This window comes from Tindallia californiensis, assembly GCF_900107405.1.
Lineage (GTDB): Bacteria > Bacillota > Clostridia > Peptostreptococcales > Tindalliaceae > Tindallia > Tindallia californiensis.
Genome location: NZ_FNPV01000008.1, coordinates 1 through 115,343, shown reverse-complemented (window position 1 = coordinate 115,343; position 115,343 = coordinate 1). Strand labels below are relative to the sequence as shown.

General features: G+C 41.6%; 109 protein-coding genes, 1 tRNA gene, 1 other RNA gene and 2 riboswitches (1 of these 113 running past the window's edge). Of the genes, 83 read left to right on the top strand and 28 right to left on the bottom strand.

Annotated features, from left to right (window positions below):
* The 5 genes from BLV55_RS11710 to ftcD all read right to left on the bottom strand — a co-directional run.
* Positions 1-1,082, bottom strand: partial view of a UbiD family decarboxylase gene (locus tag BLV55_RS11710; RefSeq protein WP_093314651.1) — the 5' portion only. Its footprint begins 271 nt before the window's first position; 1,082 of the gene's 1,353 nt are visible here — the first part of the coding sequence; its start codon is at positions 1,080-1,082; its stop codon lies beyond the left edge, outside the window.
* 34 nt (positions 1,083-1,116) lie between these two features.
* On the bottom strand, positions 1,117-1,674 hold the full coding sequence (locus BLV55_RS11705) for a UbiX family flavin prenyltransferase (RefSeq protein WP_093314649.1): 558 nt from the start codon (positions 1,672-1,674) through the stop codon (positions 1,117-1,119).
* Between the two features lie 2 nt (positions 1,675-1,676).
* A complete protein-coding gene (locus BLV55_RS11700) occupies positions 1,677-2,279 on the bottom strand; it encodes a cysteine hydrolase family protein (protein ID WP_093314647.1) in 603 nt (200 codons plus the stop codon).
* Between the two features lie 66 nt (positions 2,280-2,345).
* Positions 2,346-3,794 carry a dihydroorotase gene (locus tag BLV55_RS11695; RefSeq protein WP_093314645.1) on the bottom strand — a complete coding sequence of 483 codons (1,449 nt, stop codon included), beginning with the start codon at positions 3,792-3,794 and terminating at the stop codon, positions 2,346-2,348.
* A gap of 61 nt (positions 3,795-3,855) precedes the next feature.
* Positions 3,856-4,764 (bottom strand): glutamate formimidoyltransferase, encoded by a 909-nt coding sequence (gene ftcD, locus BLV55_RS11690; protein ID WP_093314643.1) that lies wholly within the window; start codon positions 4,762-4,764, stop codon positions 3,856-3,858.
* 337 nt (positions 4,765-5,101) lie between these two features.
* Here ftcD and BLV55_RS11685 point away from each other — a divergent pair, with 337 nt between their 5' ends.
* Positions 5,102-5,794 (top strand): cyclase family protein, encoded by a 693-nt coding sequence (locus tag BLV55_RS11685; protein ID WP_093314641.1) that lies wholly within the window; start codon positions 5,102-5,104, stop codon positions 5,792-5,794.
* Positions 5,795-5,941: 147 nt separating this feature from the next.
* Here BLV55_RS11685 and BLV55_RS11680 read toward each other — a convergent pair whose 3' ends face one another.
* Entirely contained in the window at positions 5,942-7,597 is a 1,656-nt protein-coding gene (locus BLV55_RS11680; RefSeq protein WP_093314639.1) for a PucR family transcriptional regulator, read from the bottom strand.
* Between the two features lie 364 nt (positions 7,598-7,961).
* On the opposite strand from BLV55_RS11680, the gene BLV55_RS11675 reads away from it, so the two are divergent.
* Positions 7,962-9,464 (top strand): uracil permease, encoded by a 1,503-nt coding sequence (locus BLV55_RS11675; RefSeq protein WP_093314637.1) that lies wholly within the window; start codon positions 7,962-7,964, stop codon positions 9,462-9,464.
* A gap of 78 nt (positions 9,465-9,542) precedes the next feature.
* Here BLV55_RS11675 and BLV55_RS11670 read toward each other — a convergent pair whose 3' ends face one another.
* Together BLV55_RS11670 and BLV55_RS11665 are read right to left on the bottom strand one after the other, a co-directional pair.
* Positions 9,543-10,421, bottom strand: a complete 879-nt coding sequence (locus BLV55_RS11670) for an AraC family transcriptional regulator (RefSeq protein WP_093314635.1) — start codon at positions 10,419-10,421, stop codon at positions 9,543-9,545.
* Between the two features lie 121 nt (positions 10,422-10,542).
* Positions 10,543-13,911 carry a TrmO family methyltransferase domain-containing protein gene (locus tag BLV55_RS11665; RefSeq protein WP_093314633.1) on the bottom strand — a complete coding sequence of 1,123 codons (3,369 nt, stop codon included), beginning with the start codon at positions 13,909-13,911 and terminating at the stop codon, positions 10,543-10,545.
* Between the two features lie 255 nt (positions 13,912-14,166).
* Here BLV55_RS11665 and BLV55_RS11660 point away from each other — a divergent pair, with 255 nt between their 5' ends.
* The 4 genes from BLV55_RS11660 to yqeB all read left to right on the top strand — a co-directional run bounded on the left by BLV55_RS11660 (position 14,167) and on the right by yqeB (position 17,204).
* Positions 14,167-15,186 carry a molybdopterin-binding protein gene (locus BLV55_RS11660; protein ID WP_093314631.1) on the top strand — a complete coding sequence of 340 codons (1,020 nt, stop codon included), beginning with the start codon at positions 14,167-14,169 and terminating at the stop codon, positions 15,184-15,186.
* Positions 15,187-15,291: 105 nt separating this feature from the next.
* Complete coding sequence (locus BLV55_RS11655) at positions 15,292-15,639, top strand: SdpI family protein (RefSeq protein WP_093314629.1); 348 nt, start codon at positions 15,292-15,294, stop codon at positions 15,637-15,639.
* A gap of 175 nt (positions 15,640-15,814) precedes the next feature.
* Positions 15,815-16,324: a phosphatase PAP2 family protein gene (locus BLV55_RS11650; protein ID WP_093314627.1), complete on the top strand. Its 510-nt coding sequence runs from the start codon at positions 15,815-15,817 to the stop codon at positions 16,322-16,324.
* 76 nt (positions 16,325-16,400) lie between these two features.
* On the top strand, positions 16,401-17,204 hold the full coding sequence (gene yqeB / locus BLV55_RS11645) for a selenium-dependent molybdenum cofactor biosynthesis protein YqeB (protein WP_093314625.1): 804 nt from the start codon (positions 16,401-16,403) through the stop codon (positions 17,202-17,204).
* Positions 17,205-17,226: 22 nt separating this feature from the next.
* On the opposite strand, the gene BLV55_RS11640 is transcribed toward yqeB, so the two are convergent.
* The 3 genes from BLV55_RS11640 to yedE are packed head-to-tail and all read right to left on the bottom strand — an operon-like array spanning position 17,227 to position 18,780.
* Positions 17,227-17,466, bottom strand: a complete 240-nt coding sequence (locus BLV55_RS11640; protein WP_093314623.1) for a putative Se/S carrier protein — start codon at positions 17,464-17,466, stop codon at positions 17,227-17,229.
* Positions 17,467-17,498: 32 nt separating this feature from the next.
* Entirely contained in the window at positions 17,499-17,708 is a 210-nt protein-coding gene (locus BLV55_RS11635) for a sulfurtransferase TusA family protein (protein ID WP_093314621.1), read from the bottom strand.
* Positions 17,695-18,780, bottom strand: coding sequence for a YedE family putative selenium transporter (gene yedE / locus BLV55_RS11630; protein WP_176968397.1), 1,086 nt, complete (start codon positions 18,778-18,780; stop codon positions 17,695-17,697). The genes BLV55_RS11635 and yedE overlap by 14 nt, the downstream gene beginning before the upstream one ends.
* Positions 18,781-18,997: 217 nt before the next feature.
* Between yedE and BLV55_RS11625 the strand changes: the two genes are divergently transcribed.
* A complete protein-coding gene (locus BLV55_RS11625) occupies positions 18,998-20,143 on the top strand; it encodes an aminotransferase class V-fold PLP-dependent enzyme (RefSeq protein WP_093314619.1) in 1,146 nt (381 codons plus the stop codon).
* Positions 20,144-20,157: 14 nt separating this feature from the next.
* Here BLV55_RS11625 and BLV55_RS11620 read toward each other — a convergent pair whose 3' ends face one another.
* Genes BLV55_RS11620 through BLV55_RS11610 form a run of 3 tightly spaced genes read right to left on the bottom strand, consistent with a single transcriptional unit; the run spans position 20,158 to position 23,091 of the window.
* Positions 20,158-21,108 carry an acyl-CoA dehydratase activase gene (locus BLV55_RS11620; protein ID WP_093314617.1) on the bottom strand — a complete coding sequence of 317 codons (951 nt, stop codon included), beginning with the start codon at positions 21,106-21,108 and terminating at the stop codon, positions 20,158-20,160.
* Positions 21,105-22,178, bottom strand: coding sequence for a 2-hydroxyacyl-CoA dehydratase (locus tag BLV55_RS11615; protein ID WP_093314615.1), 1,074 nt, complete (start codon positions 22,176-22,178; stop codon positions 21,105-21,107). The genes BLV55_RS11620 and BLV55_RS11615 overlap by 4 nt, the downstream gene beginning before the upstream one ends.
* Complete coding sequence (locus BLV55_RS11610; RefSeq protein ID WP_093314613.1) at positions 22,171-23,091, bottom strand: acyl-CoA dehydratase activase-related protein; 921 nt, start codon at positions 23,089-23,091, stop codon at positions 22,171-22,173. The genes BLV55_RS11615 and BLV55_RS11610 overlap by 8 nt, the downstream gene beginning before the upstream one ends.
* 209 nt (positions 23,092-23,300) lie before the next feature.
* On the opposite strand from BLV55_RS11610, the gene BLV55_RS11605 reads away from it, so the two are divergent.
* The 18 genes from BLV55_RS11605 (at position 23,301) to BLV55_RS11520 (ending at position 40,260) form a co-directional block, all read left to right on the top strand.
* Positions 23,301-24,107, top strand: coding sequence for an XdhC family protein (locus BLV55_RS11605; protein ID WP_093314611.1), 807 nt, complete (start codon positions 23,301-23,303; stop codon positions 24,105-24,107).
* 45 nt (positions 24,108-24,152) lie between these two features.
* Positions 24,153-24,935 (top strand): selenium cofactor biosynthesis protein YqeC, encoded by a 783-nt coding sequence (yqeC, locus tag BLV55_RS11600; RefSeq protein ID WP_093314609.1) that lies wholly within the window; start codon positions 24,153-24,155, stop codon positions 24,933-24,935.
* The gene (locus tag BLV55_RS11595; RefSeq protein WP_093314607.1) at positions 24,932-25,528 is read left to right on the top strand and encodes a nucleotidyltransferase family protein; all 597 of its coding nucleotides are present in this window, start codon (positions 24,932-24,934) and stop codon (positions 25,526-25,528) included. Before yqeC ends, BLV55_RS11595 begins: the two co-directional genes overlap by 4 nt.
* A gap of 7 nt (positions 25,529-25,535) precedes the next feature.
* Positions 25,536-25,874 (top strand): winged helix-turn-helix domain-containing protein, encoded by a 339-nt coding sequence (locus tag BLV55_RS11590; RefSeq protein WP_093314605.1) that lies wholly within the window; start codon positions 25,536-25,538, stop codon positions 25,872-25,874.
* Between the two features lie 154 nt (positions 25,875-26,028).
* Positions 26,029-26,820, top strand: a complete 792-nt coding sequence (gene modA / locus BLV55_RS11585; RefSeq protein WP_093314603.1) for a molybdate ABC transporter substrate-binding protein — start codon at positions 26,029-26,031, stop codon at positions 26,818-26,820.
* Positions 26,821-26,857: 37 nt separating this feature from the next.
* The gene (gene modB / locus BLV55_RS11580) at positions 26,858-27,517 is read left to right on the top strand and encodes a molybdate ABC transporter permease subunit (RefSeq protein WP_093314601.1); all 660 of its coding nucleotides are present in this window, start codon (positions 26,858-26,860) and stop codon (positions 27,515-27,517) included.
* Between the two features lie 5 nt (positions 27,518-27,522).
* Positions 27,523-28,152, top strand: a complete 630-nt coding sequence (locus tag BLV55_RS11575; RefSeq protein WP_093314599.1) for a sulfate/molybdate ABC transporter ATP-binding protein — start codon at positions 27,523-27,525, stop codon at positions 28,150-28,152.
* 116 nt (positions 28,153-28,268) lie between these two features.
* Positions 28,269-28,577: a hypothetical protein gene (locus BLV55_RS11570; protein WP_093314597.1), complete on the top strand. Its 309-nt coding sequence runs from the start codon at positions 28,269-28,271 to the stop codon at positions 28,575-28,577.
* 180 nt (positions 28,578-28,757) lie between these two features.
* Complete coding sequence (locus BLV55_RS11565) at positions 28,758-29,501, top strand: 4Fe-4S binding protein (RefSeq protein WP_093314595.1); 744 nt, start codon at positions 28,758-28,760, stop codon at positions 29,499-29,501.
* A 194-nt stretch (positions 29,502-29,695) separates the two neighbouring features.
* Entirely contained in the window at positions 29,696-30,349 is a 654-nt protein-coding gene (locus BLV55_RS11560) for a class E sortase (protein WP_093314593.1), read from the top strand.
* Between the two features lie 6 nt (positions 30,350-30,355).
* Positions 30,356-31,132: a PP2C family protein-serine/threonine phosphatase gene (locus BLV55_RS11555; protein ID WP_093314591.1), complete on the top strand. Its 777-nt coding sequence runs from the start codon at positions 30,356-30,358 to the stop codon at positions 31,130-31,132.
* A 48-nt stretch (positions 31,133-31,180) separates the two neighbouring features.
* Entirely contained in the window at positions 31,181-32,698 is a 1,518-nt protein-coding gene (locus BLV55_RS14860; protein ID WP_093314589.1) for a trypsin-like peptidase domain-containing protein, read from the top strand.
* Positions 32,699-32,708: 10 nt separating this feature from the next.
* Positions 32,709-33,437, top strand: coding sequence for a PP2C family protein-serine/threonine phosphatase (locus BLV55_RS11545; protein WP_093314587.1), 729 nt, complete (start codon positions 32,709-32,711; stop codon positions 33,435-33,437).
* A gap of 12 nt (positions 33,438-33,449) precedes the next feature.
* Complete coding sequence (locus BLV55_RS11540) at positions 33,450-34,013, top strand: FHA domain-containing protein (RefSeq protein ID WP_093314585.1); 564 nt, start codon at positions 33,450-33,452, stop codon at positions 34,011-34,013.
* 58 nt (positions 34,014-34,071) lie between these two features.
* Positions 34,072-35,649 (top strand): FHA domain-containing serine/threonine-protein kinase, encoded by a 1,578-nt coding sequence (locus BLV55_RS11535; RefSeq protein WP_093314583.1) that lies wholly within the window; start codon positions 34,072-34,074, stop codon positions 35,647-35,649.
* A 34-nt stretch (positions 35,650-35,683) separates the two neighbouring features.
* A complete protein-coding gene (locus BLV55_RS11530) occupies positions 35,684-37,207 on the top strand; it encodes an Ig-like domain-containing protein (protein WP_093314581.1) in 1,524 nt (507 codons plus the stop codon).
* 77 nt (positions 37,208-37,284) lie between these two features.
* Positions 37,285-39,051, top strand: a complete 1,767-nt coding sequence (locus BLV55_RS11525; RefSeq protein WP_176968396.1) for a serine/threonine-protein kinase — start codon at positions 37,285-37,287, stop codon at positions 39,049-39,051.
* Between the two features lie 93 nt (positions 39,052-39,144).
* The gene (locus BLV55_RS11520; RefSeq protein ID WP_093314577.1) at positions 39,145-40,260 is read left to right on the top strand and encodes an LPXTG cell wall anchor domain-containing protein; all 1,116 of its coding nucleotides are present in this window, start codon (positions 39,145-39,147) and stop codon (positions 40,258-40,260) included.
* A 91-nt stretch (positions 40,261-40,351) separates the two neighbouring features.
* Here the strand turns inward: BLV55_RS11520 and BLV55_RS11515 are convergent, their stop codons facing one another.
* Both BLV55_RS11515 and mltG read right to left on the bottom strand, forming a co-directional pair.
* Positions 40,352-41,572, bottom strand: a complete 1,221-nt coding sequence (locus BLV55_RS11515) for a hypothetical protein (RefSeq protein WP_093314575.1) — start codon at positions 41,570-41,572, stop codon at positions 40,352-40,354.
* Positions 41,573-41,732: 160 nt separating this feature from the next.
* Positions 41,733-42,764: an endolytic transglycosylase MltG gene (gene mltG / locus BLV55_RS11510; protein ID WP_093314573.1), complete on the bottom strand. Its 1,032-nt coding sequence runs from the start codon at positions 42,762-42,764 to the stop codon at positions 41,733-41,735.
* A 275-nt stretch (positions 42,765-43,039) separates the two neighbouring features.
* Between mltG and BLV55_RS11505 the strand changes: the two genes are divergently transcribed.
* The 7 genes from BLV55_RS11505 to ffs all read left to right on the top strand — a co-directional run bounded on the left by BLV55_RS11505 (position 43,040) and on the right by ffs (position 47,239).
* Positions 43,040-43,696: a TVP38/TMEM64 family protein gene (locus BLV55_RS11505; protein WP_093314571.1), complete on the top strand. Its 657-nt coding sequence runs from the start codon at positions 43,040-43,042 to the stop codon at positions 43,694-43,696.
* 43 nt (positions 43,697-43,739) lie between these two features.
* Positions 43,740-44,249 (top strand): tRNA adenosine(34) deaminase TadA, encoded by a 510-nt coding sequence (tadA, locus tag BLV55_RS11500; protein WP_093314569.1) that lies wholly within the window; start codon positions 43,740-43,742, stop codon positions 44,247-44,249.
* A 173-nt stretch (positions 44,250-44,422) separates the two neighbouring features.
* A complete protein-coding gene (locus BLV55_RS11495) occupies positions 44,423-44,728 on the top strand; it encodes a putative Se/S carrier protein (RefSeq protein ID WP_176968395.1) in 306 nt (101 codons plus the stop codon).
* Positions 44,729-44,823: 95 nt separating this feature from the next.
* Positions 44,824-45,972, top strand: a complete 1,149-nt coding sequence (locus tag BLV55_RS11490) for a double-cubane-cluster-containing anaerobic reductase (protein ID WP_093314565.1) — start codon at positions 44,824-44,826, stop codon at positions 45,970-45,972.
* Positions 45,973-46,001: 29 nt separating this feature from the next.
* On the top strand, positions 46,002-46,757 hold the full coding sequence (locus tag BLV55_RS11485; RefSeq protein ID WP_093314563.1) for an acyl-CoA dehydratase activase: 756 nt from the start codon (positions 46,002-46,004) through the stop codon (positions 46,755-46,757).
* 106 nt (positions 46,758-46,863) lie between these two features.
* Positions 46,864-46,951, top strand: a tRNA-Ser gene (locus tag BLV55_RS11480).
* Between the two features lie 23 nt (positions 46,952-46,974).
* Positions 46,975-47,239: signal recognition particle sRNA large type (gene ffs, locus BLV55_RS11475), an RNA gene on the top strand.
* A gap of 112 nt (positions 47,240-47,351) precedes the next feature.
* On the opposite strand, the gene BLV55_RS11470 is transcribed toward ffs, so the two are convergent.
* Genes BLV55_RS11470 through BLV55_RS11455 form a run of 4 tightly spaced genes read right to left on the bottom strand, consistent with a single transcriptional unit; the run spans position 47,352 to position 51,720 of the window.
* Positions 47,352-47,978 (bottom strand): nucleotidyltransferase family protein, encoded by a 627-nt coding sequence (locus BLV55_RS11470; protein WP_176968394.1) that lies wholly within the window; start codon positions 47,976-47,978, stop codon positions 47,352-47,354.
* Positions 47,962-50,328, bottom strand: a complete 2,367-nt coding sequence (locus tag BLV55_RS11465; protein WP_093314559.1) for a xanthine dehydrogenase family protein molybdopterin-binding subunit — start codon at positions 50,326-50,328, stop codon at positions 47,962-47,964. The genes BLV55_RS11470 and BLV55_RS11465 overlap by 17 nt, the downstream gene beginning before the upstream one ends.
* Complete coding sequence (locus BLV55_RS11460) at positions 50,328-50,864, bottom strand: (2Fe-2S)-binding protein (protein ID WP_093314557.1); 537 nt, start codon at positions 50,862-50,864, stop codon at positions 50,328-50,330. The genes BLV55_RS11465 and BLV55_RS11460 overlap by 1 nt, the downstream gene beginning before the upstream one ends.
* A gap of 1 nt (position 50,865) precedes the next feature.
* A complete protein-coding gene (locus BLV55_RS11455; protein ID WP_093314555.1) occupies positions 50,866-51,720 on the bottom strand; it encodes an FAD binding domain-containing protein in 855 nt (284 codons plus the stop codon).
* 473 nt (positions 51,721-52,193) lie between these two features.
* Positions 52,194-52,296, top strand: a riboswitch (glycine riboswitch).
* A gap of 3 nt (positions 52,297-52,299) precedes the next feature.
* A riboswitch (glycine riboswitch) is annotated at positions 52,300-52,384 on the top strand.
* A gap of 99 nt (positions 52,385-52,483) precedes the next feature.
* Here BLV55_RS11455 and BLV55_RS11445 point away from each other — a divergent pair.
* The 14 genes from BLV55_RS11445 to BLV55_RS11380 all read left to right on the top strand — a co-directional run bounded on the left by BLV55_RS11445 (position 52,484) and on the right by BLV55_RS11380 (position 68,110).
* Positions 52,484-52,894 carry a GrdX family protein gene (locus BLV55_RS11445; protein WP_093314551.1) on the top strand — a complete coding sequence of 137 codons (411 nt, stop codon included), beginning with the start codon at positions 52,484-52,486 and terminating at the stop codon, positions 52,892-52,894.
* A gap of 100 nt (positions 52,895-52,994) precedes the next feature.
* The gene (locus BLV55_RS11440) at positions 52,995-54,281 is read left to right on the top strand and encodes a glycine/sarcosine/betaine reductase component B subunit (RefSeq protein WP_093314549.1); all 1,287 of its coding nucleotides are present in this window, start codon (positions 52,995-52,997) and stop codon (positions 54,279-54,281) included.
* An 85-nt stretch (positions 54,282-54,366) separates the two neighbouring features.
* Entirely contained in the window at positions 54,367-55,674 is a 1,308-nt protein-coding gene (gene grdB / locus BLV55_RS11435) for a glycine reductase complex selenoprotein B (protein WP_093314547.1), read from the top strand.
* A 44-nt stretch (positions 55,675-55,718) separates the two neighbouring features.
* Positions 55,719-56,036 carry a thioredoxin TrxA gene (trxA, locus tag BLV55_RS11430; protein ID WP_093314545.1) on the top strand — a complete coding sequence of 106 codons (318 nt, stop codon included), beginning with the start codon at positions 55,719-55,721 and terminating at the stop codon, positions 56,034-56,036.
* A 106-nt stretch (positions 56,037-56,142) separates the two neighbouring features.
* Positions 56,143-56,613 (top strand): glycine/sarcosine/betaine reductase complex selenoprotein A, encoded by a 471-nt coding sequence (gene grdA, locus BLV55_RS11425; RefSeq protein WP_093314543.1) that lies wholly within the window; start codon positions 56,143-56,145, stop codon positions 56,611-56,613.
* 91 nt (positions 56,614-56,704) lie between these two features.
* A complete protein-coding gene (grdC, locus tag BLV55_RS11420) occupies positions 56,705-58,243 on the top strand; it encodes a glycine/sarcosine/betaine reductase complex component C subunit beta (protein ID WP_093314541.1) in 1,539 nt (512 codons plus the stop codon).
* 10 nt (positions 58,244-58,253) lie between these two features.
* Positions 58,254-59,441: a glycine/sarcosine/betaine reductase complex component C subunit alpha gene (gene grdD / locus BLV55_RS11415; RefSeq protein ID WP_330386618.1), complete on the top strand. Its 1,188-nt coding sequence runs from the start codon at positions 58,254-58,256 to the stop codon at positions 59,439-59,441.
* 212 nt (positions 59,442-59,653) lie between these two features.
* Positions 59,654-61,096, top strand: a complete 1,443-nt coding sequence (locus BLV55_RS11410; RefSeq protein ID WP_093314539.1) for a transglutaminase domain-containing protein — start codon at positions 59,654-59,656, stop codon at positions 61,094-61,096.
* A gap of 41 nt (positions 61,097-61,137) precedes the next feature.
* Positions 61,138-63,165: a sigma-54 interaction domain-containing protein gene (locus BLV55_RS11405; RefSeq protein ID WP_093314537.1), complete on the top strand. Its 2,028-nt coding sequence runs from the start codon at positions 61,138-61,140 to the stop codon at positions 63,163-63,165.
* 295 nt (positions 63,166-63,460) lie between these two features.
* Positions 63,461-64,630 (top strand): MalY/PatB family protein, encoded by a 1,170-nt coding sequence (locus BLV55_RS11400; protein ID WP_093314535.1) that lies wholly within the window; start codon positions 63,461-63,463, stop codon positions 64,628-64,630.
* 16 nt (positions 64,631-64,646) lie between these two features.
* The gene (locus BLV55_RS11395; RefSeq protein ID WP_207646072.1) at positions 64,647-65,639 is read left to right on the top strand and encodes a 1-aminocyclopropane-1-carboxylate deaminase/D-cysteine desulfhydrase; all 993 of its coding nucleotides are present in this window, start codon (positions 64,647-64,649) and stop codon (positions 65,637-65,639) included.
* Between the two features lie 27 nt (positions 65,640-65,666).
* Positions 65,667-67,076, top strand: coding sequence for a Na+/H+ antiporter NhaC (gene nhaC, locus BLV55_RS11390; RefSeq protein WP_093314533.1), 1,410 nt, complete (start codon positions 65,667-65,669; stop codon positions 67,074-67,076).
* Positions 67,077-67,129: 53 nt separating this feature from the next.
* Positions 67,130-67,369 (top strand): hypothetical protein, encoded by a 240-nt coding sequence (locus BLV55_RS11385; protein WP_093314531.1) that lies wholly within the window; start codon positions 67,130-67,132, stop codon positions 67,367-67,369.
* Between the two features lie 432 nt (positions 67,370-67,801).
* A complete protein-coding gene (locus BLV55_RS11380) occupies positions 67,802-68,110 on the top strand; it encodes a hypothetical protein (RefSeq protein WP_093314529.1) in 309 nt (102 codons plus the stop codon).
* A 373-nt stretch (positions 68,111-68,483) separates the two neighbouring features.
* Here BLV55_RS11380 and BLV55_RS11375 read toward each other — a convergent pair whose 3' ends face one another.
* Positions 68,484-68,927 (bottom strand): DUF6773 family protein, encoded by a 444-nt coding sequence (locus BLV55_RS11375; protein ID WP_093314527.1) that lies wholly within the window; start codon positions 68,925-68,927, stop codon positions 68,484-68,486.
* Positions 68,928-69,076: 149 nt separating this feature from the next.
* Here BLV55_RS11375 and BLV55_RS11370 point away from each other — a divergent pair, with 149 nt between their 5' ends.
* The 8 genes from BLV55_RS11370 to BLV55_RS11335 all read left to right on the top strand — a co-directional run bounded on the left by BLV55_RS11370 (position 69,077) and on the right by BLV55_RS11335 (position 75,043).
* On the top strand, positions 69,077-69,535 hold the full coding sequence (locus tag BLV55_RS11370; RefSeq protein ID WP_093314525.1) for a hypothetical protein: 459 nt from the start codon (positions 69,077-69,079) through the stop codon (positions 69,533-69,535).
* Positions 69,536-69,645: 110 nt separating this feature from the next.
* Positions 69,646-70,248, top strand: a complete 603-nt coding sequence (gene yedF / locus BLV55_RS11365) for a sulfurtransferase-like selenium metabolism protein YedF (protein WP_093314523.1) — start codon at positions 69,646-69,648, stop codon at positions 70,246-70,248.
* 249 nt (positions 70,249-70,497) lie between these two features.
* A complete protein-coding gene (locus BLV55_RS11360; protein ID WP_093314521.1) occupies positions 70,498-71,430 on the top strand; it encodes a mechanosensitive ion channel family protein in 933 nt (310 codons plus the stop codon).
* Complete coding sequence (locus BLV55_RS11355; RefSeq protein ID WP_176968392.1) at positions 71,390-71,587, top strand: DUF951 domain-containing protein; 198 nt, start codon at positions 71,390-71,392, stop codon at positions 71,585-71,587. Before BLV55_RS11360 ends, BLV55_RS11355 begins: the two co-directional genes overlap by 41 nt.
* 247 nt (positions 71,588-71,834) lie before the next feature.
* The gene (locus BLV55_RS11350; protein WP_242870113.1) at positions 71,835-72,641 is read left to right on the top strand and encodes an ABC transporter ATP-binding protein; all 807 of its coding nucleotides are present in this window, start codon (positions 71,835-71,837) and stop codon (positions 72,639-72,641) included.
* Positions 72,638-73,435 (top strand): ABC transporter permease, encoded by a 798-nt coding sequence (locus BLV55_RS11345; protein WP_093314519.1) that lies wholly within the window; start codon positions 72,638-72,640, stop codon positions 73,433-73,435. The genes BLV55_RS11350 and BLV55_RS11345 overlap by 4 nt, the downstream gene beginning before the upstream one ends.
* A gap of 35 nt (positions 73,436-73,470) precedes the next feature.
* Positions 73,471-74,532, top strand: a complete 1,062-nt coding sequence (locus BLV55_RS11340) for an ABC transporter substrate-binding protein (RefSeq protein WP_176968391.1) — start codon at positions 73,471-73,473, stop codon at positions 74,530-74,532.
* A gap of 10 nt (positions 74,533-74,542) precedes the next feature.
* A complete protein-coding gene (locus tag BLV55_RS11335) occupies positions 74,543-75,043 on the top strand; it encodes a CD3072 family TudS-related putative desulfidase (RefSeq protein ID WP_093314515.1) in 501 nt (166 codons plus the stop codon).
* Between the two features lie 101 nt (positions 75,044-75,144).
* On the opposite strand, the gene BLV55_RS11330 is transcribed toward BLV55_RS11335, so the two are convergent.
* Positions 75,145-76,182, bottom strand: a complete 1,038-nt coding sequence (locus tag BLV55_RS11330; protein WP_207646071.1) for an ABC transporter substrate-binding protein — start codon at positions 76,180-76,182, stop codon at positions 75,145-75,147.
* 57 nt (positions 76,183-76,239) lie between these two features.
* Positions 76,240-76,797 (bottom strand): choline uptake/conversion transcriptional regulator CudC, encoded by a 558-nt coding sequence (gene cudC, locus BLV55_RS11325; RefSeq protein WP_093314513.1) that lies wholly within the window; start codon positions 76,795-76,797, stop codon positions 76,240-76,242.
* A 553-nt stretch (positions 76,798-77,350) separates the two neighbouring features.
* Between cudC and BLV55_RS11320 the strand changes: the two genes are divergently transcribed.
* The 3 genes from BLV55_RS11320 to BLV55_RS11310 all read left to right on the top strand — a co-directional run bounded on the left by BLV55_RS11320 (position 77,351) and on the right by BLV55_RS11310 (position 80,829).
* Positions 77,351-79,246, top strand: a complete 1,896-nt coding sequence (locus BLV55_RS11320; protein WP_093314511.1) for an aldehyde ferredoxin oxidoreductase family protein — start codon at positions 77,351-77,353, stop codon at positions 79,244-79,246.
* An 8-nt stretch (positions 79,247-79,254) separates the two neighbouring features.
* Entirely contained in the window at positions 79,255-79,464 is a 210-nt protein-coding gene (gene thiS / locus BLV55_RS11315; protein ID WP_093314509.1) for a sulfur carrier protein ThiS, read from the top strand.
* A gap of 156 nt (positions 79,465-79,620) precedes the next feature.
* Positions 79,621-80,829, top strand: coding sequence for an iron-containing alcohol dehydrogenase (locus BLV55_RS11310; RefSeq protein ID WP_093314507.1), 1,209 nt, complete (start codon positions 79,621-79,623; stop codon positions 80,827-80,829).
* A 124-nt stretch (positions 80,830-80,953) separates the two neighbouring features.
* Here BLV55_RS11310 and BLV55_RS11305 read toward each other — a convergent pair whose 3' ends face one another.
* The gene (locus tag BLV55_RS11305; protein ID WP_093314505.1) at positions 80,954-81,610 is read right to left on the bottom strand and encodes a DUF1847 domain-containing protein; all 657 of its coding nucleotides are present in this window, start codon (positions 81,608-81,610) and stop codon (positions 80,954-80,956) included.
* 293 nt (positions 81,611-81,903) lie between these two features.
* Here BLV55_RS11305 and BLV55_RS11300 point away from each other — a divergent pair, with 293 nt between their 5' ends.
* From BLV55_RS11300 to ppx, 15 genes are all read left to right on the top strand, one after another.
* Positions 81,904-83,055: a double-cubane-cluster-containing anaerobic reductase gene (locus tag BLV55_RS11300; RefSeq protein WP_093314503.1), complete on the top strand. Its 1,152-nt coding sequence runs from the start codon at positions 81,904-81,906 to the stop codon at positions 83,053-83,055.
* 17 nt (positions 83,056-83,072) lie between these two features.
* The gene (gene saoA / locus BLV55_RS11295; RefSeq protein WP_093314501.1) at positions 83,073-83,870 is read left to right on the top strand and encodes an ABC transporter ATP-binding protein SaoA; all 798 of its coding nucleotides are present in this window, start codon (positions 83,073-83,075) and stop codon (positions 83,868-83,870) included.
* Between the two features lie 28 nt (positions 83,871-83,898).
* Positions 83,899-84,162: a thioredoxin-like (seleno)protein SaoT gene (gene saoT, locus BLV55_RS11290; protein ID WP_093314499.1), complete on the top strand. Its 264-nt coding sequence runs from the start codon at positions 83,899-83,901 to the stop codon at positions 84,160-84,162.
* A 2-nt stretch (positions 84,163-84,164) separates the two neighbouring features.
* On the top strand, positions 84,165-85,274 hold the full coding sequence (gene saoE / locus BLV55_RS11285) for an efflux transporter SaoE (RefSeq protein WP_330386617.1): 1,110 nt from the start codon (positions 84,165-84,167) through the stop codon (positions 85,272-85,274).
* Entirely contained in the window at positions 85,261-85,731 is a 471-nt protein-coding gene (gene saoC / locus BLV55_RS11280; protein WP_093314495.1) for a Cys-Cys-COOH (seleno)protein SaoC, read from the top strand. The genes saoE and saoC overlap by 14 nt, the downstream gene beginning before the upstream one ends.
* 104 nt (positions 85,732-85,835) lie before the next feature.
* Entirely contained in the window at positions 85,836-86,942 is a 1,107-nt protein-coding gene (gene saoX / locus BLV55_RS11275; protein WP_093314493.1) for an ABC transporter substrate-binding subunit SaoX, read from the top strand.
* A gap of 29 nt (positions 86,943-86,971) precedes the next feature.
* Positions 86,972-87,820 (top strand): ABC transporter substrate-binding (seleno)protein SaoB, encoded by an 849-nt coding sequence (gene saoB / locus BLV55_RS11270; protein WP_093314491.1) that lies wholly within the window; start codon positions 86,972-86,974, stop codon positions 87,818-87,820.
* An 8-nt stretch (positions 87,821-87,828) separates the two neighbouring features.
* Positions 87,829-88,620 (top strand): ABC transporter permease subunit SaoP, encoded by a 792-nt coding sequence (gene saoP / locus BLV55_RS11265; RefSeq protein WP_242870117.1) that lies wholly within the window; start codon positions 87,829-87,831, stop codon positions 88,618-88,620.
* Positions 88,621-88,708: 88 nt separating this feature from the next.
* The gene (locus tag BLV55_RS11255) at positions 88,709-89,875 is read left to right on the top strand and encodes an ABC transporter substrate-binding protein (RefSeq protein ID WP_093314487.1); all 1,167 of its coding nucleotides are present in this window, start codon (positions 88,709-88,711) and stop codon (positions 89,873-89,875) included.
* A gap of 69 nt (positions 89,876-89,944) precedes the next feature.
* The gene (locus tag BLV55_RS11250; protein WP_093314485.1) at positions 89,945-90,775 is read left to right on the top strand and encodes an ABC transporter permease; all 831 of its coding nucleotides are present in this window, start codon (positions 89,945-89,947) and stop codon (positions 90,773-90,775) included.
* Positions 90,776-90,807: 32 nt separating this feature from the next.
* Complete coding sequence (locus tag BLV55_RS11245) at positions 90,808-91,584, top strand: ABC transporter ATP-binding protein (protein WP_093314483.1); 777 nt, start codon at positions 90,808-90,810, stop codon at positions 91,582-91,584.
* A gap of 231 nt (positions 91,585-91,815) precedes the next feature.
* Entirely contained in the window at positions 91,816-93,384 is a 1,569-nt protein-coding gene (locus BLV55_RS11240; protein ID WP_093314481.1) for a Ppx/GppA phosphatase family protein, read from the top strand.
* Positions 93,374-95,533 (top strand): RNA degradosome polyphosphate kinase, encoded by a 2,160-nt coding sequence (locus BLV55_RS11235; protein ID WP_093314479.1) that lies wholly within the window; start codon positions 93,374-93,376, stop codon positions 95,531-95,533. The genes BLV55_RS11240 and BLV55_RS11235 overlap by 11 nt, the downstream gene beginning before the upstream one ends.
* Before the next feature lie 149 nt (positions 95,534-95,682).
* Positions 95,683-95,889 (top strand): tripartite tricarboxylate transporter permease, encoded by a 207-nt coding sequence (locus BLV55_RS11230; RefSeq protein WP_176968390.1) that lies wholly within the window; start codon positions 95,683-95,685, stop codon positions 95,887-95,889.
* A gap of 169 nt (positions 95,890-96,058) precedes the next feature.
* Entirely contained in the window at positions 96,059-97,576 is a 1,518-nt protein-coding gene (gene ppx / locus BLV55_RS11225; RefSeq protein WP_093314475.1) for an exopolyphosphatase, read from the top strand.
* Positions 97,577-97,695: 119 nt separating this feature from the next.
* Here ppx and BLV55_RS11220 read toward each other — a convergent pair whose 3' ends face one another.
* Positions 97,696-98,124, bottom strand: coding sequence for an aspartate carbamoyltransferase regulatory subunit (locus BLV55_RS11220; RefSeq protein WP_093314473.1), 429 nt, complete (start codon positions 98,122-98,124; stop codon positions 97,696-97,698).
* Positions 98,118-99,053: an aspartate carbamoyltransferase gene (gene pyrB, locus BLV55_RS11215; RefSeq protein WP_093314471.1), complete on the bottom strand. Its 936-nt coding sequence runs from the start codon at positions 99,051-99,053 to the stop codon at positions 98,118-98,120. Before pyrB ends, BLV55_RS11220 begins: the two co-directional genes overlap by 7 nt.
* A gap of 323 nt (positions 99,054-99,376) precedes the next feature.
* On the opposite strand from pyrB, the gene BLV55_RS11210 reads away from it, so the two are divergent.
* The 5 genes from BLV55_RS11210 to BLV55_RS11190 all read left to right on the top strand — a co-directional run bounded on the left by BLV55_RS11210 (position 99,377) and on the right by BLV55_RS11190 (position 105,958).
* Positions 99,377-100,396 carry a PTS sugar transporter subunit IIC gene (locus BLV55_RS11210; protein ID WP_093314469.1) on the top strand — a complete coding sequence of 340 codons (1,020 nt, stop codon included), beginning with the start codon at positions 99,377-99,379 and terminating at the stop codon, positions 100,394-100,396.
* A 373-nt stretch (positions 100,397-100,769) separates the two neighbouring features.
* Positions 100,770-101,930, top strand: coding sequence for a DUF3798 domain-containing protein (locus tag BLV55_RS11205; RefSeq protein ID WP_093314467.1), 1,161 nt, complete (start codon positions 100,770-100,772; stop codon positions 101,928-101,930).
* Positions 101,931-102,030: 100 nt separating this feature from the next.
* Positions 102,031-103,635: a sugar ABC transporter ATP-binding protein gene (locus BLV55_RS11200; protein WP_330386616.1), complete on the top strand. Its 1,605-nt coding sequence runs from the start codon at positions 102,031-102,033 to the stop codon at positions 103,633-103,635.
* Positions 103,635-104,672, top strand: coding sequence for an ABC transporter permease subunit (locus tag BLV55_RS11195; RefSeq protein ID WP_093314463.1), 1,038 nt, complete (start codon positions 103,635-103,637; stop codon positions 104,670-104,672). Before BLV55_RS11200 ends, BLV55_RS11195 begins: the two co-directional genes overlap by 1 nt.
* Positions 104,672-105,958 (top strand): ABC transporter permease subunit, encoded by a 1,287-nt coding sequence (locus BLV55_RS11190; protein WP_093314461.1) that lies wholly within the window; start codon positions 104,672-104,674, stop codon positions 105,956-105,958. Before BLV55_RS11195 ends, BLV55_RS11190 begins: the two co-directional genes overlap by 1 nt.
* Positions 105,959-106,075: 117 nt before the next feature.
* On the opposite strand, the gene pdxS is transcribed toward BLV55_RS11190, so the two are convergent.
* Entirely contained in the window at positions 106,076-106,942 is an 867-nt protein-coding gene (gene pdxS, locus BLV55_RS11185) for a pyridoxal 5'-phosphate synthase lyase subunit PdxS (RefSeq protein ID WP_093314459.1), read from the bottom strand.
* A 200-nt stretch (positions 106,943-107,142) separates the two neighbouring features.
* Between pdxS and pdxR the strand changes: the two genes are divergently transcribed.
* From pdxR to BLV55_RS11160, 5 genes are all read left to right on the top strand, one after another.
* Complete coding sequence (pdxR, locus tag BLV55_RS11180) at positions 107,143-108,594, top strand: MocR-like pyridoxine biosynthesis transcription factor PdxR (protein WP_093314457.1); 1,452 nt, start codon at positions 107,143-107,145, stop codon at positions 108,592-108,594.
* A 125-nt stretch (positions 108,595-108,719) separates the two neighbouring features.
* Positions 108,720-109,433 carry an ABC transporter ATP-binding protein gene (locus BLV55_RS11175; protein WP_093314455.1) on the top strand — a complete coding sequence of 238 codons (714 nt, stop codon included), beginning with the start codon at positions 108,720-108,722 and terminating at the stop codon, positions 109,431-109,433.
* 17 nt (positions 109,434-109,450) lie between these two features.
* Positions 109,451-110,566, top strand: coding sequence for a hypothetical protein (locus BLV55_RS11170; RefSeq protein ID WP_093314453.1), 1,116 nt, complete (start codon positions 109,451-109,453; stop codon positions 110,564-110,566).
* Positions 110,567-110,581: 15 nt separating this feature from the next.
* On the top strand, positions 110,582-111,808 hold the full coding sequence (locus BLV55_RS11165) for an ABC transporter permease (protein ID WP_093314451.1): 1,227 nt from the start codon (positions 110,582-110,584) through the stop codon (positions 111,806-111,808).
* Positions 111,805-112,983, top strand: a complete 1,179-nt coding sequence (locus tag BLV55_RS11160; RefSeq protein ID WP_093314449.1) for an ABC transporter permease — start codon at positions 111,805-111,807, stop codon at positions 112,981-112,983. The genes BLV55_RS11165 and BLV55_RS11160 overlap by 4 nt, the downstream gene beginning before the upstream one ends.
* A gap of 148 nt (positions 112,984-113,131) precedes the next feature.
* Here the strand turns inward: BLV55_RS11160 and BLV55_RS11155 are convergent, their stop codons facing one another.
* A complete protein-coding gene (locus BLV55_RS11155; RefSeq protein WP_242870112.1) occupies positions 113,132-114,502 on the bottom strand; it encodes an alanine/glycine:cation symporter family protein in 1,371 nt (456 codons plus the stop codon).
* Positions 114,503-115,090: 588 nt separating this feature from the next.
* Here BLV55_RS11155 and BLV55_RS11150 point away from each other — a divergent pair.
* A complete protein-coding gene (locus tag BLV55_RS11150; RefSeq protein WP_093314447.1) occupies positions 115,091-115,252 on the top strand; it encodes a Flp family type IVb pilin in 162 nt (53 codons plus the stop codon).
* The last annotated feature ends 91 nt before the right edge of the window (positions 115,253-115,343 follow it).

The following is a 115,343-nucleotide window of genomic DNA, read 5'->3' as shown; positions in this document are numbered from 1 at the left end:
ACCTGTTTTAAGTCTTTATTGCATCCTAAAGCGGCAAGAATAGCTGACTTAGCATCACCGGGGTTTGGCTCCTGCAGAGACACCACCGCATGGAAACGGCAACCACCAGCTACAGTAACATTGACATCAGTAACCTTCGCTACATTGTTTACAGCCTGGTACAGCTCCATTTCTCGTATAAGGCCATTGGAAAGATGTTCTTCCCGGCAAGGGAAAGCGGTTTGAAAGATAGGGTTTTTTCGTTGAAGCACCGTTTTAATCTCGGCTACAGGATGGTTGCCGACACCGCCATAATATCCCATAAGTTCCCCGAAGGGTCCTTCTGGCTTTCGTTTTCTGGGAGGCATAACGCCTTCTAGCACAATTTCAGCATGGGCCGGAACCGACAAATCGATTTGATGGCAGGAAACCAGTTCCAGTGCTTCACCTCTTAAAGCGCTGTCCACCTCATATTTATCAACTCCATATAGCTCACTGCTGATTTGTGAAGCTAGTAGCAAGCTATGGTCATATCCGAGGATAATCGCTATTTCCAAAGGTTTGTTCTGAGCTTCTAACTGGGCATATTGCTGTCTTGCTAAAGGCGAAGCAACCAATACACTAACTTCCCGTGCTCCATTTACTTGAAGTCTTCGTACGGAAAGATGGGTTTTGCCTGTGCTTGGATCTTTTAAGGCAACAATACCAGAGGTAATGTAAGTAGAAGAATCCTGTTCATGAAACTTTGGGATAGGAAACATCTTTTCCAGATGAATGCCAGTGGTAATAATTTCTTCTTTTACAGGAGCCTGGGTTACGTGCTTGACCGGTTGAGGGCTAGCAACGGCAGCCATCATTTTAAATAGCCGGTTTTCTGGGGTCATCTTCATCATATCATAATAAGCTTGCCTTTCGCCGAAAAGAGCACCGGCAACCGGCATCCGATGGCCTTTCACCTTTTCAAAAAGGATAGGAACCTCATTACGATAGTGCTTTAGTACAGCACCCAATTCATAAGTTAAATTTACTTCTTGGCGGCATACTTTCAGCTCATTTCGTTGACGAAAAGCGTCTAAAGTAGCACGAAGCATTTGCTTTTCCATCCACCTCCTCCTTTCTCCGTGATATCGGAAGGATTTATTTATCGCCCCATCGCTGGACTAGCTGATGATCTATTCCCAGCTGATCCAAAGTTCTTCCAACCATGATGGCAACGATATCTTCCAAGGTTTCCGGTTGATGATAAAAGCCTGGAGCTGCCGGCATAATCACAGCACCCATTCTAGCTAATTTTAACATGTTTTCCAGATGAATAACACTAAGAGGTGTTTCTCGTGCGACCATAACCAGTTTCCGCTGTTCTTTCAATACAACATCGGCAGCTCTGGTCAGAAGATTATCGGAGATACCATTAGCAACAGCGGCTAAACTTCTCATGGAACAGGGGACAATCACCATCCCGTCAGTTTTGAAGGAGCCGCTGGAAATATTGGCGGCCAGATCTGTTGCTTCGTAACGGACGGTAGCCATAGCTTCCAGTTCCTGCAGGTTCATGCCACATTCATGCTGTAATACATATTCTCCCATTTTTGAAACGACTAAATGGGTTTCTACTCCCAGTTGTTTTAAGGCTTGCAGCAGTGCCACTCCATAAATGGCACCGCTACCTCCTGAAATTCCAACAATAATTTTCATGGCTACTCCACCTTATTTTCAGCGTCGCCTCCACCGATCCAAGGATCTTCTCCCTTGTTCCAGGCATCAATGTATTCGTCAATAGACATTACTTTAGTGAAAATACTAAGATCTACCAAACCATGTTCATGCATTGCATCTGTCTTAGAAGCACAACCATCGCTAAGGGTGATAACTTTGTAGGCGTTGGCTAAAGCATCTGTAGCGGTACTTCGAACGCAAACATTTGTCCAGACACCTGTCACCACAACCGTATCGATATTTTCTTCTTTTAGGTAAAGATCTAAATCCGTATGAGCAAATCCGCTATGACGTCTTTTCTTTACGATATACTCATCTCCTTCTGGATAAAGAGCTGGTATAAAGTCAGAACCCCAGGTTCCATCTACGGCATGAACAGGTCTTACGCGAAAATCGGCATCGTGTTTTCGATGCGCTTCCTGAATATGAACCAGATGAACATCGTCATCCTGACGATTCCTGACCCACTCAAACAGCTTCTGTAAAGGTTCGATAATATCATCGCCACCGGGGCATCGGAGAGGTGCTTTTTCTCCGACAAAATCATTTAACATATCAATAACTAAAATAGCATGTCTTGGCATTTTTCTTCCTCCTTTGTTTTCTCTTACACAGATCTTTCGATGGGAAGCTATAAGAGATATAGCTTCTTATGGTCTGAAATCATTTCCGGTAAAATGAATGGTTCGGGATAGTTTCTGGTTATTTTGTCGCTTAACAAATTGTCCATATCCTGGTTTTCCAACAATGCCTTTACCATCTTCATAAACTGTATTTCCTCGAACTACTGTCTTATAAGGCTTGCCTTTTAGCTTAATGCCGTGCAATGGGTTGTATTTTGCCATGGAATAAGTTTCTTTCTGATCAATGGTCCATTCTTTTTCCAAATCGATAATGGTAAAATCAGCATCGGAGCCAATGTGTAGGGCACCTTTTTTAGGATAAATACCATATTGTTTGGCTGCATTAGTACTTAATACTTCTACCAGTCGGCTGAGGCTTAGGCGGCCTTTCAGATAGCCTTCGCTAACCATAATAGGCACCAAGGTTTCGACACCGGGAATCCCTGGGAAAGAGTTCCAGATATCAAGGGCAACACCATCGACGATGCCTTCTTTTTCTGTTTCAATCTCATAAGGTGCATGGTCGGTACCCATAAAGTCAACGCTTCCATTTTGAAGACCTTCCCACAATTCTTCATTGTCTTTTTTGGTTCGCAAGGGAGGTGCAATTTTAGCAAATTGGCGATGCTCTGTCATGGAATCTTGATAGTTAAGCATCAAGTAGTGGGGGCAAGCTTCTGAAGTAACGTCTAGTCCCTTTTGTTTTGCAGCGCCTACTAATTTTGCTCCAATTCCTGTACTCATATGAACAATGTGTAACCGGGCACCAGTTTCCTCTGCAAAGCTGATTCCTAGTTGGATAGCTGCTTTTTCAGCCAGTTCTAATCTTGCTTCAGCCCAAGCGGGACCATCGGTACGTCCTTCTGCTTGGAACTTTTTAACATAAAAGTCGCACATAGCAAAGTTTTCAGCATGAATTCCTACGACTAGCCCGGTTTTTGCTACCAGACGAAAAGCTTCTAACATTTCCGGATCGGTTACTCGCTCGTAGGTAGGAACGGAAGGTGTCATATAAACCTTAAAGGCGCAAACTCCATAATCAGCCTGTTCCTGCACTACGTGATAGTCGCCATTACGGATATCTTCACCAGTTACGCCGCCCCAGAAAGCAAAATCAATGATGGCTTTGTCTTTGATCCGGTTTAGTTTACTTTCCAGTTCGGGAATGCTTCGAACGGAAGGCTTGGAGCAGCAAGGCATATCCATAATTGTTGTTAAACCACCGGCGGCCGCAGAAGAAGTGCCTGTTAAAAAGTTCTCCCGGTGTTCAAAACCTGGATCCATAAAGTGGGTATGAGAGTCAAAGCAACCAGGTAAGGTTAAATGACCTTTTGCATCAATTTCACGATCGTAGGTTACACCGTCTAGTTCGGATACAAAACCAGCAATTTTTTCGTCTTTTACCAGAATGTTGGTTAATACTGTGTCATCGCCCTGAGGAATTCGTGCATTGGTTACCACTACATCTACTTTCATTTTACAATTCCCTCCTATTCATTCTACATCATTTGAGTAACTTTCGGATATACGTGGATACCTATTTCATTAAATGGGTTTCTAAAATTTGTTCCTTATTAAACCCTTCCAGTCCTAAAGAATATTCAAAGCAGTTAAGGACGTGATCCAGTTTGATCGGGCCTACCAGTTCGGAACCTGTTACAGCAATTCCGTAACGAGCCGCTTCCTGTTTCACAAAATTAAAAGCTCGATACAAAGGAGTAGCGCTGCAATCAAACATGTTCATGGAAACCACCACTCCGGAATGATCCGGGAACTTAATACCTACGGCACGAACGGTTGAAAAACCACCGCTAGGGCCACGTACGCCTTTGGCGATTGTTTTTGCAATGGAAACATCTTCGGTGGCCAAGAAGACGTTATAAGCCGTCAATCCTTCTGTATCAGCACTGACAATGGTAGCCCCTGCTGTCGGATGAAGAGCGGCTGGACCGATATCAGGTTTTCGCTCATCAGTATGGGCTACTTCCTTCAGCCCTTCATACTGGCCTTTTCGGATAAAAGAGAGAGCTTTGCGATCTTCATTACGGGCATTGTTTCCGGAAAAAAAGACAGGAACTTCATAACGGTTATACAATTCTTTTCCTATTGATTCGGCTAATTCGGTACATTCTTCTAAACTGATATTCTTAAATGGAAATAAAGGAATCGTATCTTGAGCACCAATCCTAGGATGGCTTCCCTGTTGTTCTTCCATGTTGATTAATTCATAACTTTTTCCAGCCATTTCTAATAAAGCTTTTTTTAAGGGCTCTGGTTCTCCGATGAGGGTAATAACACTTCGATTAAAATCATGTTCTGGTTCCACACTGACTAATGTTACTCCTTCACGATCTTTCAATGGTGCGGCAACTGCTTCGATAACATCCTTTCGCCGTCCCTCGCTGAAATTTGGTACGGCTAATACATATTGTTTTTCTGTCGACATTCCATACGCCTCCTTCATATTAGTCACTAGATCTTTAACGGTTGTTCGAACAACGCCTTCAATCCGAAATGTTGTTCATGAAATCGTATTCCTTGCCTTCTATTATATCTTACTTTTCCGTTGATTCTGAAAAATTCTTTCATTGTTAAGTAACAAAGTTTTCTATTTTTAATAAGGATAAATGACAAGGGTTTTGTGTAGCATTCATAACTCTGTGGATCTTACCTTGTCAAAGGAATTTTTTTTCTATATACTGTTAGACAATTGACGACAGAAAAATGCGACAATTAGCAGATTAGGTTATCATTCGAAGAGTGGAGGAGAAGGAGGATTTATTATGGCCCTAAGACTCATTGATCTATCCCAGGAAATATTTGAAGGAATGTCGGTGTTTCCCATGCATCAGCCGACCTTTATTATGACCAACATGACTCATGAAGAAAATCAGCAGAAAACAGGGAGTAACACCTTAGGCTTTTCAGCACGGAATTTATTAATTAGCGAGCATGGAGGGACTCATTCTGATGCCGTATGGGAGTACAAGCCTAGTGGTGCTACCATTGACAAAATGCCATTGACCCATTTTTGGGGGAGTGCTATCTGCATTGATTTAACCCATATAACACCTCAACAACGAATTGGCCCGACAGAACTTCGCCAAGCTGTAAAAAAATCCGGCCAATCCATACAAGCTGGAGATATTGTTTTGATGTATACAGGGCATTTTGATCGCTATTTTAATACGGAACACTGGCAAACTACCTACAGCGGTCTTAGTTATGAAGGAGCAAAATGGTTGGCAGAGCAAGGTGTCGTGAACATAGGCGTCGATGCACCAGCGATTGATCATCCGGAGGATACCGATTTTTCAGGGCATCTTATCTGTGGAGAATACGATATTACCAATACAGAAAATCTATGCAATTTGCATTTGGTAGTGAACCGACGGTTTTTATACATGGGTCTTCCCCTTCGAATCCGAGATGGCTCCGGTTCGCCGATTCGTGCCGTAGCCCTAATCGAAGAATAAGGAGTGGAGGCATCAATAAGCAAAAACCTCCAGAAGCCTTAAATGCTTTTGGAGGTTTTATTCTGTTTAATGGTTCTCATGCTAAGGTGAGATACTTTCGGCTTTCGGAGGAAGAATGGCGGTGCTGAAAGCTTAAAAAAACTTTGGCTACCGGTTAAGTAATTTTTTGACTTTTAAGGCGACTTCCAGATTTAAACGGTCTTTATGATTGGTTAAATCCATTCCCGTTATCTTTTGAATGTTTTCCATTCGATAAAGGGTTGTATTATAGTGGGTGTAGAGACTTTGAGCGGTTTTACGAAGGTTTCCTCCCTGCTGATAATAAGCTTCCAGGGTTTTGAGGAGTTCGGAAGATTTTTTTTCGTCGTAAGCTACCAAAGGAGCTAAAGTTTTTTCGTAAAATCGATTCAATTCTTTTTCTAAGCAAGGATGGCATAAGATTTTGTAAATCCCCAGGTCTTCAAAATAAGCTGTTTGTGGTTCATCGATAAGAGGTCCGTGTTGTAACGCTTTTATCGCATCTTCATAGCTTTGATCCACCTGCTCCAAACCAATATAACATCTACCGATGCCTACCCGGAAATTAAGGTGGGCTTGTTTTTTTGGTTGACGAGACAAAATTTCTTTTCCATAGGCCAGCGCTAATCGCTGTAGTTCCTTTTCCAAAGGAGAGGACAGAATAACATATAGGCTGTCTGTCTTAAAAATCATTAAAGATTTTACGGTTGTTTCCCGCAGATATTTTTCTGTTTCGTAATGAATCCAGTTAATTTTATCAAATAAATCACCAGACATTTCTGTGGATTTTTCTTCGCCATGAATGACAAGAACCATAAAAGAATCTGTCGGTGTTAAGTGGAATAAGGCAGCTTTTTCCAGTGCTTTTTCTTTACGGTGAGAATCCATTGAGATTAAATCCTCAAAAAATTCTACACGATATCGGTTTTCCACATCCCGGATAGACATTTGCCTTAACACTTCCAGTGCAATAGTGGTAGTGGCTGATTCCAGTACAGACAAATCAAAACCACCCAGAGGCGTTTTGATGGCCCAGGCCATTAAAAAGCCAGAAACTCTGTTTTTGACGACTATCGGCATTGTCATTCTCCGAATCCTTTTTTGGACTAAGGTAACCTGATCTTCAAGGAATTGTCCTTGATCCTTTCGCTTTTCCGCATGTTCCAGAAATTGTTTTGCGTTTTCAGGTAAAGCTTGCCATAGCTGGTCATCGATTTTTCCGCCACCTTGTCGCCAGATGTTTTTTCCTTCAATATGAAGCATCACCGGGTTCTGAAGATGGTCGGCAACAATTTGGAGGATTTGCTCAATATCGCCACCTCGCAACATGACGTTCATTAATTGCTCATGAATTTTTTCGATTCGCTGCAGTAAGGAAGTTTGCTTGTTAAAGACTTCCTGAAAAATAGGTGTCATAATATCTGAAAAAGGCAGAGAATCGTCGAGTTCTACAATCGGAAAATCTAGTTCATTGGCTGTTTCTAAAACTTCCAGCGGAAGTTCTTCTAAATAAGGCCGGATTTTAACGCCCAAGGCAGAGAGTCCCCTTTGAGCAGAACGGCGTACCAATTCTTTTTGCTTTTCCAAGCTTTCCTGTTTGAAATAGTAAGCAGTGGTTAACAAAAACTCACATTCATTCACCCATTCCAAGGCATCGGGGTCAGCCATAATATTCACTTTGGAAACCGTATTAAAAACGCCACGATGTCCTGCGATGATGTGACACTTTTTCATGCAATCCATTTTCATGACTTCTTCCAGGGTAATACCATTTTGACGTATCATCCATCTTCCTCCTTGAGCCTCCGGATCTGTCGATTATCTTTTCCGCTGTTTTCTATTTTCGACGTATAGATGAAAAATCCTTTTTTATTTAGCATTATTAAAAAGAAAGAACAGGAAATGCTAAGCAGGGGAGGAATTTTGGTAAATTTTTACATATTTTAGAAAAATGGCAAAATCATTCAATTGACAATTGTCTGTACATTGCTTCCTGATAAAAAAAGGGAAATAGCTAAAAAAGTGTTAACAAATTAACAAATAAAGCTTATTATTTGTATAAGAGTTATAAAGGGCTTTTGTACGCTACAGCGAAAAACAGTAGAAGGAGAACGAAGGTCAACATGATTACTAAGAGGAGGTAAGAAAAATGACAAAACAGCAAGTGAATTACCCATGGTTTAAGAAGGAAGATATTGATGGTTTCTTTGCTTTGTTCCAAAACAATCTGGCTAATTTCGTATTGATCGCTGTAGCACTGATTGGAATGGGTTACCCTACCAGTATTGTATATGGGCGGGTAATACCGGGAGCTGCTGTATCGGTTTTGTTTGGAAACGTTTACTATGCATATATGGCGAATCGATTGGCGCAAAAAGAAGGAAGAACCGATGTAACCGCTTTATCTTATGGGATTAGTACGCCGGTTATGTTTGTTTATTTATTTGGCGTTATGGGACCAGCCTTAGCCTTTACCGGTGATCCGGAAATTGCTTGGAGAATCGGCCTGGCCGCATGCTTCTTTGGTGGACTGGTAGAAGTAGCGGGAAGTTTTATTGGTAACTGGGTGCGTAAAACACTGCCTCGAGCTTCGATGCTGGGAGCTTTGGCAGGCGTAGCTTTTACTTTTATTGGCGGTGAGTTGTTTTTTAATGTTCATGAAATGCCAATGATTGGATTTATTGTATTAGCAATTATTATTGTAGGGTTAATTGCCAGAAAAGCCATGCCTTTTCGGTTACCAGCGTCTTTATTTGCAATTATTATTGGTACGGTGTTGGCGTATAGTTTAGGCGAAGTAGAGATGAGTCGGATTGCTGAAGGGATGGATACGGTCGGTGTTTATCCATTCTTGCCGACCCTTGGATTTATTGAAGGCTTCCAATACTTGATGGGGCCTATGGTAGGGTTAATTGCCGTATTATTACCGATTTCTATTTACAATTTTATTGAAACCATGAACAATGTAGAGGCGATGGCTTCAGCCGGTGATGATTATAGTGCACGGGAATGTATGTTAGTGGATGGTTGTGGTATTATGTTGGGAAGTCTTTTTGGCGGCGTATTTCCAACGACGGTTTACATTGCCTCTGTAGGATCTAAATGGATGAACGCCGGTCGGGGCTATTCAGTGATTAATGGGGGAGTATTCTTACTAGCTTCATTGTTTGGTATTGTAGCGGCGATTTCTGAAATTATTCCTGTACCTGTGATTGCACCGATTCTTGTGTTTGTTGGCATCTCTATGGTGGCTCAGACCTTTGCAGCTGTGCCTCAGCGTCATTTTCCGGCTGTAGTGATTGCCATGTTCCCTTATTTTGGGAACTATGTCATGACTCGGTTTAATAATGCGGCTGGTGAAACCGTAGCCGGTATTTCTAGTGGAATTGTTCCATTAGGTCAGGGCGCTATGTTTTCAGGGCTGATTTGGGGAGCTATTGTCGTCTATATTATTGACGACGATTATCCAAAAGCGGCGATTGCTTCTTTGGTGGCTGCTGCTTTGGCCGCCACTGGATTTATGCATGCTCCGGAACTCACGCTTTTCTACGATTATAAGTTTGCCGCTGGTTATGTCATTATGGCGATTATGTTTATTGTTTTTGATCGGTTTGGAAGCGATGAAACCAGTGAAGCATCTTTGGTTGACTAATTAAATAGTGATTGATTTGCACCCGTCTGAAAGTTGTTGCTTTGGGCGGGTGTTTATTTTGGTTAAGAAAAAGAAGGACTACCTTAGGATAGGAATATAGATTTCTACAAAGCGTCTGGAGTCTTGCATCGGAATTGGAGGGTAATGTTCAAAAGAATATGTATCAGCCAGTTGACAGCCACTATTAGGAAGCCAAACAGCATACATGTAGTTCCATGCATTACTATACTCTGTTGGGGATACCAGAAAACGACCGACGGCATAGGACGCTTTTTCGAGGGTCATTATTCCGATATTTTTTTGGATGGAAACAGGACGGTTTACGGACATACAGACGCTGATTCGAAGGGATTCCTCATCAGTTTCGTATCCGTAATCATGATAAAGGACAAACCATCGGCTTTCTTCTGTGATCAAATGCTGCTGATCCGCCCATTGATAGAGTTTTTTGAATAAGCCAGTGAAAAGGTTGCTGTTGCTATGGTAGGGTCCGGTATATCTCGTGTAGATAAGTTGAAGCGGAGCTTCTTCCCGGAGGATGATATCAAGGGGGAGAACCGGGTTTTGGCTAGTGCTTTGAAGTGTTCTTTGGAAAACACCAGATGGTTTTGGATATCGATAAGCTCTTCGATAGCAACTACTGCTGACACCATATTTACGCTTGAAGGCTTTTGAAAAAGAAGACTGACTGGAAAATCCAACATTCATAGCAATATCAATGACAGGTCTTTTAGGATCAGCCAGAAGCATATAAGCTGCTTTTTCCAATCGGATTCTTTTGATGAATCCATATAAAGCTTCGCCGGTCACAGTATGGTAAATTCTCTGAAAATGGTATTCAGAAAAATTGGCTATCTGTGATAATTCTCTTAAAGTAAGAGGGGTATCTAACCGGCTTTCGATGTAATCCTGAACCCTATTGATTTGTTCTATATAATGGATTGTTTTATTTTTCATGGCAAGAACTCCTTCTCATACTGACTGTATCATAACATATCCGGTGATGGGAGCCTAGGGATCACGTATTGGATAAATAGTGCCACTAAAAAAGAGAAGGAGTTTCTATTTATAAAAAAAGTTAGTCAGCCGGTGGCTCCGGAAATCCACATTGAAGGAGACGGCCTCCCTGATGGCCACCTCCGGGACCAAGTTCGATGATATAGTCACATTCGGAGAGAATATGAGGATGATGCTCAATGATGATGATAGTGGCTCCTTTTGCCTGTAGTTCTTTTAGAAGAAGAAGCACCTTGTTGACATCTTCATTTGAAAGGCCTGTAGTTGGCTCGTCTAAAATATAAAGGGAATGGTAATTGTGTTTTTTAGATAATTCTTTTGCCAGTTTTAATCGTTGAGATTCTCCACCGGATAAACTGGAAGCTTTTTGGCCTAGTTTAAGATATCCTAAACCAACTTTGTGCAACATGGAAATAAGGTGAAAAATTTCCTGTTCATCCTGAAAAAAATCCATTAGATCATGAATTTCCATGTCGAGAATATCTCCGATGGATAATTGCTTCACTTTGATTTCCAATACTTCCGTAGTATATCTTTTCCCCTGACATAGTGAACAAGGGATATAAACGCCTTCCATATAGTGGTTATCGATAGGAATTTCTCCCAGACCAAGACAATCCGGACACTGGCCTTTTTTGGAATTGAAACTAAAGTAATCCTTAGTAAAACCCTGTTTTTTTGCAGCATCGGTAGCGGCGTAGTAATTTCTGATTAAATCAAAGACACCGATATATGTTCCGGGGTTTGAACGGGAGTGATTGCCTATGGGATGTTGATGAACATAAAAAACCTTCTGAATGGTTTCCAGGCCAGTGATTTCTTCGAAAGTCCCAGTGGTATCCACACTTTTTCCCAAAGTCTTCAGAAGATAAGGGTAAAGCGTTTTGGTAACGAGGCTGCTTTTTCCAGAACCACTAACACCGATCACAGCACTGATCATACCTATAGGAAAAGCTACATCGATACCTTTCAAGTTATTGGTGGATACCTTTTTTAAGTGAATAAAAGGCGGGTTTTTTTTGGTAGAATCTTTGAAAAAGCAAGTCTCAGGAAAACGATCGGCAAGAGAAAGTTGGTTCCTTTGAGGATGCCAATGGTCTTCTGACAGGGAGGCTTTTATTTCCTGACGGTGTTGAACCAACACTAATTCACCGCCGTAACGACCAGCCTTTGGCCCCATTCTTAAGTGCATGTCGGCAATAGAAAGAAAACATTGTTTGTGCTCTACGACAATAACGGTGTTACCCGTTTCCTTCAGCGCTGTAATGCCCTTCAAAAGAAACTGGTAATCTTTAGGATGCAAACCTTTAGAAGGTTCGTCCAAAATATATAAAATACCGGACAGACCAGTGCCTAACTGAATCGCTAACTTTAGTCGTTGTGCTTCTCCACCGGATAAACTTGGCAAATTTCTATTGAGGGAAAGGTACCCTAAACCTACAGAATGCATCCGGTTTAAGCGATGATTTAGTTTTCGGAATAAAGTGCTGGTTTTTTGCTGCTGTTGTTTAGTAAGTTTTCCGTAAATGCCATGGCACCAGTTTTGCAGTTCAGTAATAGAAAGTGTCACTATCTGAGGATATCTGTAGCCATGGATATTGATTAATCTGGCTTCTTCCAATAATCTTTCTCCCTGACAATGACAACACAGGGACGAGGACATATATTTTTTAAGAGAGTTGTGACCTTTAGAAGTTCTGGAATCTGAAGATAAACGTTGAATAATTGAAAGAGCTCCTTCTACTGGTCTGCTGATAATACCGGATGTTCCTTTAGCTGTCTCGTAAGCCAAGCGGACTTCACGTCCTTTCGAACCATGAAAAAACTGCTGTTTAAATGAGGAGGACAGCTGATGAAAAGGTAAAGATAAATCTTCCTTCAAATCTTCTGCTAAGGCAAGTATTTCTCCCCGAATCCAGTTAGCATTTGGTTTTTTTCTGTGTTTTCTAAGGTTTCCATAAAAAGAAGATGCACCATCCAACAGTGATTTTTCAGGATACTCAACGATTTTAGATTGATCCACCTGCCTTTGGACTCCTAAGCCTTTACAGACAGGACACATGTAATCTGGATGATTATAATTGAAGATCTGAGGCGTGCTGTCAAACAATATTTCACCACATTTACTACATACATGGCTAGCATCAATCTTTTGATGACAAACCGGACATTTTCTTTCGCCAATAACAGTGAATATCAACTTTAATAAGTCAGCGACTTTAGTCAGTGTTCCGACGGTAGATCTTGGGTTGGAATGAAAAGATTGTTGTTTGATGGCGATGGAAGGTAGCAAGCCGCTGATTTTATCAACAGAAATATCTAATAATGCATTTTCAGTTAAAGGGTTTGAAAAAGTTAAATCCATAAACTGCTTTTGACTTTCTGTGTAAAGCGTATCAAAAGCCAAGCTGGATTTTCCGCTTCCGCTGACTCCTGTGATCACTGTAATGCTATTTTTAGGAATGGATACAGACACACTTTTGAGGTTGTGAATAGACGCATGGTGAACATGAATTTTATCTGGATCCTCCTCCTGATCGGCAGAGAGGGTTTCTTCCAAGTCAGGATGCTTAACAGGACGCTGCAGATCAAGAGGCTCTTGATAGAATTCTTTTTCAACAGAGCCTTCACAAAAAGAAGGAATAGCTTTCGGTTTGGAAAAACGCTTGAAAGAAGACCAATGGGATACCCATGGAGGAATCTTTGCTGTTGGAATGCTTTCAATAAGAGGATCGTAAGCTATTATTTGGAAAATTTTTGTTCCTGGAAAACCGTCAAAACCTTCAATTTTAATAGTTCCACTAGAAGAGTGGCAATCCTGGATTTTTACAATGGTTGACCCTAAAGGGTTGGGGCGAACCGGTGAACGGCTGGCAAAAATGCCAGTTCTGGGAGCGTTATTGTAAGGCGGCGTACAGGTACGAATACGTCGGTAATGACGGCTATCAAAGCGGTCAAAATACCAAAGTACCCTTGCATAGCTATTGTTGGAAATGAGTGTGTTTGGAAGGGGTAGCATCTTTTCATAAAGCTGGATTATTGGCTGATTACCCTGCAGATTATATTCTCCAATAAAAGAAAGAGAATGAATAGAAAAAGCCTTGATGTTTTCAGGTGGATCCAGGACAACTTCTTCGGCTGGAAAATACGGTTTTATATCTACCAATTGTCCGGAAAAAACAGGGTTTTCGCTAGTGGTTTTGAGCCTTTTCTGTTCAGGAAAGGCAAGAAGAAGTTCTCGGTTTTTCATGGATACATTTACTATCTCTGTGACAGAAATCTGGATTTGATCTTCTGTCAGATGAAAAAGCAAGCAATGAGAAAAAAGATGAAGCTTGTCCAGTGCTTTTTCATAACCGGAATATAGCTGAACAGAAACTTTTTCTCTTTCAGGGGTTGCTACTACCGTACCTATTGAGATCCATTTCATAGAATTCCTCCTGGCGATATATTTTCTATCTTCCTACGGGATGATCATAACAAATGAAAAAAAGAGACTCTTGTCCATTCCTGCTGTTTTGCGCTTCTAACAAAAGAATGAAGGCGACAGGAAGAATTTTAGTATTTTATTATATTGCATGCAAAGATAAAAAGGCATACAATGAAATATATTTTGAAAAATAGCGAATCAAGAATACCCAAAAGAAATTAATGAAGAAACCTAATACTCAAAGGAGTGCGGAAAATGAGGAAAATAGCAGTGGAAGAAGCTGTTGGAATGTTGCTAGGTCATGATCTTACAAAAATTGTCCCTAATGCTTTCAAGGGAGCCGCCTTTAAAAAAGGCCAGGTTCTCCGGCAGGAAGATGTTGAAGCCTTAAAAAAGATGGGCAAAAATCACATATGGGTGTTAGAAATGGCATCGGACGAACTGCATGAAAACGATGCGGCGATTAGGATTGCAAATGCAACTGTTTCGGAAGACTTCACTTTAGAAGGTCCTTCGGAAGGTAAAATCAGCATTTTAGCAAAAAAAAGGGGACTGCTTAAAATTAATACGGATTTACTGGAAGAAGTTAATAATCGGGAGCGAATCATGATGGCAACCATTCGTCACCATACGGTGGTGGAAGAAAATAAAATGGTGGCAGGAACCAGGATTATTCCACTTAAAATCAAAAAGGAAGAAATAGAAGCGGTAGAAGCCCTGTGTCGTGGGCAGGAACCTTTGCTACAACTGAAAAAATTGCAGAAGTTAAAAGTAGGTATTTTGGTTACTGGCACCGAGGTTTACACAGGGTTGATAGAAGACCGATTCAGCCAGGTGTTAGTGGAAAAAGTTCGTCAGATGGGTTCGGAAGCAATGGATCCTGTATTTGCACCGGATGAAGAAGAAGAGATTGAATTGAAAATCAAGCAGCTGGTAGAGAACGGTGCGCAGTTAATCTTATTGGCCGGTGGCATGTCGGTGGATGCGGATGATGTGACACCAAAGGCTATTGCTAATGCTTCTACAGAAATAATTACTTACGGTGCGCCGGTGTTACCGGGGGCGATGCTGATGCTGGCCTACACAGAAAAAATACCGATGGTTGGTGTTCCTGCCTGTGCTATGTATCATAAGATCACTGTGCTTGACTTAGTCTTGCAAAGACTGATGGTGGGAGAGAAACCAACCAAAAGAGAAATAAGCGCTCTGGGACATGGCGGACTCTGTCAACATTGTGAAACATGTCATTATCCTGTTTGTACCTTGTCACGTTAAAAAAAAAGAGCAACCTTTTAAGGTCAGCACTCTTTAAAGAAAAGAGTACTGGGTATGATGCTGTTAAGAAGATAAAAATGTTGCTCTTTTAGAGGAGGTAGGGAAATGAGATATGTTAATGGAAAGCCAGTGCCTACAGATCCGGAGCTATTAAAGCCAGGAAAGCCTGAAAAAAAATACCGGAACAAAAAAACAAATCGATACTATCGAAACATAGCCGGTTTTGTATTCTTGATATTGGGAGGATTGTTTTTTGTTTTTATGATGCAGCTAGAAGTAGCTATCGGTTTTATTTTTCTAGGGTTGGCAATTTTAATAGGGTTGATTGCAATCCTATTTGATGTGGTGCTGAAATATGATATCGGATATGAGGCAAATGAAAAGCTACCAGAAGAGGATCCGACGCAGGCGGCTAGAGAAGCGTTGCTTTATGACTCGATGAAAGATGATTGATACTCATTAAATGGATGACTTTATGAGGAGACTTTGGAAAGTATTGACATATGGCGAAAAAATGGGTAGCATAAAGATGGTAATGTATAAAATACCCTTAGCAATATGCTTGGGGTGTTTTTTTGTAAAGAGAAACTGGTATTTGACAAAAAACGTACTGAGTAGGTGATGCAATATGCTTTTGAAAATTGATGCAATGCTGTTTATGAATTTATTTCAATTCGCCAATAAGAACGATGGACTGGGAAATATAATGGTGACCATTACCAACCATTCTTCCAAAGTTTTTGCAATGATATACCTGATTGGAATAGGAATCCTGTTAGTAAAGAGAAAAAAAGTGGTGCTTCCTTTTATAATCGCTCCGGCTACTGCTTTTATAACGGTTCATATTATTCGTTTTCTTTATGAAAGACCTCGTCCTTTTGTTGCTATGGATATTGACAGCTTAATATACCATGCTCCTGATGGCTCTCTACCCAGCATGCATGCAGTAAGTGCCTTTGTGATTGCTGTAGCAATATGGCATGTTAACAAAAACGTTGGAAGATGGGTACTAATATTGGCTGGAATTACCGGTCTGTCCAGAGTGATGGTAGGAGTACATTATCCTTTGGATGTTTTGTTGGGAGCTTTACTGGCAATCGGCATCGGACATATAACCTTTAAGACAGTTCATTGGTAATTAATAAGGAGTTACCTTAATAGTACAATGGTGCCAGAAAAGGTAGAGACATGAGAAAAAAGGGAGGAAACACCATATGAGCCATGGAATAAAGGTTGCCGTAAGAAGTGGTGGAGATTTAGGGACGGCTATTATCCACAAACTACATCGGAGCGGTTTCAAAGTGTTGGTGTTGGAAACAGAAAACCCGCTGGCGATTCGTTTGAAGGTAGCTTTTTCCGAAGCCGTTTCAGAAGGAAGTGCTTTGGTAGAAGGCATAGAAGCTCAACGCATCGAAGAAATAAGGGAAATAGAAGAATCCTGGGAAAAAGGGATAATACCCGTTTTAGTAGATCCGGAGGCAGATATCCTTAATTCCTTATCCTTTGATGTGGTGGTAGATGCTGTTATGGCAAAAAAAAACCTGGGGACTCACCGAAAAATGGCACCTATTACCATTGCCCTTGGACCCGGTTTTGTAGCAGGTACGGATGTGGATATTGTCATCGAAACAAATCGTGGACATCATTTAGGGCGGCTGATTTTTGAAGGAAGTGCCGAACCAGATACGGGAAGTCCGGGAGATATTATGGGCATCACAGATCAGAGAGTGATCAAAGCGCCTAAGGAAGGTATACTGAAAGCCACCAAAAAAATAGGTGACTTAGTAAAACGTGGCGAAAAGATTGGAGAGGTGGAAGGTTCTCCGGTAATAACAGAGATTGACGGGGTGTTGAGAGGACTGATTAAAGACGGAACGTATGTGACGAAGTCTTTGAAAATAGCCGATGTTGATCCAAGAGGAAAGCTCGAATATTGTTATACGATTTCAGAAAAAGGAAGAAACATTGCCGGTGGCGTGCTGGAAGCAATTCTTCTAATGAAAAACCAGGGAAGATAATGAGGATCTTCCCTGGTTTTTACTATTCATGGCTATAGGTTAACTGATACTCTTTTTCACAGATAAGATATATTTTTTCAATTTCGTCATCAATCAGTTCATGGATAGAACCGTCCAACTGAATTTTTGCTGAAACTCCGCAATTTGAACTAAGCTTTCTTGGTACCGGCATTAGTTCGGCCCGGCATCCTTTCTTTTTTGCTTTTCGATCAAATTTAATAGCCCCTGAATGAGTATAAAACAATACCACATATTCTGGCATAAGGATCTTCCTTTACGGATCTTTTTGTCCGGTTAAGATTTTTTAGCAAGAAGTTGAATGCTTTCGCCAGCTTCTTCCCAGTCAACCTGATAACCGGCTTTTTTAAGATAACGCACAACATTAGCTTTAGCGGTTTCGTTATCAACGAGGATGGTGAGACTCTCTGGTTCAGATTGCAATGCCTTTTTAGTCAATAATACAGGTTGTGGACAAGATAAGCCACTGGTATCAATTTTGTTCAACTTTTACGCCTCCTTTTTCTTCCTGACCGACAAGTTCTGAGTTAAAGTAAGCAATAACCGTCATAATAAGGAGAGAAGCAATAACCACTATCTTACCATTTGGGGTTGCTCCTGCTGGGCTGGAAGCCAAGGACATATTGTGAGCAAAAGCCGCACCCACCAAAAGACCCATCACCGTGATTGCTGAATCCGTATTTCCTTCTGCGGCTAAAATTAGTTGTCGTAAGGGGCATCCGCCGAGTAAAACAGCCGAAAATCCAACGACAACCATTCCCATAAAGTTCCATAAGCTTTCGGTATGCGCAACAGGTTGACCTTCAAATCCGAGAGTGAAGTTGCTGGTGGCTATATTTCCAACGAGAGAGACTAGAAAGATGCCTAAAAATCCGAGAAACAGGTAGTGATCCCGGAACAGAACAATATCCCGTAGGCCTCCCATGGTGCAAAGACGTGTCCGTTGAGCTAAAGCACCAACGACTAAACCGGCCGTTAAAGCGATTAAGATCGGTGCCTGCATGGATCCGGGACCGCTTTCACTAACAAAGAGGACACCGGGAAATACGACCAGTAAAACAAGTAGCAAAATGTTTAGAAATGGAAAGGCGTACGCTTCTGGTTTTGCCAAGGTGAAATTACGTTTAAGGTTAAAACCGTTGTTCAAAAAGTAAATACCAACGCCAATACCGACGACAAAGCCACCAATAGCAGGCAGGGCATTCAGATCACCACCGGCCAGCCTGAGAACCATCCGCAAGGGACAACCCAGAAAAACCAATGCACCAATCATCATAAGGGCTCCCAGAAAAAAACGGATAAAGGGAGAGGAACCACCCTTGGGAACAAACTCACCTCTTATTTTGGCCATTACAAAGGCACCAAGTACAAGGCCCATCACCTCTGGACGTGCATACTGAACAACATCAGCCCGATGCATGCCAACGGCTCCAGCGATATCACGTACAAAGCAAGCAATGCAAAATCCCATATTTACCGGATTTCCGGCAACCACTAATAAAACAGAAATAAGCCCTACGACTCCTCCGACTGCTAACATTCCTTTGTTACTATCCACCGAAATACCCTCCTTCTCTGTGATTCTTTCTTCAGCTCCATCATAATAACTAAAAGAATAAATGCACTAAGATGAGTGTAACAAGGATATCAGATAATGTTAAATCAATTAATTAAATAGCTTTATAGAATAATTCAATCCATGCTCACTGATTATATTTGTTAGAATGGAGTTGAACCAACAATGATCGCAAAGTGTTAGGAAGGGAGTTATTGCAATGACCATATATTTCGATAACGCAGCCACCACATTTCCAAAACCTGAATCGGTAGTGGAGTCAATGAAGCATTATATAAGCTGTGTAGGCAGTAATGTTAGTCGAGGCAGTTATTCATCGGCCTTTGACGCTGGAAATATTGTTTATGAAACAAGAGAAATGCTGGCGAACTTATTTCATGATAACGAGCCGGAACGTATTTTTTTTACCCGCAATGTGACGGAAAGCTTAAATCTAGTGTTGAAGGGAATGCTAAAACCAGAAGATCATGTACTGGTAAGTTCTATGGAACATAATGCTGTGATGCGGCCTTTGCACCGATTAATGGAACAAAAGATTACTTTCTCCAGAATTCCATGTACGAAAGAAGGATACCTGATAACGGATTCAATGGAAGAAGCATGGCAGGAAAATACGAAAGCTGTTGTGATTACCCATGCCTCCAATGTCTCTGGCAGTGTGATGGATCTTGAAGCAATTGCTGATTTTTGCCAACAAAAGGGGTTGAGCCTGATCATTGATGCGGCTCAAACAGCAGGAGTACTTCCGATTGATGTTCAGCGGCTATTACCGGACGCTGTCTGCTTTACAGGGCATAAAGGGTTATATGGACCACAGGGTATGGGAGGGGCTTGGATCAGTAAAAGACTGGCATCGACATTGAAACCTTTAATAGAAGGGGGAACAGGTAGTTTATCAGACGAAGAAGTTCAGCCAGAGTACCTGCCAGATAAATTTGAAGCAGGTACCCTTAACATGCCTGGGATTTATGGTTTGAATGCTGCTTTACACTGGATAAAAGAAAGGGGCATTGAAGAAATTCATGACCATGAAATGAAACTGACCCGTCAGTTTTTGGAGAAGATTGAAAGCCTTAAGAAAATCAATGTGGTAGGCCCGATGACGTTAGAGAATAGGACAGCGGTTGTTTCTATTAAAACATCAACGATGGATCTGGGTCAGTTGGCTCATTGTCTGGCAAAAGATTACGGTGTTGCCACCAGATCGGGGATGCACTGCGCCCCTCATGCCCATAAAACCCTTCAAAGCTTTCCGGAAGGAACCGTGCGCTTTAGCTTCGGATACTTTAACACGGAAAAAGAGATTGAGAAAACCATTAAAGCCTTAAAGGAAATAGTAGGGTAACAGGAACCGGATCTTTAGTTTCTGATAGCTCCCTGTTCACATTTATTGCCCCAGGCATCAATCAACGTATTATTTCGATAAACGCACATGATTTCACAATGATTAGCACATTTTTCGCAATCAATGCCTTTCGTAGTGAAATCCATATCAAGCATTTCGAAGGTGAAAGGCTTTTCTTCTCCAGATTTTTGGGCTAAAATAGCAGTTCCCAGGGCACCTGTCAGGTGTCCGTTTTCGTCTACCAGCACCTTATGGCCTGTAATCTCCTCGAAAGCTTTCTTAACCCCTTCATTTTTACTGACACCGCCCTGAAACACGATGGGCGGAACTATCTTTTTTCCTTTTCCCACATTATTAAGGTAATTACGCACGACGGAATGACATAAGCCGGCAATAATATCCTTGGTTTGGTGCCCCATCTGAGCTTTATGAACCAGGTCTGATTCAGCAAAAACTGTACAGCGGGCAGCAAGAGAGGTGGGATTTGTGGAGGTAAGAGCCACTTTCCCAAAATCTTCAACAGCTACACCGATTCGGTGTGCCTGACTTGCTAAAAAAGATCCGGTTCCGGCGGCACATAATGTATTCATGGCATAATCAACAACGACACCATTTTCGATTAAAATAATTTTGGAGTCCTGGCCACCAATTTCAAAAATGGTCCGAACCTCCGGATGTAAGGAAATAGTTCCAATAGCGTGAGCGGTGATTTCGTTTTTAATGACCGCTGCTTCTGTAATGGCACCAATCAGCTTTCGGGCACTGCCAGTAGTTCCAACGGTGACCACTTGATAAGGCTGATTTTTCATCTGTTCTTTTAAGATTTCTAATAATTTTGTTACGGTTTCGATAGGCTTGCATTCCGTCATTAAATATTCCTGTGCCAATATTTTGCGATGCTCATTGATAACGACCCCTTTCGTAGAAATGGAACCAATATCAATGCCTAAATATGCTTTCTTCATACCTTCGCCTCATTTCTCATTACAATCATGTCATAAAAAGCTTCTAGTCTTGTTTGAATACCGGTGTCACTGGTTTGTGTATCAAAACTGAAGTAGAGAACCGGTATTTTATAATCTTCACTGATATTTTGAAGTACAGGGATAGCGTCCATCTCAGGGGTGCAGCCAAAGGATTTAACGTGAATAATACCATCATACCTTTTCTTGGCAAAATCAAGGGCTTTGTGAACCGTATACATGCTGGTGGCCCCCATATTATATTTAACATAAGGCTTAATCCGTTTCCGGACTTCTTTTTCCGGTGGTCGGATAATAGAATTGGTAATATTCATCCATCGATCTACAACAATTCCCATTTTGGCTAATTCTTTTTCGATAAAATGGTTGCTGAATGGCTCCATAATGGTGTAATACTCACCTACAATGCCTACCCGAAAGGTTGTTGCCGGTAGATTGAGTTCCACCTGCAACAGTTCTTTCTTGCAGGAAGTAAACAGGGCTTTTAACTGACGTTTATCCTTTACCTGTTGTAATCCTAATAAAAAATGTTGATAGACCTGTTGCAGTGAACCTTCCGTTACCTCAAAACCGATGTTTTTTCGGATATAATCCTCCAGTTCGTCCGTATACTCTATCATTTTCAAAAATACCGGAATGGCTTTGCCGATCTGCTTAATCGTCATCTCCGGATTGACTTCCTTGAAAAGATGATACATGGTTACTGGTCTGGGAAAACTGGCTCGGGCTGTGTTAACAAATTGAACCTCATAGCCGAGATCAGATAAAATTTGTTCATGCAATTCGCCATAATAACCAAGACGACAAACACCGCCAGTTTGAACCAACGTATTAGCGCCGGCTTCGATGGTTTCGATATAATTGCCTAAGTTGTACTTAAAAGGCGTACATACAAAATCCGGGCTATGCTGGCTGCCGATATCCAAGGTTTTTTTAGTGATAGCCGGAGGGACCACATAGTCAACGCCCATTCCCTCTGTAAAGAGGTATTTTAGGGGCACCCAATAATTACCAACATGAGGAAAACTGATACGCTGCTTATGATTAGACATAGAGATCATCTCGCTTAAATTTAATAATATCAATAAAACTTTCCAGTCGGGTTTCCATACCGGCACTTCCTTCCTGACCATCCAGCGTTAGGTTCAGCATTGGCAACTGAGGAAATCGTCGGTTGATCATTTCGTTGACTAGAGAATCTGGACCGCAAGGAAAAGAACTGATTAAAATAACACCATCAATTTTGTTCTGATAAAGGGAAACAGCACCGACAAGCTCTTTATTAAAGGCCCAGGGCAGGGTGTCGGTTACCTTTTCGGCTTCAGCGATGGCTTCTTTTCGATTTGCAGCTTCTCCCAATAAGGTCGTTACTCCCAACTCTTTAAGATGGTATAAAATCGGTGCGCCAATATACTGATCATCAATATTGTAACGATGAGCAACAAGAAGGACCTTGATTCCCGACGCCTTTAACTGTTCTTCCAGTTTTTTCGTTTCCATAATTTCAATGGATTTTTGTGTTTGGCGGGCCACTAGGTAAGCTCGCATACTGGTAGACCGTTTCTTGCCTAATTTCTTGCCCATTTTGATAAAACCCCGGAATTCGGCATCTGCATTTTTAAAGTCGATATTGTAGTCTAAAAGAGTAGGCTTGTTCTCCCGAAATGTATTATGAACCACGTCGTATAATGCCTGAAATTTTGTACAGACAATGCCATCACTGCCATAGTTATCCACACGGGGCACCAAAATGGCATCACAACGGTTCATAAGCCAGGCAACATGCCCTAAATAAATTTTCGAAGATAGGCAAGCTTCATCGATGGCGTGGGTGATGCCGTCATTAAGAATTTCTCGGGTGGTTTCAGGGCTTACCAGATAGGAAATATTCAGTTCGTCAAAAAAGGTTTCCCACAGGTGCCGGTATCGATGATAAAGAAAGGCTCTTGGAATGCCGATGACCATCAGTATCACTGCTCCTTTATGTAGTCGAAATACTTTTTCTATGCTTAGAAAATACACCGTATATGAAAAAACATAATAGGCTAAAAATGCTAAAAATTATTACTATTTGCCAAGGACAAACCTGTCTGAGTTGATTATAATAGAGAAATAGGGAAAGATAAAGGGGATGCAAGCAATCTCTCTATAAGAAAAACTAAGGAGGAGTGACGATGGAAAGAAAAATAATGGAAAGCATTGTCGAAGCCATCAAAGAAAACCGACGAATGGCCCTCGTAACCATAACCAAATCCGAAGGCTCTACACCGGGAAAAGAAGGCAGCATGATGAGTGTGGATCCGGAAGGTACGATTCTGGGAACCGTGGGTGGTGGAAAAGTAGAAAAAACATTGATAGAAGAAGCGGTGGAATGCATCCATAACCATCAGTCAAAAACCTTTCAGCATGACCTTAGTGCCAGTTCCGAGCTGGGCATGGTATGTGGCGGCAGAGTAGAAGGCTATATTAAAGTCTTTGGAACCAGTCGCAAATTACTGATTGCCGGTGGCGGGCATGTGGCATTAGAGTTATACCAGCTGGCCAATTTTCTGAAATATGATACCATTATTTTTGAAGACCGGGAAGAATTTGGAAACTGGGAGCGCTTTCCTAAAGCCAGCCAAATCATTCTGGGCGATGTAGCAAAAAACCTTTCTGCTTTTCCGGTAGATTCAAATAGCTATATTATTCTGGTAACCCGCGGTCATCGATATGATGAAGAAGCATTAAAAGCGGTTGTGAACCAGGAAGCCGCCTATATAGGTATGATTGGAAGCAAAAGCAAAGCGAAAAGAACCCTGGATCATTTATTGGCAGAAGGATATGACGCCGAAAAGCTTCACAAGGTATATTCGCCTACGGGCATAGCCCTTGGTGGTGATACACCGGAAGAAATAGCCCTTAGCATTATGGCGGAAATTCAAAAAATAGCCTGTCATGGAGAGTTAATGCACCTGAAAGACAAGCACGAAAAAGAATAAGTGGGATAGATAAAGATAGCACTGCGAAAAGAAAGGACTGATTTTTTGGGATTCTGGGAAGCTTTACTGGCGGCTACTGAATGGGAAAACAGGCATGGCCCCAGAGTGATTTCCTTTGTTGGTGCCGGAGGTAAAACCACCAGTATGTTTACCTTGGCAAAAGAGTGCCGGGAAAGGGAAGCACCTATTTTAGTGACCACGACTACGGCCATCTATCTACCAGAAAAACAACCTTTTGATCATTTATGGATTGAAGCTGAAGAAAAAACAGGTTTAGAGGAAGAAGTGCCTCTTTCAGGGATCACCGTCTGGGGAGATCACGTAACGAAAGAAAATAAGCTTAAAGGCATTCAGCTCCCAACACTGGAAACCATGATCCGAGATAAATCCTATGACCGAATATTAATCGAAGCGGATGGGTCAAAAGAAAAGCCGTTGAAAGCACCGGATGAAAAAGAACCTGTCATTCCGGAAGGAACAGACTTGGTGATTGGAGTCTTGGGGATTAGTATTCTGGATCAGCAGAATACGGAGAATCATATTCATCGAAGTCATCTTTACCGGAACATCACCAATAGCTTGGAAGGAGAGCCGGTGACAGCAAAAAACGTGGCACAGTTGGTTGTTCATCCGAAAGGCCTTTTCAAAAATACACCAAAGGGAGCCAGACAGCTGCTGTTGATCAACCAGGTGGATGATAAAAGAAGGCAGCGACAGGCCAGAGAGATTTTTCGGTATGTCCGCTCGTACCAAGCTAGTTTTTTTCCGCTTATGGCTACCTCTTTTGACACGGAAACTTTTCAACTGAAGAGGAGTGAGGCAGGATGATTACAGCCATTCTTTTGGCCTCCGGTTTTTCAAGAAGAATGGGAACAGAAAAATTACTGCTCCCCATTGAAAACCAGCCAATGATTGAAAGGATTGCAAAAACATTTTATCAGTCTGATGTCGGGGAAGTACTGCTGATATACCGAAATTCGGCTGTGAGAGAAGCCGCCCAACGATATGTGCATCATGCTTTTTTTAACCCGTTAGCGGAAAGGGGTCAAAGCGAAGCGCTGAAGCTAGGCCTTCAAAAAGCAAGTTCTAAGAGCCAGGCTTACCTTTTTGCAATGGGGGATCAACCTTTTCTCAGAACAGAAATGGTTAACCGACTCCTTCAAATTCATGATCACTATCCGGAAAAAATAATTCGACCGGTTTATGGATCAAAACCAGGAAACCCAGTGCTTTTTCCTAGGCTGTTTAAAGACGAACTGTTGCAACTAAGGGGAGATGAAGGAGGAAGAAGCATCCTGAAAAAGAACCCGGAGAAAGTGATAGAGTGTCGATTTTCGGATAAGGATGCGGGATGTGATGCGGATACAGTAACCAACTATAAGGAATTGCAACGTATTAAGAATCTTTCGGAAGGAGGGTAACCTCACCATGGATTACCGAGTTCGAATCATACTAATGAAAAATGATCAGAAAGTATTTGGAGAAGGACCGCTGATGCTGCTGAAAAAAGTGGAAGAAACTGGCTCACTCCGACAGGCTGCACTTGCCATCGATATGTCTTATAGTAAGGCGTGGACCATTATAAACAACATCGAAAAAGAGTTGAATATTTCGATGCTAAACCGATCCGTTGGAGGAAGTCAGGGTGGCGGATCTTCCTTGACAGTAGAATCCCAAAAACTGATGGAGAGATATGAAGAGATCAAAAGAAAAACCAACGAATTTGTCAGAAAGGAAATAAGCAATCTGGAAAAAGAGTTTATTTAGCAGGCGGTCGTTATTCGAACGAAAGAATAACGAGGAGGATGAAATAGGAATAGACTAAGCCATCGGCATATTAAATGATTTCGTAGAGTTGCGGTATTAGAGAGGTGTCATTTTTAGTAAAAAATAAGGGGAAATATTTGAAGGAGGATGGCCTATGAGAAAAGCAAGTGTTTTAGCAGGAATTGGAGTTGTTATTATCTTCACGCTGCTTTGGATGGGGGACCTTAAAGCAGGTGGGTTTTTAAGTGATGAAAAGACAGAAGATAATAAACTGCAGGTGTTGGCAGCATCCAGTCTTCGATTTGCCTTCGAAGAAATCGGAGAGGCATTTTGGGAGAAAGAAGGAATTGAAATAGTATTTCAGTATGGAGCATCTGGTAACTTGGCTCAACAAATTGTCAATGGTGCACCTGTGGATCTATATGCGTCGGCAGATCGTCACTTTATGGAAAGATTAGTTAAAGAAGAGCATATAAATGAAGAAAACCTTCGTTTATTTTGCAAAGGCATTTTGGTGCTGGCATTTCATCAGGACAATAGTGAGCCGGTGGAGAAATTGGAAGACTTGATAAAGCCCTCGGTTCAAAGAATTTCGATAGCGAATCCAGAACATGCTCCTTATGGAAAAGCCGCTAAAGCGGCCTTAGAAACGGCTGGACTGTGGCAGGAACTGGAAGAGAAAATAGTGTATGGCAGCACCGTAACCCAGGCGATGCAATACATAGAAACAGGGAATGTATCGGCTGCAATCCTTGCCAAATCCGTTATTTATTCAGAAAAAATAAATTTCAGCTATATTGATCAAAGCTATTATCGGCCTTTAGATCACTTTATTGGAATGGTAGAAAGATCAGAGCAACAAAAAAATGCCCAGAAATTTCTTTCTTTTCTGCAGCAGGAAGAAGCAGAGAAAATACTTTTAAGACATGGTTTTTCAATGCCTTAAATGGATTTTAGAAATAGTTGTTAGGAGGTGGTGGTGAGTGAACTGGTCACCGGTATATCTTTCACTTAAAATTGCTTTACATGCTACATTAATAGCAGCTGTTCTGGGAATCCCTATGGCATGGCTGTTATCAAGAACCAGCTTTTTAGGAAAAAACCTGTTAGCCTCTTTAGTGACGTTACCACTGGTGATGCCACCGACAGTGCTAGGGTATTATTTACTGGTACTTCTGGGAAATCAAGGAGTTATGGGGCGCTGGCTTCATCAACAATTCAATATTTCACTGGTATTTACTTGGCAGGGAGCGGTTCTGGCGGCAACGCTTGTTTCTTTTCCACTGATGGTTAAAGCGGTTCAATCAGGAATGGATGCTGTGGATCAAGATTTGGAAGACGTTGCCCGGACCATGGGGAAATCTGAGGTAGAAGTATTTTTTCGTGTGACACTGCCCCTGGCTTGGTCAGGAATTTTGAGCGGCAGCATTCTTACCTTTGCAAGAGCCATGGGAGAATTTGGAGCTACACTGATGATTGCCGGCAGTATTCCCGGAAAAACGCAGACACTCTCTGTTGCCATTTATGATGCAGTTCAGGGAGGCGATTATCAACAGGCTAACTTTCTGGTGATGGTGATTAGTGGAATGACGATAGCTGTACTGCTCTTTTTAGGCCAGATGACTCAGGGCAAAAGGTGGTGAAATCGATGATTGCATTAAATATTAAAAAGCAAATGGACACGCTAACCATTCAGGGGAACTGGCAATGTGCTAAAGGAGAAGTGGCAACTCTTTTTGGACCTTCTGGTTCGGGTAAAAGCGTTACATTAAAAATGATTGCTGGGTTAATAATGCCAGATGCTGGATGGATTGAAATAGGAAACAGGACTGTTTATCATCATCAAAAAAAAACATGCATGGCTGCAAAAGATCGGGGAGTTGGTTATGTGCCGCAAAACTATGGTTTGTTTCCTCATATGAAGGTTCAAAACAATATTTTGTTTGGCATCAACGAAGGGAACAAACAGGAAAAAGAAGAGAAAGCATTGGAACTGCTTCGTTCAGTTGGATTGGAGCAAAAGCGGCACCGGTATCCATCCCAACTTTCCGGTGGCGAAAAACAAAGAGTGGCTATTTTGAGAGCCTTAGCAAGCAGCCCAGAGGTCTTACTGTTAGATGAACCTTTTGCGGCTATTGACCTGGCAGCTAGAAAAAAATTACGAACAGAGATACGTGATTACCTGGAAAAACAGCAAGTAGCGACGGTACTGGTTACCCATGATCCGGAAGATATCAAAATGATGAGGGGTCAAGTAATTCCCTATGGAAATAGTTAGAAAGGTATCAACTAGTGGCTTCGCCGTAGTAATGGTTGGAAGAAAATGAAAGAATGAGAATAGGAATGGGTAAGAAACAAAGAGATAATGAAATCAAAAAGTAAGGAAGTGGTCATATGGCAGGATTTCTTGGGTGGATTAATACCATTTCAGCCATTCTTATGGGAAGTATCTATCCAATAAAGAAAAAAATGGGAAAAGATAAAACACTGGTTCCTCTGCACCGGATTATTCGAAAAATCCACCCCTCTATCGGAATACTAATGGTGGTGGTTGGAGGCTATCATGGATATTTGATGCTGGGGGGGGAGCTGGAGGTTACATTCTGGTACACTGGTGTGGCTGACACTTTTAGGAATGGGTGTCGTAGCTATTGTCGGACAAGCTATGGCTGTTTTTCGAAAAAGATGGCGCTTGCTGCATAAGCTCTTGGCAGTGGTAATGCTGGCACTGCTGGCGGCACATATTATTTCGCCATACTGGCTAAAGATATAAACAGAATCCCAGAGGAAGCCTTGACATTATAGAGAGAAGAATCTATAATGGTGAAAGACCTACCCTGCGGGGGAGGGGTATGCGAATCGTATCTGGGGAGGCGGAAGTAAATGAGTGGAAAATACATGAAAACAAACCGGACTTTTACTAGCTTAAGAAAATATGCCTGGTTCTTTACAGTACTGGTAGCTTTAGGCGGATTATGGGAACCAAAGTTAGGTTTGATGGTGATTCTGATCATGGCAGGATTAATGGGGACTTCTTTTTTCAAAGGACGATACTGGTGTGGAAACGTATGTCCTCATGGGAGTCTTTTTGATGTGGTAATGTTGCCATTAAGCCAAAACAGGAAAATCCCTTCTTTCCTAAAATCAAAAGCCTTTATACTGGCCTTTTTTGCGTTCTTTATGGTTAACTTTGGCAGGCGAATCATGGGAGCCATTCAAGCCTGGGGAAGCTATGATTTTCTTGACCAACTGGGTTTTGTTTTTGTAGTCACGTACTTAATGGTCATGGTAGTAGGCAGTTTGGTTGCTGTTTTGGGGAATCCAAGAATATGGTGTCAATTTTGCCCGATGGGAACCATGCAAAAGGCCGTATATAGTATCAGTAAAAAAGTAGCGGATATTCATAAAAAAAGCGATACATTGGTAACCATATCAGATGAAAACAAATGCAAACATTGTGATAAATGCGAAAAAGTATGCCCTATGCAATTAGCGCCACAAAAAAATTGGAATTCTCAAGGACAGTTTGAGGATATTAATTGTATCAAATGTGAAACCTGTGTCGTAAATTGTCCGATGAAAATTTTGTCGATGGAACAACCGAAGGAAGAAGAGCAGGCAGGATAAGAAAGAATGATGAAATAGAGGAAAAGATGTAATAGATTGAAATTTCAATAAGTTAGAGAACACCTACCCATTTTGGGTAGGTGTTTTTCGGCTCTTTTTTAAGGAACCTATCCTTTTCGTGTGTGTTTGACATGCGGTTTTCATGATACTTTTGAAACAGAAAGAACTGGGACAAAACAGGTGGAGGACAGGCTATGGAACGAGAGAAGATGGAAGAAAAGAAAAATGGACGTAAAAGCTTTCCACATGTATCAAAAAAGCAGATGGGAATCTTAGTCATGTTGGTGGGAGGGATACTCTTTTATTATTTTAGCAGGCCACCGGTTATTGAGACCGGCGTGGTTGTTTCCACCGGATCAGTCAAAGAATATGTAGAAAACACAAAGGAACAGAAAGCTTCCGACACCTCATTGGTAATAGAACTGAAAGACTGGGAACCTATGCGAATGAAAATACCAGTCCTTGATTTTGATATGGAAGTGGTCAATGGTGGCGTCTTTGATGAAGAACTGCTTCGAAAAGCACCGGTTCATTTTGAAATGAGTGATCTGCCGGGGACTGAAAAAGGAAATACAGCTTTTGCAGCCCATCGTCGAGGTTCTTACGCTTTTTTTAGAGACCTGGACGAATTAAATCCTGGTGATCAGATTATTCTCGAAACAGAAACCCATCGTTTTGTATACGAAATGGCCTGGCTGAAGATCGTGGATCCTTATGACTGGAGTGTTATTGACAGCACAGAAAAGCCGGCATTGACCCTTCAAACCTGCGAGCCCAAAAATCATCCTGGGACTCATCGGTTAATTGCCAGAGCCTATTTGGAAGTAGCGATGCCAAAGGAGGAGTGAAAAAAGATGAACAACAATCCCATAACGGTTCAACCCTATAATGCACAGCATTTAGGGACACGAAAAGAGCAGGAAGATGCTTTTGGCATGGCTGGACTGACGGCGGAAGGAACATTAGGCGAAAAAGGATTTGTAGCTGTTTTAGCCGATGGAATGGGAGGTATGGCTTTTGGAAATTTAGCCAGCAATACGGCTGTTAATATTTTCTTAAGGGAATATGAAAACAAAAAAAGAGAAGAATCAGCGGATTCTTTTTTAATACGAACATCTAAAATAGCCAATACCGCTGTATTTGACAAAGCCTATGTCGATGGGGAAGAGGTAGAAATGGGCACCACCTTGGTGGCCGTCATGCTTTCACAGCAAGCCTTGTATTGGGTAACCGCGGGAGATAGTCACCTATACCATTATCGAAAAGGTCAGTTACAGCGTTTGAATCATGATCATATTTATGGTAATGAACTGCAGGAAGAAGTAATTAACGGTAATATGACACAAAAAGAGGCGGAAAACCACCCGGAGCATGACTATCTGACATCCTATCTGGGACTGCCGGAAATACCGGAGCTGGATATGAACCAAACACCATTATCCTTGGAAGGAGGGGATCAGCTGCTTTTATGCAGTGATGGACTAGATAACGTACTGACATCATCAGACATAAAAGAAACACTGGAAGCAGAAATGGAAAATCCGGCAGAAGCATTGGTACAACAGGTGTTTACTAAAAACAAAAGGCATCTGGATAATATTACCGCTATTGTACTAAAAATTATATCGTGAAAATTTTAAGAAAAAATCTTAACCAGACCAAAAAAGGAGTGAGTAATAATGAAAAAAAGGAGCAAGGTAGGAATGTTACTGTTAGTAACCGTATTAATGATCAGCCTTCTAACGGTATCAGTATTTGCAAATCCCATAGAAGAAGCCACAAAAAGTGTGGTGATGATCACCGTATGGGATCCGGCTACCAATACAGAACTTAACTGGGGAAGCGGATTTGTTGTAGGTGATGGAGAACCTTTTCAATACATTGCAACAGCATGGCATGTTGTGGATATTGATACCGTTAATATGATGCTGAGAGGAGAAGGGCTCCCGGAAGTAAACCGTATTGAAGTAAAAGTGTGGATTTCGGCGGATGACTTGGTGCCGGCAACGGTGTTTCATCAGCTACCTAACAGTGATATTGCTGTTTTAAGAGTAGATCCGAACCATCAGCTCTTTGGATACGAGCCACTGGTATTTTCTGACAGGGAACAAACAACTGTAGGGGATGAAGTATGGGCCTTAGGATTTCCCTGGACAACGGCAACGGCCTTTCCTTCTGGATATCACACAGATGTTATCGTAACGAGGGGGATTATCAGTAATATTGCTACCCCTGGCGGTATTGGAAGTTACCAGACCGACGCAGCGGTTAATCAGGGTAATTCAGGTGGCCCATTAGTTAATGCACAGGGAGAAGTAGTTGGTATTAACTCCTGGGGATTTACCGGGGGACAAGGAGCCAATATAGCGGTACAGGTAGATTATTTGACTGAGTTTTTGATGCGTCGGGGCATTAACTACTTAAGTGCCTCTGAAACGCCACCGGACCCAATGAGTGATCCAGAAGAAGAGGAAGGGCTGGCAGCCGTTACACCGGAAGGACCAGGTGCGGCTACGGCAGAAGATACGGCGACGGCAACACCAGCTCCACCGGAAACCGATGCAACAGCTACCACTCAAGCAGCAACGGATGAAGGCGGCATGAATATGATGATGGCCGGAGGCATTGGAATAGGCCTTTTGGTAGTATTAGGTGGAATTGTCATGGTCATGAAAGGCCGTAGTAAACCAGCGGCTCAGGCAGCGGGACCTTCGATGTCAGGTCAGGCACCGCCACCCATTCCGCAACAAACACCACCACATCAGATCCCTGGCACACCGCCGCCACCAGCAGCAGGAGGAGTGACACAGCCAAGGATGGATCCGCAGACAGCGCCTGTGACCCGAGCAAAACCAAAGCAAGAACCTGTAAGCGCTGGGCCGGGATTAAAGGGAGTGTCCGGACATTTCTCTGGACAGTCTGTTGAATTTGTAGATGGACAGTTGATTATCGGAAGAGATCCCCGAATGGCGCATCTGGTATATCCGCAGTCTTTGGAAGAAATAAGCCGTAAGCATGTAACCGTCAGATACGATGACAGAACCCGGCAGTTTGTTTTGGAAGATTCTTCCTCTAACGGAACCTTTCTTTCCTCTAATGAAAAACTGGATTCCGGAAAACCATATTATCTAAAGCCGGGAGATCGGTTCTATCTGGCAGATCCAAAAGAAGTATTTGAACTGGTATTGAAAGATTAGGTGAAGCGTCATGAAAATACTACATGCCACGATTTCTAAAACAGGAGGACGCAAACGCAACGAAGATTATTGTGGATGTTATACCAAAGAGGGACTGTTATGTGCCGTATTAGCTGATGGACTGGGAGGACATCGGGGAGGCGAAAAAGCCTCCCGGACTGCTGTACAGTCAGTGCTGGAAGATTTTGGTGATTATCCGGACTGTTCAGCCGAAGGACTGCATCGATACTTTATTAAGGCTAATAAGAGACTGGCTGAAGGGCAGGTGTACGAACCACATTTGGCCGGCATGAAAACAACCTTGGTCATATGGGCAGGCAATCATCAGCGTGGAATATGGGGACATATCGGAGATTCCAGGCTATATCATTTCCGGGGTGGAAAGATGATTTCCTGTACGAAAGATCATAGCCTGCCACAAAAACTGGCGGATATTGGAGAAATTGATCCGTCAGAGATACGGCACCATGAAGATAGGAACCGTTTAACAGCCGTCATGGATGGAAGCGAGTCGATGAAGTGGCAGATTTTAGAAAAGCCAGTAGAACTGGAGCGAAGAGATGCACTGTTGCTCTGTACCGATGGCTTTTGGGAATATCTGGAAGAAGGAGAAATGGAAGAAAGCTTTCGCAACAGTAATGATCCTCAGGAATGGTTGGAAATAATGGAAGGCAGAATCAGAGAGCGAGCACCTAAGGATCAGGATAATTATACGGCGATTGCACTGACCGTAAAATAGGAGGCGTTAAAGATGAGTAAACTAACCAGATGCCAGAATGGTCATTATTATGATTCTAATAATCATAGCGGATGCCCTTACTGCGGAGTTCAGAGTCTGGACATAGATATTCAAAAAACCATGGCAAAAAGATCAACACCGGCAGCACGGAAGCAAAACGCTGCGCCCAGACCAGCGGAAGAAGGGCGTACCATGGGGGTTTTCCACAAAAAAATGGGCATTGATCCTGTGGTTGGATGGTTTGTATGCATTGAAGGAGGAGACCGAGGCCGAGATTATCGAATTGTAGCTGAGAAGAATTTTGTAGGACGGGATCCCAGCATGGACATCTGCATTGAAGGGGATGAAACCATCTCTCGGGAAAATCATACCATTGTGAGTTATAATCCGAAAGATCATCGGTTTAGACTTTATCCTGGTGACGGAAGAGGTTTGGTGTACATTAATGATGAAGAGCTGGTAATGCCAATGGTACTCAACCCTTATGATGTAATTGAACTGGGCGAAACAAAGCTTCTGTTTGTTCCTTTCTGTGGTGAAGCATTTACCTGGAAGAAAGAAGAGAAGAAAGAATAAGGAAAAAAGAAAAAATATCAATGAAGAGAAAAGACGGGAAGAAAGCAGGTGATGACAAATGAAAGCCAATGAACGCTGCATGGGGTGCATGGAAAAAAAGACAGAAGAATCCATCTGCGAAAACTGTGGGTGGGAAGAAGGCTCCGAAGCTTCTTCTCATATGCACCTACCACCGGGTACGGTGTTGAATCGAAAATACCTGTTGGGAAGAGCACTAGGTCAGGGTGGTTTTGGCATCACTTATCTTGCCCATGATATGTACTTGGATCGAAAGCTGGCCATTAAAGAGTTTTTTCCGAGAGATTTGGTAAGACGGGATCAAGACACGTATGACATTCTGGTTCATGATAGAGAAATGCAGGAACAATATGATTACGGGATGGAAAAATTTCTCGAAGAAGGCAGAACCTTAGCCAAATTTGAAGAACATCCTAATATTGTTTCTGTTCAGGATTTTTTTAAGGAAAAGCAAAGTGCTTACTTGGTGATGAACTATATACAGGGGATTGCTTTAAATGATTATCTGAAAGAAAAAGGTCACCCTTTAGCCTTCCATGAAGCTCAACAAATCATGATGCCGGTGTTGGACGCTTTGAAGACAGTCCATGAAGCTGGTCTTTTGCATCGTGATATCAGCCCGGATAATATTTTTCTTAGTTTAGGTGCGCGGGTAATGATTCTGGACTTTGGTGCCGCTCGTCATGCCATGACCCAGCAGAAAAGAAATTATTCTATTATTCTAAAGCCGGGCTATGCTCCGCCGGAACAATACCGACAAAGCGGGAACCAAGGTGCCTGGACGGATATTTATGCGGCAGCTGCCACTTTTTACCAGACCATAACAGGGCAGATGTTACCGGACGCCCTTGATCGGATGGATTATGAGCAGGTTCCATGGCCGGATTGGATCTATCAGCAAACAACGCCGCAGCAGCGACAAGCATTGGAAAAGGCCTTGGCTGTGCAGGTAGAAGAACGATTTCAGCATATCGTAGATTTTCAGAATGCCTTGCTGAGTGACGCACCGAGAGCGGTGCCGGAAGCTGAACCGGCTCCTTCGTCATCCGTTGAAGTGGATTCTGCACCATCATCATTGCCTTCGCCGCCACCACCACCGCCTCCGGAATTTCAGCAACAGACAACGATAGCTCAGCAACGTGTCAATACTCCTTATCAGCCGGTACAAACTCCTGTGTATCAGGGGATGAAAAATAGCAATGTGATTAATATTGGAAGATCAGCAGATAATGATATTGTCATACAGGAGGAAACCATTTCTCGGCATCATGCACGACTCACCTTAGAAAATGGACAGTGGTATTTGCAGGATCTGGGAAGCACTCATGGGACTTTTATGGATGGGAACCCGGTGAAAGGAGCAACGCTTCTAAAGGAATCCACCTACATTAAAATTAGCCATACTACTTTCTATTTTAATGGGAAGCATTTGTTATCGGAAAGAGGAGAAGTTCTTCACACTTTACAAGAATATGAAAAGGCTTTGTCTTCCACTCCTGTCGGACAACAAGCCGCTTTTCTGGAAAATACTAATACAGCCTCAAAAAGATTGATGATGATGGGAGGGGTTATTTTATTGTTGGTAACCCTCGTCATTCTGATTTATATGGTGGGATGACGAAGATAAGCGCTGGACGGAGGAATGATACCCAATGAAGACAAAAAAAATAACCGGACTGGTGGTGTTGATTTACCTGCTGACACTGGTACTGACTTTGGAGGTTCAGGGACAGTTACCAGCTACAGGTATTTCATTAAATCGAAGTGATATAACCATTCACAGAGGGTCGTCAATAGAAATGACGGCAAATCTTTCGCCGGAAGAGGCTGGACGGGAGGGTATCCAGTGGCGGGTGGAAAACCCTGGAGTTGCAACGGTAAGTCCGTCATCTGATAACCCTTTGCAGGCAAGAATAAAGGCAGTAAGTGCCGGCACAACAACGGTATCGGTTCATACTCCGGAAGGTCATTCAGCAAAAACTACGATCAGAGTAGTGGTGCCGGTTACGGGAATAAATATTGATCAGTCAGATATGGAATTGGTAAGAGGCACTAAGGAAGCATTGACGGTAACCCTTCACCCGTCAGATGCAACCAATAAAAACCTGCGCTGGAGCAGTGACGATGAGGACGTTGTCCGGATTATTGATCGAGATAGTCATGGTTTTGGATCCTGGCATCAAATTCAGGTAGAAGCCATGGAAGCTGGAAAAACCAAACTTCAGGCCGAGAGTCAGGATGGAAATCAAAGCGCCAGCATTACCATCGAGGTAATTGTGTTAACAGAAGCCGTTGTTTTTGAGGAAGAGACAGTCCATATCAACTCAGGAGAGAAAAAAAACTTATTATATGAAATCGTTCCGGCAGACGCTACGAATCAGGCTGTGTGGTTTGAATCGACAGAACCATCGGTAGCAACGGTTACCAAAGAAGGCATTGTGGAAGCTCATCGGGAAGGAGCCGCTAGAATCATTATCCGATCCGATCAGGATGAAATGATTTTTGATTATTTGTTAATTTTGGTAGATGGTGCAGAAGCGCCGGAAGGAGACCTTCTTGTTGCAGGAGAAAATGCAACAACGGAAGATCCACCATTGGAAGATCCGCCAGAGGAGGGGGAAGAGGCGATAGAAGAAGCTTCGGCATCCAGTGGACAAGGGGATGAAAATGGTGATAATAGAATAACGATTATGATAGGGATTGCATTGCTGGCCGTCTTAGCAGGGATGATTTTGATTTTTCGGAAAAGTTCTTCCGGAGAAATGAAAAGACAGCCTAAAAGAGAGCCACAGGAATATGATGGATCAGAATCAACAAAGCAGGCACCTCTGGCCTTAGAAGAAGAAAAAATTCCTGGAAGGGCTGTGATTTGGGGTTTGTTAGGAGAATTTGAAGGGCAGGGGATAGAGTTGGCCGAAAATCAGCTTATTATTGGTCGGGATGCCAGTATGGCTCATGTGGTATACCCGGCACATCGGGAAGAAATAAGCCGCCAACACTTAAAAATAGAATTTGATCCGGAAAAAGGAAATGGATGGATCACAGACCTTTCAGCCAATGGAACCTATTGGTCCGAAACAGGAGAAGCTTTTCCGCATGGTGAAAAAGTGGCCGTTAAAAGTGGAGACCGGTTCTATTTAGTGAAAGAATCAGAGCTGTTTGAAATAGAATTTTAGAAAATGGAAGATGACCCACTCTTGAAAAGGATAAGAAGTAATAAGAAACGACATGTGAAGATAGGAAGGTGATGTCAATGTCAGCCGATGAAGTATGCCTGGGCTGTATGGCGAAACGAACAGAGGAAGATACCTGTCCTGTATGTGGATGGATTCATGGAACTGGCAATGAGTCCCATATGCATCTGCAGCCGGGAACCATGCTGAATGATAAATACCTGATTGGAAAGGCCTTGGGTCAAGGCGGATTTGGTGTCACCTATCTGGGATGGGATATTAACCTGAAACTAAAATTAGCTGTCAAGGAATATATGCCCCAGGATCTTGCCAGTCGGGCGTTGGGGGATAGTCAGGTTTCGGTATATACGATGGGACTGAGTGACCAATATGAGTATGGGCTGGAAAAATTTCTACTAGAAGCACAAACCTTGGCCCAGTTCGAGGGTCATCCCAACATTGTTTCTGTCCGGGATTTTTTCAGAGCTAATGGCACTGCGTATATTGTCATGAGTTATATCGAAGGCATTACCCTGAAAGAGTATGTTCAGAGTAACGATAACCGATTACCTGTCGATAAAACCATAGGAATTGTGATGCCAGTATTAGATGCACTCAAAGAAGTTCATCAGGTTGGTATTTTGCACCGGGATATCAGTCCGGATAATGTTTTTATTACGAGTAAGGGGCAAGTTATTCTGATTGATTTCGGGGCTGCCAGGCAGGCGATCGGGGAAAAGGGCAGAAGCTTATCCATTGTTCTAAAGCCCGGATATACCCCGGAGGAACAGTATCGGAGCAAAGGTATTCAAGGCCCCTGGACAGATATTTATGCGGTAGGAGCCATGATTTATCGGGTGCTTTGCGCTCAGATGCCACCGGAGTCCTTGGATCGGTTGGAAGAGGATACCTTGGCACCTCCTTCACATTTGGGAGTGGAAATAACGCCTGCTCAGGAAAGTGCTATTTTAAAAGCCATGGCCGTAAGAGCATCAGACCGCTTTCAGTCTGTGGAAGAATTTCAGCAGGCGCTTCTATCAGATAGGCCGGTATCTTACGAACCAGAAAAGCCTGTAAAAACTTCAGGGGCTTCGGCACCGATGCCGCCACCTACCGGAGAAGTATTCTCAGGGAAGGCCAAGGCCTCTCCGGTTAAACCGATTTACCTGGCAGTGGCTGGTGCTGTCGCTGTGCTGCTTATCGTTGTTGGCTTTGTTATGAGTAGAGATGGCGATGACGGCGGAACTGCCGTTGCCAATGACTCGGAGACGACAGTAGAAACCGGAGAGGCATTAGCTGATAACTTGGACCCGGATTTAGTGGAAGAGGATCAGACACCGGACGCCATTCCGGATCAATTGTCAGAAGGAAGCTTTGAATATCAGAATGGCACCTATACCGGTGAGCACCATAATGATTTACCGGAGGGATTTGGAGTCTGGGAAGGTCCGGACGGCGAAGTTTATGAAGGTGAGTGGCATAATGGACTGCCCCATGGGCAGGGAGTGCTGAACGGTGCTGACGGTGATGTCTACGATGGCGAATGGGCTTATGGGAATCGTGAAGGTTATGGAGTATATGTTTCAGCGAACAATGTGCGTTATGCAGGGGAATGGATCAACAATCGGAGAAATGGTCGAGGGACGGAAGTATGGCCCAATGGAGCCGAGTATACTGGTGAATATAAAGATGATATGCGTCATGGTCAGGGGATTTACACCTGGGCCAATGGAGATAGCTACAATGGAGAGTGGCGGGATGGATTTCAGCATGGACATGGCGTTTTAACCTATGCAAATGGCCAGACAAGAGAAGGGCAGTGGGTCAATAATGAATTTCAGGAGTAAAGATGTTGGCCAATGAGAAAGGAGTGATGCTTCAGGTTGATAACATGAAGCGAAAGAGAAGCGAATGATACCAATGAAAAAGGAGGCAGCAAGATGAAAAAAAGAGCAAAGAGAATTTTTGTGTTGACATTAGCCCTTTTGGTAATGCTAAGCATGGTGATGGGGCCATCTGTATTTGCTTCAAGTGTAAAGGACTACTTATTACTGGTTCAGCTTCAAGGTGTCTATGATAACGGAACCGCGGATTTTACAATTAGTTATGATGCGGATATACCGGATGGATTGACCAGTGCATTAGAAGTTTACTACGAGTTGGACGGCCAACGAGTAGAAACGTTAAGAACAGAAATGATATCCCGAAATGGAAACATTGAGTATGCTGATGAACTTCTTATTAACACAAGAGGATGGGAATCTGGCGAATATGATTTAACCTTGGTTATTGATGGAGAAGCGATGGATAGTGGCACTTTTTATATTGAAGCCCTTCCGGAAATCGATCCAGAGCCGGAACCGGAACCAGAACCGGCTCCAGAACCAGAACCGGAGCCAGAGCCGGAACCAGTAGTTGAATTAGCAGCCAATGAAAGAGCTGTTGAACTGGAGCCTGGGATTCCGTCTACTGTGGACTTTAGAAATGTAGGCGTTGAATTGGAATTAGTGCTTCCAGATGGAGGCGTGGGTAGCGTTCAGTTAGACCGTATGGCGGATACAGAGGAAGAGATTCCAGAAAATCTTAACAGCCTAGGTGCGTTCTTAAAGATTGAGCGTAGCGAAGAGTTAGCCGGTGTACAGGCAACGATTAAGTTGGACCTACCGGAAGTTGACGAAGACGTTGATATGGAAACGTTGGCATTATATCGATTTAATGAAGGCACTGGTCAATGGGATCAATTACCTTCACGTTTAGTTAATGGGCAAGTTTGGGCAGAAGTAGAAGATTTTAGCCTTTTTGGACTGTTTTCTGCACCGGTAGCCGTAGCCGATGCAGCTCCGGCACCAACTCCGGCTCCGGAACCGGCACCAGCTCCAGAGCCTACACCAGCACCAGCTCCGGAACCAACGCCAGTTGTTCAGGAGGAGGCAGCACCAGCACCTGTAGCATTACCACAAACCGATGGTGGAAGTGCGGTTAATATGGGGATGATGTTGGCAATGAGCCTAATGGGCGCCGGTGGTCTCCTGGTAACGTCAAAAAAGAAAAAATAGCCAATCCTTTTATCTGGTTATAGGCAAAAGAAGAGCCATTCCTGTTGGCAGGAATGGCTCTTCGACATTTCATAATGATGATAAAGGTTTTTTAATAAATAGTTTCCAAAGATACAATAATGCTTCTGGAAGCTTCGTCCCAGTCCACAGTATAACCATAATCTTCCAGCGATTTAATGGTCATTACTTCTTCGGCAGGAGTTGGCTCTAAATCAAATAATTCTGCAGCAAGATCTGTTGGAATATAAGAACGTCCATCCGTAGAAATGGTGATGTTAGCTTCTTGTTCAGAGAAATCATACTCATCAAACTGGTAAACCATATCCGTATCTACTTCAAAAACAGCCACAACGACTACTTCGCTAGTTACTTCATGCTCTATACCGCCTAGCATCATCATGGCAATATCATCTTCCGTAACAACCTTAAAAGAGGTTGGAAGTTGGAAATCAGCTTTATCTAATCGAGTAGCGGTTGTATCCATTGATAACTTCATTTCACCTTCTGGTGTTTTAAGATGAAAAGTAGCTACTTCCTGGTAAGAATCTTCCTCAAAAGTAGTGATTTGCTTATACGTACTCCCTGCGATATAGTCTTTTGCTTCTTTCAACATTGGTCGTACAAACATTTCGTACATTGCCAGTACTTCTTTTAACTCTTCTTCTGTCAGTTCCACTTCTTCCTGTGGCATTCCCATTAACGTGGATAATTCATCCATATTAGTGATGACAAACATCAGATAAGCGTCCAACAGATCGATGATATCGTCAGCATCCAGTTCCAGGTGATACGCATCATCTTCAAGGGTCATGTTCAGATCAAAATCAAATTCCATGGTTTCGAGAACTTCCAGAATCTGCACCAAAAAGCTGGAATCCAGCTGCAGGTCTGTTTGACTGTTTTCGATAAGGATGAAATCTTCTTCAAAAGCAACTTCTTCTGACATCTCAGCCAATTCCGCTAAGAATAAAACAAACTCCTGATTCAGGTAGAAGTTAGTACCTTCGGTGTACATTTCAATAGTAGGAATTTCCATCTCAAGATCATCTGACGTTACTTCGATTAGCAGATAACTGTCAAATTCATCCATGTCAGACTGGCTAGTTACATGGATGGAAAAAGTTTGTTCCATCTCACCAGGAAAGTTCAGTTCTAATTGGAGAACCGCTTCACTTTCCATGGCCTGCCATTCCTCGTAAAGTTTCTTCATTTCATTCCAGTAGTCCTGCCCTGGAGTTGTTTCAGCTGATACAGGAATCATAGTTACCAGCATCATCGCTACCAGCGACAAGATGAGTAGGGTTTTCTTCATGCAATAAACACTCCTTTTCTTTTTTTTACTGCTATTTTTACTGCTATATACATGTCTCTCTACGAGACAGAATATAAAAAGTTTTTTGTCTTAAAAAAAATAATGTGTAAGGCTTCTTTTTTACTTCCTGATCCTTACGGTTTATCTTTATGAGTTGTCATTACTGTTCTAGGGTTCGCTGGCTTCGATAAGCCTCAACATTTTGCGTATGATCCTGATAATCACGGCTGAAATTATGACCGCCATTCCCCACAACAAAGTAAAGATAATCATGACTTTCCGGATTTAAAGCTGCCTGGATAGAAGCTCTGCCCGGATTGGCAATGGGCCCTGGTGGCAAGCCTTTATACTGATAGGTATTGAAAGGATGCATGACCTCTAAATCCCGATAAAGCAAACGAGTGGCCAATTCTTGACCATCATCTAAGCCATAAAGGACGGAAGAGCAAAATTGCAACAACATATCAATTTCTAATCGGTTGTAGATGACACCAGCAATAGTATCTCGCTCATGGTCTCCAAAAGCTTCTTTTTCAATTAAAGAAGCAATGGTAAGTAATTCATGGAGGGTAAGATTATTTTCTTTTGCCAAATCCCTGTAGTCTTCCAGCACTTTTTCCATCTGTCGAGCCATAACCGAAACTACCTGACTGGCAGTGGTGTCGGTTTCAAAAAAATAAGTGTCGGGAAATAAATAGCCTTCCATTGGAAAATAAAGCGGTGCTGTATCGAAAGAAAAATCCTGGTCTTGGAAATAGGCATTCGTTGCTTCTAAAAAAGCTTCTTGAGAAGCTATTCCGTGTTCTTCTAGTCGTCCGCCCATCTGATAAAGAGTATATCCTTCTGGGAAAGTAATGCGAATTTGTTCCCGTTGTTGTCCGGTCTGAATCAAAGTGAAGATGTCTTCAAACTGGCTTTCAGGTATAATTTCGTATTCACCGGGTCGGATATTCCGGTCAACACCAGCGGCCTGACCTTCTCGGCGAAACCACCTGGCACTTCGGATAACCCCTTCGTCTTTTAATATTTCTGATACCCGATGAAGGCTGTCGCCTTCTTCTATGATTAAGATAACACTTTCATCATGAGTGGTTTCGGCCAGTAATGAAGGAGCTAAAAAGATACCACCAATCAGAGCACCTCCGAAAAGAAGCAATACAAGCAAAAAAACAGCAAAACAGCCTTTTTTCATAATTAACAGATCCCTCCAAGAATAGTACGGTAAAGTAAGTTAACACATTTATTTTAACATGTTGACAATTAGAATGCACATAAAATATTAAAGAGAAGCGAAAAATCCGCCTTTATTCTCACTTTTTTGAAATTATGTCGACTTGCTTTTGATAAGAATCCTGTTTATGCCTGCTGGAATAAGTGAATAAACAGAATAACGATTCAATCACAATCCGAAGTTTTATAGAATCTCTTGAAAAACCCATAGACTACACCGGAAAGGAGCTGTCCGGTTTGAAAATAAAAAAGTATTTGCTGATCATCACATTCCTTGGTATGATGATTTTATTTATTACAATGACAGAAAGTCGGAGAGCCTGGCTTTTAGGTTTTGATGTGGAAGAAATACAAGAACTGGTGCTAACCTATGGGTTATGGGGGAGGCTTGTCTTTCTTGTGCTAGGAATCTTTCGACCACTACTTTTCATTCCGGTTTCTTTTTTCTTTGTAACGGGTGGATTGGCTTTTGGAACCTTGGAAGGCAGTTTTTGGGCTTTGTTGGGAATGATTGGATCAACCAGCATTATTTACTTTTGCGCCAGCCGGTTTCATCGACTGTTTCGGCGGATGGTTCAGCAAAAACATATTGAAATGCTTTATCGAATAACGGAAAAAGATTTGGTACCTAAAATTTTTTCCATACGGGTCACGCCGGGGATGCCTTTTGATTCTATTAGTGTGGCATCTGGCCTAACGCGGGTAAAATACAAGAGGTTTATGACAGGTACGTTTTTGGGGATGCTGCCAAAAGGCATTTTATACACCTACCTGGGGGAAAACTTAGATGACTACTTGTCACCACAAACCTTGTTGGTCTATGGCGCCCTATTGATAATGGCGCTGGCACCACATCTGTATAACTGGTATCAGCGGAAACACAGAAAAAAATAGCCTCAAAAAGGCGGCTAAAAGAAAAAATAAAAGGGGAATCACAATGACGCATCAAACGACAGATGAAATATATATGCAGTTAGCTCTTCGGGAGGCGAAAAAAGCAGCCGCAATAGGAGAAGTACCGATAGGTGCTGTCATTGTCAGGAAAGGAGTAGTAATTGCCAGTGCTCATAACCAGAGAGAAACAGGCAAGGATGCAACGGCTCATGCAGAACTGATTGCGATCCAGAAAGCTTGCCAAAAAGTTGGTGGATGGCGGCTGACAGATACTACCCTATATGTAACGATTGAACCTTGTCCAATGTGTGCTGGAGCAATTTTGCAAAGTCGCATTGATAAGGTAGTGATTGGTGCTATGGATCCGAAGGCCGGTGCCGCCGGTTCTTTGATGAATATTTTACAGGATCATCGATTTAATCATCAGGTTCAACTGACAACAGGAGTTTTAGAAGAGGCTTGCAGCGAAGCGATGAAAGCTTTTTTTCAAGAGCTTCGAGAAAAAAGACGGATGCAGAAGGAAACAGCCATTATCAATCAAAAGAATGCCTAAAGATTTCCTAAAAATGCTTAGCAATGTTAGTTATTGGATAAAAGAAATGAATGGGAAATCAAAAATAGATAAAGAATATCTATTATACTGGAGATTTTAATAATGATAGAATGACTGTCGGGTGGTGAACACTTTCGACAGTTTTTTTTATAGCGAAAGAAAGGGTGATGATTTTGAAAAAAGAGTGGCTGGTAGCATTTCATTCCACACATCATGCCATCGCAGCAGAGCGACTAGCGAAAGAGCAGGAGTGGAAGATGGAAATGATTCCCACACCTAGGGATATCAGTGCTAGTTGTGGTCTTTCATTACGATGTACGGAGCTGGAACTGGTAACCGTTGATAAAGTGATAGAGAAGTTCACCGAAAAAAAAGTTCTGTGGGCAGGGGTTTATGTAGCGAGTGGCCTCAAAGGAAGGCAAAAGACTTGGGAACTTATGCTCTCGGAAAAAGAACAAGCTAACAGTCAAGACTTTTAGCTTCTGATAAAGCCTTACCATCATCCTGTAGATAGCGATGCTGAAGATAGGGAAAAATTAATTGGTTTCTAAAAAAGAAAAGGAGATGATTGAAAATGGAAAGACCACAAACCATGGAAAAGATTGAAGATCTAAGAGGAATAAACTCGGTAAAGGTGAAAGAAGCCAGCGAAGCAGGACAAAAAATTGTAGGCATGTACTGTGTGTTTTCACCTCAGGAAATTGCCATGGCAGCGGGAGCCATTCCTGTATCTTTATGCGGAACCAGCAATGATCCTATCGAAGCAGCGGAACAGGAATTACCAAGAAATTTATGCCCTTTGATTAAATCTAGCTATGGTTTTGCTATTACTGACAAATGCCCGTTCTTTTACTTTGCCGATACCTTGCTAGCGGAAACAACCTGTGATGGAAAGAAAAAAATGTATGAATTGATGGGCAAAATAAAACCGATGCATCTTATGAACTTACCACAGAGCGCTGACGGAGAAGAAAACCTGGAACTGTGGAAAAAGGAAATGATTCGATTTAAGGAACATTTAGAAGATCAATTTCAGATAGAAATCACCAATGAAAGCCTAAGAGAAGCCATCAAACTGGCTAACCGGGAAAGAGAAGTTATGAAAAAAGTCCACCAGATCAATGCCAGGAAGCCAGCACCGATGACAGGGCTGGATATGATGAAAGCTCAATGGATTAAAGGATTTAACATTGAAAAAGAAGAAGGGATTCGCTTAATGGAAGACTTGTTGGAAGAAGTAGAGTCCAATCTTTCTAAACTGACAGACGGCGTAGAAGGACCACGGATTTTACTGACAGGCGTTCCTGTTGGGATAGGGTCAGAGAAAGTGATTCAGATTATTGAAGAAAGTGGCGGGAAAGTAGTAGCCCTAGAAAACTGTACCGGCTATAAAGGGTTGGATGTTATGGTAGATGAAACCAAAGATCCTATCGAAGCTTTGGCAGAAAAATATTTATCCACTCCCTGCTCCTGCATGTACAACAATCAGGGACGGTTAGATCTCATCAAAAGGATGGCGGAAGAATACCAGGTGGACGGAGTACTTGATCTTACCTGGCAAGCCTGTCATACTTATAACATAGAATCCTATTTCGTCAGAGAGTTTGTAAAAGAAGAGCTGAATTTACCTTTTTTACAGATTGAAACAGATTATTCCCAGTCAGATACAGGTCAGTTAAAACTTCGTATTGAAGCATTTTTAGAAACAGCTGAGAAAAACTAGTTTTTAGCTTTTTGCTAAGGAGGATCAACGTGATTCGTATTGGTATAGATATAGGATCAACGGTTACCAAAGCTGTTGTGATGAAAGATGAAAACATAATCGTCCATCAGCGTGTGCCGACAGGATGGAGTCCGAAGGAAACAGGAAATAGATTAATGGAAACACTGAAAAGAAACCATTCTTTCGATGAATCTGAAATAGCATCTGTAGTGACTACAGGTTATGGGCGAAAAACCCTGCCCTTTGCTACTCGTAAAGTAACTGAAATAACCTGCCACGCTAAAGGCGCGTTTCACCTTTATCCAAGCAGCAGAACCGTTATCGATATAGGTGGTCAGGACAGTAAAGTAATACGGATGGATGATGCAGGCAATGTGATTGATTTTATGATGAATGATAAATGTGCTGCCGGTACCGGACAGTTCTTACATGTGATGGCGACTCGCCTGGAAGTGGATGTCAACGATCTGGAGAAAATGGCTCTATTAGATGAGCCGGTTCAGATAAACAGTATGTGTACCGTTTTTGCAGAATCAGAAATTATTGGAATGATGGCGGCGGGTGCTTCAAAAGAAAGCATTGCCTCCGGACTGTTGAATTCTGTGGCAGGTCGTATTTCCACTCAGGCACAACGCATAGGCATAGAGGAAACCGTCTTTTTTTCAGGAGGGTTGGCAATAAACCAGTATCTGCAACAAGCCATCCAGGAAAAGCTTAATAAAAGAGTAGAAGTATCGCCAATGGCTCAGTATACAGGAGCCATTGGCGCAGCATTGCTGGGATAAGGGGTAAGATGCTTTGGCAAATTTGAAAAAAACACTTGCCAAAGAGGAAAACTTTCATTATAATATAATGTGCGGCTATAAAAAGATTGCAAGCATGCCGCTACATGGAGAGGTGACCGAGTGGCTAAGGAGCGCGCCTGGAAAGCGCGTAAGGCTTAACGGCCCCGCGGGTTCGAGTCCCGCTCTCTCCGCCATTATCATATTGTTATAAAAGTTGCTGTGCTAGATGGGGAGGTAGCGGTGCCCTGTAACCTGCAAACCGCTATAGCAGGGTCGAATTCCCTTTGGAGGCATTGTCTTTGTGGTGCAGACTCGGATAAGTGGTTATGACGACTGGGTCCCGCTCAACGGAAGTTCATGAACCCCGTCAGGTCCGGAAGGAAGCAGCGGTAAGTGATCCCTTTCGTGTGCTGCGGGTCAGCCTGGTCTGAGCTAACTGTTCGGGTACCGGCTATGAAACTTTGTCGAATTGGGGTGCACAGCTCATTTAATATAAAAGACAGCTGGTAAAATAAGAAGTATCATAATAAGGAATATAACATAAAAAAATGTTGTGCGTGATCCAGGGCTGACCCTTATCACACACAACATTTTTTATATTGGCTTTTGTTTTTTGAGGACTTCGTATTCCTTATAATAATCCATATCTAGGAGGATTCCTTCATCCTCTACGTTCACAAAATGCCCATCGGTATCATCGTATTTTTTCAAAAAAGCTTTTAAGCCTCCCGTGCCATCAAAACTCAAAAGATCGGCAATGTATTTTGATGAAATAACAGGTGGATGCCCTTTCTTCATTTGATAAGAAGGATAAACAATCCCTTTTTTCGTTGCTCTATACGATGTTACTATCTCTTTTATCGTGCTTACTTTTACCAATGGAATATCTACGGGATGCAGTAAAAAACCCTTATAATTTTTTTGGAGGCCCCGCACACCTTCTTTTATCGAAGAATACATTCCTTGGTCGTAATGATGGTTAATGACAATATTTACGGGATATTTCTTTAGGATCACTTCTAATTCATCTTTTCTGAAACCTGCTACAACATAAATATGATCGATTCCCGCATCCAAAAATGTCTGAATGATATATTCAATAACAGTCACTGAACCGAAGGGAAGCAAAGGCTTAAACGCTTTCATCCTGCTGGAATATCCGGCGGCCAGGATGATGACCGCCAGTGCATCGTTAAGATTTTCCTTATTTTGTTGATTCATTGATTGCCAATGCCACATTTTCCGGCGTTAACGGAAGCTTTGTGAAATTAATGCCTAATGCTTCGTAAAGTGCATTTCCGATTGCGGAAGGAACCGAAATCATTGGATGCTCTCCAATGCCTCTGGCGCCATAAGGCCCATCTACTTGTGCTGTTTCAGGTTCTTCAATATAAATTGGCACCATTTCCAACGGAATATCTTTTGCTGAAGGGATACGGTTATCTCCGAAGTAAGGGTTTAAGAGTCGGGCATCTTCATCAAACTTATATCCTTCAATAAGAGCTGATCCAATTCCTTGAACAATACCACCAAGCACCTGCCCATCCACCAATTTTTTATTAATAACCTTGCCGATATCAAAGGCCGAAACGATCTTTAATATTGTTATATCTCCGGTTTCGACATCCACCTCAAGATCGATTCCGTGAGCGCCGAAGGTCCATACAAGCCCAGGCCTTCCTTGTCCAGTTTCAGGGTCTGGATTGCTAAGTCCGCTTGCCATATAGGTACCATGGGCGATTAAAGGCCCGCCTATTCCATTTCCGTTTTCATAAGAGTATCCCATTGATAAGTCGATATAGGAAAGCTTTCTATGTGTTTGATGAACATGATAAATATATCCATCACCGTGTGTAAGTTCATCTGGGTGACAACGAAGGACTTGGCCAGCAACTTCTTTCATTTGCTCAATCATTTTTTTAGCGGCTTTTCTTACGGCATTTCCACCCATGAAAGTATACTTGGATGCTACGGTATTCCAGTCGTAAGGATGTTTATCCGTCTCTACATTCCATACAACTTCAACATTTTCGATTGGAATTTTAAGTTCTTCTGCGGCAACTTGTGCCATAATCGTATTAGCACCCTGACCCATATCAACGGCACCAATCATTATTTTTATATGGCCATCTTCATCCATTTGCATAATGGCGGATGTAGATGTATAGCTTGGCATTGCTGGAGCCTTTTGAAGCATTGCAAAGCCTTTTCCTCTTACTTTTCCTGTTTTGAACTCTCTTTGTTTTTCTTCTTCTGTTTTTCTTCCAGTCCAGCCTAATTCTTTCTTGACGGCATCCAGGCAAGCGATAGGATCACCTGTAGTGGGATATACAAGTTCTCCGCTTATAGTGGTACTGCCTGGTCGAAGCAGGTTTTTCATTCGAAGTTCATAAGGATCAATCCCTAACTTCTGAGCCATTATATCCATATGTCTTTCGGCTGCCCAGTGGGTTTCTAAATGTCCAAAACCTCTATAGGCGGTACTGAAGACTTTATTTGTATAAATCGTTCTGGAATGCAATTCTATATTAGGTATTTCGTAAGGACCTGCTCCTGAGTAAACGGCTGTTTTACCTACATTCACACCATAATCCGCATAGGCTCCGCTATCCCAATCATGATACACTTCCATCGCTACGATTTTACCGTCCTTATTAATTCCTGTTTTAAATCTTGCTCTCATCCCTGCTCGTGTAGGAAGAATGTTAAACTCTTCTTCTCTTGTCATTTTAAGTTTTACAGGTCGTCCCTTTACAGCTTTTGATAAGACACTGGCCAGAGGCTCAAGATGTACTCCTGCTTTTCCTCCAAAACCACCGCCTATATAGGGCACCACTACATTCACATCGCTTTTTGCAATCCCTAAGGATTTTGCTAATAACTGTCTCACAGCGAATGGAGATTGTGCAGAGGACCAAATTTTAACTTTGTTTGAATAAGGATCTGCCTGTGCAATGGTGACATGTGTTTCCATCGGAACATGAGCTACGGCCGGAACGTTGAACTCATCTTCAAAAATATAATCGGCTGCTTCAAAGCCTTTTTTAATATCTCCTTTTTTGGTCTTGTTCCAGCTTGCGATATTACTCCCCTTTTGAGGGAAGAATACACCTTTCATATGTTCGTAGGTGTGCAATTCTTCATGGACTAATACCTTTGCTTCTAACGCTTCATCCAAATTATGAACAATTGGCAAATCTTCATAGGCTACATCGATCAGCGTTACGGCTTCTTCTGCGATCGCTTCACTTTCAGCTACAACAGCCGCTACGATTTCTCCCTGATAGCGCACTTTTTCTCTTGCCATCACCTTTTTGTCGACCATATACAAACCCACTGTATAGGGAGCGTCTTCACCAGTAACGACTGCCTTTACTCCTTTTAATGCTTTGGCTTTAGAAGTATCGATGCTTACGATTTTAGCATGTGCCTTAGGGGAAAGCAGGGCTTTTGCATAAAGCATTCCGGGGACTTCCATATCATGCACATAGATCGCTTGTCCAGTTACTTTTTCCTGAGCTTCTTTTCGGTCATAGCCTTGCCCTATATGACTTAATGGTTGTTTGTTCATTATTTCAACTCCTCTCTTTCCCGTTTTGCAGCTGAACGAATGGCATTTATGATGGGTAAGTATCCTGTGCAACGACAGAAGTTACCCTCAATGGCTTCCTTGATTTCTTCCTCTGTTGGATGATCTTTCCGGTCTAATAAGGCTCTTGCGGACATAAGCATTCCGGGAGTGCAAAACCCACATTGCAATGCATCGTGAGTAATAAACTCCTGTTGCAATATCGAAAGTTCATTCTCTTTAGCGAGGCCTTCGACAGTAAGAATTTCTGCATTGTTTGCTTCTGCAGCCAGTATCAGGCATGAATTTACAACTTTACCATCCATCATAATTGAACAAGCACCACACTCTCCTTCTCCACATCCTTCTTTTGTACCAAAAAGTTTCAGCTCATTATGGAGAAACTGCAAGAGGGTCATCGTAGGATCTACATTTTTTTCTATTGTTTCTTTATTTACCGTAAGCGTTATAGCTACTTTAGGCAGTCCTGAATCTGTATATTCAAAGCACTGGTTGTTATTTTTAAAATCATTACACATATTACTTAGCCCCCTTTTCAATCATCGCCATCATGGCTTTATTTGCTAGTGCGCCTGCTGCTAATAATCGATATTCCAAAGAAGAACGCACATCGCTTATAGGTTTAATATGCTTTTGAATCTCAGCTTTTAACCACTGAGCCGTTTCTTTGCTAAATTCCATGTTCATTAGTTCTTTTTCTACCTCTTTAAGTCGAATAGGCGTAGGTGCAACCGCTGCCATTGCAATGAAAGTCCTTTTGTCTGCGGTTCTTCTTATTGTAATGCCTACGGTTGCTAAATCATGGCCTTTCACACGCGTTTGCCTTCTGAATTCACTCATATCTCCTGGTTCCACATCCGGAAGAGATACACCTAAAACAATTTCATTATCTTTTAATGCTGTTTTTTTAACTCCTGTAAAGAAATTTTCCAGTGCTAACTCTCTTTTTCCATTAGGTCCTTCAATATGAACCGTTGCCTGATAAGTGAGAAGAGGGGATGAAAGATCTGCTCCAGGCGATGCATTGCAAATATTGCCCACAAGGGTTGCTCTGTTTCTCAATTGATAGGAAGCTAAAGAGCCTGCAGCTTGTGAAAGTGCAGGATATTTTTCAATCACAGTATCAGACTCAGCTAATTCATTGACTAATACAGTGGCTCCGATATAAAGACCTTCACCATTTTTATAGTCAAATCGATGAAGTTCTTCAATTCCTTTGACATCTAAAATGTTATCCACCATCTCTACGTTCCTTCGAAGCGATATCATAAGATCTGTACCGCCGGCCAAGATTTTAGTCCCCGGATTAGCTGATAAAAAATCGATGGCTTCTTGCGTTGTCTGGGGTTTTGAATAATTGAACTTACTTATCATTAAAAAACCTCCTTTTAATATTACGTTGCATTCATCTTCTGACACTGCTATTTTTCGATTGCTTACATCTTAATTTTACCATTATTTCACAATACTCTAAAGAAAATGACATTAGTGCTTTTACACAAAATTATGAGCGTTTTTTCCTTACTAATTGTAATGTGTTGATTGGAAGGTTCAAAACAGGCGCCTTTAGGCTTCTTGTTTTTCAAAAAAGAGGATGCTTATGTCCAAGCATTGGTAGTCATGGCAGAGATCCAGACAAGATCGCAGCAGAAACTAAGCATCCTGTTTGTGATTACTGATATTCGGTTGGAAGAGCGACAAAGCTTGCCTGGGGCTGAATAGCGCACTTTGAAATTTTGTTAATTTATTATCAAAAAAAGATTGATTTTTATAGGAAAACGTTATACAATGATTACAAAGATCGATGTCAGTGTGAAACTTTCTTGATAACTTCATAAAAATACTGGATGATGTATGTGGGAGAGAGTCCGATGATGGGCCGCCGAAGGTAAAAGCTAACCGCCGAACAGCGTTAGTGAATTTCTCAGGCAAAAAGACCGCATGCGGACAGATCTCTGGAAAGCGAAAGCACCGAAGGAGCAAGTCTTGTTGAAGATTGCTGATCAACAGGGAGAAACTCTCAGGTACCAATACAGAGCAAACAGGACAGTGTCTTGTTTGCTCTTTTTGTTTTTTCGAACTGGTGATCATGAATCGTTTCACGTGAATGAAATAATTTATCCCTGGCGGTGATAGGATGGTAGTAACTAATAATCCAATGGTGAAAAAAGAGTTGGAGGGAAGTCTGATACCCCTACTTTGGGTAGAAGGAGATTACGAAGCTGTGTTGCGAAAAGTACGGGATCTGGTTCATACCGGTCATCAGATCATATCCCATCCCCTGGTAGGCAGCATTAAGCCCTATGAAACTCCTTATCGCACCGTGGTAATATCTGACTGGGCTGATTCGCTTCATATGACGTCATTACAAACCTTGGAACAGGTCTTTTCCTTACTGAACTCCTTTAAGGGGAAGGACGGGAAATTAAATTCATTGCGGACCTATCGAGATGAAGATTTACCGGATCTCCAACTGATAGATCTGGATTTAATAAAGCCGGTGATGGATCGGGGAAGCAAAGAAAAACAGGATGAGATTAGAGAGTAAAGAATAGAGGGAAAGCATCAGACTAAAAAAGCAAAAATGTTTTATCAGATAGCATTGTATGTAATTTGTAGAAGGAAGAGAAAAGAAAGGAGAGAAAAAAATGAAGCTGGAGTTAGGAAAAATCTTTATCGAAGACGTTCAGTTTGGGGATAAAACCCATGTGGACGGGCGCATTCTGGTCGTTGACCACAGAGAGTTACTGGAGGCTATTGGAGGCGAAGAACACCTATGGAAAATGCGGGTAGACTTAGCTCATCCAGGCGAATCTGTACGTATTACTCCGGTAAAAGACGTGATTGAGCCAAGGGTTAAAGTAAAAGGACATGGCTCTATCTTTCCTGGCATGTTAGGGAAGGTACACACTGTAGGTAATGGACGAACCCATGCGATGAAAAATGTAGCGGTGGTGACAGCTGGTAAGGTAGTTGGTTTCCAGGAAGGCATTATTGATATGTCTGGACCTGGAGCAGAATACACACCTTTCTCAAAAACCCATAATATTGTTATTACAGCAGAGCCAAAACCAGGTATTAAAGCCCACGAACATGAAGCTGCTTTAAGAACCATTGGCTTGAAAGCAGCCGCTTTTATAGGTGAAGTGATCAAAAATATAGAACCAGATGAAGTGAAAACTTATGAAACACTGGCACCTAGAGAAGCAGCCGAACTACATCCGGACCTGCCTCGGGTTGGTTATGTATATATGTTGCAAACTCAAGGACTACTGCATGATACCTATGTTTACGGCGTGGATGCAAAAAAGCTGGTTCCAACCGTAATGTATCCAACAGAAATTATGGATGGTGCCATTGTTAGTGGAAACTGCGTATCTGCTTGCGATAAAAACCCAACCTATGTGCATTTGAATAACCCGGTAATCGAAGACTTATACGAAGAGCACGGAAAAACAATAAACTTTCTGGGAGTTATTATCACCAACGAAAATGTTACCTTGGCTGATAAAGAGCGTTCTTCCAACTGGACCGCAAAACTATGTGAATTTATGGGGCTGGACGGAGCCATTGTTACTCAAGAAGGTTTCGGAAATCCAGATACTGACTTAATTATGAACTGCCGAAAAATTGAAGAAAAAGGCATTAAAACGGTTATTGTAACAGATGAATATGCCGGTCGGGACGGAGCTAGTCAATCTTTAGCAGATGCTGACCCGAAAGCCAACGCCGTTGTTACAAATGGAAATGCCAACGAAACCATTGTACTGCCAGATATGAACCGACTGATCGGAACGACCGCTTACGTTGATTCTATTGCAGGTGGCTTTGATGGAAGTTTAAGAGACGACGGTTCCATTGAAGTAGAAATTCAGGCGATTACAGGAGCCACCAATGAATTAGGATTTGGACACCTGTCAGCCGCTGCCTATTAAAGAAAATCATAAGCTAAAGAATAGCTAAAGGATAAAAAATCTGCAGGAATAAATACCTGAGGTAAAAAAAGAAAGGAAGGTTGAAATGGCTAAAAAGCGAATTGTTCATTATGTGAATCAATTCTTTGCTGGAATTGGTGGCGAAGAAAAAGCAGATATTCCACCAGAGCTGAGAGAAGGCGTAGTAGGGCCTGGGATGGCATTTAACACAGCTTTTGGAGAGGATGCAGAAATTGTAGCGACCATTATATGTGGAGATTCTTACTTTAATGAGAATCCAGAAACATCAAAGCAAAAAATACTGGAAATGATTAAGCCTTACGAGCCGGACATGTTTATTGCTGGTCCTGCCTTTAATGCCGGCCGTTACGGAGTTGCTTGCGCAACTGTTGCCTGGTTAGTGCAGGAAGAACTAAAAATTCCGGTATTAACAGGAATGTATAAAGAAAATCCAGGTGCGGATCTATTTAAAAAGGGTATTTACATTACTGAAACCGGGAATTCTGCCGCCGCTATGAGAAAAGCCGTTCCTGCTATGGTTAAGCTGGCCAACAAACTGATGAATGGTGAAGAAATAGGGTTACCGGCGGAAGAAGGTTATCTCGAAAGAGGAATCCGTAAGAATCTGTTTATGGAAGAACGTGGCTCCAGACGTGCGGTTAACATGCTGATTTCAAAACTTCAAGGAAAAGAGTACAAAACAGAATATGCCATGCCAGAGTTTGACAGAGTACCTCCGGCAGGAGCCTTGGCAGATCTTAGTCACTTAAAAATTGCAATGGTAACTTCCGGTGGAATTGTTCCTAAAACAAATCCAGACCGAGTAGAATCTTCCAGTGCATCTAAATTTGGAAAATACTCCATTGAAGGAATTGACGACCTTACAGAAGAAATGTATGAAACAGCTCACGGTGGCTATGACCCAATCTATGCCAATGAAGATCCGGATCGGGTACTTCCGTTGGATGTGTTGAGAGATATGGAGCGGGAAGGGGTTATTGGAAGCATTTTTGAATACTTCTATAGCACCGTAGGAAACGGGACCTCTGTAGGAAACTCAAAAGCTTTTGGAATGGCCATAGGAAAAGAAATGAAGGAAGCTGGTGTTGATGCCGTACTGCTAACCTCCACATGAGGTACTTGTACTCGTTGCGGCGCAACGATGGTAAAAGAAATTGAGCGTACCGGAATCCCGGTTGTACATGTATGCACGGTTGTTCCGATCTCCATGACCGTAGGAGCAAACCGTATTATACCGGCGGTAGCAATCCCACATCCTTTTGGCGATCCTAAGCTGGAGGCGAAAGACGAAAAAATGCTTAGAAGACGATTAGTTGAAAAAGCCATGAACTCTCTAAAAATGGATATTGAAACACAAACGGTTATTGAATAATCTTAACAAGACTGAAAACGCAAAAATAATTAGGAGGTGTCGATATGCTGGAATTAGATAAAAAAACATTTCAGGAAGAAGTATTGGACGCAGAAGGATTTGTTCTGGTAGACTATTGGAGCGATGGTTGCGAGCCTTGCAAAGCATTATTACCAGACATTGAAGCATTAGCTGAAAGCTATGGTGACAAAGTGAAATTTACAAAACTTAATATAACAGGAGCTCGTCGTCTGGCTATTTCGCAAAAAGTGCTGGGACTTCCTACCATCACCTTATATAAAAGTGGCGAAAAAGTAGCGGAAGTGACTAAAGATGACGCTACAAAGAGTAATATTGAAAAAATGATTACAGAAAATGTTTAAGGCAGGAAAAAAAGGTTAAGCTAAAGTTAAATAGGTGTAATCTGAAGTGTGGCAAACATGTGCCTGTCAGATCATCAATAAATAAAAAATAGAAAGGATGGTTCTAATGAGTATCTTAGATGGCAAAAAAGTTATTATCATTGGAGATCGGGATGGCATTCCGGCACCAGCAATCGAAGAATGCCTGAAAGGTACCGGAGCTGAAGTAGTATTCTCTTCCACAGAATGCTTTGTCTGAACGGCTGCTGGTGCTATGGACCTGGAAAATCAAAATCGAGTGCAAACCCTTACGGAAAAACACGGAGCGGAGAATATGCTTATTCTTCTTGGAGGAGCAGAAGCAGAATCTGCTGGCTTAGCCGCTGAAACCGTAACCAATGGGGATCCCACTTTTGCAGGTCCTTTAGCAGGAGTCCAGTTAGGACTCACAGTATATCACGCTGTTGAACCGGAGTTTAAGGAAGCGGTCAACGAAGAAGTGTACGATGAACAGATTGGCATGATGGAAATGGTATTAGACGTGGACGAAATTGTTGAAGAAATGAGCAGTATTCGAGAACAATTCGGCAAGTATTAAATAAGAGAAGGGTGATGGCGTGTTCATCACCCTTTGCTTAAATCAAAACCTGTAACTGTATTTACCCTAACCACTTTTGGAGGTGTTTTTATTGAGTTTTCCAGTGATTAAAGGTACCGGCTATGCCTTGGTTTATACACCAGATATTATGCATTGGCATGGAACAACCCAAAGTTTAGAGAGGGCATCCAATCCAGACTCTGAATATATAAAAGGATTAAAAGAAAGCACAAGATCTTTTGAAGAAGTAGTAGCCTATGCGCCCAATCAGACCTATATTGGAGCGTTGCATCCAGAAAAACTACGGGATATTGCAAAACCTTGGTACGAAAATCCGGTAGCAGAGGCAGAACGAACTGGTCCCTTAGGCGAAATCATGCCTCAGGATGAATTTTATGGATTAATGAAAATTGCTGATGTGTTTGATCTGGTCAGCTTGGAAGAAAGCTTCTGGAAACAAGCGAAAGCCAAACTAGAAGCACATCCTCTTTTTAAGGATGATGTAGAAAAAATGGGTCAAGGTGAGGAAAAAAACGATATTCAACGCTATATTGATGAATATCATGCCGATCCGATCTATCATGAAGGTGAATTGGTAGGCTGCGTAAAAAGAGCGCATGATGTAGACCTTAGCCTGACAGCCCATATTATTTATGAAAACCTGGTATCAAAAGCTTCTGGTATGCTAGCGATGAAGCACCTAATCGATAAAAACAATATTGATGTTACAACTATTGATTACGTTATTGAATGTTCGGAAGAAGCTTGCGGAGACATGAACCAAAGAGGTGGCGGAAACTTTGCCAAAGCCATTGCAGAATCCGTAGGTGCGGTGAATGCAACTGGGTCCGATGTTAGAGGTTTTTGTGCGGCACCAACCCATGCATTAATAGAAGCGGCGGCATTGGTAAAAGCCGGTGTCTATGAAAATGTAGTGATTGTTGCCGGCGGTGCTACAGCAAAGCTGGGCATGAACGGGAAAGACCACGTGAAAAAAGGCATGCCTTTGCTGGAAGACGTCTTAGGTGCTTTCGCGGTATTGGTATCGGCGAATGACGGAATTAACCCACTGATCAGAACCGATCTTATCGGAAAACATACAGTGGGAACCGGATCATCGCCACAAGCCGTCATCACCAGTCTGATCACCACACCTTTAGAAAAAGGTGGACTTAAAATTACTGATATTGATAAATACTCCGTGGAAATGCAAAACCCAGACGTTACAAAGCCGGCAGGAGCCGGAGATGTACCGGAAGCAAATTATAAAATGATCGGCGCATTAGGCGTTAAACGAGGAGAAATAGAGCGAAAAGAACTGCCGAACTTCGTAACAACCCATGGAATGCCAGGCTGGGCACCTACCCAGGGTCATATTCCTTCCGGAGTTCCTTATATAGGCTTTGCACAACAAGACCTGACAACTGGCGATCTTAACAAAGCCATGATCGTTGGGAAAGGCAGTCTTTTCCTTGGCCGGATGACGAACTTGTTCGATGGCGTATCGGTTATTTTAGAAAAGAACAGTGGTCAGGTTCAGTCGGCTGGTGAAGGCGCTTCGAAAGAAGAGATTAAAGAAATGATTATTGAAGCCATGAAAGACGTTGCCAATCAACTGATAAAAGAATAGGAGGGGAAGAATGATGGATCGCACGGCAATCAAGCAAGAAATTGGCCGAACCCTTCTTTCTTTGACAGAATCGATGGAACAGGGAAATTTCGGTCCTAAAATAAGAGTAGGGCTCACCACCCTGGGCAGCGAATTGGAACCAATTCATCTGGTAAAAGGAGCTGAAGAAGCCGTAAGGCGTTCAACAGACCTGGAAGTGGTGTTGATTGGGCCAAAGGTAGAAACAGCCTTGGAAACGGTGGAAGTAAACGAAGAAGCAGAAATGCATAAAGTGATGGAACGAATGCTGGACGAAGGAAAAATCCAGGCTTGCGTTACCATGCATTACAATTTCCCTATTGGCGTTGCAACTGTAGGAAAAGTGGTTACGCCAGGCTTAGGCAGAGAAATGTTTGTAGCCACTACTACGGGAACGGCGGACACCCAACGAGCGGCGGCTATGGTGAAAAATGCCCTTTATGGGATCATAACGGCTAAAGCCATGGGGATTGAAAAACCAACCGTCGGTATTCTGAACCTGGACAGTGCCCGGCAGGTAGAGCGAGCCCTGAATACTTTGAAATCCAATGGCTATGAAATCAACTTTTCAGAGTCTGTTCGTTCAGATGGCGGTAGTATCATGAGAGGAAACGATCTGTTGACCGGATCAGCGGATGTCATGGTAACCGATAGCTTAACAGGAAATATCATGATGAAAGTCTTTTCCTCCTATACGACAGGTGGAAGCTATGAAGCCTTAGGTGCTGGTTATGGACCTGGTATTGGCGAAGGGCAGCAACGGGTTGTGCTGATTCTTTCCAGAGCCTCTGGAACCCCGGTGGTTGCCAATGCGCTACAATACGCTGCTTCTCTGGTAAAAGGAAATGTACAGACCCTAATGGCTGATGAACTGGAAAAAGCTAAAAAAGCAGGCTTAGAATCTATTTTAGAAGGCCTCCAAAAAGATTCTAAAAAAGAAAAAGCAACGGAAGAAGAAATAAAAGCACCACCAAAAGAAATTGTGACAGGCAATATCTCCGGCATTGAAGTGATGGATATTGACGATGCTGTTCAGGTTCTTTGGAAAGAAGGGATTTATGCCGAAAGCGGCATGGGATGCACCGGACCTGTTGTAATGGTGGCAGAAGATAAAGTTCCAAAATCAGTAGAAATACTGGCAAAAGCCGGATATGTAGCTGGAGAAGGAGATGTTTGCTAATCCCTAGCAAACAGATGGAAAAACAATAGGCATCATTAGAAATACCTCCAAAGGAGAAAGTCTTCGGAAAGAATAAGAGACTCTCTGACTGGAGGTATTTTTGTAAGAAAAAAAGAAAGAGTATAAATTTCATTAGATTTACAGAAGGTGGTTTGATAGAATAGAATCCGTAAAGAAGCAATGAATTTTGTAAACAAGGAAGGGGTTCTGAAATGTACTTAATCTCAAAAAATAGGAAAAAAAAGATTCAGAGTAAATTAATGGCGGCGGGCATACTGGTGCTGCTGATGCTGATAACAAGCGCGGTGTCGGGAATGGCAACTACTGGAGAAGTAGTAGGAGAAGTATTGGGAACCGAGATTAAAGCAACTATTAATGGGATGGTGATCCCTTCCTACAACATAAACGGCACAACAGCTATTATCGCCAGAGACTTATCTGGTTATGGCTTTGATGTTCAGTGGCAGGAAGATACCCGTTCCGTTCAGATTCAAAAAAATCCAGATAAACCTAAAAATCCAATAGAAGAAACAGAAGCTTTGAGACATCGGTATGCCACCGGCCGCAAACTTTACGATGTCATTTCAACAGATATTAAAACCTATGCGGGTGCAGATGAAATTCAGTCCTTTAATATTGGAGGAAAAACGGCGATTTACCTAAGAGATCTGGAAAACTTTGGTAACTTGGAGTGGGATAATCTTAGAAACGAAGCCAGCTTCTTAACTAAAAGCTTTCAGCAAGCATTAGATGAGATTCCGGAATCGTTTGACACCCTATCCACTCACCATGATCAAGCAAAAGGCTTTGCCAGCTTTATTCGCTTGGAAATAGAGGGTCAGGTCCTTCATCTTTCAGGAAAAGTGCCGGAGGAATATAGGTATGTGATGTTTGTGACCAATGGTGATGAAAGAGATGTGATTGACGCCAGTCGAAATGGCAGCTTTCAACATGAAATCAGACTCTCTTCTTCTAGGAGTAATAGATACCAACTATTTTTTGGGAAAGAAAGGTATCGCACCTTCGACAGAGAAGGCGGTGAATTTTTCATTGAAAGGACAAATGATGGGCATGTAATTTCTGCTGCTCCAAGTTATTTCGATAATGTTAAACAGCATATGATTCATCGAACACCTTCTTTTTATCTAGGAGCAGAAAACAACATCGATCCGGAACATCCGGCAATAAGACAACTAGCTCAAAGGTTAACCGAGGATGCAACAACCAATTATGAAAAACTGGAAGCCATTCATCAGTGGGTGATAGAAAACATAGCTTATGATATAGCTGCTTATTACGGAGATGGAAACAGCCAGGTGGATGCTGTAGATGTTCTAAACAATGGGAAATCAGTTTGCAGCGGTTATGCAAACCTGATGGCAGCGTTGCTTAGAAGTGCAGAAGTGCCTACTCGGGTAGTGTCCGGATATGCCTTAGGTGCCAGTTCAGATGGTAGTTGGGATCATGTGGAAATAGAATATGTCGGCACCAACCATGCCTGGAACGAAGTCTATGCCGATGATCGTTGGGTTATCGTAGACGCTACATGGAATGCTGGTGTTGTGGACAATCGTCAGTTTGTTCCAAGTCCACATTATCGTTATTTTGATCCGACTATCGAAAACTTTTCTTATACGCATCTCGTTAAAAGGTAATTGAAAATGAGAGAAAGCATCACTTCGCTGGGAGGATATCAATGAAAAAAGTGACGATCATTACAAACTTCAGAGGAGTGGCAGAACACCATAAAATGATTTTACAACAACTTTTTCCTCTGGTGGAGATATCGGCTCTGGGTTTTGATAAAGACGTAATACGCAAAAAGATTGATGCGGATGTGTTGCTCATTTCACTGTACTCCATTTACGTAGAAATCAAAGAAAAAATACCCCTGAGGGCAAAAGTCATTGTGCTAAGCACTACCCTTACAAAAGAACAACGGAATAAGATAAACAGCATCAGAGAAGGATCGGAAGTATTACTGGTAAACTACAGCCCAGAAATGACTTTGGAGAGCATGGCTTTGCTCCGTCAGATAGGGTTAACCAATTACAATTTTTTTCCTGTATACCCAGGAAAAGGAGATATCCCATCTCTTTCGATTGCCGTTACCTTAGGAGAGCGAGAAGCGGTGCCGGATTTTGTGGAAGAAATTATTGATACCGGGCACCGGACCTTAGACGAAACCACGATCATGGACATAGCGGTTAGTTTGGAAATGGAACATTTACTACAAAGTCCTCCGTTTATAACGCATTTTAACAGCCTATGTAAAGTTTCGACGATAGCATCAGCCCTTCTGGACCGGCTTAATATGGCTGACAGCCGATTTCTGAAGCTGTTAAACGTGATTGATGAAGGCATTATGACAACCGACCCGGAAGGGGTTATATTAGGATTGAATGATAAAGCCCGCCAGATCCTTTCATTTCGCCAGGAAATTATTGGAAAAAACCTTCTGGAAGTCCTTGATTTTTCCGTTGTCAAAGAAGCGATTCAATCCAAAGCTGTTGTTGAACAAGAACTGATACGGTTTCAGCATACGAATATTTCCTTTCGTTCCGCACCAGTGATGACTGGTGGTATGATTTCCAGTATTATTATAGTGATAAATCAATTCGAAGAAAAAGAAAAATTCCAGCATAAACTTCGTGCAAAAATATTAGGAAAAGGCCACAAAGCTAAATATACCTTCGATAGCATTATTGGAAAAAGTGAAGCCATTCAAAAAACACGGTGTACCGCCCAGAAAATTGCCAGATCCAATTCCTCTGTCCTTATCACCGGAGAAACGGGAACAGGAAAAGAACTTTTCGCTCAGGCGATTCATAATGCATCTCGAAGAAAAAACTATCAGTTTGTGGCAGTGAACTGTGCCAGTATTCCGGAACCATTATTGGAAAGCGAACTTTTTGGATACGAAGAAGGTGCCTTTACCGGAGCTAAAAAAGGCGGCCGCATCGGTCTTTTTGAACTGGCTCACCAGGGAACACTGTTTTTAGATGAAATCGGAGAAGTATCGACTCATTTACAAAGCCGGTTGCTTCGGGTCATTCAGGAAAAAGAAGTGATGCGGGTAGGCGGCGATAGGGTGATCCCGGTAGATACAAGAATTATTACAGCAACCAATCAAGATTTGAGAAAATTGATTCAGGAAAATAAATTTCGGAAGGATTTGTACTATCGGATTAATGTACTATCCTTAAAAATTCCACCCCTTCGTGAAAGAAGAATCGATATCATGCTAGGGTTTGAACACTTACAAAAAGAAGCTCATGCCGATTTTACCTTGACAAAAGAAGCGAAAAACTATTTAAGTCAATATCCTTGGGAAGGCAACTTTAGAGAATTGCAAAACTGCGTAGAATACTTAGTCTATCTGGAAAAAGACCTGATCCATTTACAAGATTTGAAAGAGAGTCTGCCAGATGTCTCTTTTCACTTCCCACTAAAAGAAGAACATCTCGAAACGAACCTTATACCTGAAGAAAGGTTTGTACTTCAATGCCTGCTTAAGGCCGGAGAAGAGATGAAAGGACTCGGTCGCCGGAGGATGATGGAGATGGCGAAAGAACAGAAAATATACTTATCTGAAAGAACACTTCGAAACATCTTGCAAGCATTTCAGGAAAAAGGATGGGTGGAAGTAGAGAAAGGTAGGAAAGGGACCATGCTTACAGAAAAAGGATTTCAAGCTGTTAAGCGATGTTACGATCAGAAGTAATGATATTTTGAATCTTCAAAGGAAATGGGAAGTCAACCAGTCAGCAGGAATTTTGTTTAAGAGGAGCAAAAGGGAACAAAGGGAACAAAGGGAACGGACAAATCCCCGTTGTTCCCTTTTTAAAGGGCAAATCTGAAAGAAGAAAAAAGAGAAAAAAGAGAAAAAACAGTTTGTTTCAATAGGTGACGGATAAAGTCCTCTGATTTAAGAACATTGGCATAATAATTGCATTTATTATGAAAGAAGTGAAAAATGATTCAAAGACTCAAAAAATAATTTAAGCTGGAGGAATATTATGGAAACCTTTGAGCACATCATTGATAGAAAGCATCAGCTTTCAGCAAAGTACGACGAACTGGAAAAAAAGTTTGGAAGAAAGGACTTACTGCCGATGTGGGTGGCGGATATGGATTTTCAGGTAGCACCAGAAATCTGGAAGGCAGTAGAAAAAAGAGGGAAAGAAAAAATATATGGATATACGTCAAGACCAGATACTTACTGGGATGCAGCGATTCGTTGGTATCAACGAAGGTATGACATGACGTTGAAACAAGAAGACCTTATTCACAGCCCGGGAGTAGTGACATCCCTAAACGTTATTATCAGAGAACTGACCAGGGAAGGAGATAAAATCATCATACAAACTCCTGTGTACCCTCCCTTTTACGATGCGGTACGTAAAAACCAGCGAGTGTTAGTAGAAAATCCATTATTGGAAGAAAATGGTCAGTACTACATTCATTTCGAAGAACTAGAAAAACAGGCAGAAGAAGCCTCGATGCTCATCCTCTGCAATCCGCATAATCCGGTAGGGCGTGTTTGGACAAAGGAAGAACTGGAACGTATCGGCGATATCTGCCGACGCCATCAAGTCATTATTCTGGCCGATGAAATTCATGGCGATCTGGTTTTTGGAGATCGGATGTATACGCCAATGGCCTCCTTATCCAAGGAAATTCAAGAAATCACCATCACCTGTTTTTCGGCTACAAAATCCTTTAATCTGGCAGGTTTGCAAGCATCTTTCATTCATGCTCCGCAGGCGCAATATCATCAGCCGATTCAGGAATTTTTTACCATCATGGAACTGCAAAGAAATGATTGCTTTAGCGTCGTTGCTGTAGAAGCAGCCTTTAACCATGGCGAAGAGTGGTTAAATAAAATGCTGGCGTATGTGGAAGAAAACATGGCTTATGTAGAAAACTATTGCCGAGAAAACATCCCGGAATTAAAAGCTAATTTGCCGGAAGGCACCTACTTGCAATGGATTAATTGTAAGGGATTGGGATTGAAAGATGACGCATTAAAGAAATTAATGATCGATGAAGCAAAGGTTGCTTTAAACATGGGAGTAGACTATGGAGCAACTGGTACCGGATATGTGCGTCTCAATCTGGCTTGCCCTCGAAGCATTGTAGAAAAAGCAATGAAAAATATTGAAGAAGCCGTTAAAAAAAGAAGGTAAAAAAGGAGGTTGTACGGTGAAACTGCCTAAACGAAAAGCAATAGCCAATGTGCCAACGCCGATTTTTGAGGTGAAGCGGAGTCTAGGGGAAACGGAGGGACTTCGGTTTTTTATCAAACGTGATGATTTTACAGGGTTGGAATATACAGGAAATAAAATAAGAAAACTGGAATATATCCTGCCCGATGCGATGGAAAAAGGAGCACAGGTATTAATAACCTGCGGAGGACAACAATCAAACCATTGTCGGGCAACGGCGGCGATAGGTGCTCAGATGGGTCTGAAAACCCATCTTGTCTTAAAAGGTAAAGAAGAGAAACCGATAGGAAACTTCTTTTTAGACAAATTATTTGGAGCAGAATGCACACTGATTACCGAAAAAGAATATCGGGAAGAACGGGCTCAGATCATGGACCGTATTAAAAAAAAATATGAATCCCAAGGGTTGACAGCCTATGTAATGCCAGAAGGAGCTTCCAGCGGTCTGGGAATGTTTGGTTACTACCATGCTTTTCAGGAAATTCAGCAACAAGAAAAAGAAATGAATATCCAGTTTGATACGATCTGCGTAGCCACAGGCTCTGGTGGTACCTATGCCGGGCTCTATCTGGGCAACCAGGAATTAGAGAAGAAGAAACAGCTTCTGGGGATCAATATATACGATGAAAAGAAAGATTTTCAGACAATAACAAAAAACATTATCACAGAAGGACTTCAGCAAACAGGAAATGAAGAACTTCTGACAAACCTGGCATTTGATCAAGTGAATATGTGCAACGCTTATGTAGGAGAAGGCTATGGTCACTGCACCACTGAAGCCATCCACTTTATTAAAAGCTTTGCCAGACAGGAAGGAATCCTTTTAGATCCAGTGTATACAGGAAAAGCAATGCATGGCTTGTTTCAAGAAATACAACAAAGAAGAGAAACGCTGAAAGGTAATGTGCTGTTTATTCATACAGGCGGTCAATGGGGAGTAATGGCAAGAACTCAAGAATTTGAAATCTAATCTCATAAAAATAAGGAGGTTTTTTGAATGGAACAGAGTAAAACCAGCCCGTCGTTTGCTTATTCACTGGGAACACTAGCGATTGTTGTTGCGTTTATGTTGATTAGTATGGTTGGATTTGGTGCTTCATTGCAAATTGTTTTTTTTCTGTCCTGGCTTATTGTGATCCCAGCCTGCATGAAATTGGGATACAGTTACAAAGAAATTGAAGAAGCAGCTTCTGAAATGATAAAAAAATGCTTACAACCTACGATGATTCTTCTGGCAGTAGGAGCCATGATAGGAGTATGGATTTCCTCCGGCACCGTCCCCACCATTATTTATGGCGGATTAGTAGTGATCACACCAACCTTCTTCTTACTGACAGCCCTGATTCTTTGTTCTTTAACCTCTCTGGCGACAGGAACATCCTGGGGTACCATTGGAACTGCCGGTTTAGCCCTGATGGGGGTAGGTGCTGGGCTAGAAGTACCGGCAGGAATTACCGCTGGTGCTGTTATTTCTGGAGCCTACTTTGGCGATAAAATGTCTCCCTTATCCGATTCGACCAACCTGGCAGCCGCTGTATCCGGTGGAGCGCTCATCCCTCATGTGAAAGCCATGTTTTTTACCGTTGGTCCGGCCTATTTGTTATCCGCAATTCTCTATACCGTCATCGGCTTTAGGCACGTAAGCGGAACCGTTGACCAGGCACAGTTAGAGTCAATCCTTTCAGCACTGAGAGGCGAGTTTCATATAGGCATTATTGCTTTGATACCGGCGGTGATTGTCCTTACACTGCTGGTCATGCAAAAACCTGCCTTTACTTCGATTCTGATCGGTGCCGTGGCAGGTGCTGTGGTAGCGGTAATAAACCAAGGCTTTTCATACAGTGAAGTTTTACAGCATATGTACACTGGATTTCGCATCGAAAGTGGCACAGAGTTTATCGACAGTTTACTAAATCGTGGCGGTGTGATGAGCATGGTAGGCCCTGTACTCATTATGATATTTGCCTTTGGATTTGCAGGAATGATGCATCATGTTGGAATGATGGATGCCCTGTTACGACCCTTAACCAATAAAGTAAAATCAGATCGGAGCCTCATTGGGTCAACGATGATTGTTAGTTATGTTACCAACGCCATTGGTAGTTCAATGACCTTTTCAGCCGTCATGACAGGAACCTTGATGGCCCCCTTATATAAAGAACACAAACTGAAACCGGAAAATCTTTCCAGAGTTATTGAAGCCTGTGGTACACTAGGGGGTGTTCTGATTCCATGGAACAGCAACGCCATCTTTGTTTCAGGGATGTTAGGCGTTACCCCTATCCAATATATTCCCTATGCCTTTCTAAACTGGCTGACACCGATGGTTACTCTCTTTTATGCCGTTACCGGTATTGCGATGATTAAAGAAGAACCGGATACAAATACGGTTCAAAAGACATCCTAAGACAAATGGATTTTTCCTATTATCATCTGATTCAGGATATCCTAGGAGTCCTTATGGTTGCCGCAGGGTTTAGATTGATACAAGTATATCTGATTTTAATGAAAAACAAGGGAATAAAAACAGCCTACCTTTTATGCACAATCGGTCACGGTTTTTTAACAGCGGCAGGAGTGACCCTTCTTCTATTTCCTTGGGCATTAAAGCCATGGCTTCTTAGCACTATATTGTTTTTAGCAGGCAGATGTATAGGAGTTGTCGCCTGTAAGATTATTAAAAGACAAGAAGTACAGTAATAGCACTTCCGAAAATGTCGTCGATCTCCAGTGGTACAAAAAACACAGGAGATCGACGACGAATCTTTGTTTATCAGAAACGTTGAAAAAAGAGGAAACGAAAGCTTGTCAATGAAGAAAAGATAGAAAACAAAGGGATGACATGTTAAACTATGTGTAGAAATAGCAGTGGGTTTTGAGGGGGTTGTAAGCATTCTTGCAAGAAAAAATATGTCTATAGAATCAAAAAGAAATATAAGTACTTTCATTTTGAAATGGCTTTAACCATTGTTCCTGTTGAATAATTAAAACAATTGAATTATAATAATTAGTAATACTGAAAAAAATAAAGATATTAAAACTATTCTTAGAAAAGTCAATGATAGCGATGTTCAGTATTCTTTAGTAGAGCAGGTTTTGGCAAGATATCTTATAGAATGAGGAGAGATGAATTTGAAAATTACGTTGGAGCATGAGTCTGGAGTTAAAAAAGAAGTGAAAAAAGGGTTTTCGTGGACCACATTCTTCTTTGGTTTTTTAGTTCCTTTAATTAGAGGAGATATAAAATGGGCAGCTATTATGTTCATCGTTGCTGCAGTAATAGCACTTCCAACATTTGGACTGGGTGTTTTTCTGGTGGATCTGGTTTTTGCATTTATTTACAATAAAACCTATGCTAAAGAATTGCTTGAAAAAGGCTATAGACCTTCAACGGAGAGAGATGAGGAATTGTTGAAAGAATATGGAGTATTTGCTGCATAGCGAGTAATAGCGATGAAAAACTTCATGAAAAAAGTGAAGCGTCTGCGATAGGTCACTTATCTAAAAAGAACGAAACTGAGATAATCCGCTCAAAGCTCATTGTAGCTATGATGATTATCTTTTTTGTTTTTATAATAAGGCTATTTATTTGCTGACATCACCGCTTAATATAAAGTTTTTGCTCTGCGGCATCCCATTCAACAATGATCGATAACCCTCCGAAAATAGCCCGTTCAATATGCAAGTCATCGATAGGTAAAGTATACCTTATGAGAAGGATAATGAAACCACCTGTAATGGGTAGTGTTAATAGAAAGGGCGAAAAAAGTCCCCTACCTAATATGGGTAGGGGAAAAAACGAAGGCAAGGTAAGTTAGTTGGGGGCATTTTTCTTTTTTCTCCGATAAGAAAGATAGGGAAGAATAACAGAAAAAGCAAAGAAAACCATCATTCCGACAACGATAGAAAATAAGTTGGCAAAACTTCCTACGCTCCACCTGTTGCTGATAAACATTAGTATTGCAAAAAAGAAAGTGGAAAAAACACCTCTCAAAACAGCCTTGCGGGTATTAAATCGGTCGCCTTTTTCTAAATTGGAATCATGAAGGCTTCCTTGAAAAGCAAATCGCACCACTAAATAAATACTGGATAAGAAAAACAACACTGAAATATCTCCAATACTTTTCAGTGAGTGGTTTAGGATCAGTCCCCGCACTAAAACCATTAAGAGTAAGCCGAAGTAAAGTAAGTAAAACCCTTCAGCGTAAATTTCCTGCTCTGTCTTTTTTTGTTTTTTTACATTTTTGTGAGCATCCATTGAAATGACCTCCTTAGTGATTGTCACCAATATAACACAGAAGATTAGTCATTTCAATTCCAACGGGAAAGGGTTTATTGCGATCGGTCATGACAAAATAGCCTAGCTTTGATATGATAGAGAACACAAAGGACGAAAGGGGGTATGACATGAACGATGTTTTTGTTTTTCTAATTCTATTGCTGGGATTTGTAGCCGGAGCATCAAAAAATCTTCAGCGCTCCCGACAACGATTGCAGAGAGCAAAGATACCTTTTTTTAGAAAAATGGAAGCCGGAGCAGCGGTGGTTTTGCTGACGATGGTGGCTATTTTAGGTGGTAACCATGGAGTTCATTATATGCTGGCATTGATGGCTGGAACTTTTGTGGTTTCAGGAGCTATTTCTGCCGGCATTCATCCAGAAGGTATTCTATATTTTCATGGAACTTCTGTCTTACTGAGAATTGAAAGATGGGAAGAAATCGAAGAAGCTTCTTTGAAAGAAACGGAGGAGAAGTTCTTTCTTTACTTTAAGGGGAAAAGAGGAACCTGCTGTCAGGAATATTCAAAAGAGGTTGCTGGAGATATTCGCCAATTAATTAAGAAAAAAGCACCACGTTTGCTATAGGATAAGATGTTTATAGAAAAAATTCCTTAATTGGATGATGTTGCTTTAAGAATGAATATGATATAGTTTTATTTAGAATAGATACAATAGAAAATATGGGAGGAATAACGATGAATAAAGAGGTCGATGCAAGAGGTCTTCAATGTCCAATGCCTTTAATTAAAACGAAGAAGGCGCTAGAAGAAATAGAAAAAGGGAATATTACGGCCATTGTGGATAATGAGGTGGCAAGAGAGAATATATCAAAGTATGCAAAAAGCATGGATTATAAAGTCGATGTTAAAGAAAGTCAAGGAGACTTTTATATTGATATCTTTAAGGAGTTCAAGTATCGGGAAGTGAAAATGGTGGATTTAGAGCCGGATAGTCATATCATGGGCGATTTTGTCGTGTCTATTGGAAAAGATTATTTGGGAGAAGGATCTAGGGAATTGGGAGATATCTTAATGAAAGGATATCTTTATACATTAACAGAAGTGCAACCACTGCCAAGGGCGGTTATTTTTATTAATAGCGGTGTTAAACTTACCTGCATCGGTTCGGAATCCTTAGAGAATCTACGAAAGTTAGAAGAACTTGGAGTAGAAATCCTTTCTTGCGGAACTTGCTTGGATTATTTCAAAATCAAGCAAGAATTGATGGTAGGGGAAATTAGCAATATGTATACAATCGTTGAAACGATGAATAAAGCTAAAAACACCATTCAGCTCTAGTGTCTATGTAGAAAGAGAAGGTTGATTTCAGATAAAAAGAGGATGAAATTGCTGATTCTCACCTTGAAAGATCACGGACAATTGTGATCTTTCTCTTTTAAGATGTGGTGAAGATGAAAACGATCCAGCTATCTATGATGATGAAAAACGAAAGAAGAAGCTTTTGGAAGTTAATGGATTAAGAACAGCACTAAGAAGGTAGTGTAAAGTAGCGTATGAAAACGCAGACCATAATCAGGGGGTTGATGAATGAACACTTTTATCCATAATATCATCGAACCAATTCTTCAAACCTATGAAACCATAACGGAGTTGGAGTATGTTGGTGGCGCAATTGCAATTGTTTTACAGGTTGTTTTCTTATTAGTATTAGCAAAAGTGGCCATTCGACTATTAAGAGGATTCATTCGCCGAATTTTTGCATCGAAAAAACATTTTGGAATCGGCACAGAAGATGCTCGGGTAAAAACATTGGAAGGATTGCTACACAGCATTGTTCGTTATATTGTGTATTTTGTGGTAGGAACTTCTATCCTAAGTTCTTTTGGTGTTCAAGTAGGGGCCTTGTTAGCAACTGCCGGAGTTGGTGGTTTGGCTATTGGTTTTGGAGCTCAGAACTTGGTGCGGGATATTATAACCGGTTTTTTTATTCTGTTTGAAAACCAGTTTACTGTAGGCGATTATGTGGAAATCGAAGGTGCTGGTGGTATTGTTGAAGAAATGGGTTTAAGGGTTACGAAAGTTCGGGATTTTACGGGAGATCTCCACATTATGCCCAACGGAGCTATTTCGAAGGTGATTAATAAAAGTAGCGGAAAAATGTGGGCATGGGTGAATATGCCTATTGCCTATGAAGAAGATATTGATCGTGCGATTAGGGTGTTAGAAGAAGCCAGTGAAGAGTTGGCTAAGACTAACGGGGATATTGTGGAAGGTCCGGAAGTGCTGGGAGTTAACGAACTGGCAGATTCTGGTGTACTGATTGCAACCTTGGCCTATGCGGCTCCCATGACTCAATGGTCTGTGGCACGAGCGATGAGAAAGGCATATAAACAAGCCTTTGATCGGGAAGGAATTGAGATTCCCTATCCAAGAAGAGTGGTGATTATGGCTAATGGTGAGAAAGAGGAGGTAGAAGAAAATGCCTATGCAGCTAAATCCGGGAGATCGGGTAACGCTTAAGAAAACACATCCTTGTGGAAGTAAAGAGTTTGATATTTTGCGAACTGGTGCGGATTTTCGGATAAAATGTGTTGGTTGCGGCCATGAGATATGGATCACCAGACCGAATCTGGAAAGGCGGGTTCGCAAAGTAGAAACCAAAGAAAAAAATGAATAAAAGAATGAATCTCTAAAAGATATTTAAGGAAATAGCCGAAAAACTTCGTGTTTTACTGGGAGATGAATCGGCTATTTTTTGTTTGATTACTTTATATAGATAGAGAAATTCTATCTATATAAATATTTCTATAAAAAACTTCTATTTTCATTAGTTTGTGCATTTGTGTATAATGGATGGCGGTAGCATAGACGGTGTTCTATAAATCTATAGATGGAACTAGGTCAAAGAGAATATAGGAGATAAAATGAAAAATACACTTCAAAATAAAATGGTTTTTCAGGTGGAAGGGTTGCATCATAGCTTTTTCACTAAAAAAGGAGAAGAGACAAAGGTACTGGAAGGCATTGATTTCAAGGTGTTTGAGAATGAATTTGTTGCTATTGTAGGACCAAGTGGGTGCGGAAAAAGCACCATTTTGAATCTAATGTCGGGGTTATTAAGGCCTACGGAGGGCAGTGTGCGATTACGGAATAAGGAGATGGACACGATTCATTCTTCTATTGGATACATTGCTCAATCAGACACTTTGTTGCCGTGGAGAACTGTTCGAAAAAATGTAGAAGTGGGATTGGAAATTAGGGGAATTGAAAAAACTACTCGAAAGAAAAGGTCGATGGAACTTATAGAGAAAGCGGAGTTGGAAGGATTTGAAGATGCATATCCTCATGAACTTTCAGGTGGGATGCGTAAAAGGGTAGATATCATAAAAGTGTTAGCCGTAGAACCGGAAATTATTTTTATGGATGAGCCCTTTGCTTCTTTAGACGTGTTTACCAGAGAAATTCTTCAAAAATATGTCCTGAAAGTGTGGAGTGAAGACCGGCGCACTATTGTGTTTATTACCCATGACCTTACGGAAGCTATAACGCTTGCGGATAGAATTTTTATTCTTAGTCAAAGACCGGCAAAACTGAAAAATACTCACTGTATTGATCTAGAGCGTCCAAGAGATCCAGAAGAACTGAAATTCAACCCACGCTTTATAGAGCTGTATGAAGGAATATGGAAGGATTTGAAATCTGAGGTGGAAATGCAGGTGAAAGAAGCATGAAATGGGTGAATCTCACTTTTACCAATGCAAAAGAACTTGGAATAAGGTTAAGTGGTTTTGTAATACTAATTTTGTTTTGGGAGTTTGCAGTACGTATCGGTTGGTTAAATCCATTTTACACGAGTCAGCCAACAGGAGTTTACTATGATCTTATTGATTTTTACGAAAGTGGTCAGCTATGGCGACACACCAGTGTTACGTTGAAAGAAGCTTTGTGGGGTTTGTTTTTTGGAAGTGTAGCAGGAATTGTAGTAGCGTTTATTTTAGGCTTTTCTCAAAATCTTGCAAAAGTGTTTGAACCTCTAATTACTGGATTATATGGAATACCGAAACTTGCCCTTGCTCCTATTTTTGTCCTGTGGTTCGGACTTGGGATTGAATCAAAAATTATTATGTCAGGATTATTGGTGTTTTTTTTGGTTTTTTTTAGCACTTATGGCGGCATTCAGGATATTGATAGAAATATTGTCCGATCGATACGACTGATGGGAGCAACCCCCTTTCAAATTAAAGTTAAGGTGTATCTTCCGGCAACAGTACCTTGGATTTTGGCTGGCATTAAAGGTGGATTGGGAGCTTCTTTGATTGGTGCAATTGTGGGAGAATATATGGGTGCAAGTGCAGGGTTAGGATGGATGATTTCTTACGCTACTTCTTTTTTTCAGGTAGAGAGAGTCATGTCCTGCATTTTTATTCTATTTATGATTGGCGTTATTTTCAATGGTATTTTAAAGACCTTCGAAAGACTTCTTCTTAAATGGAGAGCACCGACTGATTTTGATCAGCCGCTTTAATGAAGGGCTTTATAATAAAAAAAGGAGGAATTCTGTTGAAAAAAATATGGTTGATGTTGTTGATAGGTATGTTGTCTTTAAGTGTGGTAACAGGATGCAGTGGAAGTGACAGTAATGTGGAGGAAAGCATAGCGCCGGAAGAAAGTAGCGAAAAAGTAGCGGAAGAGGTCACTGAGGATACAGAGTTAACAGAAATAGTGGTTGCAGAGTTAAGAAGTGAATTCTGGATTCAGGCATACCTGGCAGATAGTCTTGGCTTTTTTGAAGAAGAAGGTTTGGCGGTAGAGTTTGTGACGACTACGGATGGACCAGTGGCATTTCAGGCAATGCATGCTGGAAGTTCTCACTTTACCATGTTAAGTACGGAACCTGTTCTGAGAGCTCAGGATCAAGGTTTGGAGTCAACCATTCTTTTATCGACACTAAAGAACAAGCCATATATGCTCATTGGTGCAGAAGGGATTGAAAGGGTAGAAGACTTAAAGGGAGAAACCATATTTGCTGGAATGCCTGGTTCGGCTCCATATTCTTTTGCTGTATCTATTTTGGAAAAGCATGGTATGAGTGAAGAGGATGTGGAATGGGCACAAATGGAATATGGTGCATCTTTGGGAGCACTGGAAAATGGTCATGTAGCAGCTATATATCTACGTTCTACAGCAAAAGATGAAGCGGCTGCTATTAATGCTAATGTTATTGTAGATGTATCTGATTCTCAGCAACATGAAGAGATTTATGGTACGGCGAGATATGAATCTTCAATTATTGTGGGAACAAAAGAGTTTGTTGAAGATAATCCTGAGGAGGTTCAAGCTTTTGTAAATGCAATCGTTAAAGCGATGGCATGGTTGGAAGATGCTTCTAATGAAGAAGTGGTGGATATAGCAAGTGAGCATTTTCAAGGTAGAGGTATATCAGCGGATCAAATTGAATATTTGAGACCATCTTTAAATCCTGATGGAATGATTACGGAAGCAGGACATGAAACGATTATTGCCTTCTGTATGGAAGAAGGAATTATTGAAAGAGATATCTCTTTTGAAGAGATATATGATCTTACTTTTCTTACTGAAGCCATTGAAATGATTTTAGAATAGGTGGAGAAAAATGAAGCGAAGCAAAAAGATAGTGTTGTTAGCACATTGTCTTCTAAATGTAAATTCAAAAATCAAAGGATTGGCAAACTATTCAGCACATCATGTAGATACTTTGAAAAAAGTTGTGGAAGAAGAGTTGGGAATTATTCAGTTGCCTTGTCCTGAAATCACCTATTTGGGAATGGACCGTTGGGGGATGACAAAAAATCAATATAGTTATCCGGCATATCGTAATCATTGTCGACAATTATTAAAACCTGTCATTGATCAGATTAGGGAATACGAAAAGCAACATTATGAAATTGTGGAGGTAGTTGGCATCGATGGGAGTCCCAGTTGTGGGGTTCAGTATACAGAAACTGGGTATGAAGGCGGTATGGTGTGTTGTGATGATAGGAATGAACCACAAACTGTCAGAATAGAAGAGTCGGGAGTTTACATGGAAGAGTTAATGAAACTTCTTAATGAAGCGGAGATCTCATTGAAGTTTTCTGGCATTGATGAGAAATAGTCAGAAGTAGATCGAAAAAAATCAGCGGTGCCTAAAGAAAGTACAATAGGCAACAGCTGATTTTTTTATTCGATGACTACCGCCACCGCTAAGACTCCTATTTACTGATAAGCATCTTTTATGGCTTCACTTGCATCCCGTCCATCAACGGTTTTAACGCCATCAACCCATGTTAATACGATGTCTACATTTTCGCTGACCCATTCGGCAGCGTACTCTTCTGGATCTCTTTCTTCATAACCAAAGGCATATACCCATTCATTAACATCTTCAATTTCGATCTTAAACTGTTTCATATAGCGAGCGAAATTGGGGCGTTCTTCTTCCAATCCAGGGCGTGAAAGCGTTGCGACAAACTCGGCTTCTTCTCCCCAGATACCTTCCGGATCATCTAGATACTCCATATCAAAGATAACATTCATATAATGTGGTTCCCATCCGCTAAAGACAACCCACTCTTCGTTTTCAATCGCCAGACCAACCTCTGTGATCATAGCGGCTTCATTACTTTCGAGCATTTCCCAGTCGCCAAGACCATAGATATTATTAGCAAAAGCATCCAGCATAATATCATTACCGTCATTGCCCGGTTCTAATCCATAATAGGTATGATCGAAGGCATCGGCATGTTCGGCTAAATCAGCCAGAGAAGTAACGCCGGCTTCGTAAACATATACGGGAACCGCTGGTGCGTAGTTAACATTTTCCAGATGTGTATCTAAATGAATGACTCGTCCTTCTTCGACAGCTTCCTGCAAAGGTGTGCCCCAGGTAACCCACCAAGCATCGGCAAACACATCGATCTGTCCGTCACTAAGACCTTCCAGAATAACAGGTAACGCATAACTTTGTAGATTTACGTCATACCCCAAGGTTTGAAGAACTTCAGCATGAATATAATTCTTCTGGGTTGAACAAGTCCAGGATACCATGGCTAGATTGATCTCTTCCTGAATTTCAATTTCTTCTGCATTCTGGGTTCCATTTTCATCAGTAACGGCCATTTCATCAGTTTCAGCAGGTGGTTCTTCAACAGTGGTCTCTTCGTCTGAACATCCAGCTAGAGCCATAGTGGACACCATAGCAACGATCAATAATAGGATACCTATCTTTGATTTTTTATTTTGACGATACCTCATAAAAATTAAAATCCTCCCTTTTTCCGTTCATATGATTAAGAAACATCTTTCTTGGTGTTACAGATCTTCTTTTGGAATGTGCCGAAAAATTTCCTGGGAATAAAAGCTCTCTACTAAGCGTTCCAGCCAGCGATAATATTTTTTGGAATCTTCAACCTGATAATAATAATCTTCTGCCTGTTTTCTGATGGTTTCGTCGCAGGAGTCATCTTCCATGATCTCCTGTAAGATTCTTTGAGAATCGGCAATGGCTCGTAGATTTTCCTTATATTCTCGTTCCCAGCGCTTGCAGTAAAAGCGAATAAAAGATTTAAAGAAATCTTTTTCTGCTGCATATTTGTTTTTTCGGGAACCTTTTTCCCATATTCGGTTGACCATTCCATTTTCCTGAAGTGCACGTACTCCGGTACTCATACTGGGCTTGCTCATTTCCAGCATATCTTTCATTTCATCCAGGGTAATGGGGTTTTCTACAAAATACATGGTAGCATAGAGCCTTCCGACGGAGGGCGCCGCACCATAAACATCCATGGTTTCTGTGATCGCTTGGATGACAAGATCTTTAGCACGTTCAATTTCTTCCTGTTCTTTCGATGTAGCGAGTTGATCAGACATATTTCGAATAGCCTCCTTAAGTCCTTCGCCCAAAAAAGAGCTTTAGATGCATTAAGCAAATTTAAAAATAATTTAATTCACTTAATATGTTAGTGCTTTTGACAGCTGTTGTCAATGTAAGCCTCTTTTATAGGAAGGATTCGCTATTGCTGAATCACTCATGATCCAATTCGTCTACAGTCACCTCCTCCTGAGTAGAAATAATAGAAGAAACTGAACGGTAAGAAAATTAAATACGTTAAGTATGATTTGAACAAACTTAACGCTTGAAATTATCATATAAACTTTTCTGGTCTTTGTCAAACGGCAACCTTGTTAAATATTAAACAATAGCAAATGGAAGGCTTTCAAAGTTTTGGTGCAATCAGCATCAGCGGTGTTGAAAAAAAGAAAAAATTTATTTTATAAAAAGTAAAAACTTGACAATGAAAATTCAAGTATGATACAGTTTACTATGTTAAATAAATTAAAAACGTTCAAAAATAATTTAACAAAATTCGAACGGGGTTTTATTTGAATGAACAATAGCGGGTGAGAAGTAAGGAGGAATAATATGAGTGTTTTTCCAGATGCAAAAGTGTTAGAGGTAGATCTTACATCCGGAGTAATTAGAAAAAGAAGTATCCCTGGAGATACATATCGATTGTATCCAGGTGGGTCAGCTTTAGGACTTTACCTGATTCTTCAGGAAATGGAGCCGGGAGTAGATCCTTTATCGCCAGAGAACATGCTGGTATTTTCGACGTCCATGTTGACAGGACTTCCCATCAGTGGACAAAGCAGGGTAATGATTACTACGAAAAGTCCATTGACAGATACGATAGGAGATAGCCAGGCAGGTGGGTTCTTCCCTGCTCACTTAAGAAACAGCGGGTATGATGCAGTGGTTCTGAAAGGAAAGGCAGAGAAACCGGTATACCTTTACATTGATGGTGACGAGGTTGCGATTAAGGATGCTTCGTCCATTTGGGGCAAGGTAACTGGCGAAACAGAAGCGATAATTCGGGAAGAATTGGGAGAAAATCAGTTGGAAATTGCTGAGATTGGTCCGGCTGGTGAAAACCTGGTGAAATATGCAGCAGTTATGAACATGGCCAACAGAGCGAATGGGCGTAATGGAACCGGTGCTGTCATGGGGTCAAAAAATCTGAAAGCAATCGCTGTTAAAAAAGTAAAACCTCGAAAAGCTTATGATCCCGTGGCGTTTAAGGCATTGAGTGGGAATGTAAAAGAAAGAATTGGAGACAATCCGAATATACAGGGACTAAGTGCTAATGGAACGAACGGTGAACTTGCACCGACTAGTGAAGAAGGATTTTTGCCAACGAGAAACTTTCTTTCCGGTTACTTTGGAGAAAAAGTGGATAAAATTGATGGTACAGCCGTCATGAATAGTATCTTTAAGGAAAGTGATACATGTTTTGCCTGTGCCATCCGATGTAAACGAGTAGTGGAAATTGAAGGGAAAGTAGATCCTTTATATGGTGGACCGGAATATGAAACGGCAGCTACTTTTGGTTCCTATTGTGATGTTGACAATCTGGAGGATGTTTCGATTGCAAATCAATACTGTAATATGTATGGCTTAGATACTATATCCTGCGGGGCTACCATCGCCTTTGCTATGGAATGTTATGAAAAAGGACTTTTAACCAAGGAAGAGACGGATGGGGTGGACCTATCTTTTGGCAAATCCGAGAATTTTGCCGACATTATTGAGAAAATATCTTTGCGAGAAGGATTTGGGAATCTTCTGGCAGAAGGAACTCACCGAATGGCAGAAAAAATAGGTCCGGAAGCCATGAAACTTAGCATGTGTGTAAAGAAACAGGAGCTACCGGCACATATGCCGCATTATAAGCCGGCAATTGGATTGCTATATGCGGTGAACAGCTTTGGTGCTGACCACCAGTCCTGTGAGCATGATCCATTCCTTACAATGCCGGAAGATTCCTTTGAACGAAAAAGACTGGCAATGATCGGCATCGACAAAGGGTATGAAGATTCTTTTGCAATGGATGACAATAAAGTTAAATTTACCATCGCTGGGCAAAAGTTTTTCTCCACCATGGATACGCTCGGACTCTGTCAATTCGCCTGGGGTCCCACCTGGCAGCTGTACGGACCGGATGATATGGTTGACCTTTGCAAGGCTGGCGTAGGATGGGATGCGTCGATTGAAGAATTATTGGAAGTCGGCGAAAGAAGAATCAATATGATGAGATACTTTAATATGCGAGAAGGATTCTGTAAGAAAGATGATTATCTGCCTGAGAGAATGTTTGAACCACTAACGGATGGTCCTCAAAAGGGTTTTCGGTTTGATAAGGATAGTTTCCTGGAGTTCAGGGAAAAGTATTATCAAATGATGGATTGGAATGAAGATGGAAACCCAACAGATGAAACCCTTGAGAAGCTTTCTTTGGACTGGCTTTTAGAAAAGAGGTAGCATAGTAAATGGAAAATACTGTATGCCTTTTTGTCAATAAGAAAGAAGTAAAGGTAGAGGAAGGATGTACCGTGGAGAAGCTGTTGGAAATCTTAGGATATTCACCCAGATCTTCCGTATGGGTCAACGGAAACCAGCTATATTTAAGAGATTATTCTCATACAGCTTTGAAGGAGCAAGATCAGGTGAAAATAATAAGAATTCTGGGTGGAGGATAAGTTGACGAATAGAAAGTAAGAGAGATGGTTTCTGGTAAAAGGTGGAAACCAGGCGAAAATGGAAAAAGTTAAAAAGTAAGAAGACATAAAAAGACATAAAAAGACATAAGAAGATATAAGGAGAAAAGATAAGATTAAATAGGGAGGAATAATAAAATGGCAATGAATATGGGATTTGAAAACATGACAAACCTACACACGTTTGAGGTACCGACTGTTATTAAGCATGGAATTGGATCGATCGGTAAGGCTGGAGAAGAGATTAAACAACTAGGCGTTAGCAAAGCATTATTGGTAACGGATCCGGGAATTTATGAAGCTGGAATCACTAAGTCGGTGGAAGAATCTTTAAAGGAAGCTGGGGTAGAGGTCGTTATCTTTAACCAGGTGGAGCCAAACCCAGCCGTTAAAGTAGTAGGAATGGGAAGTAAAATGTATAACGATAATAATTGTGATGGTTTGGTAGCTGTTGGTGGAGGAAGTTCCATGGATACGGCAAAAGCCATTGGAGTAGAAGTGTCTCACGGCGAATCCGTATTGGAATATGAAGCCGCTGAAGGGAAAAAACCTCTTTCTAAAAGAATTCCACCACTAACAACGATTCCAACTACAGCAGGAACTGGATCAGAAGTAACTCAGTGGGCTGTCATTACAGATACAGAAAGAGAATTTAAGTTTAATACCGGTGGTCCGCTCATTGCGGCACATTTAACGATTATTGATCCTGAACTACATGTCTCCATGCCACCAAGAGTAACGGCAATGACAGGGATGGATGTTCTTTCTCATGCGGTTGAATGCTATACCATGCACTTTGCTCAGCCAGTAACCGATGCAGTGGCGTTACTAGCCATTGAATATACAGGTGCTTACTTGCGTCGAGCTTTTGCTAATGGAAACGATATTGAAGCCCGTTATGGCATGGCACAGGCAGCTATGTTAGCCGGTCTTTCCTATGGAAGTGAGTCGGCAGGAGCTGGTCACGCCATGGCTCAGACTTTGGGCGGTATCCTTCCAGTAGCTCATGGAGAGTGTGTTGCTACCATGATGGGGCCAGTAATGGAATATAACTGGAAAGCAGCACCGAAGAAATTTGCCCGTATTGCTCAAGCATTAGGCGTGGATACTCACGGATTATCAGAAGAAGAAGCCGCTAAAGCAGCTGTTCGGGAAGTGTATCAGTTAGCAGAAGATCTGGAAGTAAGAAATTTGGAAGAAATGGGAGTTTCCAAAGACATGATTCCAAGATTAGCGAAAGAAGCCATGAAAGATCCTCAAACCGTAGGGAATCCCAGAATTCTAAACGAAGAATCCTACAACTGGATTTACAAGCGTTGCTTTGATTTGGTACCTTGCACTCTTTAAGCGATCAAACTATTAGGAGAGCAAGCTTACGATATTAAGAAGATAAAGAAATAAGCAAAAAGGCCAGGCGATGAACCATTTGCCTGGTTTTTTTGTGTTGTTTATACGATGATAAAAACTCTCTTTATTTCATCAAACGCTTGTAATAGCCATCTAGCTGATAAAGCGGTGCCGCTGAATGATGACAGGTAACCCGGTCCTTCACTACCAAAGTAGTCATCGGGCTTTTAGAATGCATAGAAAACAATGCGTCGTGACCAACACAGAGTCCAATTAAAACATTAAAATCCGTTTGTTGTTCATTCAGAATAGAAGCCTGCAACACTGGGTTACACATAGCTTCGAAAGAACTTTCAGGGTGCACCCTATTTTCTGCCGGAATGCCGACAAGACTCTTATCGGCCGCTCCTACTTTGCAAAGTGCTCCAAAATGAGAAATCTTATGATGAGAAAGAAGTTTAGAAAAGGCTCTTGTTTCTTTGGATAAACCAACACAGGAAGCAATTCCTACCTTTTGATATTCCATTCGCTTGATAAACTCAATGGTTTCTTCAACTCTGGTAAGTTTTCCGTAAAACTGACCTTCGATTTCGGCAGCCGTATGCATCTTTTTCAGCAAAGAAGGGTTCTGGTAATAGGTCATCGTGTTGTTTTGGATATCTGATGATTGAAGCAAGCCAGTCACACATCCTTCCGGAAGTCCTTCAGAACCTTTTAAACAGGCTTTGGCAGTACATTGACAGCAACCACTTTCTTTAAGGGGATGATTCATTTTTGTCATAAAAGTCCTCCTTACAAAATAGACATCATTACAAGATTGACATCGTAGTTAAATGATGGATCCATTGCCTAGTATACAATAAAACCTTGGCACTGTCTAAGAAAGTGAGATAGAACCTATCAATCGGATTGCGGAAATAGATCAAAAAATTTTATTGGACATACGTTAAAAACTCTTTTAAGATGGTTAAGGGTTTTGATATCGAATCTTTATATAAAGGTATTGGAATCTAATAATGGATATAAAGAATGAAAAAACTTTCAAATACAAATGGAAAAGAAAAGAGGTAAGGGATGCAGCAAAGAGAACTGGAAGTGTTTCAAAACCTTCGTGGCGATAACATGATTCGGATAAAAGATATGAAAGAAGAAGGCAAGAAAGTAGTAGGGATTTACTGTGCTTTTTGTCCTTCGGAGTTGGTTTTAGCGGCAGACGCTATTCCTGTCAGTTTGTGCGGCACCAAGGAAGAACCGATTCCGGCAGCTGAAAAAGACTTGCCAAGGAACTTATGTCCGCTGATCAAATCTTCCTATGGCTTTGCAATAACGGATACCTGTCCCTTTTTCTATTACTCAGATGTTATTATTGGAGAAACCACCTGTGATGGAAAAAAGAAAATGTTTGAGCTGATGGAAAACTTAAAACCGGTACATGTCATGCAATTACCTCATCGAAAAAACAGCGATGCGTCCATGGCTTTATGGGTGGAGGAAATCCGGGAATTAAGAAAATATTTGGAGAAACAACTTCAGGTTAAGATTACAGACGACGCTATCTGGAAGGCGGTTGATCTTAGAAATCAGGAAAGAAGAGCAATCAAAGGAATTTGTGACCTGAATAAAATGGATCCGGCGCCTTTAACGGGCCTTGAGCTTCTTACGATTGTATGGGCAAAAGGTTTCAGTGCAGATAAGAATAGCTCCATTAAAATGTTAAATGAACTGAAGAGCAGCATCATGGGTGAAAAAAATGACCATCAGAAACTTCAACGGTATAAACCTCGTAGACCAAGAGTTTTGTTGACCGGCTGTCCAACAGGAATGGGAAGCGAAAAGGTGATCCGACTGGTTGAGGAACTGGGTGCTTCTGTAGTGGCATTGGAAAATTGTAGCAGCTATAAAACTTTAGATCTTTTGGTCAGTACAGAGAAAGAAGACCCGATTGAAGCTCTGGCTGAAAGTTACCTCAAGATCCCCTGCTCCTGTATGAGTCCCAATGAATATCGGTTTGAACTTATCGATTCAATGATTCAGGAGTTTTCTGCTGATATGGTGATTGATTTGACCTGGCAGGCATGCCATACCTATAATATTGAAGCTCATTATGTGGAAAAACTGGTCAAGGACAAAGGATTACCTTATCTGCATTTAGAAAGCGACTATTCGAATTCAGACTTGGAAATATTAAAAGTTCGAATAGAAGCAACGTTGGAAATGGTGAAGTGAAAGAGGAGTGTTAAAGGATGGAAAAGTTAAAAGCAGAAAAAATTTGCAAAACCTACCGGAACGGAAAAGAGATTAACAACGTACTAAAGGACATTGATATCACTATTAAAGAAGGTGAGTTTGTAAGTCTGTTAGGGCCTTCTGGATGTGGAAAAACAACGATGCTAACCATCATGGCAGGCTTTCAGGGAGCGGATTCCGGCTGCATAAAAGTGGAAGATACGGTTGTAACAAAACCAGGACCGGATCGTGCTTTTGTATTTCAGGGGTATGCTTTGTTTCCATGGAAAACGGTGAAGGACAACATTCTCTACCCAATGAAGCAACAGAAAGTGTCAAAAGAACAACAGGAAGAAAAGCTTCAGGCTCTATTGAAATTATCCAATTTAGAAGGAAAAGAAAATCTTTACCCTCATCAGCTCTCTGGAGGGATGAAGCAGCGTACGGCAGTAGCAAGAGCCTTAGCTTGTCAACCAAGTGTGCTTTTAATGGACGAACCCTTAGGAGCGCTTGATTATCAAATGCGACGCAAAATTCAGGAAGACTTGGAACGGATTTTTATGGAAGATAAGGTAACGGTGGTAATGGTCAGTCATGATATAGAAGAAGCTGTTTTTATGAGTGACCGAGTACTGCTGATGTCGACTAACCAAGGAGAAATCGTGGAAAATCTGGAAATTGATCTGGAAAGACCACGACGCCGTGAGCATAAAAAGTATAAAGAATACATTGATCACTTAACAGATCTTATTCAGGGAGCTGATGGCGAAGATAAGCGCAAAGAAGATTCTCAAAAACCAAAACTGGCCGTATAAGGCAGAGCCTAGAAAAGGAGTGGAAATAGTGGCAAAAGTGTTGGTGGAATTTATCAATACATGTCCAACCTGTGTTGGATATGAAGAAATGATTCGTAAAGCAGCCAAAGAAAAAGGCGATCAGGTAGAAGTAAAGATTTATTATGCTGGAAAAGATTATGATTATGTTCGTAAGTATGGAATGGTTACCAAAGGTACGATGATTATTAATGAAAAGAAAAAGTATGACCGCTTAAATCAAAAGACAATAGAAGATGCCATTAGTGATGCATTGAAGGCAGGCGAAGAGTAGTGTTGCCCTCATTTATAAAGGAAGTGTTGCTGGTTAGTATTGATTTATTGAATGGTGCTTCTGTATGGCTGGTTTTAAGCTTTCTGATTGCTGGTATGCTCCATCATTTCATGAGTCCAGCAAAGCTTCATCAAATGCTAGGCAATACAAAAATATCCTCTATTGTTCGAGCAACGGTTTCAGGGATGTTTTTACCCATATGCAGTTGTGGAGTAATTCCTTTAGGCATGAGTCTTTATTACTCTGGTGCCTATGTAGGGCCAACCATTGCCTTTAATATTGCTGCACCTATTATTAATCCAGCGTCTTTGATTCTTGCTTTTGGGTTATTGGGACCGGAAATTGCTGTTATTTATTTGATTGCTGGATTTACAGTGCCTATTATTGTAGGAGTTTTAGGGAATCGGTTGGCAGGGCCAGAACTATATTTGCCGGGGATGGAAACCTGTGGTGATGAAAGTCGGGTTTTGCTGGAAACAGAAGAAAAGGAACATTTTTTTCAAAAGCTTAAAGGTGGCATTCACTGGGGCTTTGCTGATATGGGTGCACAGGTCAGCAAATATGTGGTACCGGCGATGATTTTAGTAGCGCTTCTGTTTATGGCTGTGCCACCGTCGTTTATACAACAATATTTAGGAGCTCCCGGTGTAATTTCCATCGCTGGGATCGCTTTGTTAGCCTCCGTTATGTATGTTTGTGCAGTAGGGCATATTCCTTTTGTAGCGGCATTACTGGCAAGTGGTGCGTCACCAGGAGTAGCGTTAACATTCTTAATGGCTGGAACGGCTACAAACTTGCCAGAACTAATTAGCATGTACAAACTAATCGGGAAGCGTAGTGTGACCATTTATGCCGTAAGCTTATTTACCTGTGCTTTACTGGTAGGAAGCATTACCAATGCTCTGCTTTTACCGGGGTTTACACCGGTATTTGATTTGGCACGTAACCAGCAGACAATAGACTGGGCAGGCTACTTTATTTTTGCACCGCCCTTAGCTTTAAGGTATCTTGCCTCAGGAATCATCATATCCTTAGCGTTAAAGGTATATGGGGAAAAGATTACACGTTGGATACACCGAAGACAGGAGACGGCATGTCATGAAAATAGTTAAAACATGGTTTGCAGGTTTTCTAATCATTGTTCTGGTTGTAATGGCTGGCTGGAACTATTCCCAAAGAAAAGAGGTATCGATAGAGTATCTTGATCTTGCAACAACTCCGGCGATTGATCATTGGAGAAAACATTACGAAGAAAATGAGCTGATTCTCTGGGATCAAGAAGATTTAACGGATAATGGCAAGTTAGATACAGTAATTATTTTTAATGTGGGCCATCGAAAAAACAATGTGCTAGTGGTGATGGACATGGGCGATGAATTTGTTATGACGGAACCCATACCGGCACCTGTGGAAAATCAAGTGATCAAATTTCTTGACTTTGACAACGAACCGCCCAATGAGCTATACATCTCTGGTTCAAAAGGTCCACATGTGGGCCATGCGATTTATCGCATTGTTGATGATGAGTTAGTAGACCTATTCTCTATGGATATGTCTCTATGTTGCTAATGATGAGCTAATGCCTAAATGATGAGCTAATGCTTATGAGAAGAGAGTATTTTCTTAATGCATAGCTATCAGATATATTCTAAGAAAAAGATGGGGGACAGAAAATGAGTATGAGAAAGAGAAAAAGTTTGATAATGATGATTTGCCTATCCTTGTTGTTGGCAGCGTGCGGAGGAGGATCAGGAAGTGGAACGGATGACGGTGCCGCTAGTGGTGAAGTCATTGAAATTGGTTATTTTAATTGCGATATGATGGTGGCCTGTCCGGTGGCATACCATGCGGGTATTTACGAAAAATATGGACTGAACACGAATCTTACCATGACCAGTGATATTGGCGTATTAATGGCCGCTGGTCAGATGGATGTTGGTTATATGGGAAGCAATGCAGTAAACAATGCCTTGAATCAAGGTACGCCAATTAAAATGACGGCGTTTAACCACTTAGGAGGTTCCTATTACTTAGTAGGTTCTAATGAGATTGAAACCGCTCAGGATATGGTTGGAAAACGAATTAACATGGGTCCGGATGCTCACGAGGTAAATCCGGAATGGCGAATTATTGCTCATGATGCTGGTATTCCTTATGATCCAGCAGAGTACGAAGCTTATAGTATGTCTCAGAGAGATGCCTTTTTTGCTCTTGAAATTGGCGAATTGGACGGTGTTTTGGTTTGCGACCCTTTTATGTCTTTGGCAGAGCATCGAGGCATTGGTCATGAATTGGCTGTAAGTAGAATGCTTCCAGACGGAGATTGGGGATTTAAGACCTTATTGATTATGCATGATGATTTTATTCAAGAAAGACCTGAGGAAGCAGAAAAAATGCTACTGGCACATGTGGAAGCCATTCAGTACCTGTATACAAATCCAATAGAATCGGGAAAAATATTTGCAGAAGTATTTGATGTGCCGGAAGAAGTTGGATTCCGAACCATTTTTCAAAAAACCGTAGATGAAGGTCGCACTATGACTTGGGTTATCGATGATGAGCGAGTAGAACGGTATTACGATATGACACAAAATTATTTTGATATGTTAGAATGGCAAGACTTTACTCCTCAGGAGGAGTGGGTATACCATGACCTGCAAAACCAATTGGACTTACCGGACTTCGATGCTTTTATCACCGAAAAAGTTGATCCTTACTATCCGGTAGGCATGAGTTATGATGATTGGTTGGAGAAAGCCATGGAGTTATATGAATCATAATTCTTTCGTAGAAACAAGGACTGAAACCAATGACCTCACAGAAAAATGAATCTGTGAAAAATATTATAAAAAAGAGAATAGGAATCTTAATCCCTTTATTGATTAGCGGAATGATGTTATGGATGCACTTTCATTATGAAGCGGATATGCCAGACGGCAGCTTAATTCTAGGAGTGCCGGACGATGCCGGTGGGCTGGTGGTAGATTATCTGATCAATGAAAAGAATTTTCCTGTGAAACAGGAAGATGTGTATGGAATTCACACATTGAGAGATTGTTGCTCAAGCACGGCAGAATGGGCTTTGAGTGGAAATCGGATGCATATGGCCATTGTTTGTCCAGATGCGGCTCAGCGGCTCATTGAAAAAGATCCAAGATACCAAATCGTTGGTCCTGTATTGGCCAATTCGGATATGCTTGTAAAGCATCCTTCGAAGTCGGTGAAAAAAATAGGAATTACTCAAAATCGCTGGTATCAAAAGGAAATTATTGAAAAGCAGTTTGGGGAAGAAGTGGAAGTGGCAGCCATGCTACCGGCTGCCCTTCCCTATGCCTATGAAATGGGCGAAGTTCAAGGGATTGTTGTCGATATTACTCAAGGAATTTATCTGCCCGGAGAACATTTGCCTGGATATAAAAAATCAGAGCGTATTACCTACGTACTGATTGCACGAGATGGCATTATGGAGACTCAGGAAGCCCAGTTTTTTCTGGAGCTTTGGCAGGAAGCCATGGATGAACTTAAAGATATGGAAACATTACAAACGGCTATTGATCACTATATGAAAAAAGAAAAGACAGGAAAAGAAACGACAGGAAAGGAGGCGGAACAATGGATGAATTTAGGGATGAAGCTAATGAACCCGATGGAAAAGTAAAACAGGACATGTTTCCATCGATTATAGGTCGGTTTGATAAAGCTGGTGTCAAAGTAAATGGAACAAAACTCCACTGGTTAGGCAGCGTAGCTTTTTTATTTGTGATCTGGCAAGCAGCTTCCATGTATTATCAAAGCAACTTGTTGTTGCCATCACCCATGGTGACTATGATTGCTCTAGGCGATGCTATCACCGATCAGTCGGTCTTGCTCAATATGGCTATAACACTTCGTCGTGTGCTGTTAGGCTTTTTTTATGCCACTCTGATTGGATTACCTTTAGGTTTCCTGATGGGATACTCTGGAACCATTTTGAAAATATTCGATCCACTCATTAGTTCTATGAGACAAGTACCTATTATGGCATGGATTCCATTGGCAATTGTCTGGCTAGGTCTGGGTGACGGACCAACTATTTTCTTAATTGCAATGGCAGGGATCTTTCCACTGGTATTAAATACGATAAACGGAGTACAGAACATATCACCGGATTACTATAATGCGGCAAAAAGTATGGGCGCCGGCAAACTGAGCATCTTTACATCTGTAATTGTTCCCAGTTCAATGCCAGACATTCTAAATGGCATGCGGTTAGCGATTAGTGCCGGATGGATGTCTGTTATATGAGCGGAGTTCATTGCGACGAGTGCCGGGTTCGGCTACTCTATGGTTCAGGCACAGACAAGGATGCAGACAGATCGCTTAATTGCTCTGATGATTATGGCTGGTCTTGTTGGTTATATCATTGACCGCCTTATCATGCTACTTCAGCGTGCGTTAGTGAAGTGGAAATATGTCTAAAAATCAGAGCTGCATAAGGCGGAGAATGGTTCTTGAAGACCTGATGGAGAGAAAAAAAGGATCATAACCTAGATAGGAGATGTAACAAATGAGCATAAAATGGAAAGGCATATTGGCAATAATGCTATTAATAGCACTAGTTTTAACAGCTTGTGGAGGCAATGAAGGCGAAGAAACAGCGGAAGTGGTGGCAAATGAAACAGAGCAAGTGGAAGAAAGCGATGGGGAAGAAAAAGACCTGCCAACCCTAAATGTAGGATACATTTATAATGATCATAGCCTACCTATTATGGTGGCAGCACATAAAGCTGAGGAATTTAAGGAAAGAGGCGCTTACCTGGAAACTGTTATTGACAAAGAACGGTATCGGTTAATATCAGCAGAAGGAGAACCAGTGGCTAATCTTGAAATGATTGTGACCAATAGTGGTTCTGAAGCGGCCACTTTGTTTGCTCAGAATCAGTTGGATATATCCTTTTTCTCGATTACAGTTGTTATGTCGAATCGAGACCGGGATGTGCCGATTAAAGCGTTAGGGCCGATTCATACCGAAGGAAACTCGATGGTATTTCGAAAAGATATGGGTATTGGAAGTTGGGATGAATTTGAGCAATATGTGAAAGAGGCGGATGAGCCTGTTACACTAGGGTACTTGTCGCCTACCAGCTCAGTAACCATCATCACCAAAAGTGCTCTTGAAAAAAATGGTATCCACTATACAGAAGATCCGGATGATCGTGATGCGGATGTGCTTTTAGTAAACCTAAGAGCTACTTCCAATTACATGCCGGCACTAACAAGTGGTCAGGTAGATGGGTGGGTTGGACCGTCACCATTCCCAATGGTAGCAGAGTACGAAGAGGTAGGCATTAAAACAGCTGATACAAAAGATTATGCCCCTATCGGCCATTGGGTAGATTTTCCTTGTTGCTGTCTGGTGGCCAGTGAAAGTGCGATTGAAGCCTATCCGGAAGCGATGGCCGTTTTTGTAGAATTAATGGAGCATACGGCAGAATTTAGTAATGAAAATAGAGATGAAGCGGCTATTGTTGTAGCGGAATGGATAGGCATTCCGGAAGAAGCTGCAAAGATGTCAACGGTTCGTTATACGACAGTTCCAACAGAAGGTTGGATGCGAGGAACCGAAATTCTCTACCACTTCTTGGATGACAGCGATCATTTTGAAGGTGGCCTGGCAGGAATGGAGTTCGAAGAAGTGGAAGGAGAAATATTTGACTTTCGATATACTCAGTAGAGGGATAAAAGGGAAGAAAAGAAATCAAGAGAAGAAGAGAAATCTTCTTCTCTTACCAAGGAGATAAATATGAAATTAAGAACAGTAAGGCCATTAATTCTACCAGTGTTATTTTTAGTGGGATGGCAGTTATTAGCGGTTCGCATGGATAATATGGTTGTTTTGCCTCCGGTAGAAAGGGTCGGTGGAATCCTGCTAAATCCTACAGAACCACTGATTAGCCTGGGGTCTTTGGCAAATAATGTATTTACAAGTCTTTCCAGAGTGCTGATTGGATACTTTCTAGCGGCTTTTATTGCCGTACCGGTAGGCATTCTTATGGGGTATAAACCTCGATGCCATGATTTGTTTAGTAATTTTTTTGGTATTTTTCGACCGATACCCCCATTGGCTTGGGTTCCATTGGTATTAGCCTGGTTTGGAATTACTAGCTTAGCAAATTATATGCCGGTACAGTCTGGGTTTTTATACCTGCATTTCAGAAAAATACAGATTTCTATGGTGTTTATTATTTTTTTAGGAGCTTTTTTTCCCATGCTAACCAGCACGGTTTATGGTGTTCAAAGCGTTCCCAAAACCTTGGTAGAATCAGCTAAAACCTTAGGGGCAAAAGAAAAAGACTTGATCTTGAAGGTGATCATCCCTGCAGCTGCTCCGTCAATTATCAATGGAATGAGGACGGCGATGGGAGTTGCCTGGATGTGCCTTGTGGCAGCTGAAATGCTTCCGGGTAGTGTGGCAGGCGTAGGGTACATGATTTCTCATGCCTATTCCCTGGCAAGGACGGATATTGTGATAGCTGGGATGATTGCGATTGGTATGGTTGGCGCCTTACTAGACTATTTGTTTCGAAGTATTGAACGGTATAAATTTCGGTGGCTATACCGATCAGGTTCGTAACGTGATGGAAAGCTTGGAGAGGAGCAGAAAAAATGGAAGCATCTGTACTGAAAGCAGATAAAATACGGAAAAAATATATGAGTGAAAAAGGATTTTCGGTAACGGCTATTGAAGACTTTTCTTTATCCATATCGGAAAACGAGTTTGTCTCCATTCTTGGTCCATCAGGCTGTGGTAAATCTACTTTTCTCAGAATGGTAGCTGGTCTTGAAAATGGCAACGAAGGTTCGTTGACCTATAAAGACAAAATCATCAAAAAGCAACATCCGGAAATAGGGATGGTTTTTCAAGATTATTCACTATTGCCTTGGAGAACAGTGCTGGACAATGTTGTTCTAGGGCTTGAGTTTGAAGGTATAAATAAAAAAATGCGCTACGAAGAAGGACTGAAATACTTAAAAATTGTTGGGCTGGAAAATTTTTCTCAAGCCTATCCTTATGAATTGTCAGGTGGTATGCAACAACGGGTTGCGATGGTAAGGTCATTAGTAAAGAAACCCTCATTATTGTTAATGGATGAACCCTTTGGAGCTTTAGATGCACACACAAGAATGATTCTGCAAAAGGAATTGTTGGATATATGGGAGAAGGATAAAAAAACGATCCTGTTTGTAACCCACAGTGTAGATGAAGCCATTTATCTTTCCGATCGGGTGATTGTGATGAGCGGCTCACCGGGTACTGTTAAAGAAGTTATTCCGATTGAGTTGCCAAGACCGAGAGATCGGGGAGATGCTTCGTATGGAAAACTACTCAGCCTTCTTATCAGAATGCTGGGAGAAGAATATAATAAAGTGAAGCCTGCATAATATTGCTAATTCCCTCCCCTTTTATAGGAACCAGGTAATCTATTTCGATACCTGGTTCTTTTGTATCAAAATATATAGAAAATAAATGAAATATTTTTATAGAAGCAAAGAAAAAAAGGGTATTAATAAAAAATATACAAAAACAGCCTTAAACCGCCATTGATAGTGATAGAGATATCAAACGATTAATGATAAAAGCAACTAAGAATAAAAACGAAAGGAGCAGCACCCATGAATCGAAAACGAAAACCCACGGTGATGAGTGCCATTGACATTGGCTCCTACTCTCTTAAAATGAGAATTGTTGAAGTGGATGAAGAAGGAAATACCAGACTCTTAGATCGGGTTACTCACCCGGCAGCTTTAGGAAAAGATACGTTTTCAACAGGCAAAGTAAGTTACGAAACCGTAGAGCATATCTGTGAAATCCTAACAGGGTTTCAGCAATTAATGCAGGAATATGGCTCTCGTCATTATCGTGCCTTAGCCACCAGTGCTATTCGAGAAGCAGAAAACAGAGAGTATCTGATTGATCAGATACGATTGAAAACCGGGCTGAAAGTGGAAGTCATTAATAATGCCCAGGAACGATATTTAACCTATAAAGCAATCCGGGAAAACCTGCCAGATCATCAAGCCATTCGTGAAGAAGGGGTCCTAGTAGTGGAAGTGGGATCAGGGAGCATCGAAATGACCATCTATGATAGGGGTTCCATGCAACTAACCCATAACATCAAATTAGGGCATTTAAGGCTGAGGGAAGTGTTATCAGATCTGGAAAAACGAAGCCTTGATTTTCCACGGCTATTGGAGGAATATATCGAAAGTCACTTAGATGCTATCCAGCATATTCACCAAGACTATCCAATCCGCCATTTAGTAGTATTGGGAAGCGAGATGAAAGCAATCAACCGTCTCTGTAATGATCCAGATTCTCTGGAAAACAAAAATACGATTTCAATAGAAGCACTTGAAAAGCTGTTTAAGGAAGTGCAGGAAAAGCCGGCTGAATTTATGGCGGATACCTATCAAATATCTATGGACCTGGCCTCTATTCTTTTGCCCTCGCTGATGATCATGAAAAAGTTCTTTCAGATGACGGAAGCGACACAATACTATACCCCATTGGTATCACTGAGTGACGGAATCGTTTCTGACTTTATCGATCAGCGTTTTTATACAGAGAGGCTGAAAGAGTTTAATAAGGATATTCAGCAACAGGCAATGAATTTATTAAAAAAGTATCATGGTGATGAGAAACATGCCTTGGATGTGGAAGAAAAAGCGGTCCTGTTCTTTGACGCACTTAAAAAAACCCATGGGATGAAAGAACGGGAAAAATTCCTTCTTAAGTTGGCCTGTAAACTACATGATATCGGGAAATTTGTTAACCTGAACCAACATTATGAGCATTCCTATACCCTTATTAAAGCATCGCCTATTCTGAGCCTCTCTGAAGAAGAGTTAGAAATGGTTGCTAATGTTTCAAAATACCACAGCAGTCGGACACCTCGCAAAGACCATGATTCTTATCTTCGTCTAAAAGGAAAAGACCGGGTAACTACGGCTAAACTGACAGCCATCCTTCGGTTGGCAGACGCCATGGATCGGAGTCATCGCCAAAAAATTTACGATGTAAAGGTAAGGCAGCAAAACAAAGAAATGGTTATTTTAGGGATTGCTGATGTGGACACCTTATTGGAAGAATGGACATTTGAAATAAAATCTGAATTTTTTCAAGAAGTTTTTGGTATAAAACCTACACTTAAAGTGAAAAGGAGGCTAACGAATGGAACTTAGACCGTCCAAAGAGAATACAAAGCCCTCTGATCAATATGATAGCCATCATTTTATTAGTCGTGAGCTTAGCTGGCTGGAGTTTAATCATCGGGTAATGGAAGAAAGCAGGGATAAAAACAACCCCCTCTTTGAAAGATTGAAGTTTTTAGCTATTGTGACATCGAATTTGGATGAATTTTTCATGGTACGGGTAGCCTCCTTGAAAGACCAGGTGAATGCTGGGTACCAAAAACCAGACCCTGCCGGATTAACACCTAAACGACAGTTGAAGCATATTTCCCAACGGGTTCATCGGATGGTGAAAGATCAGTACAACACCTTTAATAAAAGCCTGAAGCCGCTCTTGCAAAAGGAAGGTTTTTATTTGTTGCGACGTGACCAAATTTCAGCCGAACAACATGGATTTCTGGAAGATTATTTTAAAAAAATGCTCTATCCGGTTTTGACACCAATGGCCGTAGATTCCAGTCGACCATTTCCTCTCATTTTGAACCGAAGCTTAAACATTGCGATGTTGGTGCAGGGAGAAGAAGCCACAACACCTACTTTTGCCACCGTTCAGGTACCGTCAGTCCTGCCACGGGTCATCGAACTTCCGCCAGGAGAATCAGGAAGAAGCTTTATAATGCTGGAAGAAATCATCATGCTTTTTGCAAACCGTCTTTTTTCCGGACATCAGGTACTGTCGGCGGCACCTTATAGGATTACCCGTAATGCGGATCTGACTATCGAAGAGGAAGAAGCGAAAGACTTATTAATGGAAATCGAAAAATCCATTAAACGAAGACGATGGGGTGCGGCAATTCGATTGGAAATAGATGCCGGGATGGAGGAGGCACTTCGGGACTTCTTGCAATCAGCGCTGGAAATACATAAAGGTGAAATATACCTTATTAAAGGCCCCTTAGACCTTAGCTTTCTAATGAAAATAAATAAAATAAAAGGCTTTGATCATTTATTGTTTGAACCGACAGAGCCTGTTATGCCCATTGAATTTACAGGAGAAGAAAGTATTTTTGACATTATTGCCAAAGGGGATCGTTTCCTCCATCATCCTTATGATAGTTTTCAGCCGGTAGTGCGGTTTGTGCAAGAAGCCGCCGCCGATCCAAAGGTATTAGCCATTAAACAGACCCTGTACCGGGTCAGTGGAGATTCGCCGATTATTCAAGCCTTGGCTGAAGCCGCTGAAGCCGGAAAGCAAGTGACGGTACTGGTAGAAGTAATGGCACGCTTTGATGAAGAAAACAACATCCTTTGGGCAAAGAAACTAGAACAGGCTGGATGTCACGTCATTTATGGGTTGGTTGGATTAAAAACTCATTCGAAAATTATTTTGGTCGTTCGTAAAGAAGAAGATCGGATTAAAAGGTACTTACATCTTGGGACGGGCAATTATAATGACAATACAGCAAAACTTTATACGGATATGGGACTGTTAACTTGTAATGAATATTACGGAGCAGAAGCTTCAGCTTTTTTTAACATGTTAACAGGGTATTCGCAACCACCGGATTTGTATAAATTGACGGTAGCACCCTTAAACCTGCGACAAACCTTTGCTCGATATATTCGGCGGGAAGCAGAACATGCCCGTCAAGGTAAAAAAGCAGCAATTATTGCCCAGATGAACTCTCTTGTGGATCCTCATATTATTACAGAGCTTTACGATGCTTCTCAGGCTGGTGTTAAAGTAAAGCTTCTGGTAAGAGGAATTTGTTGTTTGCGGCCCGGAGTAGAAGGGGTCAGTGAAAATATTGAAGTGCGAAGCATTGTGGGAAGGTTTTTAGAACATCCAAGAATTTATCGGTTTTACAATGACGGCGAAAAAAATATTTATCTGTCCAGTGCTGACTGGATGACCCGGAATCTGGATCGGCGGGTAGAGTTAATGTTTGAAATAGAAAATAAATCACTGAAAAATAACCTTGAAAAAATCTTAGAAATTATTTTTTCAGACACGCAAAAAACGAGAATACTCGGCGCTGATGGGCTTTATAAAAGAGTTGACCGTCGGGGAAAAATAAAACTCAATGCTCAGGAATACTTTTGTGGCCGCGCAGTAGAAAAGAACAAACAGGCCAGAAAAAAAGAAGAAAATAAAGAGATAGGCGAACCAATTACTTCCAGTGAGGACATTGCAAAGTAGTATAGATAAACAGAATGAAAAAACGAAAACGAATAGATATAATTAATTTTCAATAAGTGGATCCCTGTGCTATGAGAGTGAGAGTCACTATGTTGGAAATAGTTGTACAGTCGGCATCTATGGTCTTTGCTTGGTAAGGGATGTTGTTTATGTGCATAGGTTTGGCATTGGGCGCTATACCGAGTCTTGGCACATCCGTTGGGATAAGGGTGCTACTTCCGTTGACTTTTGGCGTGGAATCCGTAGGAGCAATGATTTTTCTAATTGGTTTGTATAAAGGCTCTTTGTTAGGTGGTTCCATTTCAGATATTTTATTAAACACGCCTGGTACAGCTGGTGCAGTTGTTACGTATTGATGGATACCTGATGCATCAAAAGAGGCAAGGAAAAAGCTTCTCGAAAAGAATGTCTTAAGGCGAAACCAATAAAGACATGTATCGAGAAGCTTTTTCGTGGTAAAATAGTAAGCAAACGAGAAATGAGATAAAAAACAGATGATCAAAGTGACCGAAAGGACATAAAACCATGAATAAAAAAATTGCGGTGATTGACTTAGGTTCTAACTCTATCCGAATGCTGTTGATGAAAGTGTATGAAGATGGCTCCTATAAGATGTTAGACCAGGTAAAAGATATGGTGCGGCTTAGTGAAGGAATGGGGGAAGAAAGAACTCTAAAACCCCTTCCAATCAAACGGACCATGAAAACCCTGAAATTATTTCGGAGACTACTTCAGGTGCATCAGACAGATTATGTTATTCCTGTTGCGACGGCGGCTGTTCGGTCAGCGGTAAATCAAAAAATGTTTTTGGAAAAAGTAGAAGCTGAAACCGGTTTTCAGTTTCGGGTCATTACCGGAGAAGAAGAAGCTTATTATGGATATATGGGTGTTATTAATACCTTACCCGTAGAGCGAGGCATTACCATTGATATTGGAGGTGCCAGCACGGAGATTGGCTGGATTGAAAAGGGCCAGTTGAAAGAATCTGTTTCTTTGGATTTTGGAGCCGTTACCTTAACAGAAAAATATATTGGCCGGGAAAATATTTCAGAGGAAAAGGTGCAGGAAGTAGAAGCTTGCGTTGAAAAAGAACTGGAAAAGCTGGAATGGCTCACAGCGCTGAAACATTATCCGGTGGTGGGGCTAGGCGGTACGATTCGGACTTTAGCCAAGATGGATAAACATAAGATTGGATATCCTTTGGAAAGTTTGCATAACTATCAAATGACCTTTGCAGAAGTGGAAGATGCTTATGGGAAGGTAACGACAGGAACGGTGCCGGAAATAAGAAAGCTGCCTGGTATTAATAAAGATCGGGCGGATATTATTGCAGCAGGGTTGGCTCCGGTTCATGCCATTATGAAAAAACTCAAAACCGATAAATTGGTGATCAGTGGTCATGGGGTTCGGGAAGGTGTGTTTTTCGAACAATACTTAAAAGAGATCCAATACCCCAAACCGGTATTGGAGGACGTTTTATTTCATTCTGCCGATAATATTATTAAAAATTTTGGAATGAACGAAAAACATTGTCATCGGGTTAAAAAATTGGCCTTGGCTCTTTTTGATCAGACTATGGAACTGCATAAAATGGGAGAGAAAGAACGGAAGTTGTTGGCTGTTGCGGCCCTGTTTCATGATCTGGGAATGAGCATCGACTACTATAATCATCATAAGCACGGTTTCTATCTGGCGCTGAATGTGCGGGTGAATGGACTGAGAAATTATGAACGAGTGATGGTTGCTTTTCTGGTAGGATCTCATCGGGAAAGCAACCTGAAAGAAGACTGGAAGCAGTTTGATATGCTGGTGAAGGAAGAAGATATGGAGAAAGTAGAAAAACTGAGCCTGTTTTTGAAAATAGCCGAGAAATTAGATCGCAGCGAATATGGAAGCGTGGAAGATCTGGCCTGCTATGTGACAAAGGAAGATGTGCAAATTATGGTAAAAGCAGAAGATCAACCAGAATTAGAAGTTACCAGTGCGATGACCTATCAGAAAGAGTTCAAAAAAATGTATCACCGAAAACTAATTATTGTATAGCTTGCAATGATGAATGATTAAAGATGAATTGAAAGTCAAAAGAATAGAAATCTGTAACCACAAAGGACATAAAGGGGCGCGAAGAAAATCAACTCCGCCCCCTCTGTTCCTAAGGAGGACTACAATTTGTACTCCGTCAGCGTCCCACAGTAAGAACATTTATATCGAATTTTCCCATTAGGCACCAGCGTAAATTCAGGTACAGCACAATCATCTACCCCGGTGATACACCGGGGATTTTTGCATTGAAAAAGCCCTGTGACAACCTGCGGTAAACCTGCCAGCTTTTTATCGATAATTTCTTCGTTTTCAATGTAATTGACAGTGATTCCTGGATCGATCAATCCTAAAATTCGAAGATCTACCGTTAGATCATCCTGGATTTTAATAATGTCCTTAGAACCTCTTTTACGACTTTTAACGTGCATAAGAAGCACAGCTTGAGCCTGATGACGGTCCAGGCGCAGCTTTTCAAAAATCCTAAGTCCTTTTCCTGCCGGAATATGATCAATAACAATTCCATTTTTAATGGCGGTTACTTCTAGCATGGTAACTTCACCCCCAACACAGCACATATTAATGCCATCCGTATATAAACACCCATTTTCGCTTGATCGAAGTACCTGGCACGAGGGTCTTCATCTACATCATACTGAATCTCGTTAACCCTTGGCAGTGGATGCAGTACCAGTAAAGAATCTTTAGCAGGAGCCAGTTTTTCTCTGGAAAGAATAAAGCTGTCTTTTAACTTTACATACTCTTCTTCATTGAAAAAACGTTCCTTTTGAATACGTGTCATATACAAAAGGTCAATTTCTGTAATGCAATCTTCCAGTTGACTGGTTTCAGTTACCTTTACTTCGTACTCTTCTAACAGTTCTTCTTTTAAGTGGTAAGGAATCCGAAGTTCTGGTGGCGAAATCAGAAAAAATTCCATACCCGGAAAACGACTTAGAGTTTTGATTAAGGAATGGACTGTGCGGCCAAAGAGAAGATCGCCGCAAAAGGCAACTTTAAGGTTTTCGATCTTGCCCAGATATTTCTTTAAGGTAAGAAGGTCGGTCAGGGTTTGGGTAGGATGTTGATGACCACCATCTCCTCCATTAATCACCGGTGCTGTTGAGTATTCTGCCGCCAGTCTTGGTGCACCTTCTCTTGGATGCCTCATCACTAAAACGTCAGCGTAATCATCTAATACCCGGATGGTATCAGCTAAGCTTTCACCTTTAGAAGCACTACTGGTAGCGGCATCAGAAAAACCCAGTACTCGTCCGCCAAGTCTAAGCATTGCGGATTCAAAGCTTAGCCTGGTGCGAGTGCTGGGTTCATAAAATAAAGTGCCTAGGATTTTACCATGACAAGCATCAGCAAAAATAGCAGGATTTTCATACATCTTAAGGCCTAGGTCTAGCAATTCAGTTAATTCAGTTACGCTTAAATCACGGGGATCAATCAGGTGTCTTCCTTCTAGATTCAAAAGAATGCCTCCTTTGTGTCCCTTTTCCGGCAAACAAAAAGCCTTTTCGTTCCGAGGGAACAAAAAGGCAGACAGGTCGTAATGTCTATTGCGGAATGCCTTTCTAGCCTCACGGGACCAGATTAAAGGGATAAACAATTATTTTTATTAGAATATCATGGGAGAGAAGAAAGGTCAAGTCCTAATGATAGGATTTAAGACAAGAAAAGATGTCTATTTTTTAACAAACAGGAAAAATCTATAGAGAGTCTGGTAAGATACTTATTAATGAGTGATACAAAGTGTTTTGGCAGGAATACCAAATAATATGGAGGTGGCAAGAGATGAAGGAAGTAAAAGCGTTTTTAGCAAAAAAACAGGTTGTTTTTTCCTTGAAACGATATGGAATAGAAGCATTAGGAGCGATGGCGCTTGGTTTGTTTGCATCATTGATTGTTGGTTTAATTCTTAACGTACTTGGTGAACAATTAGGTATTATGATTCTGGAAGAAATGGGTAGCCTTGCTATGAGCATGGCAGGACCGGCTATTGGCGTTGCTGTTGCCTATGGTTTGAAAGCACCGCCGTTGGTACTGTTTACGTCAGCCGTAACAGGGATGGCTGGTTATGAGATGGGTGGCCCAGCGGGTTGTTTTGTGGCAGCGGTTGTTGGAGCGGAATTTGGAAAATTGATTGCTGGAGAAACTCGAGTAGATATTGTGGTAACACCAGTTACTACCATGATTACAGGTGTATTAAGCGGTATGTTTATAGGACCTGTGATCGGAGGGTTGATGGTGCAGTTAGGAGCCCTTATCATGGCGATTACGGAAATTCATCCCTTACCCATGGGTGCTTTCGTAGCCGTAATTGTGGGGATGACATTAACGCTTCCTATTTCCAGTGCGGCTCTTTGTATTATGTTAGAACTTAGTGGTATGGCAGCCGGTGCAGCAACCGTAGGATGCTGTTGTCAGATGATCGGTTTTGCTGTTTCTGGCTATAAGGATAACGGGATGGGGGGCTTAATATCTCAGGGACTAGGAACATCTATGCTACAGATTCCCAACATTGTACGCAATCCCCTTATATGGATGCCGCCTACTTTTGCTTCAGCTATCATTGGTCCCTTTTCGACCACGGTTTTTCGCATGGAAAATGTGCCTACCGGCGCTGGCATGGGAACCAGCGGACTGGTCGGGCAATTCGGAACCGTGGAAGCCATGGGTATGAGTGGTGATGTGCTGATGAAAATAGGTCTTCTTCATTTTTTTCTTCCGGCGGTGGTGACTTATACCATCTACAAAATCATGTGGCAAAAGGGATGGATTAAGGATGGTGATATGAAACTGGAGCAAAAATAAGAGGAATCTTGGTATAGGAGGATTTGATAAAGCGGACACCATTAAGAGTGTGAACAATTTTCGGAAAATGATGAAATGATTCAAACAAAAAAGAACAAAAACAGAAATTCGTATAATAAAAAGAACATTGATGCGATAAAAATTGTCAGAATAAAAATATTGCTTGATATTTTTGAATATTTCAAGTAAAATTGTAAGTGAGACGTGTTTAACATATGATATACATCAGTGCTGAGGAATAGAGAAAAGAGGGGTTCATAGGGATTGTAGAGCGATGTATTCTCTGTTAAGGATCTGTTTGTGGCACAGATAATAAGGTGTATATCTGAATGAATACGTTCGTGGGGTAACCATAATAAAGGGAGGAATGTAAATGAGAAAGACATTAGCACTGTTATTAGCAATGATGATGGTTTTTAGTCTTGTTGGATGTGGTGGTTCCGAGCCAGCGGCAGAACCGGCGGAGGATGGCGGGGAAACGGCTGATGCAGTAGAAGAAACGTCTTCTAATTACAAAATTGGTATTATGACAGGGACAGTTTCGCAAGGGGAAGAAGAATTCCGAGCAGCTGAAAACATGAGAGATAAATATGGTGATATGATTGTTTTATCGACCTACCCAGATCGGTTTATGCAGGAACAGGAAACGACCATCACTAATATGATGGCAATGGCTTCAGATCCTGATGTAAAAGCCATTGTAATGGTACAGGCTGTTCCGGGAGCGGCGGCAGCCATTGCTCGGGTAAGAGAAATCAGAGATGATATTCTGATTGTCTTAGGGGTACCTGGTGAAGATCCGGATGTTATTGCGGACTATGGGGATGTTATCATTCAGACCAATGACTTAGCAAGAGGCCCTCAAATTGCGCAACAAGCTCAGGAAATGGGCGCTGAAGTGCTGGTGCACTATTCTTTCCCAAGGCATATGTCTTACGAAATGCTGGCTTCCAGACGTGATTTGATGAAAGAAGAAGCGGAAAGAATTGGCTTAACTTTTATTGAAGAAGATGCTCCGGATCCAACCGGTGATGCTGGTGTTCCGGGAACGCAACAGTTTATTATGGAAGATGTGCCAAGAAAAATTGAAGAATTTGGAAAAAACACAGCTTTCTTTGGAAGTAACTGTGCGATGATGGAGCCAATGATCCGTCAGACCGTTGAGCATGGTGCCTTATATCCAGTGCAATGCTGTCCATCTCCTTACCACGCACTACCGGCAGCCCTTGGTATTTCAGTATCAGAAGAGCAAGCGGGAGATTTGGATTATATCATTACTGAAATAGGCAACAAATGTGCCGAAGCGGATATGCAAGGACGTGTAGGAACTTGGTCGGTACCAGTGAATATGATGTACGTAGAAGCTGGCGTTGAGTATGCTATTGAATATCTGGAAGGCAATACAGATGGTAAAGCGGATGCGGCTGTGTTAACTTCTATTATGAGCGAAATTGCTGGTGGCGATATCGAATTGTCTAATTATGAGGGATACGATCATTTCTTCTTATACTTAGGAGCACCAATTATTTTCTAAATGAAAAAATGAGAGAATGGTATACAAAAACTGTGTGCAAGGTTGTTTACCTTGCACACTTTTATATGATCAAAACTCGTTTAATAGGGAGGTACGCTCTTTGAGAAATTCGGAATACGTTCTTGAAATGAAAGGCATTGGAAAAGAGTATTATGGCACACGGGTTTTGGAAAATATTAACATTGAGCTAAAACCTGGCGAAATCCATGCCGTACTGGGTGAAAATGGAGCAGGGAAATCCACCTTAATGAATATTTTGTTTGGAATGTCAGTAATTCATAGCACTGGTGGTTTTGAAGGGCACGTGCTGGTAGATGGGGAAAAAGTGAATATCAAATCGCCTGTGGAAGCTATGCATAAAGGCATAGGGATGGTTCATCAGGAATTTATGTTGATTCCGGGATATTCTATTACAGAGAACATCAAGTTGAACCGAGAAATAACTAATCCCAGTATCGTGAGCCGTTTTATGAGTAAGCGCCTGGAAGTATTAAACTTTGATGCGATGAATAAGGATGCTCGTATAGCTCTTGATAAACTGGGTCTTAACGTTGAAGAGTGGGTTCGAATTGCAGGGTTGCCGGTAGGCTACATGCAGTTTGTAGAGATTGCCAGAGAGATTGACAAAAAAAACCTAAAAGTCCTGGTTTTTGACGAACCTACAGCTGTATTGACAGAAAATGAAGCACAGAGACTACTAGAGTCCATGCAGCTTATCGCTTCGGAAGGAATTGCTATTTTATTTATTACTCACCGCCTGGACGAGGTAAAGCAGATTTCAGATCGCATCACAGTATTGAGAGATGGGAAACATGTAGTTACGAAGGATACAAAAGATAGCGATGTGATGGAAATGGCTAACTTGATGGTAGGCCGTGAGATCAAAATGGATCAGAATGTGGTGGAAAGTCAAGGAGAGAAAAAGGTTAAGATGTCACTTCGAAATGTCTATGTCGATATGCCGGGAGAAGAAATCAAAGGAGTAGACCTGGATATTTATGAAGGAGAAATTCTTGGGATAGGTGGTCTTGCCGGGCAGGGGAAAATTGGTCTGGCCAATGGAATCATGGGACTTTACCAGACAGAGGGAGAAATCATACTAGATGGGAAACCAATAAAGCTCACTGATCCCTGGGAATCTTTGGAGCGGGGGCTTGCCTTTGTATCGGAAGATCGGAGAGGCATTGGCTTGTTGTTGGATACGTCTATTGAAATGAACATTGTTGTGACAGCTATGAAAATTCAACAACAGTTTTTGAATCAGTTTGGGCCATTTTCACAAAAAAATAGCAAAGCGATTCGTGAACATGCCTTAAAAATGATTGAAGAGCTGGATGTTCGTTGTACAGGACCGGAACAGCCGGTAAAGCGGCTGAGTGGAGGTAATCAGCAAAAGGTATGCATTGCGAGAGCCCTTACGCTTAATCCAAAGGTTCTCTTTGTTTCAGAGCCTACTCGTGGAATTGATGTAGGTGCAAAGAAATTAGTGTTAGACACATTGAAAAAGCTTAACCAGGAACATGGAATGACCATTATCATGACTTCTAGTGAGTTAGCGGAACTTCGTCTTATTTCTCACCGAATTGCTATTGTGAATGAAGGAAAAGTGGAAGGAACTCTTCCGCCAAATGCTGCTGATGTTGATTTTGGACTGATGATGGCAGGAGAATATCATAAGGTGAAAAAGCAAGGAGGTGGAAGTTGATGAGTAACGTAAAAAAGTTTATTGACAGATTTGGGCTGCCAAGGGTCATCATTATAGCCTTTTTGATTTTTCTATGTATCTCGGCGATTATGCTGGATATACCCATTACGGACCTGATATCCGATGCATTGGTTCGTACAGGTATGAATGGTGTACTAGTGCTGGCAATGGTTCCTGGCATTTTGGCTGGCATTGGATTAAACTTTGGAATTCCTATTGGTATTGTTTGCGGACTGCTAGGTGGACTGATCGCCATCGAAATGGATTTGGTCGGGTTTACGGCATTCTTTGTAGCTGTTTTTATTTCCATTCCTTTATCCATTGTGGCGGGAGTGCTTTATGGACTGTTGTTAAACCGGGTAAAAGGTTCGGAAATGACCATTGCTACTTATGCCGGTTTTTCAATTGTTTCTTTAATGAGTATTGCCTGGCTGATACTTCCCTTCAAAAGTGAGGACATGCGCTGGCCTATTGGCACAGGTCTTAGAACAACCATTACACTTCAGGGCCGTTACGAAAGAATCTTAAACAATTGGGCTTCTTTTGATATCTTTGGTATTACCATTCCCACAGGATTACTGCTCTTTTTCGGTGCCTGCTGTTTTCTGATGTGGCTATTTTTGAGGAGTCAGACCGGCATTTCGATGAAAGCCGTTGGTGATAATCCGAGATTTGCCCTAGCATCTGGAATTCATGAAAACAAAATGCGTATTGTGGGAACTGTTTTATCAACCGTGTTAGGGGCTGTAGGCATTGTTGTTTATGGCCAGAGTTTTGGGTTTATTCAACTCTATCAAGCACCAATGTTTATGGGCTTTGCGGCAACGGCGGCTGTTTTGATCGGTGGAGCTTCTATTAAAAAAGCGAATATTTCCAATGTTATTATTGGAACCTTTTTGTTTCAGTCTTTGTTAGTCGTTTCACTTCCCGTAGCGAACAAAGTGATGTCACTAGGCAGCTTAGCTGAAATCACTCGAATTATCGTCAGTAACGGCATCATCCTCTATGCTCTGACTCAAATAGGAGGTGGCGAGTAATGGAAAATCAAAAAATCGTGACACCACCAGAACAGAGTGGGCCACAGAAAGTGAAGCAATTTATTGTAGGAAATATGGTGACGATTCTATTTGTGATTATCTGCTGGATTGGCTTTTATTATTCAGGGCTCACCTTTTCTTTTCTTTTGGATGATGTGATTACCCGTATGGTTCGAAACAGTTTCTTAGTATTGGCGCTGTTACTGCCGGTTATGGCCGGGATGGGATTGAACTTTGCGATTGTTTTAGGGGCAATGTGTGCCCAAGCGGCTGTTATTATGGTAACCCACTGGGAAATTCCAGGAATGAAGGGTATTTTTATTACCGTACTGTTAACAACCCCATTAGCGATTTTATTAGGATACCTAACGGGAAAATTGTTTAATCGGACGAAAGGTCAGGAAATGATTACCGGCTTGATCTTAGGCTTTTTCTCGAATGGAATTTACCAATTTATCTTTCTCTTATTACTAGGATCGGTGATTCCTTTTGAGAATGAAACGCTGGTGCTCAGCTCTGGTGTTGGTCTCCGAACAACCGTTGACTTAGCTGGCGGTTTACGGTATGCCATTGATGATGTATGGTATTTGCCCTTTACCGTTACAGCAATTATGGCGGGGATAGCGGCAATAGGTCATGGAATTTACCGGTATCTCAAAGGAATACCAGGATCTGCTCAGGTAGCGGGGGCAAAAAAATACCTCTTATCGGCCGCTGTAGGAGCTTTGTTAATTGGGTGGAGTTTTTATATCCGAAGCACTGTTTCTTACATTAACTTTATCAAAGTACCTGTTTTGACGGTAGTATTGATTGCGTTACTTTGTTTATTTACTTCTTATTTTGTGCGAACGAAGCTGGGACAAGATTTCCGGACTGTTGGGCAGGATAGGCATATTGCACAGGTTTCCGGAATTCACTCAGATAATACACGCTTATTGGCCATGATTCTTTCCACCACATTGGCCTCCTGGGGGCATATTATCTTTTTACAGAATTTAGGAACCTTCAGTACCTATGGAAGTCATGAGCAGATAGGGCTTTACTCTGTTGCAGCCTTGCTAATCGGTGGTGCTTCTGTTACCAATGCAAAAATCAGCCATGCATTGTTGGGAACTTTCTTGTTCCACACTCTTTTTATTGTATCGCCGCTGGCTGGTCGGAATCTATTTGGGGATGCTCAGTTAGGGGAGTATTTCCGGGTATTTGTGGCCTATGGCGTTATCGGACTCTCCTTAGTAATGCATGCTTGGAAAAAACAGTTGCAAACAAAAAAGCGACTTAGTTAAAGGGGTTGCTCTAAAGGTTATATGTGAAGCCTATAAAAGAGACTTCTCTCAATGAATGAGAGAAGTCTCTTTCTTATAGTACAGATCGTTGAAAGTTTTTTATCAGATAGGCATCTTTTATCGAGTGGCCATCTTTACATCCAGCTCGGTGACATTAATACCAACCATGGCTTCGCCCAGTTTCGTAGAGTGTTTTGCCAGTACAGCCGCATCCTTATAAGAAGCTACGGCATTAACAATAGCGGCTGCTCGTTTTTCCGGATCACCAGATTTAAAGATGCCAGAACCGACAAAAACACCATCGGCTCCCAACTGCATCATTAAGGCGGCGTCGGCGGGAGTGGCTACCCCTCCTGCTGCAAAATTAACAACGGGTAATTTGCCATTTTGATGAACGGCTTTTAATAATTCGTAAGAGACTTGCATGGTTTTGGCCATATCGTACAATTCATCGGGGCTTAAGTGAGTAACCATCTTAATCTCCTGCTGAATTTTACGCATATGCTGCACTGCTTGAGAAACATCACCCGTTCCGGCTTCTCCTTTGGTACGGATCATGGAAGCACCTTCGGCAATTCGTCTGAGAGCTTCTCCTAAGCTGCGAGCACCGCATACAAATGGGGCTTCAAAGCTGTTTTTATCGATATGAAACTGGTGATCGGCAGGCGTTAATACTTCGCTTTCATCGATCATATCAATATGAATGGCTTCTAATATTTGCGCTTCAACAAAATGACCAATGCGAACTTTTGCCATAACGGGAAGTGAAACAACGGCTTGGATTTCCTGAATCATTGCTGGATCGCTCATTCGGGAAACGCCACCGGTTACTCGGATGTCAGCAGGAATCCGTTCTAAGGCCATGACAGCGCAAGCGCCGGCTTTTTCAGCAATTCTTGCCTGTTCCCGGTTGGTAACATCCATAATGACGCCACCTTTTAATGTTTCGGCTAGTTGTTTATTAAATTCTTTTGAATTTCTCATTGTATCGAACTCCCTTCAGTAATTGTCTCTGCGCTTTTAAGTTTAATGCATTTCTGATACTTTAGTAAGTATCAGAAAAAAATGTTTTGATGGTATCAGAAAAGGTTTTTTTAGGCTTACTTTGACAAAAGCCTTTATTTGAATTAGGCTATAGGCTAAAGGGAAAGAACTAGTGAGTAGTTGACGGAGGAGTTTTGAGAATGAAGGGGAACTGGGCTTCGCTGAAGCTGGATGCTTCGCTGGAAAAACCATTGTATCAACAATTGTATGAATATCTGAGACAGCATATTTTGGAAGGGAAAATGCAGGCAGACTCAAAACTGCCTTCAAAGCGAAAGTTTGCTACTCAGTTGGGAATTAGTCAAAATACGATTCAAACAGCTTACGGACAGCTTTTAGAAGAAGGGTATATATATGCCGTTGAAAAAAGTGGTTTTTATGTTGAAAAAATTGAGCATTTGGTTCACTGGAAGATGGAATCTTCGGCAATGCCTGAGGGTAAAAAACAAATTCAGCCACAAATGATCGATTTTTCCTACTATGGAGTAGATCGGGAAGTCAATCCTTTTACGGCCTTTAAGAAACTCAGCAAGCTGGCCATAGAAGAAAATGGGGAAGCCTTTTTGAACCGGGTGGAAGCCAAAGGATACCTGGGGCTTAGAAAGGCAATTGCTACGTATCTTCGCTTTTCGCGAGGTATTAACGCAACGGCGGAACAAATCGTGGTTAGTTCAGGGACAGAGTTTTTATTCCAGATACTATTTCAAATCTTACCGGAGAAAAGCATGTATGGTATGGAAAACCCAGGTCCTGAAAGACTGCCAAATCTGTTTCAAAATCATAGGATACAATTCTGCCCCTTACAAGTGGATAGAGAAGGCATCGATACAAAAGAATTAGAAGGTTCCGGAGTGAATATTCTTTGCATTACTCCATCTCACCAATTTCCTACCGGTGTGATTATGCCAATTAAAAGACGGTCCGCTTTGTTGAGCTGGGCCGCTCAACAAGAAGGTCGGTATATTATTGAAGATGATTACGATAGCGAGTTTAAGTATAAGGGAATGACCATACCGGCGTTACAAGGTTTAGACATGAATGAAAAGGTGATCTATATGGGATCCTTTTCAAAATCGATGTCACCGGCTTTGCGGATTAGTTATATGATTTTACCAGAACATTTGTTGAAGGAATATCATGAAAAATTAGCTTATTTGGTTTGTCCGGTACCGCTGTTGGATCAAAAGATAATGGAACAATTTATGGAATTAGGGTATTTTGAAAAACATTTAAATCGAATGAGAACAAAATACAAAAAAAAACGTAGTGTGTTAATGAAAGGGCTGGAAAGCTTAGGCGATAAAATCACCTTGCTGGGTGCTGATGCAGGGCTGCATCTTGTCTTGGCTGTTCACAACGGAATGACAGAAAAAGAGTTGATGGAAAAGGCGGCAGAGCTTCGGGTGAAAGTGTATGGAATGAGCCAATATGATATGGGAGAAAAGAAAAGCAGTGCAGCTTCTTCGCCCAAAATATTGATTGGATTTGCATCTTTATCGGAAGGAGAAATTGAAAGAGGGATTGAAAGCCTTAAACAAGCCTGGTTTTCGAAGAGGAAAGAAGAGGGAAAAGGAAGGCTAAAAATAAACTAATAGGACTAGTTACCCAAGGAGAAGAAAATGATATAATAAGCTGTCGTTTTTAAATTCGACAAAAAAGAACATTTTGTCTGAAAAGCCCTGGGAAAGCTCCTGAATAAAGGAAAGGAGGTGAAAAATTGAAAGCGCTGGAACTGAAAAAAGTGAGTTATTCCTATGATGGAAAACACTCGATTATTGATCAAATCAGTTTTGGTGTTTGTTGTGGGGAGGTGGTTAGTCTGATGGGCTTGAATGGCGCCGGGAAGACAACGCTTCTTGAGATCATTGCGACATTGAAAAAACCGGAAAAAGGACAACGTCTCTATTTTGATAATGAAACAATGCCTATTTCACAAATAAGAAAACGAATAGGTTATGTAGCTCAAGAGGTTGCGCTTTACGACCATTTTAGTATTGAAGAAAACCTTGATCTCTTTGGGAAATTATATCAGCTTCCAAAAGAAGAAATGAAGGAACAAAGGCAAAAACTTTATCAATGGTTAAAGCTGGATGGTCAGGAGAATGTTAAAATCAAACATTGTTCCGGTGGTATGAAACGAAAAGCTCATTTGGCGGCGGCTTTATTGCATCGACCAAAGTTGCTGATCTTAGACGAACCGACAGCTGGAATTGATGCGCCGACAGCAATGCAAATCATTGAATTCTTACGGGGTTTATCTAAAGAGGGTGTTGCCATTCTGTGTGTTGCTCATTCTTTTGAAGAAGTGTTAGCTTTAGGAGGAAGGGTTATTTGGCTTAAAAATGGTCGTAAACATCAGGAAATTAATTTAGAAGATGTTTCCACTAATGGAAAAGAACAATTAAAAACCATGTTTGCAGATTGTATATAGAACAGGAGAGAAAAATAATGAAAATGAAGAATATAAAACTGATCAGTATGATTCTTTGTATGATGATGTTTGTTGTGACGGTGGGTTGTAGTTCGCCGGCGGATGAAACACCCAGAGAAGCTCTAGAGAAAGCTTTTGAAAAAGAGTTGGATGTCGTGTCCAGTGAAACAGAGCTTGATCTTAACCTTTCTTTTTCCGTTGATGATGTCGCCGGCATAGATCCAGATGCGGCAATGATGTTGGGAGCAATGGAAGATCTAAGGCTTAATATGAGAATACAAAGTGATCTAGATGCGGCGAAAATGGCCATGAAAGCGAGAGCTTATGCAGCCGGAATGAATGTTGACTTTGAATTAATCATGACAGAAGAAATGATTGTTGCTCAGATACCAATGTTAGGGATGGCTTTGCAGGAGCCAATGTTAAGGGATGGTTACATTGTTCTTCGACTGGATGAATTGATGGATGATCTGAGCATGTTAACGGGAGAAGACTTTGGAGAAGTGGAAGATGAGTTAAGCCAAGCCATGTCCTTTTTCCCGGATCATGAAGAAATGGAAGAAGTGACACGTGTAGCACTTGATCTGTTATTAGGTGCTTTTGATGATGACAGCATGGAAAATCTTGGGAAACAAGAGATAAGTATTGATGGGGAAGAGGTTTCGCTGACTCATATTGCCATTAGTATTGGTGAAAAAGAAATCATTGCTTTGGCCAATGCGATGGTAGATCTTTATGAAACAGAAGAAATGAGAGACTTTATGTACGGAATGGTTGGCGAGCTTGAATCTATGAGCCGTGAAGAGTTTGAGGAAGAAATGGATTATGTTACTCAGGAAATGCGGGAAGATATCGACATGTTTATAGAAGAAGCAATGCCACTGATGGATCAGGAAGCTTCCGAAACAACTTTAAGCTTTTATTTAGATAGCGACTATCAGATTCTGCGAACTGAAGTAGATAGCATGATCGTGATGGAGCCGGAGGAAGACGTAAACCTAAGCATGAATATTCAATTCAAGGTAGATGCCATTAGCATTAATGAGCCGTTAGATATTGAAATACCTGAACTGACAGAAGAAAATTCAATTGACTTAATGCAATTATTTTTTCAAATGATGTTTGCATTTTAATCGGGAGCGCTTGCGATGAGTAACGTAATTGACCTTTCCTTGTTCCACCTAAAACAAAAAATGAAACAACCGAGATGGTGGTTTGCTGCTGTGATTCTTCCCATTGTGATGATGTTTTTACTGGGAGCTGGTTTTGCTGGTTTTTTTGAAGACGGTGTGTGGTTGGATCCTTTTGAAGTTGTTCTGGTGAATGAAGACGAGCATACGATTATGCAGATCACAGAACAACAGCTTCTGGAAGATGAAGCGTTGGCAAGGTTGGTAACGATAACCTTAGCAGAGACGGAAGAGGAAGGCTATGCGCTGATGGAAGAGCGGCAGGCGGCGGCGTTGGTATTGGTTCCGGAAGGAATGATTCAAACCTTAGAAGCTGGAGGCAATAAAGAATTACATTTAGTCTTGGATCCATCGCAGCCTTTTGAAGGTCAGTTAGTAAAAACCATTATGGAGCACTCAATGAAAAGTGTGTCCGGTGGGCAGTCGGCGGTTTATGCGGTCTGGAACTATTACGAAAAAATCGGATTGACCCGCGAACAGCGAGAAGAAAAAATAATGCCGGTGATGCAGGAAATCACTTTTCGGGCATATCGGATACGAAACCAATTGCTAGAACCTCTCGTGCTGGAAGACATGAGGGGTTTTAGCCCTATTCAATATTATGGGACAGCGATGTTGGTACTGTTTTTACTTTTTCTGGCTATTTCAGAAAGTCGGGAATGGTTACGGGAAAGATCTGCAGGCATCACACAACGGATACTAATGAGTGGAATTCCGATCCATCATTATTTAGGAATTCAGTTTTTGCGGGTGTTTTTTATCGCCATCCTTCAAAGCTCTTTATTATCAGCTCTTTTATGGTTTTTGTTAGAAACAGAACCATCGATGCTTCTTTGGTATGTCCTATTGTTTGTTGGGTTTCTTTTCTTACTTAGCAGTGCCAGCTTGTTGTTGGGAGTAGTTATTCAACAGGAGGAGACCTATCAGACCAGTTTGACAGGATTACTGCTAATCAGTGCCTTGGTCGGAGGAGGACTCATTCCTCTACATTATTTGCCGGATTTTATTAAACCACTTTCCTGGATAACGCCACATTACTGGATGTTAACAGCGAGCTTTCATATGCAACTAGGGATGGTTGCTCAGGTGTTGCAGATTACAGCTGGTTTTTTTCTTGCTGGCATAGGAATGATTGTTTTGGCTAACGGAATCTTTCGCAAAAATCAGGAGGTGAATACTTCATGAAGATAAAACTAATGCAAGCCATTGGAAGCAGGTTGTTTTATCAACCTGGTTTTTTTGTGATGATTCTGGTACTGCCAATTTTACTGTCCCTTGTCATGGGTGCTGTCTACCAACCGCAGGAAGAAGGAGCTATTCCAATTGCCTGGGTTGATGAAGACGGTAGCGAGGCATCTGTATTTCTGACAGGATTAATGCGGGAAGAATCCATGGTAAGATTGGTGGAAACAGACCGTGAAACGGCGATTGACCTGGTGCGAGGGTATCAGGTGGAAGGTGCTTATATTTTGCCAGAAGCCTTTGAAGAAACCATGCGCAAAGAACAGATTCCACAGATCGAAATGCTACGCTCCGCCAGTTCCTTAGGGGCTGATGCTGTAGGTGAGCTGATAGCCTCTGGTGTTATTCGTATGGCCAGTCATCATCGGGCGGCAGGGGTGATTTTGCGTGAGTACGAAGCACAGCATCAGCCTATCGATGACCAGGAAGCGTTGCGGAAAGAAATATTAGAGCATGCAGAATCCTACTGGGAAGATGGCCCGCCTATTCCTTTGCAAGTGAGGGAAGAAGAGAAAGGGACTGGCCGCATGGAAGATACTCCCCGAGGCATACTGGCAGCTCCTTATGGGGCGCTGGTAGCGATGATGACTTTTTTTGCCGCCAGCCTTCCGATGGTTATTCAATATGAAAAGAAAGCTGGTACATGGCAACGGATCATGATGGTGACAGGAACTGAAAAAGTTGCCTATCAGGCAACGCTTCACCTGTATACACTGATACAAGCTTTTATGGCCTTTGTTACACTTTTTGTATTGGATGTGTTTTTTAACCTTTCTTATTGGGGCAAGGCAGGGATATCCTTACTTATTTTTGCTGGTTATGGGTATTTTGTTTCGGCATTGTTCCTTTTTTCAGAACGAATGAAAATTACTTCAAAGCTGGGAGAGAGTGTTACTTTTGGCGTGCTGCTGATTTGTCTGGTAAGTGGATGTTTTTGGACAACCGCTATTTATCCTAGGGCGATCCAATCCTTTGTTTTGATTTTACCCCCTGCAATGGCCATGAGGATTCTGGAACAAGGATTTATCCAAAATTATCTGTGGGTAGCAGTAGGAATTCTTTTTTGGGTAATCCTTGGAATCTTCTTATCTAAAAAAACCTTAAAAACAGGGCAATAGTTCTGTTGACATTGAATTTAGCGGGTATATAATTGATACAATGTGGACTTGAACCTCCCTTGGTATCATCTTGAATTTTATTCAGGATGATACCAGGGGAGTTTTTTGATACATAAAACAATAATGGCTAGAGAACAGAATGCTTTACCTATAGATGCTTATTAAGAAAATCTTGTTTTTCGACAACGAGGACACCGGCTAGTAATAGTAATGCAATCAAGTTTGGGGCGATCATAAGACCATTGAGTGTGTCTGAAAAATTCCAGACAGCTTGTAATTCATAGTTGGCACCAATGTATAAAAAGAGCAAAAAGAGAATTCGGTAAGGAATCACTATTCTCTTTCCGAATAAATATTCCCAACTTTTTTCACCATAATAGCACCAGGTAAGCATGGTGGTATAAGCAAAAAATACAATGGAGACCAATATGATATATCCACCTGGTCCTGGCAAACTATGATGAAAAGCGGCGGCTGTTAATTCTGCGCCAGTAAGACCAGAGTCGAGGACTCCTGTTGTCAGGATAACCAAGGCGGTCATAGTACAAACAATCATAGTATCAACAAACACTTCCCATAACCCCCAAAGTCCTTGTCCGACAGGAACATTTTTTGCCTGAGCATGAACGATGGAAGATCCGCCCAGTCCGGCTTCGTTGGAAAATACACCTCGAGCAACACCGAAGCGGATAGTCTGAGAAACGGCAACGCCGACTCCGCCTGCGCCAGCGGCATAAGGGTTAAAAGCGTAATAGAAGATGCTTTGAAAAGCCTGTGGAATAGCTGAGTAATTTAAGAGCAGAATAGCGAAAGAACCTGAAAGGTATAAAACAGACATTGCTGGAACTACCATTTCTGCCGTTCGTGCAATTCTTACAATCCCTCCGAGAGTAACTAGGCCCACCATTCCCATAATAATAAGTCCGGAAATTTTAGGAGAAACACCAAATTCTTCCATTGCTACAGCCACTGTATTGGATTGCACCATATTGCCTATACCGAAGGCGGCTAATCCGGCGAATAGCGCATATAAAACCGCTAACCATTTGAAATGAGCTCCAATCCCGTTTTCGATATACTGCATTACTCCGCCGGAATAAGAACCGTCAGAGTTGATATTCCTAAACTTTACTCCTAAAGTAGCTTCGCCAAACTTGGTTGCCATACCGAGAAGAGCAGACACCCACATCCAGAAAACAGCTCCAGGTCCACCTAAGACAATGGCGGTTGCAACACCGGCGATATTTCCCACTCCGATAGTTGCGGCCATGGCGGAAGTTAATGATTGGAAGGAAGTGATGGAGCCGCTGTTATCACCGTCGAGATTTTTTTGAAACATTTTGCCGAAGGTGTTTCGCCATGCAAAACCCATATGAGTAAACTGAAGAAACCCTAAGCGAAGGGTTAAATAAAAACCAGTTCCGAGCATTAAAATTAAAAAAGGTGTTCCCCAAACTAACTTACCGATAAAAGAGCTGGCTTCTAAAGAAAAATGAATAATCATATCAATCGTTTCCATACGTTACACTCCTTTAATAAAGCATATTTTCGAAATTATCACTATCATACCAACAATTTTGAAAAATGTCACAATTGAAGGGGCTGAGGTGGTCCTAGACATTTTGGATGGCTATGAAGCTTCCTGTTTCAATAAATATATATTTAATAACTGAGTTTATCAAGCTGAGAACTCTGAGAGTCCTAGAAAACCACTAAGTCTTAGTGCCTAAAAAAAAACAAAAAGGCCAAAATACAGCAAAAATAGTGAATAAACATGACGAGAACCTCCTATTATTAATCGCTTCCTTGCTTTATCACAGCAGAGCACTGAAAGTTCTGAAAAGAAATACTATAGAAAGGGAAATTCATTTTAATTCAAAAAAATACATCAAATCATAGGACATAAGTCCTTGCTGTGTTTAAAAGTCCAAAAACACGACAAAAATTGTGAACAAAAATGACAAAAATTGTCCAGACGAATGAGGAAAAGTTTGATATTATTTTTCTAGTCGACGGCCATAGTGTTTATTTAGAATAGAAGAATGCCTATGGTTGTTGAAGAAGTAGATGATAAAGTTGCAGATTATGCGAAAGGAGGTGTAAAAGGATGAATTGGTTATTAAAAGAGGAATCAGGTCAAGGGATGGTAGAGTATGGATTGATTTTAGTACTTGTGTCAGTGGTAGCGATAGGAATGCTGACAAACGTTGGGGATCAGCTGCAGAAACAGTTTGAAGATATTTGGAAAACATTAGGCGGAACTCCTTAAAAGGGAAAAATGTTTTCTGTTACGAATTTCCATGATTATCTTGACTGATGAGTAATTTGAGATGAAGTTGCAGATTATGCGAAAGGAGGTG

Coding starts and splice junctions, on each gene's coding strand:
- BLV55_RS11705 (WP_093314649.1), bottom strand. CDS start 1,674: ATGAAAATTATTGTTGGAATTTCAGGAGGTAGCGGTGCCATTTATGGA.
- BLV55_RS11700 (WP_093314647.1), bottom strand. CDS start 2,279: ATGCCAAGACATGCTATTTTAGTTATTGATATGTTAAATGATTTTGTC.
- BLV55_RS11695 (WP_093314645.1), bottom strand. CDS start 3,794: ATGAAAGTAGATGTAGTGGTAACCAATGCACGAATTCCTCAGGGCGAT.
- ftcD (WP_093314643.1), bottom strand. CDS start 4,764: ATGTCGACAGAAAAACAATATGTATTAGCCGTACCAAATTTCAGCGAG.
- BLV55_RS11685 (WP_093314641.1), top strand. CDS start 5,102: ATGGCCCTAAGACTCATTGATCTATCCCAGGAAATATTTGAAGGAATG.
- BLV55_RS11680 (WP_093314639.1), bottom strand. CDS start 7,597: ATGATACGTCAAAATGGTATTACCCTGGAAGAAGTCATGAAAATGGAT.
- BLV55_RS11675 (WP_093314637.1), top strand. CDS start 7,962: ATGACAAAACAGCAAGTGAATTACCCATGGTTTAAGAAGGAAGATATT.
- BLV55_RS11670 (WP_093314635.1), bottom strand. CDS start 10,421: ATGAAAAATAAAACAATCCATTATATAGAACAAATCAATAGGGTTCAG.
- BLV55_RS11665 (WP_093314633.1), bottom strand. CDS start 13,911: ATGAAATGGATCTCAATAGGTACGGTAGTAGCAACCCCTGAAAGAGAA.
- BLV55_RS11660 (WP_093314631.1), top strand. CDS start 14,167: ATGAGGAAAATAGCAGTGGAAGAAGCTGTTGGAATGTTGCTAGGTCAT.
- BLV55_RS11655 (WP_093314629.1), top strand. CDS start 15,292: ATGAGATATGTTAATGGAAAGCCAGTGCCTACAGATCCGGAGCTATTA.
- BLV55_RS11650 (WP_093314627.1), top strand. CDS start 15,815: ATGCTTTTGAAAATTGATGCAATGCTGTTTATGAATTTATTTCAATTC.
- yqeB (WP_093314625.1), top strand. CDS start 16,401: ATGAGCCATGGAATAAAGGTTGCCGTAAGAAGTGGTGGAGATTTAGGG.
- BLV55_RS11640 (WP_093314623.1), bottom strand. CDS start 17,466: ATGCCAGAATATGTGGTATTGTTTTATACTCATTCAGGGGCTATTAAA.
- BLV55_RS11625 (WP_093314619.1), top strand. CDS start 18,998: ATGACCATATATTTCGATAACGCAGCCACCACATTTCCAAAACCTGAA.
- BLV55_RS11620 (WP_093314617.1), bottom strand. CDS start 21,108: ATGAAGAAAGCATATTTAGGCATTGATATTGGTTCCATTTCTACGAAA.
- BLV55_RS11615 (WP_093314615.1), bottom strand. CDS start 22,178: ATGTCTAATCATAAGCAGCGTATCAGTTTTCCTCATGTTGGTAATTAT.
- BLV55_RS11610 (WP_093314613.1), bottom strand. CDS start 23,091: ATGGTCATCGGCATTCCAAGAGCCTTTCTTTATCATCGATACCGGCAC.
- BLV55_RS11605 (WP_093314611.1), top strand. CDS start 23,301: ATGGAAAGAAAAATAATGGAAAGCATTGTCGAAGCCATCAAAGAAAAC.
- BLV55_RS11595 (WP_093314607.1), top strand. CDS start 24,932: ATGATTACAGCCATTCTTTTGGCCTCCGGTTTTTCAAGAAGAATGGGA.
- BLV55_RS11590 (WP_093314605.1), top strand. CDS start 25,536: ATGGATTACCGAGTTCGAATCATACTAATGAAAAATGATCAGAAAGTA.
- modA (WP_093314603.1), top strand. CDS start 26,029: ATGAGAAAAGCAAGTGTTTTAGCAGGAATTGGAGTTGTTATTATCTTC.
- BLV55_RS11575 (WP_093314599.1), top strand. CDS start 27,523: ATGATTGCATTAAATATTAAAAAGCAAATGGACACGCTAACCATTCAG.
- BLV55_RS11570 (WP_093314597.1), top strand. CDS start 28,269: ATGGCAGGATTTCTTGGGTGGATTAATACCATTTCAGCCATTCTTATG.
- BLV55_RS11565 (WP_093314595.1), top strand. CDS start 28,758: ATGAGTGGAAAATACATGAAAACAAACCGGACTTTTACTAGCTTAAGA.
- BLV55_RS11560 (WP_093314593.1), top strand. CDS start 29,696: ATGGAACGAGAGAAGATGGAAGAAAAGAAAAATGGACGTAAAAGCTTT.
- BLV55_RS11555 (WP_093314591.1), top strand. CDS start 30,356: ATGAACAACAATCCCATAACGGTTCAACCCTATAATGCACAGCATTTA.
- BLV55_RS14860 (WP_093314589.1), top strand. CDS start 31,181: ATGAAAAAAAGGAGCAAGGTAGGAATGTTACTGTTAGTAACCGTATTA.
- BLV55_RS11545 (WP_093314587.1), top strand. CDS start 32,709: ATGAAAATACTACATGCCACGATTTCTAAAACAGGAGGACGCAAACGC.
- BLV55_RS11540 (WP_093314585.1), top strand. CDS start 33,450: ATGAGTAAACTAACCAGATGCCAGAATGGTCATTATTATGATTCTAAT.
- BLV55_RS11535 (WP_093314583.1), top strand. CDS start 34,072: ATGAAAGCCAATGAACGCTGCATGGGGTGCATGGAAAAAAAGACAGAA.
- BLV55_RS11530 (WP_093314581.1), top strand. CDS start 35,684: ATGAAGACAAAAAAAATAACCGGACTGGTGGTGTTGATTTACCTGCTG.
- BLV55_RS11525 (WP_176968396.1), top strand. CDS start 37,285: ATGTCAGCCGATGAAGTATGCCTGGGCTGTATGGCGAAACGAACAGAG.
- BLV55_RS11520 (WP_093314577.1), top strand. CDS start 39,145: ATGAAAAAAAGAGCAAAGAGAATTTTTGTGTTGACATTAGCCCTTTTG.
- BLV55_RS11515 (WP_093314575.1), bottom strand. CDS start 41,572: ATGAAGAAAACCCTACTCATCTTGTCGCTGGTAGCGATGATGCTGGTA.
- mltG (WP_093314573.1), bottom strand. CDS start 42,764: ATGAAAAAAGGCTGTTTTGCTGTTTTTTTGCTTGTATTGCTTCTTTTC.
- tadA (WP_093314569.1), top strand. CDS start 43,740: ATGACGCATCAAACGACAGATGAAATATATATGCAGTTAGCTCTTCGG.
- BLV55_RS11490 (WP_093314565.1), top strand. CDS start 44,824: ATGGAAAGACCACAAACCATGGAAAAGATTGAAGATCTAAGAGGAATA.
- BLV55_RS11470 (WP_176968394.1), bottom strand. CDS start 47,978: ATGAATCAACAAAATAAGGAAAATCTTAACGATGCACTGGCGGTCATC.
- BLV55_RS11465 (WP_093314559.1), bottom strand. CDS start 50,328: ATGAACAAACAACCATTAAGTCATATAGGGCAAGGCTATGACCGAAAA.
- BLV55_RS11460 (WP_093314557.1), bottom strand. CDS start 50,864: ATGTGTAATGATTTTAAAAATAACAACCAGTGCTTTGAATATACAGAT.
- BLV55_RS11455 (WP_093314555.1), bottom strand. CDS start 51,720: ATGATAAGTAAGTTCAATTATTCAAAACCCCAGACAACGCAAGAAGCC.
- BLV55_RS11445 (WP_093314551.1), top strand. CDS start 52,484: ATGGTAGTAACTAATAATCCAATGGTGAAAAAAGAGTTGGAGGGAAGT.
- BLV55_RS11440 (WP_093314549.1), top strand. CDS start 52,995: ATGAAGCTGGAGTTAGGAAAAATCTTTATCGAAGACGTTCAGTTTGGG.
- trxA (WP_093314545.1), top strand. CDS start 55,719: ATGCTGGAATTAGATAAAAAAACATTTCAGGAAGAAGTATTGGACGCA.
- grdD (WP_330386618.1), top strand. CDS start 58,254: ATGATGGATCGCACGGCAATCAAGCAAGAAATTGGCCGAACCCTTCTT.
- BLV55_RS11410 (WP_093314539.1), top strand. CDS start 59,654: ATGTACTTAATCTCAAAAAATAGGAAAAAAAAGATTCAGAGTAAATTA.
- BLV55_RS11405 (WP_093314537.1), top strand. CDS start 61,138: ATGAAAAAAGTGACGATCATTACAAACTTCAGAGGAGTGGCAGAACAC.
- BLV55_RS11400 (WP_093314535.1), top strand. CDS start 63,461: ATGGAAACCTTTGAGCACATCATTGATAGAAAGCATCAGCTTTCAGCA.
- nhaC (WP_093314533.1), top strand. CDS start 65,667: ATGGAACAGAGTAAAACCAGCCCGTCGTTTGCTTATTCACTGGGAACA.
- BLV55_RS11385 (WP_093314531.1), top strand. CDS start 67,130: ATGGTTGCCGCAGGGTTTAGATTGATACAAGTATATCTGATTTTAATG.
- BLV55_RS11375 (WP_093314527.1), bottom strand. CDS start 68,927: ATGGATGCTCACAAAAATGTAAAAAAACAAAAAAAGACAGAGCAGGAA.
- BLV55_RS11370 (WP_093314525.1), top strand. CDS start 69,077: ATGAACGATGTTTTTGTTTTTCTAATTCTATTGCTGGGATTTGTAGCC.
- yedF (WP_093314523.1), top strand. CDS start 69,646: ATGAATAAAGAGGTCGATGCAAGAGGTCTTCAATGTCCAATGCCTTTA.
- BLV55_RS11360 (WP_093314521.1), top strand. CDS start 70,498: ATGAACACTTTTATCCATAATATCATCGAACCAATTCTTCAAACCTAT.
- BLV55_RS11355 (WP_176968392.1), top strand. CDS start 71,390: ATGCCTATGCAGCTAAATCCGGGAGATCGGGTAACGCTTAAGAAAACA.
- BLV55_RS11350 (WP_242870113.1), top strand. CDS start 71,835: ATGAAAAATACACTTCAAAATAAAATGGTTTTTCAGGTGGAAGGGTTG.
- BLV55_RS11345 (WP_093314519.1), top strand. CDS start 72,638: ATGAAATGGGTGAATCTCACTTTTACCAATGCAAAAGAACTTGGAATA.
- BLV55_RS11335 (WP_093314515.1), top strand. CDS start 74,543: ATGAAGCGAAGCAAAAAGATAGTGTTGTTAGCACATTGTCTTCTAAAT.
- BLV55_RS11330 (WP_207646071.1), bottom strand. CDS start 76,182: ATGAGGTATCGTCAAAATAAAAAATCAAAGATAGGTATCCTATTATTG.
- cudC (WP_093314513.1), bottom strand. CDS start 76,797: ATGTCTGATCAACTCGCTACATCGAAAGAACAGGAAGAAATTGAACGT.
- BLV55_RS11320 (WP_093314511.1), top strand. CDS start 77,351: ATGAGTGTTTTTCCAGATGCAAAAGTGTTAGAGGTAGATCTTACATCC.
- thiS (WP_093314509.1), top strand. CDS start 79,255: ATGGAAAATACTGTATGCCTTTTTGTCAATAAGAAAGAAGTAAAGGTA.
- BLV55_RS11310 (WP_093314507.1), top strand. CDS start 79,621: ATGGCAATGAATATGGGATTTGAAAACATGACAAACCTACACACGTTT.
- BLV55_RS11305 (WP_093314505.1), bottom strand. CDS start 81,610: ATGACAAAAATGAATCATCCCCTTAAAGAAAGTGGTTGCTGTCAATGT.
- BLV55_RS11300 (WP_093314503.1), top strand. CDS start 81,904: ATGCAGCAAAGAGAACTGGAAGTGTTTCAAAACCTTCGTGGCGATAAC.
- saoA (WP_093314501.1), top strand. CDS start 83,073: ATGGAAAAGTTAAAAGCAGAAAAAATTTGCAAAACCTACCGGAACGGA.
- saoC (WP_093314495.1), top strand. CDS start 85,261: ATGAAAATAGTTAAAACATGGTTTGCAGGTTTTCTAATCATTGTTCTG.
- saoX (WP_093314493.1), top strand. CDS start 85,836: ATGAGTATGAGAAAGAGAAAAAGTTTGATAATGATGATTTGCCTATCC.
- saoB (WP_093314491.1), top strand. CDS start 86,972: ATGACCTCACAGAAAAATGAATCTGTGAAAAATATTATAAAAAAGAGA.
- BLV55_RS11255 (WP_093314487.1), top strand. CDS start 88,709: ATGAGCATAAAATGGAAAGGCATATTGGCAATAATGCTATTAATAGCA.
- BLV55_RS11250 (WP_093314485.1), top strand. CDS start 89,945: ATGAAATTAAGAACAGTAAGGCCATTAATTCTACCAGTGTTATTTTTA.
- BLV55_RS11245 (WP_093314483.1), top strand. CDS start 90,808: ATGGAAGCATCTGTACTGAAAGCAGATAAAATACGGAAAAAATATATG.
- BLV55_RS11240 (WP_093314481.1), top strand. CDS start 91,816: ATGAATCGAAAACGAAAACCCACGGTGATGAGTGCCATTGACATTGGC.
- BLV55_RS11235 (WP_093314479.1), top strand. CDS start 93,374: ATGGAACTTAGACCGTCCAAAGAGAATACAAAGCCCTCTGATCAATAT.
- BLV55_RS11230 (WP_176968390.1), top strand. CDS start 95,683: ATGTGCATAGGTTTGGCATTGGGCGCTATACCGAGTCTTGGCACATCC.
- ppx (WP_093314475.1), top strand. CDS start 96,059: ATGAATAAAAAAATTGCGGTGATTGACTTAGGTTCTAACTCTATCCGA.
- BLV55_RS11220 (WP_093314473.1), bottom strand. CDS start 98,124: ATGCTAGAAGTAACCGCCATTAAAAATGGAATTGTTATTGATCATATT.
- BLV55_RS11210 (WP_093314469.1), top strand. CDS start 99,377: ATGAAGGAAGTAAAAGCGTTTTTAGCAAAAAAACAGGTTGTTTTTTCC.
- BLV55_RS11205 (WP_093314467.1), top strand. CDS start 100,770: ATGAGAAAGACATTAGCACTGTTATTAGCAATGATGATGGTTTTTAGT.
- BLV55_RS11195 (WP_093314463.1), top strand. CDS start 103,635: ATGAGTAACGTAAAAAAGTTTATTGACAGATTTGGGCTGCCAAGGGTC.
- BLV55_RS11190 (WP_093314461.1), top strand. CDS start 104,672: ATGGAAAATCAAAAAATCGTGACACCACCAGAACAGAGTGGGCCACAG.
- pdxS (WP_093314459.1), bottom strand. CDS start 106,942: ATGAGAAATTCAAAAGAATTTAATAAACAACTAGCCGAAACATTAAAA.
- pdxR (WP_093314457.1), top strand. CDS start 107,143: ATGAAGGGGAACTGGGCTTCGCTGAAGCTGGATGCTTCGCTGGAAAAA.
- BLV55_RS11170 (WP_093314453.1), top strand. CDS start 109,451: ATGAAAATGAAGAATATAAAACTGATCAGTATGATTCTTTGTATGATG.
- BLV55_RS11165 (WP_093314451.1), top strand. CDS start 110,582: ATGAGTAACGTAATTGACCTTTCCTTGTTCCACCTAAAACAAAAAATG.
- BLV55_RS11160 (WP_093314449.1), top strand. CDS start 111,805: ATGAAGATAAAACTAATGCAAGCCATTGGAAGCAGGTTGTTTTATCAA.
- BLV55_RS11155 (WP_242870112.1), bottom strand. CDS start 114,502: ATGGAAACGATTGATATGATTATTCATTTTTCTTTAGAAGCCAGCTCT.
- BLV55_RS11150 (WP_093314447.1), top strand. CDS start 115,091: ATGAATTGGTTATTAAAAGAGGAATCAGGTCAAGGGATGGTAGAGTAT.